106 protein-coding genes, 1 other RNA gene and 1 pseudogene are annotated in these 110,438 nt (G+C 36.5%); 69 read left to right on the top strand and 39 right to left on the bottom strand.

Annotated features, from left to right (window positions below):
* Window positions 1-517: 517 nt before the first annotated feature.
* Together CBM15_RS12795 and CBM15_RS12790 are read right to left on the bottom strand one after the other, a co-directional pair.
* Window positions 518-808 (bottom strand): transposase, encoded by a 291-nt coding sequence (locus CBM15_RS12795; RefSeq protein WP_087617836.1) that lies wholly within the window; start codon window positions 806-808, stop codon window positions 518-520.
* A 25-nt stretch (window positions 809-833) separates the two neighbouring features.
* Window positions 834-1,763, bottom strand: coding sequence for a nuclease-related domain-containing protein (locus CBM15_RS12790; RefSeq protein ID WP_087617835.1), 930 nt, complete (start codon window positions 1,761-1,763; stop codon window positions 834-836).
* Between the two features lie 178 nt (window positions 1,764-1,941).
* Between CBM15_RS12790 and CBM15_RS12785 the strand changes: the two genes are divergently transcribed.
* On the top strand, window positions 1,942-2,202 hold the full coding sequence (locus tag CBM15_RS12785) for a hypothetical protein (protein ID WP_140405567.1): 261 nt from the start codon (window positions 1,942-1,944) through the stop codon (window positions 2,200-2,202).
* 58 nt (window positions 2,203-2,260) lie between these two features.
* Here the strand turns inward: CBM15_RS12785 and CBM15_RS12780 are convergent, their stop codons facing one another.
* Both CBM15_RS12780 and CBM15_RS12775 read right to left on the bottom strand, forming a co-directional pair.
* Window positions 2,261-2,872, bottom strand: a complete 612-nt coding sequence (locus CBM15_RS12780) for a hypothetical protein (protein ID WP_087617833.1) — start codon at window positions 2,870-2,872, stop codon at window positions 2,261-2,263.
* Complete coding sequence (locus CBM15_RS12775) at window positions 2,869-3,513, bottom strand: phosphate starvation-inducible protein PhoH (RefSeq protein ID WP_087617832.1); 645 nt, start codon at window positions 3,511-3,513, stop codon at window positions 2,869-2,871. The genes CBM15_RS12780 and CBM15_RS12775 overlap by 4 nt, the downstream gene beginning before the upstream one ends.
* A gap of 178 nt (window positions 3,514-3,691) precedes the next feature.
* On the opposite strand from CBM15_RS12775, the gene CBM15_RS12770 reads away from it, so the two are divergent.
* The 10 genes from CBM15_RS12770 (at window position 3,692) to CBM15_RS12725 (ending at window position 12,677) form a co-directional block, all read left to right on the top strand.
* Window positions 3,692-4,822 (top strand): ABC transporter substrate-binding protein, encoded by a 1,131-nt coding sequence (locus tag CBM15_RS12770; protein ID WP_087617831.1) that lies wholly within the window; start codon window positions 3,692-3,694, stop codon window positions 4,820-4,822.
* Window positions 4,823-4,836: 14 nt separating this feature from the next.
* Window positions 4,837-5,838: a FecCD family ABC transporter permease gene (locus CBM15_RS12765; protein ID WP_087617830.1), complete on the top strand. Its 1,002-nt coding sequence runs from the start codon at window positions 4,837-4,839 to the stop codon at window positions 5,836-5,838.
* A complete protein-coding gene (locus CBM15_RS12760; RefSeq protein WP_087617829.1) occupies window positions 5,835-6,680 on the top strand; it encodes an ABC transporter ATP-binding protein in 846 nt (281 codons plus the stop codon). Before CBM15_RS12765 ends, CBM15_RS12760 begins: the two co-directional genes overlap by 4 nt.
* 114 nt (window positions 6,681-6,794) lie before the next feature.
* Complete coding sequence (secG, locus tag CBM15_RS12755) at window positions 6,795-7,022, top strand: preprotein translocase subunit SecG (RefSeq protein ID WP_008408959.1); 228 nt, start codon at window positions 6,795-6,797, stop codon at window positions 7,020-7,022.
* A 171-nt stretch (window positions 7,023-7,193) separates the two neighbouring features.
* Complete coding sequence (locus tag CBM15_RS12750) at window positions 7,194-7,940, top strand: alpha/beta hydrolase (protein ID WP_008408961.1); 747 nt, start codon at window positions 7,194-7,196, stop codon at window positions 7,938-7,940.
* 231 nt (window positions 7,941-8,171) lie between these two features.
* A complete protein-coding gene (rnr, locus tag CBM15_RS12745) occupies window positions 8,172-10,580 on the top strand; it encodes a ribonuclease R (protein WP_087617828.1) in 2,409 nt (802 codons plus the stop codon).
* 69 nt (window positions 10,581-10,649) lie between these two features.
* On the top strand, window positions 10,650-11,114 hold the full coding sequence (gene smpB, locus CBM15_RS12740; protein WP_014822816.1) for an SsrA-binding protein SmpB: 465 nt from the start codon (window positions 10,650-10,652) through the stop codon (window positions 11,112-11,114).
* Between the two features lie 224 nt (window positions 11,115-11,338).
* Window positions 11,339-11,683 carry a helix-turn-helix domain-containing protein gene (locus CBM15_RS12735; RefSeq protein WP_014822817.1) on the top strand — a complete coding sequence of 115 codons (345 nt, stop codon included), beginning with the start codon at window positions 11,339-11,341 and terminating at the stop codon, window positions 11,681-11,683.
* Between the two features lie 159 nt (window positions 11,684-11,842).
* Window positions 11,843-12,199, top strand: a transfer-messenger RNA (tmRNA) gene (gene ssrA, locus CBM15_RS12730).
* Between the two features lie 205 nt (window positions 12,200-12,404).
* Window positions 12,405-12,677 (top strand): hypothetical protein, encoded by a 273-nt coding sequence (locus CBM15_RS12725; protein WP_087617827.1) that lies wholly within the window; start codon window positions 12,405-12,407, stop codon window positions 12,675-12,677.
* A 228-nt stretch (window positions 12,678-12,905) separates the two neighbouring features.
* Here CBM15_RS12725 and CBM15_RS12720 read toward each other — a convergent pair whose 3' ends face one another.
* Entirely contained in the window at window positions 12,906-13,544 is a 639-nt protein-coding gene (locus tag CBM15_RS12720) for a site-specific integrase (RefSeq protein WP_239534833.1), read from the bottom strand.
* Window positions 13,545-13,720: 176 nt separating this feature from the next.
* Here CBM15_RS12720 and CBM15_RS12715 point away from each other — a divergent pair.
* The 4 genes and pseudogenes from CBM15_RS12715 to CBM15_RS12700 all read left to right on the top strand — a co-directional run.
* Window positions 13,721-14,629 (top strand): annotated as a pseudogene (locus CBM15_RS12715) (DUF927 domain-containing protein); the annotation flags it as partial.
* Window positions 14,630-14,954: 325 nt separating this feature from the next.
* Complete coding sequence (locus CBM15_RS12710) at window positions 14,955-16,448, top strand: type I restriction-modification system subunit M (protein ID WP_087617825.1); 1,494 nt, start codon at window positions 14,955-14,957, stop codon at window positions 16,446-16,448.
* On the top strand, window positions 16,448-17,677 hold the full coding sequence (locus CBM15_RS12705) for a restriction endonuclease subunit S (protein WP_087617824.1): 1,230 nt from the start codon (window positions 16,448-16,450) through the stop codon (window positions 17,675-17,677). Before CBM15_RS12710 ends, CBM15_RS12705 begins: the two co-directional genes overlap by 1 nt.
* A 114-nt stretch (window positions 17,678-17,791) precedes the next feature.
* Complete coding sequence (locus tag CBM15_RS12700) at window positions 17,792-20,725, top strand: type I restriction endonuclease subunit R (RefSeq protein WP_087617823.1); 2,934 nt, start codon at window positions 17,792-17,794, stop codon at window positions 20,723-20,725.
* A gap of 41 nt (window positions 20,726-20,766) precedes the next feature.
* On the opposite strand, the gene CBM15_RS12695 is transcribed toward CBM15_RS12700, so the two are convergent.
* Window positions 20,767-21,489 (bottom strand): M48 family metallopeptidase, encoded by a 723-nt coding sequence (locus CBM15_RS12695; RefSeq protein ID WP_087617822.1) that lies wholly within the window; start codon window positions 21,487-21,489, stop codon window positions 20,767-20,769.
* A gap of 568 nt (window positions 21,490-22,057) precedes the next feature.
* Between CBM15_RS12695 and CBM15_RS12690 the strand changes: the two genes are divergently transcribed.
* Window positions 22,058-23,326 carry a Z1 domain-containing protein gene (locus CBM15_RS12690; RefSeq protein WP_275584040.1) on the top strand — a complete coding sequence of 423 codons (1,269 nt, stop codon included), beginning with the start codon at window positions 22,058-22,060 and terminating at the stop codon, window positions 23,324-23,326.
* 197 nt (window positions 23,327-23,523) lie between these two features.
* On the opposite strand, the gene CBM15_RS12685 is transcribed toward CBM15_RS12690, so the two are convergent.
* Complete coding sequence (locus CBM15_RS12685; protein WP_275656656.1) at window positions 23,524-23,658, bottom strand: M48 family metallopeptidase; 135 nt, start codon at window positions 23,656-23,658, stop codon at window positions 23,524-23,526.
* 121 nt (window positions 23,659-23,779) lie between these two features.
* On the opposite strand from CBM15_RS12685, the gene CBM15_RS12680 reads away from it, so the two are divergent.
* The 8 genes from CBM15_RS12680 to CBM15_RS12640 all read left to right on the top strand — a co-directional run bounded on the left by CBM15_RS12680 (window position 23,780) and on the right by CBM15_RS12640 (window position 32,110).
* Window positions 23,780-25,402: a DUF6119 family protein gene (locus tag CBM15_RS12680; protein WP_087617840.1), complete on the top strand. Its 1,623-nt coding sequence runs from the start codon at window positions 23,780-23,782 to the stop codon at window positions 25,400-25,402.
* Window positions 25,403-25,453: 51 nt separating this feature from the next.
* On the top strand, window positions 25,454-25,957 hold the full coding sequence (locus tag CBM15_RS12675; RefSeq protein ID WP_140405566.1) for a hypothetical protein: 504 nt from the start codon (window positions 25,454-25,456) through the stop codon (window positions 25,955-25,957).
* A 25-nt stretch (window positions 25,958-25,982) separates the two neighbouring features.
* The gene (locus tag CBM15_RS12670) at window positions 25,983-27,044 is read left to right on the top strand and encodes a phospholipase D-like domain-containing protein (RefSeq protein WP_087617818.1); all 1,062 of its coding nucleotides are present in this window, start codon (window positions 25,983-25,985) and stop codon (window positions 27,042-27,044) included.
* 517 nt (window positions 27,045-27,561) lie between these two features.
* Window positions 27,562-27,762, top strand: a complete 201-nt coding sequence (locus tag CBM15_RS12665; RefSeq protein WP_087617817.1) for a hypothetical protein — start codon at window positions 27,562-27,564, stop codon at window positions 27,760-27,762.
* 617 nt (window positions 27,763-28,379) lie between these two features.
* Window positions 28,380-29,339 (top strand): nucleoside hydrolase, encoded by a 960-nt coding sequence (locus tag CBM15_RS12660; protein WP_239534831.1) that lies wholly within the window; start codon window positions 28,380-28,382, stop codon window positions 29,337-29,339.
* 553 nt (window positions 29,340-29,892) lie between these two features.
* Window positions 29,893-30,912, top strand: a complete 1,020-nt coding sequence (locus CBM15_RS19565) for a hypothetical protein (RefSeq protein WP_239534830.1) — start codon at window positions 29,893-29,895, stop codon at window positions 30,910-30,912.
* Between the two features lie 132 nt (window positions 30,913-31,044).
* Window positions 31,045-31,401, top strand: a complete 357-nt coding sequence (locus CBM15_RS12645; protein ID WP_087617815.1) for a cupin domain-containing protein — start codon at window positions 31,045-31,047, stop codon at window positions 31,399-31,401.
* A 259-nt stretch (window positions 31,402-31,660) separates the two neighbouring features.
* Window positions 31,661-32,110 (top strand): NUDIX domain-containing protein, encoded by a 450-nt coding sequence (locus CBM15_RS12640; RefSeq protein WP_087617814.1) that lies wholly within the window; start codon window positions 31,661-31,663, stop codon window positions 32,108-32,110.
* Window positions 32,111-32,449: 339 nt separating this feature from the next.
* Here the strand turns inward: CBM15_RS12640 and CBM15_RS12635 are convergent, their stop codons facing one another.
* Together CBM15_RS12635 and CBM15_RS12630 are read right to left on the bottom strand one after the other, a co-directional pair.
* Window positions 32,450-33,385 (bottom strand): sensor histidine kinase, encoded by a 936-nt coding sequence (locus tag CBM15_RS12635; RefSeq protein WP_087617813.1) that lies wholly within the window; start codon window positions 33,383-33,385, stop codon window positions 32,450-32,452.
* A 9-nt stretch (window positions 33,386-33,394) separates the two neighbouring features.
* Window positions 33,395-34,093 carry a LytR/AlgR family response regulator transcription factor gene (locus CBM15_RS12630; RefSeq protein WP_087617812.1) on the bottom strand — a complete coding sequence of 233 codons (699 nt, stop codon included), beginning with the start codon at window positions 34,091-34,093 and terminating at the stop codon, window positions 33,395-33,397.
* Between the two features lie 162 nt (window positions 34,094-34,255).
* On the opposite strand from CBM15_RS12630, the gene CBM15_RS12625 reads away from it, so the two are divergent.
* The 3 genes from CBM15_RS12625 (at window position 34,256) to CBM15_RS12615 (ending at window position 36,997) form a co-directional block, all read left to right on the top strand.
* Window positions 34,256-35,005: an ABC transporter ATP-binding protein gene (locus CBM15_RS12625; RefSeq protein WP_087617811.1), complete on the top strand. Its 750-nt coding sequence runs from the start codon at window positions 34,256-34,258 to the stop codon at window positions 35,003-35,005.
* Window positions 34,998-36,149: an ABC transporter permease gene (locus tag CBM15_RS12620; RefSeq protein ID WP_158100210.1), complete on the top strand. Its 1,152-nt coding sequence runs from the start codon at window positions 34,998-35,000 to the stop codon at window positions 36,147-36,149. The genes CBM15_RS12625 and CBM15_RS12620 overlap by 8 nt, the downstream gene beginning before the upstream one ends.
* 374 nt (window positions 36,150-36,523) lie before the next feature.
* Window positions 36,524-36,997 (top strand): DinB family protein, encoded by a 474-nt coding sequence (locus CBM15_RS12615; protein WP_087617809.1) that lies wholly within the window; start codon window positions 36,524-36,526, stop codon window positions 36,995-36,997.
* A gap of 153 nt (window positions 36,998-37,150) precedes the next feature.
* Here the strand turns inward: CBM15_RS12615 and CBM15_RS12610 are convergent, their stop codons facing one another.
* Window positions 37,151-38,746, bottom strand: coding sequence for a DUF4153 domain-containing protein (locus tag CBM15_RS12610; RefSeq protein ID WP_087617808.1), 1,596 nt, complete (start codon window positions 38,744-38,746; stop codon window positions 37,151-37,153).
* A 205-nt stretch (window positions 38,747-38,951) separates the two neighbouring features.
* Between CBM15_RS12610 and CBM15_RS12605 the strand changes: the two genes are divergently transcribed.
* The 6 genes from CBM15_RS12605 (at window position 38,952) to CBM15_RS12580 (ending at window position 45,269) form a co-directional block, all read left to right on the top strand.
* Window positions 38,952-39,824 carry a MurR/RpiR family transcriptional regulator gene (locus CBM15_RS12605; RefSeq protein ID WP_087617807.1) on the top strand — a complete coding sequence of 291 codons (873 nt, stop codon included), beginning with the start codon at window positions 38,952-38,954 and terminating at the stop codon, window positions 39,822-39,824.
* A gap of 5 nt (window positions 39,825-39,829) precedes the next feature.
* The gene (locus CBM15_RS12600; protein ID WP_087617806.1) at window positions 39,830-40,945 is read left to right on the top strand and encodes an amidohydrolase; all 1,116 of its coding nucleotides are present in this window, start codon (window positions 39,830-39,832) and stop codon (window positions 40,943-40,945) included.
* Entirely contained in the window at window positions 40,942-41,775 is an 834-nt protein-coding gene (locus tag CBM15_RS12595) for a GNAT family N-acetyltransferase (protein WP_087617805.1), read from the top strand. Before CBM15_RS12600 ends, CBM15_RS12595 begins: the two co-directional genes overlap by 4 nt.
* Entirely contained in the window at window positions 41,750-42,856 is a 1,107-nt protein-coding gene (gene menC / locus CBM15_RS12590; RefSeq protein WP_087617804.1) for an o-succinylbenzoate synthase, read from the top strand. The genes CBM15_RS12595 and menC overlap by 26 nt, the downstream gene beginning before the upstream one ends.
* A gap of 89 nt (window positions 42,857-42,945) precedes the next feature.
* Window positions 42,946-44,043: a YkvI family membrane protein gene (locus CBM15_RS12585; RefSeq protein ID WP_087617803.1), complete on the top strand. Its 1,098-nt coding sequence runs from the start codon at window positions 42,946-42,948 to the stop codon at window positions 44,041-44,043.
* 233 nt (window positions 44,044-44,276) lie between these two features.
* Window positions 44,277-45,269, top strand: a complete 993-nt coding sequence (locus CBM15_RS12580) for an AbaSI family restriction endonuclease (protein WP_087617802.1) — start codon at window positions 44,277-44,279, stop codon at window positions 45,267-45,269.
* 184 nt (window positions 45,270-45,453) lie between these two features.
* Here the strand turns inward: CBM15_RS12580 and CBM15_RS12575 are convergent, their stop codons facing one another.
* Window positions 45,454-46,284, bottom strand: coding sequence for a glycerophosphodiester phosphodiesterase (locus CBM15_RS12575; protein ID WP_087617801.1), 831 nt, complete (start codon window positions 46,282-46,284; stop codon window positions 45,454-45,456).
* Between the two features lie 535 nt (window positions 46,285-46,819).
* Here CBM15_RS12575 and CBM15_RS12570 point away from each other — a divergent pair.
* Window positions 46,820-47,575, top strand: coding sequence for an IclR family transcriptional regulator (locus tag CBM15_RS12570; protein ID WP_087617800.1), 756 nt, complete (start codon window positions 46,820-46,822; stop codon window positions 47,573-47,575).
* Between the two features lie 124 nt (window positions 47,576-47,699).
* Here CBM15_RS12570 and CBM15_RS12565 read toward each other — a convergent pair whose 3' ends face one another.
* Both CBM15_RS12565 and pxpB read right to left on the bottom strand, forming a co-directional pair.
* On the bottom strand, window positions 47,700-48,695 hold the full coding sequence (locus tag CBM15_RS12565) for a 5-oxoprolinase subunit C family protein (protein WP_087617799.1): 996 nt from the start codon (window positions 48,693-48,695) through the stop codon (window positions 47,700-47,702).
* Complete coding sequence (gene pxpB / locus CBM15_RS12560) at window positions 48,692-49,426, bottom strand: 5-oxoprolinase subunit PxpB (RefSeq protein WP_087617798.1); 735 nt, start codon at window positions 49,424-49,426, stop codon at window positions 48,692-48,694. Before pxpB ends, CBM15_RS12565 begins: the two co-directional genes overlap by 4 nt.
* Window positions 49,427-49,697: 271 nt before the next feature.
* Here pxpB and CBM15_RS12555 point away from each other — a divergent pair, with 271 nt between their 5' ends.
* The 4 genes from CBM15_RS12555 to CBM15_RS12540 all read left to right on the top strand — a co-directional run bounded on the left by CBM15_RS12555 (window position 49,698) and on the right by CBM15_RS12540 (window position 53,577).
* On the top strand, window positions 49,698-50,483 hold the full coding sequence (locus CBM15_RS12555) for a LamB/YcsF family protein (RefSeq protein WP_087617797.1): 786 nt from the start codon (window positions 49,698-49,700) through the stop codon (window positions 50,481-50,483).
* On the top strand, window positions 50,470-51,708 hold the full coding sequence (locus tag CBM15_RS12550; protein WP_087617796.1) for an NRAMP family divalent metal transporter: 1,239 nt from the start codon (window positions 50,470-50,472) through the stop codon (window positions 51,706-51,708). Before CBM15_RS12555 ends, CBM15_RS12550 begins: the two co-directional genes overlap by 14 nt.
* A 32-nt stretch (window positions 51,709-51,740) precedes the next feature.
* Window positions 51,741-52,532 carry a putative hydro-lyase gene (locus tag CBM15_RS12545; RefSeq protein ID WP_087617795.1) on the top strand — a complete coding sequence of 264 codons (792 nt, stop codon included), beginning with the start codon at window positions 51,741-51,743 and terminating at the stop codon, window positions 52,530-52,532.
* A 157-nt stretch (window positions 52,533-52,689) separates the two neighbouring features.
* Entirely contained in the window at window positions 52,690-53,577 is an 888-nt protein-coding gene (locus tag CBM15_RS12540) for a DMT family transporter (RefSeq protein WP_087617794.1), read from the top strand.
* 540 nt (window positions 53,578-54,117) lie between these two features.
* Here CBM15_RS12540 and qoxD read toward each other — a convergent pair.
* From qoxD to qoxA, 4 genes are read right to left on the bottom strand one after another with little or no spacing between them, the layout of a single operon-like run.
* Window positions 54,118-54,399, bottom strand: a complete 282-nt coding sequence (gene qoxD, locus CBM15_RS12535) for a cytochrome aa3 quinol oxidase subunit IV (RefSeq protein WP_008405415.1) — start codon at window positions 54,397-54,399, stop codon at window positions 54,118-54,120.
* A gap of 1 nt (window position 54,400) precedes the next feature.
* Window positions 54,401-54,997, bottom strand: a complete 597-nt coding sequence (gene qoxC / locus CBM15_RS12530) for a cytochrome aa3 quinol oxidase subunit III (protein ID WP_008405414.1) — start codon at window positions 54,995-54,997, stop codon at window positions 54,401-54,403.
* Complete coding sequence (gene qoxB / locus CBM15_RS12525; protein ID WP_087617793.1) at window positions 54,987-56,945, bottom strand: cytochrome aa3 quinol oxidase subunit I; 1,959 nt, start codon at window positions 56,943-56,945, stop codon at window positions 54,987-54,989. The genes qoxC and qoxB overlap by 11 nt, the downstream gene beginning before the upstream one ends.
* A 58-nt stretch (window positions 56,946-57,003) precedes the next feature.
* Complete coding sequence (qoxA, locus tag CBM15_RS12520; protein WP_087617792.1) at window positions 57,004-57,912, bottom strand: cytochrome aa3 quinol oxidase subunit II; 909 nt, start codon at window positions 57,910-57,912, stop codon at window positions 57,004-57,006.
* A gap of 464 nt (window positions 57,913-58,376) precedes the next feature.
* On the opposite strand from qoxA, the gene pdxR reads away from it, so the two are divergent.
* The 4 genes from pdxR (at window position 58,377) to CBM15_RS12500 (ending at window position 62,849) form a co-directional block, all read left to right on the top strand.
* Window positions 58,377-59,807: a MocR-like pyridoxine biosynthesis transcription factor PdxR gene (gene pdxR, locus CBM15_RS12515; protein WP_008405411.1), complete on the top strand. Its 1,431-nt coding sequence runs from the start codon at window positions 58,377-58,379 to the stop codon at window positions 59,805-59,807.
* 319 nt (window positions 59,808-60,126) lie between these two features.
* Window positions 60,127-60,786 carry a deoxyribose-phosphate aldolase gene (deoC, locus tag CBM15_RS12510; protein WP_087617791.1) on the top strand — a complete coding sequence of 220 codons (660 nt, stop codon included), beginning with the start codon at window positions 60,127-60,129 and terminating at the stop codon, window positions 60,784-60,786.
* Window positions 60,787-60,831: 45 nt separating this feature from the next.
* Complete coding sequence (locus CBM15_RS12505) at window positions 60,832-61,272, top strand: YfmQ family protein (RefSeq protein WP_087617790.1); 441 nt, start codon at window positions 60,832-60,834, stop codon at window positions 61,270-61,272.
* Window positions 61,273-62,096: 824 nt separating this feature from the next.
* Window positions 62,097-62,849, top strand: coding sequence for an SDR family NAD(P)-dependent oxidoreductase (locus tag CBM15_RS12500; protein ID WP_065216801.1), 753 nt, complete (start codon window positions 62,097-62,099; stop codon window positions 62,847-62,849).
* A gap of 137 nt (window positions 62,850-62,986) precedes the next feature.
* Here the strand turns inward: CBM15_RS12500 and CBM15_RS12495 are convergent, their stop codons facing one another.
* The 3 genes from CBM15_RS12495 to CBM15_RS12485 all read right to left on the bottom strand — a co-directional run bounded on the left by CBM15_RS12495 (window position 62,987) and on the right by CBM15_RS12485 (window position 66,122).
* Complete coding sequence (locus CBM15_RS12495) at window positions 62,987-63,856, bottom strand: polysaccharide deacetylase family protein (RefSeq protein WP_087617789.1); 870 nt, start codon at window positions 63,854-63,856, stop codon at window positions 62,987-62,989.
* 173 nt (window positions 63,857-64,029) lie between these two features.
* Window positions 64,030-64,995 (bottom strand): UV DNA damage repair endonuclease UvsE, encoded by a 966-nt coding sequence (uvsE, locus tag CBM15_RS12490; RefSeq protein ID WP_087617788.1) that lies wholly within the window; start codon window positions 64,993-64,995, stop codon window positions 64,030-64,032.
* Between the two features lie 884 nt (window positions 64,996-65,879).
* The gene (locus tag CBM15_RS12485) at window positions 65,880-66,122 is read right to left on the bottom strand and encodes an ABC transporter (RefSeq protein ID WP_087617787.1); all 243 of its coding nucleotides are present in this window, start codon (window positions 66,120-66,122) and stop codon (window positions 65,880-65,882) included.
* Between the two features lie 332 nt (window positions 66,123-66,454).
* Between CBM15_RS12485 and CBM15_RS12480 the strand changes: the two genes are divergently transcribed.
* From CBM15_RS12480 to CBM15_RS12470, 3 genes are all read left to right on the top strand, one after another.
* Complete coding sequence (locus tag CBM15_RS12480) at window positions 66,455-66,946, top strand: P-loop nucleotide/nucleoside kinase family protein (RefSeq protein WP_087617786.1); 492 nt, start codon at window positions 66,455-66,457, stop codon at window positions 66,944-66,946.
* Window positions 66,947-67,112: 166 nt separating this feature from the next.
* A complete protein-coding gene (locus CBM15_RS12475; RefSeq protein ID WP_087617785.1) occupies window positions 67,113-67,880 on the top strand; it encodes a DUF2935 domain-containing protein in 768 nt (255 codons plus the stop codon).
* 299 nt (window positions 67,881-68,179) lie between these two features.
* Complete coding sequence (locus CBM15_RS12470; protein ID WP_087617784.1) at window positions 68,180-69,505, top strand: alkaline phosphatase; 1,326 nt, start codon at window positions 68,180-68,182, stop codon at window positions 69,503-69,505.
* 129 nt (window positions 69,506-69,634) lie between these two features.
* Here CBM15_RS12470 and CBM15_RS12465 read toward each other — a convergent pair whose 3' ends face one another.
* The 4 genes from CBM15_RS12465 to CBM15_RS12450 all read right to left on the bottom strand — a co-directional run bounded on the left by CBM15_RS12465 (window position 69,635) and on the right by CBM15_RS12450 (window position 73,616).
* A complete protein-coding gene (locus CBM15_RS12465) occupies window positions 69,635-70,252 on the bottom strand; it encodes a GGDEF domain-containing protein (protein WP_239534829.1) in 618 nt (205 codons plus the stop codon).
* A gap of 108 nt (window positions 70,253-70,360) precedes the next feature.
* Complete coding sequence (locus CBM15_RS12460) at window positions 70,361-70,834, bottom strand: DUF2062 domain-containing protein (RefSeq protein WP_087617782.1); 474 nt, start codon at window positions 70,832-70,834, stop codon at window positions 70,361-70,363.
* Between the two features lie 278 nt (window positions 70,835-71,112).
* Window positions 71,113-72,309, bottom strand: a complete 1,197-nt coding sequence (locus CBM15_RS12455; RefSeq protein WP_087617781.1) for a M20 family metallopeptidase — start codon at window positions 72,307-72,309, stop codon at window positions 71,113-71,115.
* A gap of 59 nt (window positions 72,310-72,368) precedes the next feature.
* The gene (locus tag CBM15_RS12450) at window positions 72,369-73,616 is read right to left on the bottom strand and encodes an MFS transporter (protein ID WP_087617780.1); all 1,248 of its coding nucleotides are present in this window, start codon (window positions 73,614-73,616) and stop codon (window positions 72,369-72,371) included.
* 234 nt (window positions 73,617-73,850) lie between these two features.
* Between CBM15_RS12450 and CBM15_RS12445 the strand changes: the two genes are divergently transcribed.
* The 7 genes from CBM15_RS12445 to CBM15_RS12410 all read left to right on the top strand — a co-directional run bounded on the left by CBM15_RS12445 (window position 73,851) and on the right by CBM15_RS12410 (window position 81,401).
* Window positions 73,851-75,674 carry a helix-turn-helix domain-containing protein gene (locus tag CBM15_RS12445; RefSeq protein WP_087617779.1) on the top strand — a complete coding sequence of 608 codons (1,824 nt, stop codon included), beginning with the start codon at window positions 73,851-73,853 and terminating at the stop codon, window positions 75,672-75,674.
* 159 nt (window positions 75,675-75,833) lie between these two features.
* Window positions 75,834-76,091 carry a hypothetical protein gene (locus CBM15_RS12440; protein ID WP_008405397.1) on the top strand — a complete coding sequence of 86 codons (258 nt, stop codon included), beginning with the start codon at window positions 75,834-75,836 and terminating at the stop codon, window positions 76,089-76,091.
* A 308-nt stretch (window positions 76,092-76,399) separates the two neighbouring features.
* Complete coding sequence (locus CBM15_RS12430; protein WP_087617777.1) at window positions 76,400-77,920, top strand: AbgT family transporter; 1,521 nt, start codon at window positions 76,400-76,402, stop codon at window positions 77,918-77,920.
* Window positions 77,921-77,981: 61 nt separating this feature from the next.
* The gene (locus tag CBM15_RS12425) at window positions 77,982-79,175 is read left to right on the top strand and encodes a M20 metallopeptidase family protein (protein ID WP_087617776.1); all 1,194 of its coding nucleotides are present in this window, start codon (window positions 77,982-77,984) and stop codon (window positions 79,173-79,175) included.
* A 628-nt stretch (window positions 79,176-79,803) separates the two neighbouring features.
* Window positions 79,804-79,956, top strand: coding sequence for a YrzI family small protein (locus CBM15_RS12420; protein ID WP_087617775.1), 153 nt, complete (start codon window positions 79,804-79,806; stop codon window positions 79,954-79,956).
* A 626-nt stretch (window positions 79,957-80,582) separates the two neighbouring features.
* A complete protein-coding gene (locus CBM15_RS12415; RefSeq protein WP_087617774.1) occupies window positions 80,583-80,810 on the top strand; it encodes a hypothetical protein in 228 nt (75 codons plus the stop codon).
* A gap of 423 nt (window positions 80,811-81,233) precedes the next feature.
* A complete protein-coding gene (locus CBM15_RS12410) occupies window positions 81,234-81,401 on the top strand; it encodes an aspartyl-phosphate phosphatase Spo0E family protein (protein ID WP_008405392.1) in 168 nt (55 codons plus the stop codon).
* 403 nt (window positions 81,402-81,804) lie between these two features.
* On the opposite strand, the gene CBM15_RS12405 is transcribed toward CBM15_RS12410, so the two are convergent.
* Window positions 81,805-82,152, bottom strand: coding sequence for a winged helix-turn-helix transcriptional regulator (locus CBM15_RS12405; protein ID WP_087617773.1), 348 nt, complete (start codon window positions 82,150-82,152; stop codon window positions 81,805-81,807).
* Window positions 82,153-82,288: 136 nt separating this feature from the next.
* Here CBM15_RS12405 and CBM15_RS12400 point away from each other — a divergent pair, with 136 nt between their 5' ends.
* Window positions 82,289-83,161, top strand: a complete 873-nt coding sequence (locus CBM15_RS12400; RefSeq protein WP_087617772.1) for an SDR family oxidoreductase — start codon at window positions 82,289-82,291, stop codon at window positions 83,159-83,161.
* 258 nt (window positions 83,162-83,419) lie between these two features.
* On the opposite strand, the gene CBM15_RS12395 is transcribed toward CBM15_RS12400, so the two are convergent.
* Window positions 83,420-83,923: a hypothetical protein gene (locus CBM15_RS12395; RefSeq protein ID WP_239835844.1), complete on the bottom strand. Its 504-nt coding sequence runs from the start codon at window positions 83,921-83,923 to the stop codon at window positions 83,420-83,422.
* A gap of 181 nt (window positions 83,924-84,104) precedes the next feature.
* Between CBM15_RS12395 and CBM15_RS12390 the strand changes: the two genes are divergently transcribed.
* The 4 genes from CBM15_RS12390 to CBM15_RS12375 all read left to right on the top strand — a co-directional run bounded on the left by CBM15_RS12390 (window position 84,105) and on the right by CBM15_RS12375 (window position 87,117).
* Complete coding sequence (locus tag CBM15_RS12390) at window positions 84,105-85,568, top strand: phospholipase D family protein (protein WP_087617771.1); 1,464 nt, start codon at window positions 84,105-84,107, stop codon at window positions 85,566-85,568.
* A 110-nt stretch (window positions 85,569-85,678) separates the two neighbouring features.
* Window positions 85,679-86,167: a magnesium transporter gene (locus tag CBM15_RS12385; protein WP_087617770.1), complete on the top strand. Its 489-nt coding sequence runs from the start codon at window positions 85,679-85,681 to the stop codon at window positions 86,165-86,167.
* Between the two features lie 228 nt (window positions 86,168-86,395).
* Window positions 86,396-86,599: a helix-turn-helix transcriptional regulator gene (locus CBM15_RS12380; RefSeq protein ID WP_420820150.1), complete on the top strand. Its 204-nt coding sequence runs from the start codon at window positions 86,396-86,398 to the stop codon at window positions 86,597-86,599.
* Window positions 86,596-87,117 (top strand): hypothetical protein, encoded by a 522-nt coding sequence (locus tag CBM15_RS12375; protein WP_239534828.1) that lies wholly within the window; start codon window positions 86,596-86,598, stop codon window positions 87,115-87,117. The genes CBM15_RS12380 and CBM15_RS12375 overlap by 4 nt, the downstream gene beginning before the upstream one ends.
* A 42-nt stretch (window positions 87,118-87,159) precedes the next feature.
* Here CBM15_RS12375 and CBM15_RS12370 read toward each other — a convergent pair whose 3' ends face one another.
* Entirely contained in the window at window positions 87,160-87,819 is a 660-nt protein-coding gene (locus CBM15_RS12370) for a YczE/YyaS/YitT family protein (protein WP_087617768.1), read from the bottom strand.
* 95 nt (window positions 87,820-87,914) lie between these two features.
* Between CBM15_RS12370 and CBM15_RS12365 the strand changes: the two genes are divergently transcribed.
* Window positions 87,915-88,793, top strand: coding sequence for a LysR family transcriptional regulator (locus CBM15_RS12365; protein ID WP_087617767.1), 879 nt, complete (start codon window positions 87,915-87,917; stop codon window positions 88,791-88,793).
* A gap of 129 nt (window positions 88,794-88,922) precedes the next feature.
* Here CBM15_RS12365 and CBM15_RS12360 read toward each other — a convergent pair whose 3' ends face one another.
* Window positions 88,923-90,245 (bottom strand): GntP family permease, encoded by a 1,323-nt coding sequence (locus CBM15_RS12360; RefSeq protein WP_087617766.1) that lies wholly within the window; start codon window positions 90,243-90,245, stop codon window positions 88,923-88,925.
* A 238-nt stretch (window positions 90,246-90,483) separates the two neighbouring features.
* Window positions 90,484-91,398 carry a LysR family transcriptional regulator gene (locus tag CBM15_RS12355; RefSeq protein WP_087617765.1) on the bottom strand — a complete coding sequence of 305 codons (915 nt, stop codon included), beginning with the start codon at window positions 91,396-91,398 and terminating at the stop codon, window positions 90,484-90,486.
* A 216-nt stretch (window positions 91,399-91,614) separates the two neighbouring features.
* Between CBM15_RS12355 and CBM15_RS12350 the strand changes: the two genes are divergently transcribed.
* Together CBM15_RS12350 and CBM15_RS12345 are read left to right on the top strand one after the other, a co-directional pair.
* Window positions 91,615-92,922: a GntP family permease gene (locus tag CBM15_RS12350; RefSeq protein WP_087617764.1), complete on the top strand. Its 1,308-nt coding sequence runs from the start codon at window positions 91,615-91,617 to the stop codon at window positions 92,920-92,922.
* A 78-nt stretch (window positions 92,923-93,000) separates the two neighbouring features.
* The gene (locus CBM15_RS12345; protein WP_087617763.1) at window positions 93,001-93,759 is read left to right on the top strand and encodes a 3-hydroxybutyrate dehydrogenase; all 759 of its coding nucleotides are present in this window, start codon (window positions 93,001-93,003) and stop codon (window positions 93,757-93,759) included.
* Window positions 93,760-93,924: 165 nt separating this feature from the next.
* On the opposite strand, the gene CBM15_RS12340 is transcribed toward CBM15_RS12345, so the two are convergent.
* The 3 genes from CBM15_RS12340 to CBM15_RS12330 all read right to left on the bottom strand — a co-directional run bounded on the left by CBM15_RS12340 (window position 93,925) and on the right by CBM15_RS12330 (window position 95,860).
* Complete coding sequence (locus CBM15_RS12340) at window positions 93,925-94,266, bottom strand: 3-deoxy-8-phosphooctulonate synthase (RefSeq protein ID WP_087617762.1); 342 nt, start codon at window positions 94,264-94,266, stop codon at window positions 93,925-93,927.
* A gap of 158 nt (window positions 94,267-94,424) precedes the next feature.
* On the bottom strand, window positions 94,425-94,928 hold the full coding sequence (locus CBM15_RS12335) for a hypothetical protein (RefSeq protein WP_087617761.1): 504 nt from the start codon (window positions 94,926-94,928) through the stop codon (window positions 94,425-94,427).
* A 470-nt stretch (window positions 94,929-95,398) separates the two neighbouring features.
* On the bottom strand, window positions 95,399-95,860 hold the full coding sequence (locus CBM15_RS12330; RefSeq protein ID WP_087617760.1) for a GNAT family N-acetyltransferase: 462 nt from the start codon (window positions 95,858-95,860) through the stop codon (window positions 95,399-95,401).
* A gap of 242 nt (window positions 95,861-96,102) precedes the next feature.
* On the opposite strand from CBM15_RS12330, the gene CBM15_RS12325 reads away from it, so the two are divergent.
* The 4 genes from CBM15_RS12325 (at window position 96,103) to CBM15_RS12310 (ending at window position 97,868) form a co-directional block, all read left to right on the top strand.
* On the top strand, window positions 96,103-96,561 hold the full coding sequence (locus CBM15_RS12325; protein WP_087617759.1) for a VOC family protein: 459 nt from the start codon (window positions 96,103-96,105) through the stop codon (window positions 96,559-96,561).
* Window positions 96,562-96,714: 153 nt separating this feature from the next.
* Window positions 96,715-96,930, top strand: a complete 216-nt coding sequence (locus tag CBM15_RS12320; RefSeq protein ID WP_193433794.1) for a hypothetical protein — start codon at window positions 96,715-96,717, stop codon at window positions 96,928-96,930.
* 169 nt (window positions 96,931-97,099) lie between these two features.
* A complete protein-coding gene (locus CBM15_RS12315; RefSeq protein WP_065216817.1) occupies window positions 97,100-97,321 on the top strand; it encodes an ATP-dependent Lon protease in 222 nt (73 codons plus the stop codon).
* Between the two features lie 79 nt (window positions 97,322-97,400).
* The gene (locus CBM15_RS12310) at window positions 97,401-97,868 is read left to right on the top strand and encodes a hypothetical protein (RefSeq protein WP_087617758.1); all 468 of its coding nucleotides are present in this window, start codon (window positions 97,401-97,403) and stop codon (window positions 97,866-97,868) included.
* Window positions 97,869-98,646: 778 nt separating this feature from the next.
* Here the strand turns inward: CBM15_RS12310 and CBM15_RS12300 are convergent.
* From CBM15_RS12300 to CBM15_RS12285, 3 genes are all read right to left on the bottom strand, one after another.
* Entirely contained in the window at window positions 98,647-99,435 is a 789-nt protein-coding gene (locus CBM15_RS12300) for a lipid II flippase Amj family protein (protein ID WP_087617757.1), read from the bottom strand.
* 932 nt (window positions 99,436-100,367) lie between these two features.
* Window positions 100,368-101,321, bottom strand: coding sequence for a magnesium/cobalt transporter CorA (gene corA, locus CBM15_RS12290; protein ID WP_087617755.1), 954 nt, complete (start codon window positions 101,319-101,321; stop codon window positions 100,368-100,370).
* 184 nt (window positions 101,322-101,505) lie between these two features.
* The gene (locus tag CBM15_RS12285; protein WP_087617754.1) at window positions 101,506-101,763 is read right to left on the bottom strand and encodes a DUF3953 domain-containing protein; all 258 of its coding nucleotides are present in this window, start codon (window positions 101,761-101,763) and stop codon (window positions 101,506-101,508) included.
* Window positions 101,764-102,377: 614 nt separating this feature from the next.
* Here CBM15_RS12285 and CBM15_RS12280 point away from each other — a divergent pair.
* From CBM15_RS12280 to CBM15_RS12260, 4 genes are all read left to right on the top strand, one after another.
* Entirely contained in the window at window positions 102,378-103,292 is a 915-nt protein-coding gene (locus CBM15_RS12280) for an EamA family transporter (RefSeq protein WP_087617753.1), read from the top strand.
* Window positions 103,293-103,423: 131 nt separating this feature from the next.
* On the top strand, window positions 103,424-103,642 hold the full coding sequence (locus CBM15_RS12275; protein WP_087617752.1) for a hypothetical protein: 219 nt from the start codon (window positions 103,424-103,426) through the stop codon (window positions 103,640-103,642).
* Between the two features lie 986 nt (window positions 103,643-104,628).
* Window positions 104,629-105,117, top strand: coding sequence for a hypothetical protein (locus tag CBM15_RS12265; RefSeq protein WP_087617750.1), 489 nt, complete (start codon window positions 104,629-104,631; stop codon window positions 105,115-105,117).
* Between the two features lie 680 nt (window positions 105,118-105,797).
* Window positions 105,798-106,262, top strand: a complete 465-nt coding sequence (locus tag CBM15_RS12260) for a GNAT family N-acetyltransferase (protein WP_087617749.1) — start codon at window positions 105,798-105,800, stop codon at window positions 106,260-106,262.
* 281 nt (window positions 106,263-106,543) lie between these two features.
* On the opposite strand, the gene CBM15_RS12255 is transcribed toward CBM15_RS12260, so the two are convergent.
* The 3 genes from CBM15_RS12255 to CBM15_RS12245 all read right to left on the bottom strand — a co-directional run bounded on the left by CBM15_RS12255 (window position 106,544) and on the right by CBM15_RS12245 (window position 108,810).
* On the bottom strand, window positions 106,544-106,747 hold the full coding sequence (locus CBM15_RS12255; RefSeq protein WP_014822884.1) for a hypothetical protein: 204 nt from the start codon (window positions 106,745-106,747) through the stop codon (window positions 106,544-106,546).
* A gap of 256 nt (window positions 106,748-107,003) precedes the next feature.
* On the bottom strand, window positions 107,004-107,366 hold the full coding sequence (locus CBM15_RS12250) for a Na-translocating system protein MpsC family protein (RefSeq protein WP_039966741.1): 363 nt from the start codon (window positions 107,364-107,366) through the stop codon (window positions 107,004-107,006).
* Window positions 107,367-107,934: 568 nt separating this feature from the next.
* Window positions 107,935-108,810 carry a hypothetical protein gene (locus tag CBM15_RS12245; RefSeq protein WP_087617748.1) on the bottom strand — a complete coding sequence of 292 codons (876 nt, stop codon included), beginning with the start codon at window positions 108,808-108,810 and terminating at the stop codon, window positions 107,935-107,937.
* A 624-nt stretch (window positions 108,811-109,434) separates the two neighbouring features.
* On the opposite strand from CBM15_RS12245, the gene CBM15_RS12235 reads away from it, so the two are divergent.
* Window positions 109,435-109,812, top strand: coding sequence for a VOC family protein (locus tag CBM15_RS12235; RefSeq protein WP_065216827.1), 378 nt, complete (start codon window positions 109,435-109,437; stop codon window positions 109,810-109,812).
* 68 nt (window positions 109,813-109,880) lie between these two features.
* On the opposite strand, the gene CBM15_RS12230 is transcribed toward CBM15_RS12235, so the two are convergent.
* Window positions 109,881-110,396 carry an amino acid oxidase gene (locus CBM15_RS12230; RefSeq protein ID WP_087617746.1) on the bottom strand — a complete coding sequence of 172 codons (516 nt, stop codon included), beginning with the start codon at window positions 110,394-110,396 and terminating at the stop codon, window positions 109,881-109,883.
* Window positions 110,397-110,438 lie beyond the last annotated feature (42 nt).

Raw genomic sequence — 110,438 nt, 5'->3', positions numbered from 1 at the left:
TGTTTGTCAAAATGCCTCATAAAGTTCTCTTACAGGGTTTTCATCCCTCCATGCCCAGGTCTGGGCATGGAGGGATGAAAAGCAGAGCAACCGAAGGGCGGTAGCAAAAAAGTCTCTTAACGTTTGTCCGAAATATTGACGGAAGACCACAATGTAGCCCGTTATTAGAAGAAAGCTGGAGGATATTAGAAGAAGTGGGGTGGTTATTAGAACTTCCTTGAATTTGAGGTGTAGGAGAGGTTGAATTGTCGGTGGCAATAGGCGGGGAGAAAGGCGGATTTGATTTTATTAGAACAACCAAGTAGTTTATTAGAAAATGTCGGCGGGATATTAGAAGATGTAGATACTTTATTTGAACATCGGGAACACTTATTAGAACAAACCGCACTTATATTAGAAAACCGGACATTTATTAGAAGAAATAATTTTATATTAGAACTTTTCCGGATATATTAGAAAATCACACAAACAAGCCCCCCACATCCACGCAACGAATGTGGGGGCTGCCTCTCGTAACTCATCGTTCAATATCCGAAAATACATGGATTGCTTTTCTCAAAATCTCATTCTCTTCTTCCAGCGCACGTATTTTCTTTTCATATGCTGCTTTCATCTTTTCTGCTTCGCTCTCGGAAACCAAGCCTGTCAGTGACTCGCGGTGTTCCTTCACCCACCGATGAATCGTGGAAGGGCCTACATCATATCGACCGGCAATATCAGCCACTTTTGCGCCATCTTCTGTAACAGACTTAATAATGACCTCTTTTGTTTGTGCATCTACACGCCTACGATTTTGTTTTTCATTCATATGTGTCACATCCTTTTATAAGTATTTACTCAAACTTTTCCGGAATCAAATAATACGTCCCTTTATTCACTCCGTGCTTTTCCAGGCCGGCTCTCGCCAACAGTTTCGAAGCTATATGGATACACGGAATATTAAAAAACTCCCGGAACTCTTTATTCGTTATGCGGGGGCTGACTAAAATTCGGTATTGCAGAAAAGTTTCGTACAACGCTTCTTTACTTTTCACCTTACAAACCGGACAAATAAAATAGCCTTGCCTATAATGCATTTCATTAACATAATCGCACTCCCTACAAAGAACACCATTTCGTAGCCGGTGCCTTTCAATCGTACGACGAGGAGGAAGTTGTTCGTAAAGTTGTTCTAATTGGTTTTGCAGAAAAGTAATATTCGCACGAGGATTTGGGTGCTGCCTATACAGCTTTTCAATAAATCTCGGGATGCCGCTCATATGCATGATCGGGAAATTGGTAAGGGAATGATCAAGTGTGGCGCGGTGATTTGCGAGAACAACGATGTGGTAAACGGGAATGGAGATTTGCCACGCTTTGAATTGATGTTCCAAAAAAAGCTGGTGGCGATATGCCTGGTCAAACGGGTTGGGGAAGTTTTCGCTGACATTCTCCTGGACACGGGAAAATTCATGGAGGGCGGGTTTGTAGAAAAGCGTGCCGGAGATTTGCTTTACTTCCATGACGACGACAAAATGCGGCGTAATGAGCAAAGCGTCCATTTGATGGGTAAAACCTTTTGAATTGATGCACTCGAAATTATAAAAAATATGGAAAGCGGATTTAAAATAATAGTCCGAGAGCAGCCGTTTCAACTTTTGTTCTCCTGATAAGCCGGCTTCCAATCGGTAAAATTCCTGCTCGATTGCCGGTGCATCCAAATCATCCATTTTCATGCGATTCATCAATGTTTTGACAAATAAATAATGCCTTGATTGCTGCACGATTTTCACCTCCTCATTTCACTATAGCGAATGTCAATCGAGAAGAAAATAAAATGCCTGAAAATATCTTTTTGCGAAGAAAATTACTAAAAATGTTTTTCTTTTATAAATCGGGGAATCATAAAGCATACACCAAAGGAGGCTATTCAATATGAAACTTAAAAAGACACCTACTCTAATGATGACGTTGTTACTATCATTATCACTTGCAGCTTGTAATGATGAAGATGATACGAACATCGATAACAATGTTGACGACGGTACGGATGATGGTCTAATGGAAGACAACAATGACGATACAAATGTCGAGTTAGACGTTGACGGCGACGACAACAACGACAACACGGATGACAACTTAGATGATAATACAGAAGACAACACTGATGGCACTGTTGACGACAATACTGACGACAACAAAGATGACAACAGCAACGATTAATAAATAAAAAAGCATGGCGCACGCATTAAATTGCGGGTGCCATGCTTTTTTCAATTCCTTAAATTTCCCCGAAGGCTAACCACGGGAAGAAGCCGTCCATGAACTTCTCTGTTGCCGGCATGAAGTACGAGCCGAAATGGAAGTCTGGATCAAGTGTCGTCACGATCCACGTACCTTTTGAGCTGACTTTGTCGACATACAGTAATGAACCACCGTCCTTCATATCAATCAGAGACTGCATGCCGTCCTGTAAATGGAAGACGCCGTGCTGATGCCATGTACACGCCGCTTCATCCAGGAAACCGTCACGGAATAACGGGTAATCCGGTGCGACCATGCGTAAGCCGCTGTCCGCATCTTTTTCAAGCCACCACCAGAAGTTCGTCGGGCGTGTTTCCCAGTTTTGGCCCGGAATCCATTGCCACGGCTGAGGTCCGAATGCTACGACAACCCCGCCGTTATCCGCAAAGCGTCGGATTGCCGGTGCTGCTTCCAGCAATAATTTATTGTGCAATTGTGAAGGAACAATTACCACGTCCATACCTTCCAAATCTTCTTCGACAAAGCGCGGTAAATAGCTGATTTTCTCGAAGTACTGTTTGAATTTCGGTGTATTGAATGTCACGTAATGAGGCGCGTGACCACTATATAAAACGGCTATTTTTCTCATCCTTCAAATCCTTCTTTCAAACGTAGTAATTCTTGATCGAGCCAAGCTAAAAACTGCGGTGCAATCAGCTGTGTCGAGTTTTCACCTGTTGCGTATGTCAGGAAATCACGGCAAGATGCTGCGACAACCGTTCCTTTTGTTGCCGTGCGGTCGATGAAGACGATTGGTGTGCCGTCCTTATATTGCAGCACGATTTCCGATTCCTTGTTGACAACCGGATGAGACCCGCGTGCATAGAAGCCGGAAACGCCTTTACGGTATGTAAGCTCCATCATATCAACCCCGTCATAAAATGTACCTGCCGCTGCAGGCTCCATTACATAATCCGCATGTGACTTAATTTCCTTTGGCATAAACAGACCGGCACCTGGCAGCCAAGGACGGAAAATATGTGTGTTGGCAATAATAATTTTCCCTTCATTCAAGAAGTTCTCAATGACTTGTTTGTGCTCATAAAGATGTTCCTGATCGATAAAGTCCGTTACGACCATCACATTGTACTCGGAAAGGTCGGCAGTCGAAATTTCATACTGGTCGAGGAATGTTACATGGTCCATTGGTTCATTGGAGACGTTCATAGCACGTCCCTCTAGGCTGAATGCATGTCCGCCATCTAGTTTTACAATTTTATATTCAGACATAAAAATCTCCTTTAATCCTGTAAATTTAATTAATTGATACAAATTCTCATTTGAGAACCGAATTCTCATTGACATTGAAAATCATTATCAATTATACTCAATCTTGTTGAGAAATCAAATAATATTTTATTAAAATAATAATTTCGTGAAAACGGATGATATCTAAGGAGAGAAAACAATGGCAGGACGTAAGGCAATTTTGACAACGCTGGCACTCGCAGCAATGGCGCTAGCAGCATGTTCAGATAAAGAGGCAACTACTTCTACTTCGGGCGGAGAGGTACAAACGACTGCAGAAGAGAAAATCGTCATCGATCAGGCAGGTACAGAAGTAACGATTCCCGCTGAAGTGAACTCGATCGTATCGGGAGGAATTTTACCGTACTTCCATACATGGTATGTCGCAACAAATTCAGCAAAAGAAATCGTGGGAATGCACCCGAACTCTTACAACGCTGCGGAAAACTCGATTTTATCGAAAATGGCACCGGACATTTTGAAGGCGGATACGTCATTCGTCCAAAATGGGGAAATGAACGTCGAGGAATTAATGAAAATCAACCCGGATGTGTTCTTCGAAATTGCAACGGACGAAAAATCAATCGAGCAGGCACGTAATGCGGGGATCAACACAGTCGCGATTAAAGCTATTGATGCTGCGGCAGCAGAGCCACTTGCGACATTCAACAGCTGGCTTAAGCTGACGGGTGAAATTGCGAGCACAACAGAGCGTGCGGACAAATTCATTGAAATCGGTACAGCTGTGCAAAACGAAATTTATGAAAAAATCGATGGCTTATCGAAAGAACAAAAGCCGAATGCATTAATGATGTATCAATTATCCGAGCAGGCGATTACGGTAGGCGGTAAAAACTTCTTCGGCAATCAATGGCTGAACGCAACGGGAGCCAATGACGTTGCGGAAAACGATGTAACTGGACGCAAAGATGTCAACATGGAGCAAATCTACAACTGGAATCCGGAAATCATCTATTTAACGAACTTCACGGAAATCCAGCCGGAAGATTTATATAACAACACGATTCCAGGTCAGGACTGGAGTGAAGTGGAAGCGGTGAAAAACAAGCAAGTGTACAAAATTCCACTGGGGATTTATCGCTGGTTCCCGCCAAGTGGTGATGCACCGCTAATGCTGAAATGGCTGGCAAGCAACAACCAGCCTGAGCTATTCGACTATGATATGAATGCTGAAATTAAGAGTTACTATAAAGACTTTTACGGATATGACGTAACGGACGAAGAAGTAGAACAGATTCTACACCCATCTTCTGACGCTGCGAAGTATTAGAACGAGGGACACTCATGAAAAAGTGGAAAAGTATTTTACTGTGGGTATTGCCGCTTGTACTTGCGATTGCTTCGCTTGGCATCGGCCGGTTTGAAGTCGATTTTGTAACAGTGGTCAAAATCCTCGGTTCGCATATTTTTCCGATAGAAGAAACGTGGACACAAATGGAATATAACGTAGTCATGACGGTCCGGCTGCCGCGTATTATCCTCGCACTATTGATCGGTGCGGGGCTTTCCATTTCAGGTGCTGCATTCCAGGGGATGTTCGCCAATCCATTAGTGAGCGCGGACATTTTAGGTGTCGCAGCGGGTGCCGGATTTGGTGCTTCTATCGGGATTTTACTGTTTGGCAATGGGTATGTGACACAAGGATTAGCGCTGGTCTTCGGTTTAGCGGCCATCGCATTTACGTATATGATCGGCGGGTCAGGACGCAATATGCCGATCTTTATGCTTGTTCTCGCAGGGGTAGTGACGAGTGCATTGTTTAATGCGCTGATCTCGTTAACGAAATTTGTGGCGGACCCGGAAGAAAAACTGCCTGCCATCACGTATTGGCTAATGGGAAGTTTGGGAACGGCCTCTTACCGCGACTTATGGACAGCGGGACCAATTATTCTAGTCGGAATGCTCATTTTGCTGGCACTGCGCTGGCGCATTAACTTACTGACATTGCCGGATGATGAGGCGAAGTCGTTAGGGATAAATGTCGTGCGCATGAAATGGCTTGTCATTGCAGGGGCGACACTTTGTACAGCGGCGGCCGTTGCCGTTGCCGGGATTGTCGGCTGGGTCGGCTTGATCATTCCGCATATCGCAAGGATGTTTGTCGGCAGCAACAATGAACGCGTACTGCCGATGTCGATTGCACTGGGCGGCGCGTATTTGCTCGTTATCGATACATTGGCCCGTTCGATAACAGCAGCGGAAATCCCGTTGTCGATCTTGACGGCAATTGTCGGAGCACCGTTCTTTGCTTATCTTTTACGTCGTACAGGAGGTAACTGGTCATGAAAATAGAAGTACGTGAAGGCAACTTCTGCTATGCGAAAAAGAAGGAAGTGAAGCCGTTCATTTATGAATCGAATATTAGCTTTACACTGGAACCAGGCCAGATTATGGCGATTCTCGGTCCGAACGGCGCAGGGAAAACGACGCTGTTAAAATGCATTACCGGCTTGCAGGACTGGCGTGTTGGCGAAACATTGATCGATGATGTACCGCTTGCAAAAGTTTCGCAAAAAGAGCTTTGGAAGAAAATCGGCTATGTTCCGCAGGCGCATAAAATGGTATTCGGCTTTTCGATTGAAGACTTGGTTGTGATGGGACGTGCACCGTATATCGGTTCATTGTCAAAGCCGCGCAAGGAAGATTATGAAAAGGCGCACGAAGCATTAAATGAAGTCGGCATTGTGCATTTGGCGAAAAAGTCGTGCAATGAAGTAAGCGGCGGGGAACTGCAGCTGGCGCTAATCGCACGGACGCTTGTGTCGAATCCGGAAATTTTAATATTGGATGAACCGGAATCGCATTTGGATGTGCAAAAGCAGGTTGTCATTTTGGAAACATTAAAACGCCTGGCAAAAGAGCATAACATTTCATGCATTATCAATACCCATTATCCGAACCATGCGTTTTATTTGGCCGATCAAGTACTGATGATCGCGAAGGAGAAAAAGGCGGTCATCGGCGCGGTTCATGAAGTGATGACCGAATCGCGGATGAAGGAATACTTCAATATTGACCTGCGCAAATTGATCTTTGAAGAAGAGGATCTTCTATTTGAAACGATGGTACCACTTGCATTGGCGGCAAAACGAGATATAAGCGAATGCCGTTTTAACAGTTTTGAATAAGAGTGGGGAATGTTGGATAAAATATGATGTTCATTTCCAAGAAATATTGTAATGGCTCCCTCATTTTGATATACTAATTTGTATTGTGACGTCCATACTTAGGAGGTGGAGCAAATGCATACGTTATTTACAGTATTACTTATTATCGTAGCGATAGCCTTAATCGTTGTTGTATTATTACAATCAGGTAAAAGCGCTGGTTTATCAGGTGCCATCTCTGGTGGAGCTGAGCAACTATTCGGTAAGCAGAAAGCTCGCGGAATGGATCTAGTCCTTCACCGCACAACAATCGTTCTTTCTGTTGCATTCTTCGTATTAGCTTTGGCGATTACGAAATTCTAATTGAACGAAAATTAAACGCCTAACCAAGCATTTAATGCTAGGTTGGGCTTTTTCTTTTAGTGTGGGCCCAAACACAGTATAATAGAAGAAAGAAATGAAAAGTTTTCCACGATTCAATGGTGTGATTGAATCGTATCTTTCATATTATGGAACAAGACGGGAGCAATCAGTATGAAATCAGCTTTGTCTTCACCGTTCTTCTTTCAGGCAGGGCCGAGAGCGGTATTATTATTACATGGGTTTACAGGGAGTTCGGCAGATGTGCGGATGCTTGGACGCTTTTTGGAAAAACACGGCTACACATCGCTTGCCCCACATTATAAAGGACATGGTGTTCCGCCAGAAGAACTCATTGTCTCAAATCCCGAAGAATGGTGGCAAGATGTAAAAAACGGGTATACTCAATTAAAAGAGGCAGGCTATGAAGAAATCGCCGTTGCAGGACTATCGCTCGGTGGCGTATTTTCACTCAAGCTTGCGACAAGTCATCCGGTGAAAGGCGTTGTCACAATGTGCTCGCCGATGACGATGCGCACGACAGACATTATGTTTGAAGGCGTACTTGAATATGCAAAACAATATAAAAAACAACAAGGTAAAAATGAACAGGAAATTGAATTAGAGATTGAAGCAATCAAGCAGCAGGGAATGGCATCACTGCCAGAACTGCAGCAATTAATTTACGATGTACGAGAGACAATCGACTTACTATATGCGCCGATTTTGGTAATCCAATCGCGCAACGATAAAGTCATCAACCCCGATTCAGCCAATATTATTTATGATACCGTCGAATCGATCGACAAAAAAATCAGCTGGTATGAGCATTCGGGTCATGTCATCACACTCGACAAAGAAAAAGACCAGCTTCATGAAGAAGTTCTCACGTTTTTAAATTCGTTAGATTGGATAGTCTAATGGTGTGAATAAATTTTTGTTCAGTTTATTTATAGAGGGGTAATTTAAATTTAAACGTTTAGTAGTTGATTGAAGTGGAGGTTCGACTCCAGCGGGATAAGCGTGACGCCTGAGACTACTGGCTCAGGCCACGCCCGCGGAAAGCGTAACCGTAACGGAAATCAACGGCTTGCGAAGCACTTCTTAAATAAACCTGAACTTTATTTTCTGTTCAAAGGAGGGAAATAATACATGACACAACAAAATGAATTACAACAGCGCGTCCTTGATATGATGAAGGACGATGGCTATAAACCGATGACCGTATCGGAAATTGAAGATGCACTAGAATTAGAAGAAGCGGATGATTTCCGTGAGTTAGTCAAAACACTCGTAAAAATGGAAGCACAAGGACAAATCGTGCGCTCCCGTTCAAATCGCTACGGTTTACCGGAACGCATGAACTTACTGCGCGGCCGCTTTATCGGGAACGCGAAAGGATTCGGGTTCGTCGCACCGGAAGAACAAGGCATGGACGATATTTTCATCCCGGCACACGAAGTTAATGGTGCTTTAAATGAAGATACCGTGCTCGTACGTGTATTAAAGGAACAATCAGGTGACCGCCGTGAAGGGACGGTTGTTAAAATCGTCGAACGCAGCAAAACATCATTTGTCGGTACATACCAGGCGAATCGCGGTTTTGGTTTTGTCGTTACAGATGATAAGAAATTGAATATGGACATCTTTATCGCAAAAGAGGATGCACTGGGTGCGGTCGACGGACACAAAGTCGTTGTAGAAGTAACGCACTGGCCGGATGCAACGAAATCTGCGACAGGGATGATCACGAAAATTTTAGGTCATAAAAATGATCCGGGTGTGGACATTTTATCGATCCTGTATAAATACGATATTCCGCCAGAATTTCCGGAAGAGGTTGTCCAAGCGGCAATCGACGTACCGGATGAAATTACCGAACAGGACTTAGTCGGACGTCGTGACCTGCGCAATGAAGTTATCGTGACTATCGATGGTGCCGATGCGAAAGACTTGGATGATGCCGTTACCGTTGTAAAAAATGACAATGGCACATATAAGTTAGGTGTACACATTGCCGATGTCAGCTACTATGTGACGCAAGGCTCTGTACTGGATCAGGAAGCGTATGAACGCGCGACTTCTGTTTACTTGACGGACCGCGTAATTCCGATGATTCCGCACCGTTTATCAAACGGAATCTGTTCATTGAATCCACAAGTGGACCGCTTAACATTGTCATGTGAAATGACGATTGATCAGGCTGGGCAAGTTGTGAAGCATGAAATTTTCCAAAGTGTGATTAAAACGACGGAGCGTATGACGTATTCGGACGTTTATAACATTTTAGAAAATCCGGACGAAAACCCGGAATTAATGGAGCGCTATGAAAACTTAGTGCCGATGTTCAAAGATATGGCCGATTTAGCGCAAATCCTACGCAACAAACGTATGGCGCGCGGTGCGATTGACTTTGATTTCAAGGAATCAAAAGTATTAGTGAATGAAGACGGCTGGCCGACAGACATCGTGTTACGCGAACGTACTGTTGCGGAGCGTCTGATCGAGGAGTTCATGCTTGCAGCGAACGAAACGATTGCCGAGCATTTCCACTGGATGGAGCTGCCGTTCATCTACCGTATCCACGAAGATCCGAAGCCAGAAAAATTACAACGCTTCTTTGAATTTGTTACAAATTTTGGTATTATGATCAAAGGTACTGGAAATTCGGTACATCCGAAAGCATTGCAGGAAGTTATTCGTTCGATTGAAGGCTTGCCGGAAGAGCCGGTTATTTCAACGATGCTGCTGCGTTCGATGCAGCAGGCAAAATATTATGCCGAGTCGTTAGGTCACTTCGGTTTATCGACAGAGTTTTATACGCACTTTACATCACCGATCCGTCGTTATCCGGATTTAATCGTCCATCGTTTAATTCGTACGTATTTAGTGAATGGCGATACATCGAAGGAAACGGTTGTACAGTGGAGCGCGGTAATGGATGAAATTGCGGACCATACATCTGGCCGTGAGCGTCGTGCCGTTGAAGCAGAGCGTGATACAGATGCACTGAAAAAAGCGCAGTTTATGTCCGATAAAATCGGGGAAGAGTTCGAAGGGATCGTGTCATCGATTACGAACTTCGGTATTTTCGTAGAGCTTGAAAATACGGTGGAAGGTCTTGTGCATATTTCGAATATGACCGACGACTACTACCGCTTTGAAGACCGTCATTTGATGATGATCGGTGAGCGTACTGGCCGCCAGTTCCGCATCGGGGATGAAGTGAAAATCCGTGTGGCAAATGTCGTGATCGAGGAATCTTCGGTTGATTTTGAAATCGTCGATATGGTAAGCAGTCCACGTCCGGCTCGTCGTCAAACATCGAAAGTGATTCATGCAGGTCGCCGAGAAGGCCGTAAAAAAGATGATGAGCGTACAGGCGAAAAACGTGACCGCAAATCACGTGGCGGAAGCAAGGAACGCCCGGAGAAAGCAAAACGTTCAGGCTCGTCTGACCGTGATCCACGCGGGCGCCGCAAAGAAGGTAAATCGGGCGATAAGCCAAAGTTTTACGAAGGCATCGCAAAAGGCAAAAAGAAAAAAAGTAAAAAGAAATAGTAAGGTGTGAAGCTATGATGCATATTCGGCATCATAGCTCTTAACCTTTAAAATAGAGGTGTAAAGCGAATGGCAAAAGGCGCAGGTAAAGTTTTAGCTCAAAACAAAAAAGCGAGCCATGACTACTTCATAGAAGAAACAATTGAAGCCGGGTTGGTACTGACAGGAACGGAAATCAAATCCGTACGTGGTGCCCGTGTCCAGCTGAAGGAAGCGTATATTAGTGTGATGGGCGGAGAAGCATGGGTGAAAAATATGCATATTTCGCCATTCGACCAAGGGAACCGCTACAATCATGACCCATTACGCGAACGCAAGCTGCTCTTACATAAAAAGCAAATCAGTGAATTAGTTGGTGCCGTGAAGCGTGACGGCTATACAATTGTTCCGCTGAAAATGTATATTAAGGACGGCTATGCGAAGCTACTAATCGGTCTTGCAAAAGGTAAGAAAGATTACGATAAACGTCATGATATGAAGAAAAAAGAAGCGAAGCGTGACATGGAACGTGCTTTCAAGGACCGCCAGCAATAACCGGAAATCCGTCGTTTTAAGCGGCATTAATAAATTAACCAAAAGAGATGTGTTAAACGAATTTGTTTATTTTTTAACACATCTCTTTTTTTCGGGCAAAAATAATGGTTTTCAATCTAAAAAATGGGGGTACAAATGTAAGATGATGTAGACGTAAGGTTGAAATAACAGAATTTGGGGTGTTTTAGTCAATGGCAATAGCATACGTAGGGGGATTTCCACAAGTGAATGGATTACGCAACGCAGAATTAGTTGATAAAGTTGTTATTTTAGTTGAAAAGTATAGTGTACATGGGCATTGTTTAGCATTAGTCGAAGAAATAATTGCCGACGAGTATCCGAATTATAATATGATTTTCCAGCAGCAAGTCGGGATGCCGGTAAATGAATATATTACGAAAGTTCGTTTACACAAAGCAGAAGGGTTACTGGAAGATACGGAAATGGACTTCAAGGAAATTTCAAAAATGATCGGCATGAACGGTTACTTTGAATTTACCCAACTGTTCAAGCGATTCCACGGTGTCACACCGGTAGACTACCGCAATCAGCTGCATAAACAAGGTTAAGAAAATATTGGCAGTGTACGAGAGAAGCAGATTTACTTGCAAGCTCAGCCGGTTTGTCATATAATTGACTGTACTAGCCAGTGTGTATCTACTCATACGGTACACGTTTTAAAGAGCATTTCGCTCTTTTCCGAACTTAACTCGGGTTTACTACTACTCGGGGACGTTACGGATTCGACAGGGGTGGTTCAAGCTCTGGTCGCGCGTCGGAGGTCTCGTCTTCGTCAACAACGGAAGTTATATAATAACTGGCAAACAACAAAACTTCGCTTTCGCAGCTTAATAGCGCGTAGCACTCAGCCTGTCTATCGCCCATGTAGACTACGCTGGGTTCAACTTAAGTGGGATACGATCGTTGGCACCACCTGAGTCAACGGTAAGAGATTCCCAGGTTAGCGATTCGGACGCCTGTCTGTCGGCATAAGAACTCGCGAATTGCAAGTAGACAAACTACACGCGTAGAAGCCGGCGTATTGGAGCTTCTGGACGTGGGTTCGACTCCCACCGTCTCCATAATACGATTTCATTGAGTTTCAATGAATGTCAAAACCCTTGTAAATCAAGGGTTTTTTATTTTGTTTAATATCATACAGTTTCAACGAATATCAATCAAACGTAGTCAAAAACGTAGTCAAAACGTATTCATTTTAAATTAAGATACATTTGGATTGACTAAAGGTTTAACTAAAGGTATCCTATGGTTAGAATGAGGTGATAATTAATGGCAAAGACGTTTTATCCTAAGATGTTTATTTCAATACCTGCTAGTAATCCCCATCCCGCTAATACTGAATATAAGATCTCTATTGGTGAAGAAATTTGGGGAGATCGAAATAACTTAGTAGTAAAAGTTCAAATGGTTTATGATGGTGAAATAGCTGGACGACGTAGCCCTTCATATCCTGTAGGAACTGATGATTACACTAGAGTTAATGCTGCTATTCAAAAATTATTAGCTAAGTATGATGAAAATGATGAAATTCAGTATGTTTAAGGAGGACAAATTATATGCCAGCTCCACTCACTAAAAAATGATACAGTTGTAATCAGGTAAAGTTATTAGATGATTTTTATCATAATCGTACTAAACCTGATTTTCACAATGGTATTTGTAAAGAGTGCCAAAAGATAGTTAACGACAAGAATAGAAAGTAGTAAAAATGTTAATATAAATAATGTAAGGCATTGTAGTTTTTCGATTAAACTATGATGCTTTTTTATTCTAAATCTCTAAATAACTAGCAAACTTCTGAATAGCCTCTTCCTTAGCCTTTTTTGTAACGTGGGCGTAGATGTTCATTGTTGTTTGAACGTCCCTATGACCTAAACGATCTTGAACTTCCTTTAGGCTAGCTCCAGCTTCGAATAATAATGAGCAATGTGTATGACGTAAACCATGTGTCGTAATTATTCCTAGCTTGTATTTCTTCTGTACATGTAAAATCCACTTACGGGTTTTAGTAGGCTGTAAATATTCATTTACTTCATTACTGAATACTAGCTGCTTTGGTTGCATTGTGTTGTAACCAAGTATTAAATAGTCCTGCTTTTGTTGCTTCTTCCATTCTTTCATAACAGCCATTGTTTTATCATCCATTTTAATTGAGCGTGCTACACCTGTTTTCGTCGTTTTCATATATAGCTGATTATCTTTCCCACGTGATATAGCTTTATTAATACGAAGCTCATTTGAAGTGAAGTTTAAATCATTCCATGTTAAAGCTAATGCTTCACCTTTACGCATGCCACTAAATGCTAATAATCGGAATAATGCATAGGCTTTAAAATTACTTTCTTGCTCTATAGCATACGCAGCTAAGGTATTAGATTTTGCAGTTAAACGTGGATACTTACAAACCAACCCATTTACACATGTTGAAGCACCTGTAAATGTATCTAAAAAGCGAATAGTTCAGGATAATGGAGAAGAAGCGGAAAATTTCTATACACGTGAACAACTTATTCACTTCCTGTCATGCCCCCCACCATTAATTAAAAACTACAGCTAACATTAAGGAATAGCGTACAACACCAGCCGCTTTCGAGAGAATCGCTTCTTATTCCTATATTTATCCCATTTATCTGGATGATACGAAAAAAATTGAGAATGAGAAAGATGTCGAGAAAATTATTTATATGTTATCTGGAGGGAGTGGTAAAGGCAGAGCTACAGCAGATGGCTTACAAGAAACCAGAAATTGGCATAATATTATGCTTTCTACAGGGGAGTTTTCTATTCTAAACTTTGTAAAAGAGTCTGGTGGAGTAGCAGCACGTTGTATTTCTCTTGAATTAAAGTCTAATCGTAATGATCAACATTTTTTTGATGAAGTATACAAAGGGTTGGATGAAAATTATGGTGCAGCTGGATATGCATTTTTAGAACATTGGAAAGAACTAATTAATGAAAAAGGAGAAGAACTTAAAGAACGTTTAAAAAAGATTACTACTGAATTAATTAGTAATACTTTTAATCAAGTAATTATAAGGCTAGCTAGGAATTTTGCAATTATTGTTTTAGCAGCAGAGATATTAAATGAAACATTTGATTTTGATATTGATATTTCAAGCTTTTATAAGCTATTTGAAGCATTTAAAGGAGAGAATCGACAAACTGATCTAGCATCAGCTCGATTAACAGCATTACTAGATAGAATTGATTCTGAACGAGCATTTGGTAGGAAATACTATTTATCAAAAACGGGAGATTTATTATTACCAGTACAATATTTAAATGATTTTTTAGGTAATAATAGCTCGATTATTAGACAAATTTGGGTAGAAAGAGGAACTACTGAAAAAACTGTTGATAAGGTGACGGGAAAAGTTACTGATTATAAAAAGCGTCATACAGTAGATGTAGTAAATAAGACATCTCATAAACGAAATACAGTCGCTATAAAAAAAGAAGTTATTATTGAATTAGGCTATGACTATCAAATTTAATATGAAACTTTGGAACTTATTGCACTAATCCATTGGTATATATGAGTTAAATGAGTTCCAAGGAGACAGAACTTTTAGGAACTCACTACGGAACCTTTAACAAAAGTTCTTAAGAAATTCTTTGAAAGTTCTCTAAAAGTTCTAGATAGATATCCTTAGAATGCGCTATTTAATAATGTTTTCATAAAAAAGTTCCAAAGTTCCACAGATAATGAGACCTTGTAAAAGTTATTATTACAGGGTCTTATTTCTTTAAATATTTCTTTGTAATAAGTCTTCAATGCATACATAATAGAAGTTAGAAAGATTTTAATGGAGGATTATTATGACACAACTAACATTACAAGAGTTAGAACAGCATCTGTGGAAGTCAGCCGACATTCTGCGCGGATCGGTTAACTCGAATTCATATAAAAATTACATCTTTGGTCTGCTATTTTTAAAGCGTACAAGCGATGTTTTTAACGAACAACGTGCAGAGATTATTGTACAATACGGCGAAGAAGCTGGTGCTCAATTAGCAGAGCTTCCAATGAACTATCAATTCTATGTACCTGAAGCCGCGCGTTGGGAAACCGTTCGTAAGCAAGCAACGAATATCGGTGCAACGATTAATGTCGCATTTGAAGCATTAGAAAATGAAAATGCAACGTTAACAAACGTCTTAACACCAATCGACTTTAACAATAAAGAAGTTCTAACAGACGATATTTTACAGCGTTTATTACAGCATTTCTCGCAATTAGATTTAAGTAATAAGAACTTATCAGAGCCAGATATGTTAGGCCGCGCTTACGAGTATTTAATTAAAATGTTTGCGGATGATGCAGGGCAAAAAGGTGGCGAATTCTATACACCATCTAAAGTCGTTGAACTAATCGTTAAGCTTATTAAACCAGAAGAAGGAATGCGTGTATACGATCCAACGTGTGGCTCGGGCGGTATGCTAATTCAAGCTGTAGACTATATAAAATCAATTGGCGGCAATCCACAATCATTATCGCTATTCGGCCAAGAGCGCAACTTAGATACGTGGGCGATTGCAAAAATGAACTTATTACTGCATAACCTACCAGACCACCGTATTGAAAAAGGGGACACGCTACGTAATCCTAAGCTAGTAGAGGATGGCGAGTTAATGCTATTTGACCGCGTAATTGCCAACCCACCGTTTTCATTAAAAGAGTGGGGCATTGACGAAGCAAAGGCTGACTCATACGGCCGCTACCAATTCGGGATTCCGCCAAAATCATACGGCGATTTCGCGTTTGTACAGCATATGATCGCATCATTAAATAGCAACGGGATCGCGGGTATTGTGATGCCACACGGGATTTTATTCCGCGGTGGTGCAGAGGGTAAAATTCGTAAAGCGATTGTGGAGCAAGACTTACTTGAAGCAGTAATTGGCTTACCGCAAAACCTTTTCTACGGCACAGGTATTCCAGCGAGCATTTTAATTTTCAACCGCAACAAGCCAGAGGAACGTAAAGGCAAAGTATTCATTATCGCAGCAGAGGCGGATTTCCAACCAGGCAAAAACCAAAACGCCCTACGCGACGAAGATATTACTAAAATCGCCACAGCATTTGCCGCGTATAAAGACGTTGAAAAATACGCACGCGTCGTATCGTTAGAGGAAATTCAAAATAACGAATACAACTTAAACATTACACGCTACATTGATAAATCGGAGGAAGAAACGCTAGTGGATATCACAGCTGTTTTAACAGATATTCAAGCGTTAAAAGCACAGCAGCAGCAAACAACCGCAAAGCTGAATGCATACTTAAATGAATTAGGGTTAGGTGAGCTTTAATGGAACTGTGGAAATATAAAAAACTTGGAGAGGTTTTTGAAATTAATACAAAATCAATTAATCCTCAAATAATTGATGAAGAACTAGTTCACTATAGTTTGCCTGCATTTGATAGTACAAAGTTGCCTATTATTCAGTCATCAAAGGATATATTAAGTAATAAAACAGTAATTGATAGAGAGACTTTACTGGTATCAAAACTGAATCCTAGAATATCTCGTATTTGGTTGGTTAAAGAAATTGATGAGCATTTAAAATCTGTATCTTCAACAGAATTTATAAATTATATTTCAAAAGAAAACGTGAATTTAGATTTTTATTATCAATATTTTAAGTCGGAAATTTTCCAAGAGGAGTTACTCGCCTTAGAAAGTGGTACAACAGGAAGTAGAAAAAGGGTAACGCCAAAAGATACATTTAAATTGAAATTACCTATGCCCTCGATTCAAGAACAACAAAAAATCGCCTCAATCCTTTCAACAGTAGACAAGCAAATGGATCAAACCGAGCAGTTAATTGTAAAAACAAAGGAACTGAAAAAAGGATTAATGCAGCAATTGTTAACCAAAGGCATTGGGCATACGGAGTATAAGCAGAGTGAGCTTGGGGAGATACCTATTGAATGGGAAGTCGCGAAATTAGATTCATTAGGGAAATGGTTTAGTGGAGGGACACCTTCTAAAGCTAATAAAGATTACTGGTCTCAAGAAAAAGCAATTTTATGGGTAACGTCTACAGATATGCATCAAGATAGAATATCTGATACAGAGTTATATATTTCTGAAAAAGGCCTAAAAGCTAAAAAATTAAAACTTTTGCCTAAAGAAACATTAATATTTGTAACTAGAAGTGGAATTTTAAAAAGAAGATTACCTATTGCTGTTGCTCAAACAGAATTAACTATTAATCAGGATCAAAAAGCATTTGTTTGTAATGATAATATAAAGCCAATGTATATTTTTTATATAATTCAAGCATTTAATAAACAAATGAGAGAAAATTATGTGAAAACAGGAACTACAGTGGAGTCAGTAGATTTTGATGCATTTAAAAAACAGTTAATATCATTACCTCCCTTGGAAGAACAACAAAAAATTGCCTCAATCCTTTCAACATTAGATGAGCAAATCGAAAGCTATGAAAAGGAAAAAGTGAAATATGAGGAATTGAAAAAAGGGCTAATGCAGCAGCTATTAACAGGTAAAATACGTGTAAACGTAGAGAAGTAGTAAGGGGAGGAAGGGCCGCGCTTGTGGCTCTTTTTCTATATCCATTTTCTTGAAGAAAAACATTTAGTATAATGAACGCATACATAAAAAAGTATTCGAAATGAGATGATGACAATGTCACAATATGAATATGAAAAAGTAGAAAAGCCGTTTATCGACGAGCTTGTTCGTTATGGCTATACGCATTATACGGGGGCGCAGCTAGAGAGTGAGCGTAAGGCGACGCACATTATTTTAGAATCTCGCTTCCGTGCTGCGATTCAACGATTAAATCCGTGGATCTCAGATGGCAATGTCGATAAAATCGTTCATAAATTTACGGCGGTGACGACGACGGATTTATGGGAGGCGAATCGTCAAATATTTGATTGGCTGTTTGGTGAAGGGATTACAATCGAACAAGATTTAGGGGGCGGTAAAAAGGGGCAAACGGTTCGTCTCTTTAATTTTGGTGAGCCGACAAGCGCGGATAATGAATATTTAGTCGTCAACCAAATGACGATTACAAATGCGAACGGCTCGCTTCGTCCTGACATTTTGCTTTATATTAATGGGCTGCCGCTAGTGATTGTGGAATGTAAAAGCCCTAAGTTACAACCTGAAAAGCAGTTACCTGAGTGCGTGAAGCAGTTTGAGCGTTATGTTGAAACGAACGAACGAGCTTTTTTATATAATCAGTTAATGATTGCCACAAGTTCTGACCGCGCTAAAGTAGGGACTTTATTTGCGAAAGCACAGCATTACGGGCTATGGTCAGATCCTTATCCAATCCATAAAGATGCCATAGGAACGGATAACCCACAAAGTATATTGATAGCTGGGATATTAAGAAGAGAGGTTTTGTTGCCTCTTTTAAATAACTACATCGTGTATGACGGTAAGGTGAAGAAGTTTGCTCGTTACCAGCAATTCCGCGCTGTAGAAAAGGCTGTTGACCGTATATTGTATGGTAAAAAGCCAGAATTGCGCGGTGGTGTAGTTTGGCATACTCAGGGGTCAGGAAAGTCTTTAACGATGGTTTATTTAGCAAAACGTTTAAGACGTGAGCCAAGTCTAAAAAATCCGATGTTGGTCATTGTAACGGACCGTGAAGATTTAGATAATCAAATTACTGAAACGTTTTTATCTTGTGGATTCCCTAATCCTAATCAAGCGGCCTCTGTAAAAGACTTAAAAGAGCAGCTAGGTAAAGGGCAAGGTACTACGGTAATGACACTTATTCATAAGTTTCAGGCACGTGAGGATGAAGTGTTTCCTGTTATTTCAACTGAAGAAAACATAATCGTAATGACGGATGAATCACATCGCTCACAATACAAGGGACTAGCGATGAATATGCGTAAAGCTTTACCGAATGCTACTTTCATCGGTTTCACAGGTACGCCTATTAATAAAAAAGATAAGTCTACAACGGGAAAGTTCGGTTCTTATATTGATGAATATACAATCGACCGCGCTGTCAAAGATGGAGCTACAGTTCCTATATTCTATGAGTCACGTCTACCTGAACTACAAATGCAGGGTGAAACATTGGATGAGCTATTCAATCGTAGCTTTGCCGAATATGACGATGATGCCAAAGAGCGTATTAAAGAGAAGTACGTGAACAAAGAATTAATTTTAACTTCTCCAAAGCGAATGCGCGATATTGCATTAGATATTGTGAAACATTATGAAGAAAAGATTCTAGTAAATGGCTATAAAGCACAGGTAGTAGCAGTATCAAGACGCGCTGCTGCGTTATATAAAGAGCTGATTGACCAGTTTGCAAACGGCTCATTTGAAACAGCTGTTATTTTTTCAGAGGACCAAAATGATACAGATGAGTTATTAAAGAAATATAAAACTTCTAAAGAGGAAGAAAAAGCTCTTATTAAGCGATTTAAAAAGCCTTTCTCAGAGGATAAGCTGGCTATGCTGATTGTATGTGATAAATTGCTAACAGGATTTGACGCGCCAATCGAACAAGTTATGTATTTAGATAAGCCTTTGAAGGAACATAACTTATTACAGGCTATAGCACGTACAAATCGCCGCTACGATGAGCATAAAACATATGGGCTTATTGTAGATTACTTTGGTGTGTCTCGCTTCTTAGATGAGGCGCTAGAGGTGTTTAGTGAGAGTGATGTAAAAGGTGCACTTATTTCGATTGATAATGAATTGCCGCGCTTAGAAAGTCGACATAGAGCTGTAATGCGTTTCTTTGATAAATTGTCAAAGGACCAGCACGAGCAAGCGGTTCTTCGATTGAAAGAAGAAGATGTGCGCGCTCAGTTTGATATTGCATATAAAAAGTTTGCTCAAAGTATGGATCGAGTATTGCCAGATCCGAAAGCGGAACGATTTGTAGCGGACTTCAAATGGGTCAGTGTTATTAGACAGCTTGCACGATCACGCTACGCAATTGTCGATGGGATGGACATTTCTGATTGTGGGGAAAAGGTACGTCAAATAGTTCACGATTATATTCTTTCGACGGGTATTGAAGTGCGTAATCCAATTTCGATATTAGATGGCAACTTTAAGAAAGAAATTGAAAAACATACTTTACCTGAATCTAAGGCCGCAGAGATGGAGCACGCAATTAAACGTGAAATTACCGTCAAAATGGGCGAAGATCCGGTATTCTATAAGTCATTAAAGGAAAAAGTAGCAGAGTTGCTTGAAAGGCTAAAATCGGAGCAATTAACGATACAAGAGTACTTGGATGAATTAGAGCAAGTGAGTGAGCAGCTAGTTCAGAAAGCGAGCGGCAAAACAGAGTCAGGGCTTTCAGTATATGAAGAGCCTTACTTAAATATTTTGAGTGAAATATGTGAGAGCCGCGCGGATTATGAACTAAAGGAAATAGCGAAGGACGTTCATCAAATGATTGTTGATGAAATAACACCTATTACTGATTGGACGAAAAAGACCGATTTCAAGCGTTCTCTAGATTCGAAAGTGCTAATGTGGCTAGTGGGTAAAGGAATGACTGTACAGGAAGCGGGAATGCTTACAGGGCATTTTAGGTCTTTAGCTGAGAGACAATACGGAAATAAATAATAGTAAAGCGCGGAGTTCAAATTTTATGAACTGCCGCGCTTTTAAATATATAATTTTCGTCCATTTAATCGAAGCCACTCTTTTTTATCTATATAATCAGGATCAAGCATCTCAAGAGTATCCCAAAACTTAGGAGAATGATTCATTACCTTTAAATGAGCCATTTCGTGAGCAATTATGTAATCTAGAATAGGCATAGGTGCTAAAAACACTTTCCAATTCAAAATTATATTGCCGGATGCAGTGCAGCTACCCCAGCGTAGTTGTTGATCTTTAATTTTAATTTCACTAGGAATTAAATTAGAGGTTAATTGGTAACGTTTAACACGTTCTGCCGCCACTCTTTTTGCACGAGCCATAACCCACTTTTTGAATTCTGGATAAAGTATTTCTCTTAACTGATCATCGCTTACAGTTGAAGGCACTATTGCAATGAACTTGCCCTGTTTAAAGGAAAAAGATGGCTTTTCAACAGCCTCTTTAAAGACTTTTAACCGATAATTTCTGCCTAGATAGGGTAACTTCTCCCCCGATAAAAATCTAATTTTCTCCTCATATGATTGAATTTCTTCAAAGTCATCTAGCTGCTGTAAAATCCAAGTCGCTTTTTTGCACAAAACAGCCTCAATTTCGGCTTTGCCCGTTTTCGCAGGTGCGATTACCTTTACACCTGTTTCTGAGACTTGAATCGCTAAGGTTTTGCGTCTGCTACTAAAATCTAATGTATAAGAAATGACAGTATTTCCGAATTGAATATGATGCATTGTCATTCCTCCTCTTATTATTATTAAATCTAAGTCCTTTATATTATACAAAGTAATTTATTAGCCGCCATAAATAAATTATAAGAAAGTCAGGGGATAAAATCTCATATTTGAAATTGACTATTCTTTTTTTGAATAAATCAGGTGATATTAAAGTTTTTATAGTTGTTTGTTTTTGTTATATTTTTGATTAATTGCTATTTCGAAAAACAGCTTATTTTTTTTGTTCCTTTTTTTGAAATAGTTGATATATAAGAGGTTGTTTCGTTTTTGTAAATAAAATTTAATCGTTTATTTTAAAAAAAGAATTATCAAAAAAATACTTAATTTTGTGACATTTTTACTTAATAATGTAAAATAGGTAAATTTGTTACTTAAATGTTAACTTCTTTTTCGAAGAGTTTGGGTAATTGCTATGAGGAATATGCTAGGTTAAAGTTGGAGGAGTTAGAGGAGAGATTATATTGATTAAAACCGAATTTGAGGAATTCATAGATTCAGATTTGTTTTCGAAAGAAGAATTATATATTAAATTTCCTAATCTAACTTTTCTTTTTAAATTTAATAATTGGGGGGTTTTATAAGGAATTTTCAGTTAGGTTTAAAAGATAATCAAAGAAATCCTTATTGTATGTTGCTTCATATTGATTATAAAAAAAATGGGCATAAAATAATTAAAAAACGTATTCAGCAGTTAACAGAAAAAATAGTTGATAGCATTGAAAGAAACGAACAAGTATTTTTTGGATTATTAAATCGTTGTTACGCTAATTTATATAAATCAAAAATTAAATCTTCTAAGTTTCCTAGTCGAGAAGAAGTGATTAGAAACCTTTATATTGCTCTAAAAGACGAAGTGAAAACGCTTGTGATAAATTCTGACCAAGAGAAATCAATAAAGTATGATGAAACTGGAGAAATGGTATTAGATACACCTTATACAGTATTTATAGGTGCATATGCTGTAACTAGAGGTGTTACATTTAAAAATCTTATTAGTTTCGTTTTTGGACGTAATTCTAAGGAAAAATGTATGGATACTTCTATTCAACAATTACGAGTATTAGGTTACCGTACTCTTGATGACTTGAGTGTAACTAGAATGTACGCAACTTATAATATGGTCCAGACTTGGTTTAAAATGTATGAATTAGAACAGGAGTTTAAAAAATGCTGGGCTAACTATGAAAAAACAAGGAAAGATATTCATTATAATGAGCTATTAGATTTAGTGAAAATGGGTGTATCAATAGATAAAACCTTTAAAGTAACAAATTCATCAAAAATACCTAAAGATAAGGTTAAAGTTAAACCAAATTCATTTATTGTAATTAAGGATTTTGATGTCCATAAGAATAAAAAAAGAGCTTCTAAATATTTAAGTAGGAATAGAGCGTTTATTAAAAAGTTATCTAAACAATATGGAATTAAGCAAATAGAGAATTCAAAAGCTACGTATATTACAGCAGAAGTAAATGCTGCAAAAGAAATATTAAAGAATGTACACGCCTCTATAGAAGGGATTAATGGAAATAAAATTGGTGGATTTACAGAAGTAATTTCTGTTTTGGAAAAGTATAATTATATTCATATTTATACAAAGGATAATAGGGGACGAAGTCATATTCGACAAGATGATAATCAAAAGGGGCGATATGATCTACAACCACATTCAGGACAAGATAAGATTAACGCTAAAAAAATTTCTAATGGCTTGCCAGTATTAATGGTTTTAATTCAGAATCCTGAAAATGGAAGTAGTTTTTCTGTACCTGTAATTTGGCTTGTTTTATATGTTCCAAGCAGTTTTGATAAGATATTTTTGATTAGTAGATAAAATTTGCAGCTAGATGGTTCTAACGATATTTTTAGGCGTACTTTAGATTCCTAAGGTTTAATGTGGCTTGTGGCAAAAGGGATTACTGCTCAAGAAGCAGATATTCTTACAGGGCATTTTAACTCATTAGCTGAGAGAAGATACGGAAATGAATTATGGTAAAGCGCGGTGTTCAATATTATGAACTACCGCGCTTTTTAAATATATAATTCCCGTCCGTTTAATCGGAGCCACTCTTTTTTATCTTTATAATCAGGATCAAGCATCTCAAGAGTATTCCAAAACTGAGGAGAATGATTCATTACCTTTAAATGAGCCATTTCGTGAGCAATTAGGTAACAAGAGGCATAGGTACTGAAATACTTTCCAATTAAGACTATCGAGGAATCTATTGATTTGTTAGTGAATATAAAGGTAATATCTAATTACATATTATGGAATGTAGGTGATTTGATGACGAAAGTTAATGTGTATAAAATTGACCCGAAAAATCATAGAGCATTTGAAGAGAGTTTAGAGGGGAAATTAGATTTAATTACTCAAAATAGTGATATAGATGGGTTTTACTTTAAATATTACGAGTTTGTACCTAACGGTGAGAATACCAAATCTGTAGGGTGGAAATGGATATTAAGAGAATTTAATAGAGAAGAAATTAGAATTAATAATCAACCTAGAGCGATATTAATTATACAGTTTGATGATGAAATGTTTGCTATATCTTTTGGCAGTTCTTATTTTTATATAGATAGATATGCAGATAAGGATTTTCCTTTTGACATTGCTAAGCGTGTTAAGTGTACTGAAATTAAAACAACTACTGTAGTTTCACCAAATGTTAGGAGAAATAAAAGCATTAATTCATTTGTAAATTATTCGGATCTTGAATTTGATAGTGGTGAGTCTTTTGCAAAGTTAAAGGCTAAAGTAGAGATTGGAGAATTAAAAGGGGATATTAGTATTGGAGAAATTTTTGAATTTGGTAACTCAATCAAAGTAGATATCAAGAAGCCTGATTTAGAAATCGTTAGTAAGCTGATAGGGCTTTTTAAAGAAATTTTGAAATTAGAAGCTATTTATCCAATACCATTATTTAATAAAGTAACAGATGTTCAATTAATTGACGAGCTTGAGAAAAAACTAAAAGAGAATTGTGAAAATAATAAAGAAAGAATAGGGATATCAGAAGTAGATATTATTGGTGTAAATGAAATCTTTAATAATCAAGATGCTACATATCTGTTAATGTTAGATAATGGGAATGAACAGCTAGAAGAAATAACTTATTTAGAATTAGAAAAAATAGCTGAACAAAAAAGGTTCAAGTTAAGTGATAAATTACTTGATTTGAAAATTCAGGTTATTAAAGAAGACGGTACAACTTATACTGAAAGAGTAAAGAAGTTGATTGATTATGTCGATGATGAAAAAAGATGTGTTTTAAACAAAGGGGTTTGGTATCATTTCAACGATGATTATCAAAATTATTTATCAGCTTCATTATCTGAAATAGATGTTTTTTATGATAAAAAGTATGATTTTTCTGAAGAAGTTCATAATGAATATTTGGAAGGAAAATATAATGAAATTAATAAAAATGGAGAATATAAGAATCTATCAAAGGAAGAAGTAATTAAAAAAATAAAGAAAAAATTTTATGCTGAATATACTTTTAATTCTTTAAGAAAAGAAGATGGATTTGAGCTTTATGATCGACAGAATGTAAAAGTAATTAATTCTAATGTGGAGTTAATGGATTTATATAAAGATGAGACTATGTTTGCAGTAAAAATAGGTAGTGCATCTTCAGATTTATGTTATGCAATTGATCAATCATTGGCTTCTTTAAAAGTATATAAGCATAGACTAGCTAAAGATAAGGATTTAATACCAATAAAAAATATAGCAATTTGGTTGATTTTAGAAAGAAAAACAGAATTAGAATTGATTGATTGTATTAAACCAGATATTAATCAGTTAGATATGCTAATGTTAAAAAATAGATTAGACCACTGGAAAAAAGAAGTTAGGTTAAATGGATATAATCCTATAATTAATATCAACTATAGGAAGTAATTTTTTTGAAAAATAAAATAATCTATGATTTTCAAAAAAAAAAGATTCGATGTGATTAAAGTGTATAGGAATTTTGTATATCCTGAAGAAGAGCGATTAATTGAATTTGCAAAAGATATAGAGCAACAATTTTTTACTGTTGCTCCATACCATTTTAAATATCCAGATGATATAAAAAATGATATTATTTGGGATAAGGAATTGATTAGTGAAATAAAAGAATTAAATAAACCATTTTTGTCTGGCCTAACTCAAAATGCAAACCTTTATATGATTTATACAAGGGTATCGGAAAGTAGTGAATGGAAACCAAAATATTTTGGTCAACGTAAATCACAAGGAATATACGGAAGAATTATAGCGCATTTAGTAACTAAGAATGAGGCTACTGGAGCTAAGTTAGGTAAGGTCAAAGAGGCTTTAAGGAAAGGTGAAGAAATAGGTATTAATTTAGTGAAAATAACACCAGAGGAATTAAGACTATATATAGAAGGATATATTATAAAACAAAATTCGAACCTCCTTGATTGGAATAATCATAGTAAGAATAGATAAAAATGTTATAGAAAGGAAGATTATTATGAGAACGGAAATAAATGTTTCAAATGCTCGAATGGTAATAACTAGAGACGAATTAGGATTTCAAGAAGTAATTGATGATTTTAGAAATGCTGAATACATATATATTATTACTTATAATATATCTAATAGTAATGATGAATTACTAGATAGCTTGAGAGATATTGATGAAAATACAGAGATAAAATTATTTACGAACATACCAAATCGGTTTGAAAGCTATTTTTCAAATAGAAGTAGAGAAACTGCTAGAGCTAGAATTAATACTTATATAACTAGATTAGATCCTGAAACATTTCCAGAGAGATTTGCTAGTTTTTTTATGTTTAACAATCATATGAAATTAGTAATGACAAATAATATTGCATATTTAGGATCAGCAAACTATTCTGATGAATCTGCTAATAGTTTTGAAGCGGGATTTATTTTTGAAGATAATGAAGCGATAAGTGAATTAAAGGGGTTTATCGATGATGACTTTGAATTAAGTGCGCAACCGTATTATATGGCTAATTATGCACCTTTATTATATTTTATTAGAGAATTAGAAGTTTTTAGAGTTAAATTTAGTGAAGAAATTTGGGGAGTTTGGGATGTTCACGGTAAAGAATTTGAATATTTCAAAGGAAAAGAAATTAATTTAAATACACAAATTGTTGATGAATATGAATATATTGTTGATGAATTAAAAACATCTATACGGGAACTGACGGACGTTTTAGCTAGTTATGAAATTGATTTAACACCACTTGAAGCATTAGATACACAGCTTAATGACTTTACGGTGGATCAATATGTAATTGACTATCTGGAATTTGATGATAGGGACTATATTGATGACCTTATGCAAGAAAATGTTTTATTAATGACGGAAGATGTTTTAGATGACTATGTACAAGATTTTACGCAACAAGCATTTGAAATAAAAGATGATCTGGCTACACAAGCAGTAGACGGTTTTAAAGAATGGGAGAAATTTTTAATTAATGTTATTCAAGAACTATCTGCATATGTAAGCGAGATTCAAAATATAATTAATCCAAGAATCGATAATACGAATTGATTTAAAATTGCCCCAACAGCATTTTTAATTACTGAGTCAAAAACTGAGTCAAAGAAGTTTTTGCTATTTTAGAGAGGCCTTGAAACCAATAATATCAAGAGTTCTTGTGATTTTGCTTCAAAGCCCACCGTCTCCATACATAAAGTGGCTACAAACGTAGTCATATCAACGATTTAACAGACTAGGGATATTGAACGAGAGTTGAACTCTTGGACAATATCCCTTTTCTTATCCCTATGGAAATGTACTATATTTGAACACGCTCAAAGACCTTCTAAATTATCTTTAGGAGGTTTTTTCTATGTCTAATAGAAAACGTAAGCATGGCATTTTCGCAGTTTCTCATGAAGCAGTATAGATGATTCAAAAGGAGGAAACACAACAACAGAAGCTAAAAGGTAAACCAATAGCGGAAGCACTTGATACAATTATTGGTCCCAAAAATTACCTTATATAAAAGAGAAAATACAAGCGTTACCGAGTAGTGCTGAGTAGAAACTTTTAGGAGGCAAAAAAGATGGAGAGTAAAAAGTGTAGCAATAAGAACTGCCAGAGATCTCTGCCAGTTGGATATAAACATAAGCAATGTGAAAATTGTAGAAATAAACGTGTAAAACATGTTGGTGATGTTGGAAAAGGGGTATTAGGCGTAGGGATTTTAATTGGAAGTACTGCACTCACAATAGTGACAAAAGGAAAATTTAATCTTAAAAAGTAATAGTAATCTTAATGGGTAGGGAGATATTAAGTCTGCCACAGATGCAGTGAATACAGCAACTACAAGCGCTGCCAAACATTTTTCATAGTTTGTCAAAGTACTGCTAATTTCTGATACATTCACGATGAATAAAACAACTAAGAGCCCAGCAGCTAGTGGAAATGCTTTGATTGCATCGGTTATTCCTGCAAATTGTTGAAAGATTCGATTAAACCTCATCAAAGATACCCCCCTTTATGTATTCATTATATGCTTTTATTTTATATGCTCAAGTTAATAATTTTCTCTTATTCTATGAACAAATCCCTGTTGGTACCCATACCTAATACAAACAACTCCTTAAGCATGAATGTTTGTGCTTAAGGAAATCTATGGAGTACTTTATTAGAAAATTCACACAATAAGAAGGTGACTGGGATCGTCCGGATATAGAAAAAATCGAGAAGGATACAGAAGACTTAATGCTTATCGAGTTTTCTCGTCATAAGGGTATAGATTATTAAATAAATGTGAGTATATCTTGATTTTATCAGGATGTACTTTTTTGCTTTAATTAACACACTGGTTATGGCAATCTAATACTGAGACTATAAATGAAAGAATTAGGTGAATACAGCATGATAAGACGACCGTTAATTATTGACACAGATCCAGGTATTGATGATGCAATGATGCTAACCGTAGCATTTGCCAATAAGGATATTTTTGATATTCGTTTAGTAACGACTGCATCGGGAAATATTTCGCAAAGTAAGGCGAATTACAATGCACATGCATTTTTAAATTATATTGGAGAAGACGTTCCAATTGCACGAGGGCTTGAGCAACCGATGTTCCGCAAGCTTGAAGTAGCAGAGGAGATTCATGGTGCATTTGGGTTTGGAAAAGTAGAGTTTCCGAAAGTGGAAGTACCGGCAAATGTCCGTCCAGCAGTTGCAGCTATGCGTGAAACGATTTTAGCGAGTGAGGAGAAGGTAACGATTGTTGCGACAGGTCCTTTAACAAATATCGGTGCATTATTACTCGCTCACCCAGAAGTAAAGGATAACATTGAAACGATTTCATGGATGGGTGGCGCAGCACAAGGTGGCAATAAAACAGCCGTTGCCGAATTTAACGCCTATGTAGATCCGCATGCCGCTCAAATTGTGATGCAATCAGGTGTACCGATGAGCATGTGCGGTTTGGATGTTACGCACAAAGCATTCGTCACACAAACTGAAGCGAAAAAAATTCTAGACATCGGTACAGAATTTTCGCAAAAGGCTTATGATCTTGTGACATACTATTTGGACGTAGCCAAACCAACACCGTTCAGTGAGCCGCATTACGCAGATGTGCTCCGTTTCCATGATGTTTCTGCCATCATGTATTTACTGCATCCTGAGTTTTTCAAAGGAACAGACTACTATGTAGAAATGTCGACAGAGGGTATTACAGCAGGTGCGACAGTCGTAGATCTACACAATTCAACAGGCAATAAACCAAACGTGCATGTATTGCATGATGTGAATCGCGAAGCATTTGTTAACGTATTTATGGATGCCGTCCGGACAATTTCAGATCGACTATCATAAGAGCCACTAATCTTTTCAACGGTATCTGATAAATTATATGCGAAAACGAAAAACGTTGTTAAAAGCAGTATTTTCATCTTAGGTCCAGTATTAGCGCTAAGTGGTATTTTCTATTTTATTGGAACATTGATGTCATCAGATGTACTTGCTATTGCGTTTCTATCGCTAGCATTTAGTTTAGGATGTCTGACACTTGTTTTGCGTCCTGCCATTTTAGTAGATTTGGTAGACAAAAAAGACATCGGTAAAGTACAAGGATGGTTTCTAATCTTCAAAGATCATTATTCATTTTAGAGGCGGTATGAAGCATAAATCTATATACAAATATCATTCCCAAGTTAAGTTGTGGACGCAGAAAATCAATCTTCAACAATCAGGCGCGATCCTTCAATAAGAAGATCGCGTTTTTCCGTTATAGGGCCAGATGTAGAGAAAAGTTATCACATATTTATCCATAACTTAATCGTTATAGTGATGAATTAGACTTAAACTAAAGAGGAAGGATAATTGGATAAGGTTTGGATAGAATACCTCTAAAAAGAGGGTTAGAAAAATGAAAAAAGTAGTTTTTGTTGTCTTAATATTATTAGTTTCAGTAGGTACTATTGAGAAATTATCTGCTCGTTCATTACAATCAGCTGAAAAAACATTAGAAGTCAGTAAACACCAAGAATTATCAATAAAACAAGCTATTGAATTAGCATATCCATCAGCATTGAAATGGAATGAAAATGCTCAATTATTAGTTGCAATCAATATAGATATAGATAAGCCTGGGAAGGGAATTGGAGCAAACGGTAAAAGGGAAAATTGGAATATTTCGTTTGGAGTGCCAGACACTAATAAGTATTTTTTAGTAACCATCCATGATGGGGAAATTGATGGACTAAATGATTTGACAACAGAAGGTACATCTCCCTATCCCCAAAAGGAGTTTGTAGGAGCTGCTGATATTAAATACGATTCACCTGAATTACTAAAAAAAGCATTAGAAATGGGCAGTATTTATCCAGGTAAAGACTGGGCAAAAGGTTACAATTTTATGCTGCGAAAAGACACAGTGACAAATATCTCCCTAATGTTAGTAATAGGTTGGAATAGCAATCAGACAGAAATGAAAGCAGTTGGCTTTAATGTAACAACAGGAGAATATATTCCGCCAAAAAATTTGTTAGGGATTTTGATGTATTCTCAAATAGCATTTGCTGAAACAGATGAGGGAGTACCATTTTTGATTAGCAATGGGAAATGTCCTGACTCGCAAAATTTGGAGCCTGTGAGTTCAGATAAAGGTCTTCTAAATGCATTGAACACAATCATACCCGAGGTTTATAAAAATCAAAATTACAAAGGATGGAAAGTAGAAACCATAGCACATCTTTCAGAGTCACCACATCCAGATGCTTATTATGCAATGGCTAAAAATTATTGCGGAGAAGAAATAGCTAATAATTCTTGGTTTGTAGAAGTTTTATTTCCACAATACTTACCAGCATACGATGCTTCACATAGGCAAATTTTTGTTACTAAAAACAAACAGGGGCAATGGTTTGCTTGGTTTAGATTTTATTAATGCCTATTAAACAATCGGGCCAGATTGTTGAATAAGAATCTTTTATACAATGTTAAGTTTAATAAGAATTAAAGGATTATCGTTCAATATTGTTGAATAAGTGTTCTATATCCGGATGCTTGGAGGTACATAATGGATTTTTATAAAATTAGTAAAGAAAGTGGTAAGAAGATTTCTCATTTTAATTCAAATTTTATAATGTCCCGAGTTATTCAAACAGATGAAAAAACCAATATTGGATGGATGCACTTAGAGGAAGGTGGCGTTATAGGATATCATCAAGCAGTAGTACCCCAACTTTTATTAGTAATAGCAGGAGAAGGGTACGTACGTAACGATAAAGAAGAGTATTTTATGGTCCAATCTGGAGATGCGGTGTTTTGGAGAAAAGATGAATGGCATGAAACTAAATCAGATAAAGGCTTAACTGCTATTGTAATTGAAAGTGTTGAGCTAAATCCTTCCTTATTTATGCCCTTAAAGAAATAAGATGTAGTGAAATCGCTTTGAAATTCCTGCAATCCAAAAAACCTAGTCAGAGGCTTCCAGCTCCATTAACAATCGGCGCTTTTCTTGAGTAAGAAAAGTGCTTTATTCAATTAAAGGGCCATTTAATTGAATAACTTCTACGAAGAATCTTGATGAAATTATGTTAAAATTTAGGTTAGAGTGAGAAGAAATATATTAAAATTTAACGGGACATTTTAGTAGGAAAAGAAATAGAACTTCAATTAGGGATGGGGAACAATTGATAATTACAAAGAATAATGGTTTTCAATTTCTTGAATTTCTTTTTGTAAAAGAAACTGAAATATATAATTATCACCGATTGGCTGGATCTTATGCGGTAATAAAATGTGATGACAAATATCTTTTATGTTATAACACTTTAAGAAATCAATGGGAATTACCAGCTGGACAAAGGGAAACTAATGAAACACCAAAAGACTGTGCAATTAGAGAACTTTATGAAGAAACTGGGCAAAGAGTTTTAAATATAGAATTTAAAGGTTTGTTAAAAGTTAAAAACGTAATAAAGGATGAAATTAAGTATAATCCTGTCTATTTTGCTACTCTTGAAAAACTCCAACCATTTCAAAAAAATAACGAGACATCTGAAATTCAATTATGGGACTTAGAGCAAAAGATTGGTCACATCGATGAAGTAGATTTAAAGATATTCGATTTTATAAAATAAGACAGTGTTCTTATTTTATTAGGGGAGCTTTAGTTAATTACGATATTCCACAATCTGGGCGCTATTCTTCAATAAGAAGAACGCGTTTTTCTTTTATAGGACCAGAGTGTGGAATACATATTTACATGTATAGCATTACGTAGGGTGAACCATATCATAAGTAAATGCGGTTTCAAGCAGTTTCAATTATTATATTTAAGCTGCTCTTTAAGAATATTGACTAGAGGTTTAAACATGGAGAAATTGAACTTTGAATAAGTATATGAAGCATTAAATAACTCAAGCTTTAATAATCTAAACCTTATCATTATCTTACGAGATGTAGATTATTGAAGCTTTTTATGAAACGACATTAGGGATTTTACACGTAATTGTAAATGTTTGCTTCTCTGCTATAAATTCTAAATATCCGTTATGCTGCTCTATAATTTGCTGAATAATTGAAGTGCCTAAACCATTATGATTTGGTTTTGTTGTAACACCAGTCTTGGCAAACAATTGGTCAGCAATTTCCTTCTGCAAGGGGACCGTATTGTTTGAACAAGTTAATAGATATAGACCGCTTTTTTTGCGAAGGCTTAATTCAATAAAAGCTTGTTTGTTATACTTCGTTTGCCATTCAATACTTGCATCAATTGCATTTTCTAATATATTCCCTATTAGCTGAACGATTTCATCAGATGAAAGGGATAAATTTGATACAGGTGTTTCAAACGAATAATTAATTGCAATGTCGTGGCTTCGTGCCTTTTCGTAGTTCGTATATAATACGGCTGCTACAGCCCCCTGCTCTCCCTTTATCGACAAGTTCGTCTGTTCATATCGCTTTATTAACCCTTGCATATAGGTTTTCGCTTCATCTACCTTATCTTTTTCCAGTAAATAAGCAATTGCTGATACATGCTTTAAGTAATCGTGACGTTCTTTACGTACCTCTTGAAATGTACGATTAAATTCTACTAGCTTTTCATTTACTTCTAACTGTACTGTTGAAGTCCTAAATAGCGCTTTCTGCTTTTGTGAACTATACATAACCACAAGCAATGCGCCAAAAAGTAATAGTAGATTTTGTACACTCTTACCATTTAATACATAGACCCCATACATACATAAATGAATTATTACACTCCAATCAATCTTTAACGTAAATCTTTTCATAGCTACTAATGTTAAAATGATGCTTATTGGAATGCTTATGTATAAGGAAAGATAGCCTACTGTTGCGAGGGCAAAATGGGTACAACAAATGATGAAAAAAAATAGTTTATGTTTCATATAGCCACCTCAAAAGTAGTTTTTTTGTATAATATCTAAGTTTTCCTTTGTAATAACTGCTTTTTCTTCAATTCCTTCAAAGGACACCAAATAGGAATTCTTCGCGTATAACGAAAAATTTAATATGTATTGGATATTGATAATAAATGAACGATGAGCTCTTATAAACAAACGGTCCCTTAGCTCTCCTTCTAATTCATTTAAGGTTTGATAGGTTTTTACAGGACCATTTTTTGTATAGATCGTTGTAGCACGACCTGAACGTTCAATAAATATAATGTCTTTTTTTTGTACGATATGAATATCAGATTTTTGCTTAATAAAAATCCGGCCTGATAACTCGGCTTTCTGTTGCTTCGCTAATAATCTTTCAACAGAAGATACAAGTCTTTCTTTCGTATAGGGCTTCATTATGTAATCATGTACGTTCAATTCAAAAGCATGAACAGCGTACCCACTATTGCCTGTTACAAAGATAACCATAATTTGTAAGGCGTGTGTATAAATAATATCAGCTAATTCGTAACCCGATAATTCTGGCATTTCTATATCCGCAATAAGTAAATCAATCGATTGCTTTTTTATTTCCTCATATGCTTGGTGAGCACTTGTAGTAGCAAATACAATATTTGTTTCTTCGATTGGCTCTATAATTGCCTTTAGTTTATCTAAATCAATCGCTCGGTCATCTACTAATCCTACTCTCATGTTATACACCTCGTAATAAATATACACTATACGTAAAATTTTGACAGTTCTACAATCCATTCTCCCTTTTCACGACATAATAAGGCATTTTTGCGACAACATTGCAGACACCTCTTGTATTTATTTGTACGATGAAGACATCAAATAAACGAGGTGACGGAAATGATTGAAATTACAGAAGTAACAAAACAATTTCAAAATAAAAAACAATATATAACTGCCTTAAAGCAAGTTTCCTTAGAAGTTCATGAGGGTGAAGTACTTGGGCTCCTAGGTGAAAACGGTGCCGGGAAAACAACCTTACTACGAGCAATCGCTACTCTAATTGAACCGTCTTCAGGTAGCGTTGAAGTAGCAGGTTTTCATACCGTAAAGCAATCTGATGAAGTGAAAAAACGTATCGGAGTGCTGTTTGGTAGCGAAACAGGACTTTATGAGCGACTAACAACACGTGAAAACTTAGAGTATTTTGGTTCACTCCATGGTTTAGGTAAGCATGAAACAAAAGTACGTATTGAAAAATTAGCGAAAATGTTTGGCATGCGCGACTATTTAGATCGCAAAATTGGAGGCTTTTCAAAAGGTATGCGTCAAAAAGTGGCCATTGCAAGAACATTATTACATGATCCAGATATTGTACTCTTTGATGAACCAACGACAGGACTAGATATTACATCATCCAATACTTTCCGTCAGCTTGTGCACCAACTGAAACGTGAAGGGAAAACCATTATTTTCTCTAGTCATATTGTAGAGGAAGTAACGATGCTATGTGACCGAGTAGCAATGATTCATAAAGGTGAGCTTGTCTATGATGGCACTCTTGAACAACTTTATGCTGAAGAAGGCTCAAGCGATTTAAACTATATTTTCATGAGTAAATTAGTACGTGGAGGAAATGAAGATGCTTAATATATTCAAAAAAGAGTTAAAGGATACATTTCGAGATCAACGCACATTAATTTTAACTGTATTTTTACCATTAGTTTTAATGTCAGCATTAGTATTTTTCTATGAAAAAATGATGGCGCCTGAAGAGGATATTCAGCTTCATGTCGTGACAGAAAAAGAGCAGCTAGAGTTTGTAAAAGGTTTACTAGATGGAAAAGAAAATTTACAACTTCGCGCTGTTGATGATGTAGAAGCTACCATTAAAGAAGGTGAAGCAGTAGCTGGGCTTGTTCTTACTGGAGACTTTGAAAAGCAAATCGCTGCTGGAAATGCGGCAACAGTTCAAATTTTAGGCGATGAATATAGTGAAAATAGCTATATTGCCATGTCAGCAATCGAAATGGCATTAACACAGTATAGTCAGGCAATTGTTTCAGAACGTTTAGGACAACAAAATGTAGAAACGTCAATTTTAACACCTTTTACAGTTAATAAGGTACAAGTAATCGAAGGTGATCAATCTGTACAAATGATGAGCTTCCTTATCCCAATGATGCTAGTTATTGCAGTAGGTGTAGGTATTTCATCTTCAGCAGCAGATTTTATTGCAGGGGAAAAGGAACGCCGTACGATGGAAGCTTTATTAATGACTCCTGTAAATCGCAGTTCATTTTTATTAGGCAAATGGTTAACACTTGTAATACTTGCTACTGTTACAGGTATATTAACGTTAGGAATTGTGTTTATTGAAATCTATTTCTTTACAGAACAGTTAAAATCCGGCTTAACAATGGAAGGAAATGTTTGGTTAATTGGTACGGTCGCTCTTTTAATTATCATTAGTTTCGCTGCATTGATGGCTTCAGCGCTATTGCTGACAAGTATTTTTGGGAAGACGGTAAAGGAAGCACAAAGCTACGGAACACCCATAATTATGGTTGGAATTTTACCAGCATTATTCATCACAAGTGTCGGGCTAAATGAATTAACTACTACACATTTTTTAGTACCAATCTTAAATGTCTTTGCTACTTTTAAAGAATTATTTGTTGGAATCATTGATATCGAGCATGTATTTCTAACACTTGGAGTTAACATAGCGTTAGCGTTAGTAATTCTAACAGTAGGCCGTATATTATTTGCGAAAGATAAATGGGTGTTGTAATAATATAAATAATAGCAGATCCCTTGTGGCTACATGCAAGGGATTTACTTTTATTAACTTAATTTTTTCTATTGTAATTACAGCTATTCTACTTTTGTTTTAGGTGATTTAATTGAAGATTAAACCACTTAGTCACATTACGCAGAACCATATCAAAAGTAATTGCGTTTTATCGACTAATAGCATTCGTTATTCCACAATCGGCGCTTTAGTTGAATAATGATTAGATGGTCTACTTTATTTACACATTGTAACGGTGATCAATTAGTTTCTTTGATAAGAAACGTTTAGCAAATTACTAAAAAAATATAGAGGAATTTTAGTGACCAGAAGCTAACTCTTATAGTTAAAACAATTATATTGGAGTGATCACATTGTTAAATTTTTTTGAATATAACTGGCAGGTAAGAGACGAATGGTTTGATTGGTGTTACCAGCTATCGATTGAGGAATTGAAAAAGGAAAGAACTGGTGGAGTAGGGAGTATATTATATACTCTTTTTCACATTATTGATGTTGAATACAGTTGGTTTCGTGGTATTCAAGGCAAAGAAGACATAGTAGTTGAATTTGCTGATTATGATACGCCTGAAAAGGTTAAAGCTCTTTCTGATAGATTGCGAAATGAAATAGCAGAATTTCTAAGTAAAGATATAGATGAATTTAAAAATAAAGTTGTATATGTACCTTGGGATGAAAATAAATATACCGTTGAGGAAATATTACACCATATAATTGCCCATGAAATTCATCACATTGGTCAACTCTCTATTTGGTCAAGAGAATTAGAACTCACCCCCGTACCTGCTAACTTTATTGGAAGAAGGTTTAATTCTATTAATTCTTAATGACTAAAGGAGTCTTTTGTTGAAAAACGATATTCCACAATCGGTCGCAATTCTTGAAATAGGAATTGTGCGTTCTTTATGCTTTCTTTTTTTCACCTCTTACCAAAAACAACCCCCGACAATTCACATGTCAAGGGCTGTTCCATTCATTCCTTATTCCTTCACCTGCACAAAAACATATAACTCCGCATAGCGTTGATTGCGATGGGATTGAGCATATTGTACGATGATTTGCAGCTTCGCGCGGTCGTTTTCTGCGGTTAAAGTAGATTCCTCTACAGATAATTCGCTGTAATTACTTGTAAAGAGGGTGTCTAGTTCCTCCAACGACCATGCTAAAAGCTCTTGCTCGTCTTTCATTAACACGAGCTGATCCTTCTGTAAACGGAGCTGCATATTGTTTGTTAACTCAAAGCGTCTGTGCGGTGGATTTTGTGAAGCGGATACTTGAACAAAATAATCGTAATGATCAATTGAAGTGATAATCGGTTCATCTCCATTTAAGTTAACAGTATAATAGACTTCATTCATATAATCTTTATACTGTGGCGAGAAACCAAAGATTTTTTCAAAACGTTGATCCGGCAGCCACGCAATGTCATAATCCATACGCTGTAAATAATCAAATTTCTCCGTAATGAATTGTTTATCCTCATTAGAAATTTCCGGATTCGGCTGAACTTCTCCATCGTACATATTGAGCGATTGTAAACGCTCCTGTAGTAGATTTTCCTGATTGTTTTTACTAATCGTAAAAGCATCAACAGGCGGGATGACAGAAAGTAAACTAAACCCGATAAAAATCGGTGCAACAAGCCATTGCTTTTTTGGAATAAATGTCAGGATCAGTGCGATGATGATGGCAAATAGACCGAATAAAATAACAAAATATCGGCCATGTGTAATGCCAGTCTCTCCGATTTTCATGATGGAGACAACGAGCTGATAAAGCACAATGATAAGTAATACTTTCGGGAAAATAAGTCGGAACCATTTCGTTAACCCATTATTAAGTCGGTAGCTTAAAAAGTAGACGACGAGTACAGTTGACGCGAAATACACTAATAATGGTTCGAGTAAATTTTCTGACCAATCGGTGAAATGCAGTGCGATATAAATTACTAAAATCACAGCATACACCATTGTCAGTGGTACAATTACGTACGAAAGCAACACCTCAAGAATATGGGCAGGTTCCTCTTTCTTCATTGTCAGGGACAGGAAGAATAATGGCGTAAACAAACCAAATATAATAGCCGCGATATACTCAATGATATTTGAATTAATCGAAAACAGTAAATAATTGATCGCTGCATAGATGAGCATTAATCCAACAAAGATGATAATGGAGAAGAAGGCTGTGATGAGTATGCTTTTGAAAATATGGAAAAAACGAGCACTGAAGTTTTCCTTTCCGCACCATATAAAGCCCATCATGAGCGCACTGATAACAACGCCTGTTTGGATCGCTAATACAAGATCATTGGAGCTGCTAATCCAGAAGAAAAGCCCTGTAAAAAAAATTGCGATGCTATACGTTATGACATGTTTGGCAAATAAGTCAGCTACAGAAGCAGCAAATACAGCAACAACAAGCGTTGCCAGCCATTTTTCGTAATTTGCCACAGTACCGCTAATTTCTGCTACATTCACGAAGAATAAGACGACTAAGAGCACAGTAGCTAGTGGAAATGCTTTGATTGCCTCGGTTATTGCTGCAAATTGTTGAAAGATTAGATTAAACCTCATCAAAGATACCCCCCTTTATGTCTTCATTATATGCTTTTATTTTAGATGCTCAAGCTAATCATTTTCATTGAATCGACAAAGAAGTAGATTTATTAGTTAGAACTTTCAGAAAACTTATTGCGTTTTACCAATGAGTATGTTAAATTACTATTCAACGTTTGAAGTATAAACTTCAAAAAAAGAATCGTGAAGGAGTGACTTCTTTTTGGGTATTAAAGCAACCACGATTACCGAGCGGATTGAAGCGCATTTTGATCAGCTTTCGAAAGCGCAGAAAAAGGTAGCTCAATTTGTCCTGAAAAATCCCACTTATGTTGGGGTGCATTCAGCTAGTGAAGTAGGTATTGGTGCAGGCACAAGTGAAACAACGGTAATCCGGTTTTGCTACGCGATTGGCTTGGCGGGCTATGCACAGCTCCAAAAGGAAGTCACGATGTTCGTTTTTGGAAAGAATACGAATAGTACGCTAGGCAATTATGTGGCATCAAAGGAAGCATTATTTCATGAGCCACAGCTTGCAGAAAAGGTCATGGGACAGGTAAGTCATCAAATTATCAATATTGCCCAGCAAATCGACCCTGACCAATTCCAAGATGTTACAAGACGCATGCATCAAGCATCGACGATCTATTTAATCGGTGCGGGTGCTTCACAATTTGCAGGACAGTGGCTGAAGTTCACATTAAATATTTTACGTCCGAATGTACAAGTCGTTGAGTCACATACAGGTGCGCTGATCCGCACATTGCAGGAGATGGATGAGGATGCATTGGTCATCGTCGTATCGTTGCATCGTTATTATAAGGAATCGATTGCCTTAGCGAAAATGTTTCATGAGCAGGGGGCCTATACGGTGGCGATGACGGATTCAAATGTGGCACCGATTATCCCTTATGCAGATACTACCTTTGTGTTACAGCAAACGGAACTTTCGACGATTGATATGATGCCGGCACTGATTGCTTTTATGAATACACTCGTCGTGGGCATGGTGTCGCATGATCAGGCGTATTATGAGCAACAACGCGAAAAGTTTGATGATTTTCAAAATAGTTTTTTAGCAGATCGATGGAGTTGAGTTGTATGGAGAAAAGTTTAAACGAAATATTTGAGCATTTACATCATCATCCTGAAGTAAGCTGGCAGGAGGTCGAAACGACGCAATTTATTGCAGAGCAGCTCACACAAGCAAGACTGACACCGGTATTATTCGAAGGAATGACGGGCTTGTATGTAGATATTGGTCCAGGTATTCCGAAAGTCGGCTTCCGCACAGATATCGACGCCTTATGGCAGGAAGTGGATGGAGTCTTTAAGGCCAATCACTCCTGTGGGCATGATGGACATATGACGATTGCTCTCGGTGTAGCATTTGCCCTTCAAAAAATGAATCTATCGAGTGCGGTACGGATTATATTCCAACCAGCAGAGGAAAAGGCAGCTGGTGCGAAGGCGATTGCGGAGCGCGGCATAGTCGATCCGTTGCAGTTTTTATTTGGCACCCATGTACGTCCGCTTGTGGAACTGGCAGAAGGTTATCATGCACCAGCGCTCTATCATGGGGCAGCCAAACTCATTAACGGCACCATTACTGGGATCGAAGCACATGGCGCAAGACCAGAGCAGGGAATAAACGTAATTGAAGTAGCAGCCGCACTAGTAGATGCGCTAAAACGAATATGGATCAAACCTGAGGAAAGCGCCTCGATAAAAATGACACAAATTCAAGCAGGCGGTGTATCGACAAATATCATTCCAGGCACCGCGACATTTAGTTTAGATGTGCGTGCACAGACGAATGACACAATGGATGCACTCACAAGGGGCTTACAAAAGGCCATTGATGCTGTCAGTGCATTGTACGGAGCAGCCATTACGACAACGATTGGTGCTCATATTGCGGCAGCACAGGTCGATGATGAAGCAAAAGCCATTATGCGACAGGCGATTATTGAAACAGTAGGAACCGCGTATTGCGCACAGGATATCGTGACACCGGGAGGCGAGGATTTTCATTTTTATGCGTATACGAAGCCGCATTTAAAAACGACGATGCTCGGCTTAGGCTGTGGCGTCACACCGGGTTTACATCATCCGCAAATGACCTTTAATCAAAATCAGCTTGAGACAGGAGTAGAAATAATTAAACGGGCATTACTTGGCGCGTTACAGTATTTAGAAAGAAGCGATCAGATATGATTTTAATAAAAGAACTAACGACACTAGGAGAAATGCAGCAGGTGCAAGTGCTGGAGCAGCAAATATGGAAAACATCCCCTCTGCCGACACATCAAACATTAACAGCGGTCAAGCATGGTGGCATTATGGTAGGGGCCTATGAAGGCGAAAAACTAATCGGCTTTAGCTACGGCTTTGCGGCACTCAACAATGGCAAAACCTATTTATGCTCGCATATGCTTGGCATTGATGAAGCCTATCGTTCTCAAAAAGTTGGCGAAAAGTTGAAAGAAGCGCAGCGAGAAATCGCCATTCAAAAAGGCTATGACCTGATGGTATGGACATTTGATCCACTGGAAACACGCAATGGGTACTTAAATTTAACGAAGCTGAACGGCATTTGTGATACGTACCTGGAAAACTGCTACGGCGAAATGCAGGATGGCTTTAATAAAGGGTTACCATCAGATCGTTTTGAGGTGCATTGGCATTTAACGTCTGATTATGTAGCGCAGTCTATCCAACCTGATATCGAAAATCCGGAACCGCTTGGCGAAATGGTTTGGGAGCAGGACAATTTATGCAGGATCAAGTTTCATAAAGTAGATTTCACGAAGCCTGTTTATACATTACCTGTTCCAAAAGAGTTCCAACAATTAAAGGCGTCAAGTCAGCTGCATGCGATGCACTGGCGATTAGCTGTGCGAGAAACTTGCCAGGCATTATTTGCTGCCGGCTACGTAGCTGTTCGCCTGCAGCAGCAGGAAGCGTGGAATGAATATATTTTTGTACGAAAAGACACATTAGCACTTGGAGGCAGCACTCATGAAAATTACCGAAATTACAATTAGGCATTTACAAATGAAGCTAAAGGCACCTTTCACAACAAGTTTTGGTACCTTCACAAATAGAGATTTTTTATTACTTGAAGCAAAAGATGAACAAGGTACAATTGGCTGGGGTGAATCTGTAGCTTTCCACTCACCATGGTATAACGAAGAAACGTTAAAAACGAACTGGCATATGCTGGAAGATTATTTGATTCCGTTAATCTTAAATAAAGAGATCAGCCATCCAGATGAAGTAAGTGCTATTTTTGAGCCAATCCGTAAAAATAATATGGCGAAATCAACAATTGAAGGCGCAATTTGGGATATTTATGCCCAGCAAACGAATCAAACACTAGCAGCTGCCCTTGGCGGTACAAAGAATCAAATCGAGGTAGGAATTAGTATTGGGATCCAAAATTCGATCGATGATTTAGTCGCTTTAGTAGATGAATATGTGCGTGACGGTTACAAGCGCATCAAAGTAAAAATCAAGCCAGGCTGGGATGTAGAAGTGATGCGTACACTACGTGAAAAATTCCCGGATGTGGCGATTATGGCAGATGCCAACTCTGCTTACCGTCTAGAAGATGCGCCACTATTAAAGCAGCTCGATGAATTTAACTTAACAATGGTGGAACAGCCGTTAGCTTCGGATGATATTATCGATCATGCAACACTGCAAAAACAAATGACAACCCCGATTTGTTTGGATGAGAGCATTCATTCATTAGAGGACGCACGTAAAGCAATCGAAATCGGTGCGACAAAAATTATTAATATTAAAATCGGTCGTGTCGGTGGTTTAACAGAAGCCAAGAAAATTCATGACTATTGCGAATCAAAGGGCATTCCGGTATGGTGTGGCGGCATGCTGGAGTCGGGTATAGGGCGTGCACATAATGTAGCACTGACAACTTTATCGAACTTTATTCTTCCAGGTGATACAGCGAGCTCGAATCGCTACTGGGAAAAGGATATTATCGAGCCTGAGGTAGTAGCAGAAAATGGCTATATCCAGGTGCCGCAAACTGCTGGCATCGGCTATGCGATTAATCGTGAAACAGTGGAATCTTATACGGTCGAAAAGAAAACATATAACTAATAAAAACAACTCCTTAAGCATGAATGTTTGTGCTTAAGGAAATTTATGGACTATTTTATCAGAAAATTCAAACAATAAGAAGGTGCATTATGAAAAGAAGTTTACAAATAGGAGGTGCTTTCGTCGGTTTAATAATCGGCGCGGGCTTTGCCTCTGGTCAGGAAATTATGCAGTATTTTACAAGTTTCGGTACGCTGGGGCTAGTTGGGGGAATACTCGCTTCATTAGCCTTTGCCTTTTTAGGGATGACGTTAGCACAGCTAGGCTCGGAAATGCAGGTTAATTCCCATAAAGGGGTTATTTATCAAATTAGTGGTCGTTATTTAGGCTTCATTTTAGACTTCCTGATTACGTTCTTCTTATTTGGAGTAGCGGTCGTGATGTTTGCAGGTTCTGGCTCTACATTCAATCAAATGTTTGGCATTGATCCAATGGTTGGCAGCATTATCATGGTTGGTTTAACGATTGCGACATTATTATTAAATGTTAAAAACATTATTAATATAATTGCGAGTGTAACTCCGTATTTAATGGGGGTTATCTTTGTTATATTAATCTATTCAATCTTTACGATGGATCTTTCATGGTCACAAGCAGATAACTTAGCGAAGGAGCAGCCGGCAGCGGCAGGAAATTGGTTTATTGGCGCATTATTGTATGTTTCTTATAATATCGCGGCTGGTGCTGCGCTGTTAATCGTCATGGGTGGTACAGAAAAAGATAGTAAAGTAGCAGGGCGCGGCGGTATTTTTGGCGGGATTATGCTAGGTCTATTAATTATTCTGATTAATGTCGCGATGTTCGTAAAAATCGACGTGGTGGCAGGGGTAGATATGCCAACATTAGAGCTGGCCAATCAAATTCATCCAGCGGTAGGTGTTCTCATGTCAATCGCACTGTTAGGGATGATGTACAATACGGCAGTCGGTATGTTCTATGCCTTTACCGTACGCTTCTTTGCACCGGAATCAAAGTCATTCAAGCCGGCTGTTATCGTCGTTGGCTTGGCAGGATTTGCTGCAAGCCTAGTTGGCTTCACAAGTTTAGTAGGGAAAGTTTACTCAACGATGGGCTATTTAGGGTTTGCTTTAATTCTTGTCGTGATTGTTGCATGGATTCGACGAAAAAAGTTGAAACAATCGGAATCTATGTATTTTAAACATCTTTCGAATAGGGAAGTGTCCTAGACTTTAGTTAGTTATAACGAAATGCCTTAGATTAATATATACACATTACAAAAAGCTCTAATTGCTGTGATATCAGCGTTTAGAGCTTTTTCTGATTGAATAATATTTATGCAGTAATTTATACAGAGAAGTTACACCAGTGATGCAACAGTATTTTAGCTTATAGAGGCAGTTTCCCATATTGTAACAAATCGTGTATATTTCTTATAATGACATGCAAAATGGAGTTATCAATGAAAAAATACAACTTTATTAAAAAACAATTATCCAAAACAAATAAGAAGAATGACGAAAACTATGTAGTATCACGGATATGGCATTTGCTGAATAACCCGGATGTGAAAATGATTACTCAGCAATATATCGTCCGCGATGTAGAAACAAAAACATACGCGCTGGCAGATATCTATTTTCCACAAATCAATATGATTATTGAAATTGATGAGCCCTATCATTTATCAGAAGAAATGGTACTGAGTGATTCTATGCGTCAACATGATATCGTACAAGCGATTGAATGTGAGATCATTCGTATAAAAGTGATCAATGATTTGCAGGAAATGAATGAAAGAATCGACTCAGTAGTTTTACATATTCGTCAACGGTTTGAAACAACGGATTATAAGGTGTGGGATGTTGAACAGGAGTACAATCCAATGACTTATGTTCAAAGAGGTTATCTAGATGCAACGGAGCACATTGCCTTCAAAACTGTAAAAGATTGCTGTAACTGTTTTGGGGCGGGGTATAAAGGATTGCAAGGAAGTGGGGCCAAACATAAGTTTCAAGAGGCCATCGATATCAAAGCGTTAAAATTTTATCCGAATGCCAGTTGGGATAATGAACTAAACGCGGACGAGCAATTCTTCACAGAGTATCATACCGACTCAGAATTTAATACGGCCTATATGAAGAAACGACTGTATGAGCTAAGACAAGAAATTGCGTTATTTGCTCATGTCCGAAGTGAATTTGGTGGGTTTGAATATGTATTTAAAGGATGGTACAAAGTGAATCAGAAACGAACGCTGGAGTTAGGGAAGGTTTGCTATGAGCGTATATCAACAATAATGCCGACGTATTTTGAAGGGAAACAAGAGCCGTTTGAGAAAGTGGCAAAAGCCATCTACAATCACCGTGAAGTTGCATTTTTCTATGACAAGGATGAGTCTCACCGCTTTCAGGAGAAGTACAAGAAGGCGGAAATTACATACGAATTCATATAAAATCATCTAAAGCGCCCTCTGAAATTTTTAAGTCTACTAGCCCTTATAGTATGTATCCAAATTAGTGTAGCAAATTGGGCGGAATCGGGCTTATTTGTATAAAATTTAATCTAAAAACAAACAAAAAATCCAAACAAAAAAGGAGTAGCAACTACTCCTTTTCTTAAACTATTTTTCAGGAATATTAGTTTCTAGGATCTACATAATCCGGATAATCAGAAATGATTGCGTCAACGCCCATTTCGAATAGGAAGTCTGCTGCTTCTTGACTACGAACCGTCCACGAACCAATTTGCATTCCAAGAGAGTGAACTTGATTCACTAATTCTTCCGTCACAATTCCATAACTTGGGTTAAACCAATCCGCATAAGTTGAAAATTCCTGTAAAGCTTCTAAGGTTGTATCTGCTCGGTTAGAAGTTAATACACCGATTGGAACTTTAGGAAGAAGCTGATCCATTTTTTTTATTGATTCAAAGTTAAAAGATTGAATAATGATTTTTTCATTTTGTGGTTTATGGAGATTTCGTTCTATTAATGCTGCTGCTACTTGTTCTTCAATACCAGGGTAAAGCTCTGGAGCCTTTAATTCTATTAAAATTCCAATTTTCCCATGGTAATGATCTAGAATTTCTTCAAATGTTGGGATTGGTTCTCCTGCAAATTGTTCTCCTTTCCAACTACCTGCATCAAGACTTCTAAGCTGTTCCAATGTTAAATCTCCAACTTTTCCCGTTCCATCTGTTGTACGATCTACCGTGGTATCATGAATCAATACTAATTCACCATCTTTACTTCTTTGAACATCGATTTCAATATAATCGGCTTTCATATCAACTGCTAGATCAAAAGCGGCAATCGTATTTTCAGGTGTATAAGCTGTTGCGCCACGGTGTGCTACATTACTCACTTGTTTTCTTTCACCTACTGTTGGTTGTTCTGCAAATGATTGACTGAACGGGCTTAATAATAACGATAAGGCCATACCTGTTCCCACTAATATTTTTTTGCTCAATTCTCCATCTCCTATCTAAAATATGATTCAAATTTATTTTAGAAAAGGAATGTTAATAGAATATATAGATCTATGTATAGCTTAATAAAGATTATATAAACGAAATTCGCTCTTTTTCCTTACGATTTTTTACAAAACTAGTAATAGAATAGTAATGGAATTGTATTCTCTACTGCTTTATTTTACCTACTACACGTACCTGTTTTATTTAAATGTATGGAGATCCAGCAAATAGTCGCAGAGAACCGTTCCCATAAGTAAATGAGGTTTTTATTAAATGTGCACCTACTATAGTTTCCGTTTTATCTTCTAATCTGGGTATAATACTTATATGAAGTCAGGAAGTGTATTCAATGGATTTTAATGAAGTAATCCATACGGGAGAGTCTAAGTATGTTAAATTTAAAAGTTGGATGGAAGCTAAAAAGAAGGAACTTATGAATACCTTAACGAGTGGAGCAGTAGGGTTCGCAAATACAAACGGTAGGAATATCTAAATGTAAAGTGGTGAATGGGAAGGAGCAGACTGTAATTAATGAACAACAAAAATAAAACGGTTGTCCGTTCGATGGATATATTAAATTTATTTATAGAGAATACGGAATTAACCTTTCAAGAAATTATTGATCTATCGGGGATTCCGAAATCTTCGGTCTATCGAATGCTCAGGTCATTAGAGGAAATGGAGTTCTTGGAAAAAGGAAGCGATTCGAAATACCGACTTGGACTTTTGTTTCTCAAATTCGGTCAGCTGGTTTTAGGCAGGATAGATTTACGTAAGGTTGCTTATCCATTTATGCATGAATTACATAATGATGTGAAGGAAGCCATTAACTTAATTGTTAAAGATGGAGATGAAGCCATCTATATTGAGAAAATAGACACAAAACAAAAGGTGCGTTTGTATACGTCAATCGGAAGGAAAAGTCCGCTTTATGCCGGTGCCTGTTCACGTGCAATCTTGTCCTTTTTACCGGATTCAGAAGTGGAGACATATCTCGAATCGATCAATCCAAAATCGTTTGCAAACGGTACAATTACTGAAAAAGATAAAATTTATGAAACGATTAAACAAGCGAGAATCGATGGATATACAATCAGTCATTCTGAATTGGAAAACCATACAGCTGCCATTGCTGCTCCGATTTTTAATCACAACGGAGAAGTTATTGCGGGAATAAGTATCGCAGGGATCGAAGCGAATTATCAGGATGAGAACATTGAGATTTATGCAAAGAAGGTAAAAAAAGTTGCTGAGGATATTTCAATGCAATTAGGCTATAGCAAATAACATAAACGAGGCGGTCTCTGTATCAATTGGATGTAAGATCGCCTCGTTTTGCTTCTAAATACGGTTATGTATCAATTTTCAATCATTTCCGTAACTGCTATTAATTTTCCATTTTCATGTGCTCTTATTCATGAAGTGCTTTAAACTGAATACCCATTGCTAATTTACGCAGCAGCTGCTCTTGTTTGATTAATTCTACTTCTGCTTGTTCAAGGGAAAACTTCTTGAACTGAATGTTCGTGTTTGGCTGCATCTGTGCTAAACAAGGGAGATCAACAGAAATGACTTGACCGATTTTTGGATATCCACCTGTCGTTTGACGATCAACCATCAGAATAATTGGCTGGCCGTTTGAAGGCACTTGAATCGTACCGTACGTAACGCCTTCCGATAACAATTCAAATTTCTTGGAAAGGCTGAGTGGTTCGCCATCCAACCGATAGCCCATTCGATCAGCTTGCGTCGTTAATTTATAGGGCTTTGAGTAGAACGCTTGTTTACTTTCAAGATCGAAACGCTCGAACTCAGCACCATGTAAAACCCTGATCGTTTGTGTTTTATCAAATGTTATAAACTCTGTATAGTCGACAGACCAATTAAAGTGAGTCGTCATTTTTTCAAGCTGATGAACAAATGCCCAACTGAGTGGATTGAAGTCTCCGCTGTCCAATACATCTCCTTTTTGTAATGCTCTGCCTTGAAGTCCTCCAATAGCTGCGCGCAAATAAGTGCTTTTACTCCCCATAACTTCCGGGACCACGATTCCGCCAGCAAATGCCACGTATGCTCTGCACCCATTAATTGCTGACTTGAATTTTAAAACAGATCCTTTACGAATCAGCACAGGCCTCCACATTGGAGCTTTTTCTCCGTCAATTGTAGGCTGCAGGTCTCCACCTGTAATGGCAACCAACTCATCCGTGTCAAATTGGAGCGCTGTCCCTAAAAGTGTAATTTCAAGTGCACCTTCGCCTTCGTCATTTCCGACAAGTAAATTTGCAATCCTGAGAGAAATCGGATCCATTGCACCACTTACGATGACTCCAAATTTTTGTGAACCGAATCTCCCTAAATCTTGAATCGTAGTCAATAATCCAGGATGAAGTACTTTAATGCTCATTGTTTCATCTCCTTATAGACAGCATACTCTTCAAGCGTTATCGGTACATAGCGGATTCTATCTCCGGCCTGTAACAGAGTTGGCGGTGAAAGTTCCGGAAGAAACAAATCAAGCGGAGTCCTGCCGATAATTTGCCATCCTCCGGGAGTTTCCAACGGGTATATGCCTGTTTGTTTACCAGCAATTCCTACAGATCCCGGTACTATTGCTAGACGTGGGGAATCCTTACGTGGTGTTGCAATTCTTTCATCCATCCCGCCCATAAACGGAAACCCAGGGGCAAAGCCAATCATATAAACTAAGTACTCATTTGACGAATGAATTTGAATCACATCTTCAACAGAAAGTCCGTGATAATTTGCGACATATTCCAAATCCGGACCAAACTCTCCTCCATACACGACTGGTATTGTTATTAGCCGTTGTTCCGATGTTTCACTTGTTCCTAATTTATCCAGTAGCGATAAAATAATTGCACTTACTTTGTTATAGGGACTTGATGAGTCTTTATCCGTGTTGGATAAAAAGACGGCAACAGGATTGTAATAAATGGTCAAGCTATTATAAGACGGCACAGATTCAATCAATCCTGTAAACGGTTCTTTTTCTAAGAGATTGCAAAGGTTTTTCACTTTTTCATGGACGGCAAGGCTGATTCCGTCACCTAACTGAATGACGAGCGCAGAATCCCCTAAGGGCCTTATGTGTGCATTAATTTTCTGATAGGCCATTCTAAACAGCTCCTCAAGGTTTCGAATTTCGGTATTTATGTTTTTTAATTCGGATATTGCTAACATTATAATTTGTTTTCAAATTTAAAATCAAGTGTGTATGTTAAGAATATTGCGTTATTTACAATTTTCGAATAATTTTGCAAATAATATATTCAAGCGAAAATATTTATGCTAGAATTTGTTTTAGTTTTAAAACTACTGTTCCGAAATTCGGGAACTTCGAAAATACTTAATAATTATTAAACGATTATCAATGGAGGGGAGAAATATGTTTCAAGTAGATTTGAATTGTGATTTAGGGGAGAGTTTTGGTCGCTATAAACTTGGGGAGCAGGAAGAAATTTTGAAATACGTTACATCTGCAAATATTGCCTGCGGTTTTCATGGCGGAGATCCGAGTGTGATGAGAGAAACAGTGAAGATGGCCATTTCCAATGGTGTCAAAATTGGTGCGCATCCTGGTTTGCCGGATTTGAACGGATTCGGGCGAAGAGAAATGGCGATTACTCCTCAAGAAGGATATGACATGGTCGTCTATCAAATTGGTGCATTGCAAGGATTTTTAATGACATTTAATGAAAAAATGCAGCATGTAAAACCCCATGGTGCTCTGTACAATATGGCGGCAAAGGATCCAAAACTTGCCGAAGCGATTGCACAAGCAGTATATGATGTATCCCCATCATTGATATTATTTGGACTTTCCGGCAGTGAATTGACGAAGGCCGGAGAGAAGATTGGTTTACGAACGGCACACGAAGTATTTGCAGATCGGACGTATCAAGCAGACGGGTCTTTGACTTCTCGATCACAAAAGAATGCGATGATTACAGATCAAGAGCAATCTGTTGCGCAAATAGTGAAAATGGTGACAAAAGGAATCGTAGTTTCTGAGCAAAAAACAGAAGTTCCGCTGCGTGCAGATACGATTTGTATTCACGGTGATGGTGCACATGCACTAGCCTTTGCAAAATATATAAACGAAACACTGATTAAGAACAATATTACTGTAGATGCAATCTGTAAGTTGGAGGTTCAAAATGAAAAATCCTAAAACTGATGCAACACAAAAAGATGTCAACGTTACGGGGAAAAAGAAGGTAAGTAGAAGTGTTTTACTTGGAGCTGCCTTTTTAATGGCCACATCATCGATTGGACCGGGCTTTTTGACACAAACTACTGTATTTACACAGCAATTAGCTGCAAGCTTTGCCTTTGTTATTTTAATTTCATTATTACTAGACATCTTTTCACAAATGAATATTTGGAGAATCATTGCCGTTTCCGGATTGCGTGGACAAGAAATTGCCAACAAGGTGTTACCTGGACTGGGCGTTGTTTTGGCAATACTTATCGTAATTGGCGGTTTGGCATTTAATATCGGGAACGTAGCTGGTGCAGGCTTGGGTCTGAATGCCATGCTTGGCTGGGATCCGATTACAGGTGCTGTTGTTAGTGCGATTTTAGCAATCTTTATATTTGTTGTGAAAGAAGCAGGGAAAGCGATGGATAAATTCGCACAAATTGCAGGGATTGTAATGATTCTCCTCATGCTGTACGTGGCATTTACTACATCACCGCCGGTTGGAGAGGCGATTGTGAATACGTTTAAACCGGAGCAGATCAGTATATTCGCTATTGTAACGCTTGTTGGTGGAACGGTAGGGGGATATATTACGTTTGCAGGCGGACACCGTCTATTAGACGCAGGTATTAAAGGTGTTGAATCCTTGCCGGAAGTTACGAAAAGCTCTGTTACAGGGATTCTTGTTACAGGTGTTATGCGTGTGGCATTATTCTTGGCCGTACTTGGAGTAGTATCAAAAGGACTAGCGATCGATCCAGCGAATCCACCAGCTTCTGTATTCCAGCTAGCTGCAGGTGACATTGGTTATCGTATGTTTGGTGTCATTATGTGGGCTGCGGCGGTAACATCTGTTGTAGGAGCTGCATATACGTCGGTTTCATTTATCCGAACGTTTCACCCTCTCATTGAGAAATTCCAAAATTGGGTTATCATTGCGTTTATCGTTATTTCAACAGTAACATTTGCTTTTGTAGGAAAGCCGGTAACAATCTTGCTTATTGTAGGAGCGTTGAATGCCTTTATTTTACCAATTGGTTTAGGTACATTATTAATTGCTGCGCATAAGAAAAATATTGTTGGTACGTATAAACATCCGATATGGTTGACGGTTACGGGCGCTTTTGTCGTGGTAATCATGGGTATTTTAAGTGTAGTGACTTTGATTGAACAAGTACCATTGGTTTTTAAATAAGGTAATAAGAAGACAAATTCGGGAGGGGCTTTATGGTGAACTATGAAAAGTTAGAGCCGGAAGAAATAAGAGAGTTGATAAGAAAACAAGAGATTACTGGACCGACTGCAGGAATGTCAAAAGGTAATACACAAGCGAACTTGGTTATTTTAAAAAAGGAACATGCCTTTGACTTTTTGCTTTTCTGTCATCGGAATCCGAAGTCCTGCCCTTTACTGGACGTGACGGAGCCTGGTTCATATATTCCTGCTATGATTGCCGAAAATGCAGATATCCGTAAAGACATCCCGAAATATCGTATTTACCGAGATGGTGTGTTTACAGAAGAAGTGGCAGACATAACGGAGTATTGGGAAGACGATATGGTTGGCTTCTTGATAGGTTGTAGCTTTACATTTGAAACCCCACTTCTTGCGAGCGGTATTCCGATTAGACATATCGAGGAAAACTGTAATGTTCCGATGTACAAAACGAACATTTTGTGTAATAAAGCAGGCATGTTCGAGGGGCCGACAGTCGTTAGTATGCGGCCAATGACGCCAGAGGATGCAATCCGTGCTGTCCAGATTACGTCACGTTTCCCGGCAGTTCACGGTGCGCCAATACATATTGGGGATCCTGGTCAAATTGGCATCAAGGATATTTCAAAACCTGATTTTGGAGATGCTGTCCCATTCAAACCAGGGGAGGTTCCGGTATTTTGGGCTTGTGGTGTGACTCCACAAGCTGTTGCGATGGAAAGTAAGCCTTCGATTATGATTACTCATTCACCAGGACATATGTTCATCAGTGATATAAAGGATGAAGCATTCAGTGTGTTATAGACGTATTTGGAATCATACTTTCATAGTAAGATAGATTGTAAAGGTAGGGTGTGGAAATACTCTTACTAATGTGAGGCGATGCAACCGTGCATCGTCTCTTTGAACTTTGCAGTGATTCTAGGGACATGCTTTTTGCCGATGAAAGGGGATTTAGATCGTGTTTAAAAAATCAACTGCTGCACTTATTGCCCTCATCTTAATTTGGGGCGCGAGCTGGCCAATCAATAAATTAGCGGTACCCTACTCACCGCCATTGCTTTATGCTGGGCAACGTGCGCTTTTAGGAGGCATCCTGCTGACAGTTATTATTTGGAAGACTAGGAAAAGAGTCAATTGGCGGGAAAACTGGAAAAAGTATTGTATTGGGGCTTTTTTTAATACCATTCTGTTTTTCGGACTTCAGACGGCAGGATTGCTCTATTTACCGAGTGGCTTGTTTTCCGTTCTTGTCTATTTTCAACCGATTTTACTTGGTCTTTTCGCTTGGCTATTACTCGGTGAATCTTTATCACCAGTCAAAATCCTCGGATTGTTTCTAGGATTTGTGGGGGTAGCGGTCGTTAGTGTGGATGGTCTGACAGTCCATGTTTCAGCAATCGGCGTTACGCTCGGGTTACTAACTGCTGTAAGCTGGGCGTTCGGAGTAATTTACGTAAAGAAAATAAGCAAAGAAGTAGATGCGTATTGGATGGTAGCGCTTCAATGTATCATTGGCGGGGTTTTTCTTTTAGGTACCGGATCGGTGTTTGAAAGCTGGTCTGCCATCGAATGGAATCGGAATTATCTATCAGGGCTCAGCTTTGGTGCGACCATTGGCATACCGTTAGCCTACATTCTTTACTACAATCTAGTTAACGCTGGTGAGGCAAGCAAAGTGGGTTCCTATACGTTTCTCATTCCGATTGTCGCTGTTCTTCTCGGAGTGCTATTCTTAGGAGAAACGGTGACATATTCACTGGTTATCGGGATGCTGCTAGTTGCCATAAGCATTTATTTTGTGAATTTCCAGCATAAAACGAAAAACAAAAGTATCAGTAAGGATTAAAGATTTGTGCACTGATACCGTCTGGATCCTCATGATTCAAAGAGAGAGTATGGTTTAGCGTTTACAGCTAATCAAGTTTTCTCAACATAAGGATATCGATAATTAAATCTGAGTATATCTTGATTTTATCAGGATGTACTTTTTTGCTTTAATTACAGTAGCTATGGCAATCTAAAGGAGAACGGTGAAAAACCACCATTATACATACTATACATCTTAAAATAGAAATCAAGAGAGGGGTGCCAACATTTTTTAAAATGAAGGGGGACACTACGTTGACCCGGATTCTAAGGCTAAAACTCTATAATTTATTCATCATTCATTTCAATAGGGAATGTTGCTAAAACTGAGTTGGCATAAGGGACCTTTTTTATGCTTTGATCCTTTATTGAAAATCGTTTATGAATCCTCGATTAGTAAGAGGCAAAGGTCGAGAATTTTTTATACCTAAGTTTTTAATAACGATAGACTTTACAAACAATTTTTATCTATTCAAAAAGCTTGAGAACAAGGAAAACAAGTCTCAAGCTTCTTTATTTTTTACATATCCCAAATCAGAATCAATAATGAACCGAATATAGTTATAGCTGCGAGAATGACACCGTACAGGATATTTGTATAAATGGCTGAGCCATCTTTTGATTCACCAGCATGCATGAAGACAACGAGCTGTAAAAATGCCTGAATGAAGGCAGTTATTAAAAGAATTGTCATGCCACCTGCGAATGTCATATCTGTAAAGTAAACTATCATTGCGACTACGGTTAGTACCAAAGAAAAGACGAAGCCCATCACCTGTTTTACAGGAAATAATTCTTTCATATTACATCATTCCTTTCAGATAGATGAAGCTGAAGATAAAGATCCAAACAACATCTAAGAAATGCCAGTAAAGGGAGAAGATAAATGATTTATTTGCTGTTTCAGGTGTTAACCCACGTTTTTTTACCTGTAGAATAATGAATAATCCCCAGAATAAACCTAACGTTACGTGAGCACCATGTGTACCTAATGTTGTTAACAGTGCAGCTGTAAAGGCACTAGTTTGATATGTTGCTTCAACATGGTAATAATGAATAAATTCATAAATCTCCACGCCCAGAAACACTAACCCAAGTAGTAGGGTAATTCCAAAGAAAGTTAGCATCGCATTTTTACGACCAAGTCTCATCGCATGAACACCGAGACCTATTGTGAAACTACTTGTTAGCAAAACAAATGTCTCAATTAATACGGGTGTAATTTCAAAAATTTCAGCAGGTGTTGGACCGCTACCAGTTCTACCTTCTAGTACGAAGTAAGCCGTGAATAGGGTAGCGAACAGCATAATTTCGGCACCAAGGAAAATCCAGAAGCCTAGAATATTTAACTGATTTTGATCAGTACTATACTCGAGCGGTTGTGCGTGATTAAGCTTCATTACCTTGCACCTCCTCATATTGTGCTTCTATCTCTTTAATTTCTTTTACATGAATATGGCGTCCATGATCTTTTTCGAATGAACGAAGAGCCATACAAACAAAAATTCCGATTAATGCAATCACAGCAGGGGCCCATAATGAAAAGATGAATGAGAATCCGGCAACGAAGAAAATGATTCCCATAATAAATGGAACGCCGCTGTTATTTGGCATATGAATATCTTTTACTACACCTTTAAATAATTGATGCTCTTTTTTCTTTGCATCCCAGAATGCTTCACTTGATGTAACATAAGGTAATCTTGCAAAATTATATTCTGGAATCGGCGTATGAGTAGCCCATTCTAATGAGCGAGCATCCCATGGGTCACTACCGATGTTTCGCGGTGAGTTTTTGTAACTATAGTAAATTGTATAAACGAGTGTTACGAACCCAATTGCCATCAATGCAGCACCAACGAAAGAAACCATGTTTAATGGTCCAAAGCCAGTTGCTTCTGAGTAAGTGTACATACGACGTGCTTGACCGTCTAACCCAGTGATATACATTGGGAAGAAAGAAAGTACAAAACCTACTGTAAGTAACCAGAAAGTCAACTTACCAATTTTTTCATTTAACATGTAACCGAAGAATTTCGGCCAATAATAAGTTAATCCGGCCAGCATAGCAAATACGACACCAGGAATAATAGTGTTGTGGAAGTGTGCTACCAAGAACATTGTATTATGATATTGATAGTCCGCGGCTGACATGGCAAGCATAACACCTGTAACTCCACCAACTGTAAATAATGGGATAAATCCTATAGAGTACAGCATTGGTACAGTAAAACGAATTTTCCCTTTCCACATCGTAAATAACCAGTTAAAGATTTTAACACCAGTTGGAACAGCAATCGCCATTGTTGTAATAGAGAAGATACTGTTAGTGAAAGCACCTTGACCCATTGTAAAGAAGTGGTGAGTCCATACTAAGAATGATAGTAAGGAGATCAACACCATTGAACCAACCATCGATTTATAACCATACAGGTTTCTGCTCGAGAACGTTGAAATAATTTCACTGTAAAGACCGAAAGCAGGCAAGATTAAAATGTAAACCTCTGGGTGTCCCCAAACCCAGAAGAAGTTTGCCCAAAGCATATCCATACCACCATTTGTAGAGGTAAAGAAGTTTGTGTCGAATAAACGATCGGTTGTACCCATTAACAAAGCAATTGTTAATACTGGGAATGCGAACACGATGATTACATTGGCAATAAAAACAGACCAAGTAAACATTGGCATTTTCATTAATGTCATACCGGGTGCTCTCATTTTTAAAATTGTCGTCATCATATTGATCCCTGTCATTAGGGAACCAATCCCGGAAATTTGAAGAGCTAACATGTAATAGTTAGTTCCCACTGATGTACTGAACTCATTTCCGGCAAGAGGGAAATATGATGTCCAACCTGAATCTGGAGAACCACCGATAACGAATGAAATGTTAAATAACATTGCGCCTGCAAAGAATAACCAGAAGCTGAGTGCGTTTAAACGAGGGAATGCGACGTCGCGTGCACCAATTTGTAATGGTACGACTAAGTTCATAAAGGCAAAGATAAATGGCATTGCCATGAACATGATCATTACAATCCCGTGTGTTGAAAAGATTTCATTGTAATGTTGTGCATCCAAAATTTTCATCTCGGGTGAAGAGAGCTGGGCACGCATTAGAACCGCATCAGCTCCACCACGGAAAAGCATAATCAGGGCAGAAAAAAGGTACAAAAGCCCGATCTTTTTATGGTCAACCGTTGTCAACCATTCACGCCATAAATAACCCCATTTTTTAAAATATGTGATTCCAATAACAATCCCAATCGATACTAAAGCAATTGCAACCATTGATGCATAAATCATTGGACTAGGATGAGGTATGGCGAAACGTTCAAAGAATTCCATCTTTATTCTCCTCTCTAGATTAAAAGAGTAATCTTTGAATCTAGTTTTTCTATTTTAACTAATGACCACTGTGGTCAGATTCTTCATTTGATTCATTGTGTGACTGTTCATCATGTTCAGCTTCATCTGTAACTGAATCGTGATTATGTTCAGGTGCAGGACTGAATTCTAGATGTGTACCTGTAAAGGTCATTTGTCCTAAATGACCAGGCTCTAATAATTTATTGAAAGTGCTTTCTGTTAAAGGTTTAGCAGTTTCATAAACTTCTTTAACCCATTCATCGAATTCCTGCTGAGACATTGCTGTGACATTGAATATATTTTCTGCGAAACCTTTACCACTAAAGTTAGCATTTCGTCCAACATATTCTCCCGGAACGTCAGCTGCTAAGTGTAAAGTTGTGACCATGTCGGCCATCGCATATTTTTGTCCGCCAAGCTGTGGAATCCAGAAACTTGTAATCGGACCATAAGAGTAAAGTCTAAACTCAAGAGGTCGATCCGTTGGAATATATAAGTAGTTTACTGTTTCAATTCCTTGCTCCGGATAGCTAAAGTGCCATTTCCAGTCTGAAGTAGAAGCATATACAACTAATGGTTCCTTATCTTCATAACCTGTTGGTGCAGATTCTACAATATAGTTACTTTGAACAGAAACAAATGATAGATAGGCTACAATTAGTATTGGAATCCCTATGCAAATCACTTCTACCCAAATATTTGCCTCGACATGAGGTGGTTCATAATCATATGGTTGTTTTGATGCGCGATACTTGACCAAGATATACACTAAAATAACAAGAACAACTATGACAACAACTGCCATGATTCCAATAGATAACATGATATCACTTGCTTGTCTTGCAGCCATTGGTCCTTTCGGATCCAGAACCGTTAATGGTTCACAACCAACAAGAAAAACAGTAAGCAAGATCATTGATACTAAAAATGGCCATTTAATTTTCATACAGAAAATCCTTCCCTTACTGTTAAGTAAAATTAATTGAAACGTTACAAATAAAAATTGAATAAGTGAGAATGAAATTCCCCAACCTTTTCCATAGGCAATATCCTTTCACGTAATCTTGGTATTTCATAGGCTAATAATTGGTTTATGCGTTACAAGATACACAACTCGTAATCATATTAGTTGCGCTAAATTTGAAAGGCAAGAAAATACAAAATCTATCACAAAATGTTCTAAAACGAGGAAATAAATTTTTTACTCATTTTTTAAATTCCATTGCATAATAATCAGCGCCACTAATGGTTTTGTTCGAGAATTGAGCTGTTGAAAGCAGCTTTAAAAAGAATGTGGTTGGCTAAAAACACAATGGAATGGATGGTTATTTTTGAGTCCAAATGAAATAGAATATAGTAATTTTATATGAATCACTAATTAGGGAAATACGGAAATAAGGAGTGTTACAGATGGATTGGAGACCGGACAGAACAGCGAAAAAAGCAATATATAAACAACTTGCAGAATATATTGAAAGTGGAATAGCAGATGGTACATTTCCACCCGATAAACCGTTGCCATCTGAAAGATATTTAGCAAAGGAACTGAATGTTAACAGGAGTACGGTAGTTGCCGCTTATGATGAATTGGAAGCAAATGGACTCATTGAAAGAAATAGAGGAAGCGGAACTACGATTAGTAAAGATATTTGGGGTCTAGCCAAGAAACGTATTCCTAGCTGGAATAGATATATCGAGGCAGGGTCTTTTTTGCCCAATCTACCTGTTACGCAACGAATAAGAAATGAAACGGTAGATCATAAATTAATTAATTTAGCTAGCGGAGAACTGTCACAGGACCTTTTTCCAATGAATTTTTTAAGAGAAATTACTTCAACAAGATCCTTCATTGGTAGCTTGGGATATGATCATCCTCAAGGGAGCGCTATTTTAAGGAATACTCTTACAGAACATGTAAATAAGTATCGGGGAATTGAAACAAATCCTTCTTCGATTCTGATTACATCCGGGGCACAACAAGCGTTACATTTAGTCGTACAGTGTTTGTTAAAGCCCGGAGACGCAGTTGCAATAGAAGATCCTTCTTATACGTATAATCTCCCAATTTTTAAATCTGCAGGTTTAAAAGTATATTATTTGCCTGTAGATCAGGACGGCATAAATCCCGAATATTTACTGTCGTTGTATAAAAAGCATCGCATTAGAATGATTTTTTTAAATCCTGATTATCATAATCCTACAGGATCTCAGCTAAATGAAACACAACGTAAAGCGATTTTGGAAATATCCTCTGAACATGGAATCCCTGTAGTAGAAGATGATCCTTATAGTTTAACATCATTTACTGGAAATAAGATTCCTACACTAAAGTCAATGGATGTTCACGGGAATGTCTTATATATTAGCTCTTTGTCAAAAATTGTTGCTTCGGGGTTAAGGATTGGCTGGATTATAGGGCCAAAATCAGTAATTGAGAGATTATCTGATGCAAAACAACAAATAGACTTTGGCCATTCTAGCTTTACACAATGGATTGCAAACGATTTTATGGAATCCTCGAATTTTCAGTCTCATATTGAAAAATTGAGGAAAGAATTAGAAAAACGGAGAAATCAAATAGTTACAAGTCTTAATTTTTATTTAAAGGATCAGGTAGAATTCTCTATTCCAGAGGGCGGTATTCACATATGGGTTAAACTCAAAAAAGACTACAATGAAATGCAATTACTAGAGGAATCCATTAAAAGAGGTGTAATCTATGTTCCCGGCTCAACAATGGGTTCTAAAAAAGGATATGTACGATTTACATTCGCTAGGGAAGATGAAAAATCAATTGCCGAGGGAATTAAACGGTTTGCTGAAGCATGTCAATTTCTTTAAACAACTATAATCATAATACTTCAAAAGAATCATGAATTGTTCATGATTCTTTTGTTATTAAATGGTAAATGGATGGCTGAAAAAACATCGGATTGGATGGTCATTAAAGGATGGGAACTCTTTAAGATGGTGGTAGGCTAATTTTATGGTTTTAAAAATGTATTACTTTTTCACAACTTTTAAGAGAAACAAATTTAGAAAAAGGGTTATAGGAAGACGGATATACTCCTGTATAAGGAAAAGAAGGCATTAAGTTTAAAAAATCCGTGTAATTAAAGAAAGTTAGCAAAAAACTAAAATTGAAAAGGCTGATAAATAGATGGACTTTGCAAAATTAATCGATCATACGTTACTTTCACCTACTACTACAGAAGTAGAAATAGTGAATTTATGTAAAGAAGCCAAACAATATGGCTTTGCATCTGTATGTGTAAATCCTGTATGGGTAAGATTATCTTCAGAACTTTTACATGATTCAGATGTGAATGTTTGTACGGTTATAGGATTTCCCTTAGGCGGAAACACCCCGGAAACAAAGGCATTTGAGACTGTAAATGCAATTGAAAATGGGGCAACTGAAATAGATACAGTTATTAATATCGGTGCACTAAAAAATAAAAACGATTCACTAGTTGAAAATGATATTCGCGCAGTTGTTAATGCAGCAAGTGGAAAAGCCTTAGTAAAAGTTATTATTGAGGCTTGTTTATTAACAAATGATGAAAAAGAAAGAGCATGTAGATTGGCTGTAAGAGCTGGTGCAGACTATGTCAAAACTTCAACGGGATTTTCCTTGCATGGTGCTACTGTTAAAGATGTTGCGATAATGAGAAAAGCGGTTGGACCAAATGTTGGCATTAAAGCATCAGGAGGAGTAGGTAATAAAGAGGATATAAAATTAATGGTTGAAGCAGGTGCTTCTAGAATAGGGACGAGTTCTGCTGTGAAGATATTTGGAAGACAGATGTGTACTTTTTAAAATACAAAATTATATATCGAGAAATATTCCAAGGAGTGAATAGATATGACATGGACGGCTGTTTTGATTCTAATTGTAGGAATACTTATTAAAATGTTAACAAGTCCACCAAGTGCGGTTGTAGCATGGGTTGTGAGTAAATATGCACTGCATCCAAAACTAGATTCAAAGGATATTATTGTAACCTTTAACGGAAAGAGCGTTGGAGAAGAAGAAAAAATAAGATTTACTAATTATTTTAATGAAGCAAATTTTTTAGAGAGACATCATATCTTCCCGGGAAGTGAAGATTTATTTCTAAATCCTGATAGTAATGTTGTTCCCTTTGTCATCAACGCAAAGAGTAAAAACAAAGAAATAAATTTCTTTGTTTACACATACGATGAGCACATTGATGTAGTCAAGCAGTGGAAGAAGAAAATAGCTTCTTACAGTCTTAGCTCTGAGAATCTGCAAGAGTTTACTGTTTCAAGTAGTAAAAGCTAAGGATAATTTCAAATGACATTGCCTACTACTGATGGTTTTTTCAATAAAATTGTAGTGTCGGTACTCTTAATGTATTAAATGTCTGCGACTATGACCATTGTTTGGAACGGGTGTATTGGTACCAAAGAGGGTTGCCGGCAACCTACTTTTTTATTGTACCAATGAGGCAAGATCATTAGGGGGAAAATACAAAGAATAGAATTAAGGGAGGTTTTCTTATGCCAAATTGGTTGCATAATACGCTATTTGTTCTTTTATTAATAGTAAGTTTTGGATGTGTTTCTAGTGGAATTGAATGGAAAACTCACAAGAAGACTGTCGAGAAATAATTAGAGTTCTTTTATAAAAATGTTTGATTTAATTCACCCCCCGAAGGTTTTACCAACATTTGAAGATATTATTTCTAAATATTTCCTTGGAACGGTATTCTGGTTTTTTATTATTACATTAATACAGTGCTGGAAAATATAAGAACACGCAAAATCCTCATCATTAACAAAAGATGGGGATTTTTCTTTATATCATGTTTCGTTGTTTTGGACAGTTACTAAGCTAAGGCGGTGGCTGAGACAAAAGAGTAATAGCGCCCCCTGATAAATCAGGCGGGAGGGGTTGTAATCTGTTTATAGAAAAAATCTGTCTAAAATAATTATAATTAATAAAGGGGGAGGGGGAGTAAGGTAAAGTTGTTCTCAATTTGCATACAATAATTTGCCTCTTAAATCATGAAGCTGTATATTTAATTTGTTAGTAACAAAAATTTATTAAAGATACTGGGAACAATCACGTTAGGTTTGTGATTTTTCTGAGAAGGAGAAATTGTATTGAAATTAAAAGACAAGGTAGTGATCATTACAGGTGGTGCAGGCGGTATTGGCGCTGGTATAGGTCGTGCAATGGTGAAAGAGGGAGCAATTGTTGTGGCAGTTGATCTCAATCCGGAAGCCGGCGCAAACGTATTAGCGGAATTACAGCAACACTCACCACAATCTAGCTTTATTGAATTTGATTTAACAAAGCATGATCAACTAAAAAATGTCGTGGAACAAGTTGTCGAGAAATATGGTCGTTTAGATGTGTTAGTGAATAATGCACATGCTTCTAAACAAGTACCATTCCTTGAAACAACTCCAGAACATTTAGCATTGTCAATGGATACAGGCTTCTATCCTACATGGTATTTAATGCAGGCTGCTATTCCACATTTAAAGAAAACTCGTGGTAATATTATTAACTTTGCTTCAGGTGCCGGGTTAAAAGGGCATAAAACACAAGCTGCCTATGCCGCAGCGAAAGAAGCGATTCGCGGGATTACGCGTGTCGTAGCAAATGAATTTGGTGCAGATGGTATTACAGCGAACCTGATTTCACCAATCGCCAATTCGGAAGGTGTACAAGCATGGGCCAAAGCACAGCCGGAATATTATCAAGGGGTACTTGCAGGTATTCCGATGGGGAAATTCGGTGATCCGGAACAAGATATCGGACGTGCTGCTGTCTTTTTAGCTTCAGAAGACTCTAAATATATAACAGGTCAAACATTGATGGTTGATGGCGGCTCTATTATGCTCCATTAACATCGTACATTAAATAAATACAACGAAACGGGTATAGGGGTGAGCCCCCTGATATCTCTATAAAACATGCAAAAGGCGCTTTCTTATTAAGAAGGCGTCTTTTTTTGCTCGATATAGTAATACAGGTAAATGCAGTTTTATTTCTCAAATGGAATACTCAACAAATCTGGAACTGTGACAAATTCATAGCCTTGCTCTTGCAGTTTTGGAATAATTTGTTGAAGTGATAAGATTGTATTCGTTCGATCCCCAGTCGATTCTGCACCATCATGCATGAGAATAATCGCGCCTGGATGAATGTTGTCTACTACTCGCGAAGCAATAACTTCTGGCGGATCTTCCTGCCAATCCAACGAATCAATATCCCAGGCAATTACGTTATAGTTCATTTTCCCAAGCTTCTCGACTAATTCATTGTATAGGAAGCCATAAGGTGGTCTAAATAATTTTGTCCGGTAACCAATAATTTCGTTAAGAGCATCTTCCGTTCTCGTTACTTCCCTCTCAAGCGTTCCGAGGTCAGCTTCTTCGACAAGGTTAGGGTGGGCGTAGGTATGATTTCCGATTACATGCCCCTCGTTTTGCATTCGCTTGACAATTTCAGGGTTAGCACCGGCTTTTGAACCTAATACGAAGAATGTTGCTGGGACATTGTACTGTTTTAATACATCTAATACATCATTTGAAAATCGAGGATCAGGACCATCATCAAAAGTTAAAGCAATTCGTTTTTGATCTGTAGGACCTTGTAAGAAAAATATTTCTGGATACCGTTGTTGTAGAATTCTTAGGTCAACAGGCTGCTCAGGATTCCGCACGGAAATCTTAGTTACTCCTATAGTGTCAGATAAATCTTGTTCCGCATTAACCTGTAAGTCAGCTTTCAACCATTGCCTTGCGCCATCTGCCAAGTGTCCCTCGTTCGCATAAACGCTCATGATAACTGTTATAGGCAAACAAAATACAAACCCCGTAACCAACAACCACTTGACTATTCGATCTTTCATCCATTCACCTCCTTTTTATATTGATGCCCCTTTTAGAGAGGGCTATCCTAACTTAAATGTGTTTATATTTAAATGATTGCAATCGTCAAATAGCCCCAACTAATGGAGGTGGGGGCTTGTTGTATATTTCCTTCAACATTTCAGCTTTTTTCTGTGAGCAGTTTCAGTTATTGTCACTTTAAATAAAAAGATGAACCGTCAATGATTTCAACATCTTCACGAAGTTTTATTTCCTCCATCAAATGAAATAACGCGTCATCTTTCTTTTTTGCCTCAATCATACAATGTATTTCCGGTACTGTTCCTTTGATTTCATTTAAAAATCTGAAAAACATGTCTACGTCCACATAATCAGAATGATGGCGGAATTCTTTCTCGTTTTTAGGACTTGAAATATGCATTTTTATTGGCAACGGGGAATCCTTCCAAGTAGCTACAATTCGGTTCCACTTATCATCCCATTTTTCATTATAATGATGAGCAAGATGGTGATGGTAATCAAATACAAGAGGTATTTCTAATTTTTCACACAAATATAGCGTATCATCAACTGTAAAAGAAGTATCGTCATTTTCAAGGATAATCATTTTTTGAATTGCTCTTGGAACATCCATCCAATTATCAACGAATTGCTCCAGGGAATTTTCGGTTTCTTTATAGTTGCCACCAACATGAAGAACACACCGGTGTGTCGGATCGATTTTCATTCCCTTTAACAATAAATAATGCATCTTTAACGTTTTTAAAGAGTTTTTGACTACTTCTATTTTAGGTGAATTCACAACGACAAAATGATCAGGATGAAAATCAATTCGTATATTATGTTTTGTTGCGTACTCACCAATTTCAGTTAACTTCTCTAATAAGGGTTTTATATAATTCCAATCAGGCAGTTCTTCATGGTTCGCTAGAGGAATCAATCGAGAGGTTAACCGATAAAAATGAATTTCCTTGAAGACATTATGTTTTAATAGCCTAAATGTATTTTCTAAATTTTTCAGTGCAATCCGCTCTAATTTTCGTATGGCCGCTTCACGGTCCTTAATTTTTTGAAATTGAGTAAATGTCATCGTTTGAGACGGAGAAGCATTTTTTAGCTCCATACTCATCGCAACATATCCTAATCGTACAATCGTCATTAATCCACCTCAACTGTAGTATGTATGGTAGTAGACAAATTTATTATCCAATACTGCATTCCGATTAAAATCAATCGAATTTTTTCCTTTTTTTCTTTATAATCAGATGAAGAGTGCCTTTTAATAAATTTAATAACTATTTTGGAGAATAAAAAGAAATAATTCAATTTCTAATGATAAAACCGCCTTTCAGATATATGAAGGCGGTTTTTTCCTTTATGAGCAGTTCTAATATAAAGTTGGAGTTGGGGGAGAACAATGGTAGGAAACAATATCACTTAAAGCAATCGAATATTGATTCCATCTTCCACCGAAAAATCTAAAACCATAAACCCTTGATTCTCCGACAGCTGTTAAGTAAAACCAAAAGTTGTCATTGTTCCTAAGCCACATATACGTGAAGCGGTATAAACAATTTTGAATCCCTCTAGTATTTTGGCCATAATGCATTTGTTCCATATTTCGCATCAGTTAAGATACACTCCTTTGAAATTTAGACATATAACCAATTTATGCTTAGGGAAAAAGCTATGGGGGATACTTGCCCTGATTAGTTATGTAAGATGTTAAGCAACACTGCTGAAGCAAGAAGTACATCTAATCAGGAAGTACATTTATTCATTACTACGATTCAACTTACAGGCTCTTTAATTGAGTGTTGATCTTTAACGCCATATTCGTTAAAAGTAGATGTTGCAGATTAAACGTTAGTGGGGGAGAATAAAAAAATCCAAAATTGGAATCCGCATAAAAGACCAAATCATATGTGATTTGGTCTTTTTTAAAACGATAAAAAACGGCCTCTTACTAAAAAGACTGTCAGCAGGTATTTTAATTATTAGATGCCTCAACAAAATGGTTGTTGTCAAGATTATAATGATCCATTAGCATCCGGGTTTATGCCACTTGCAATGGTGCCACGCTTTCTTGAATAGGCATATTCCAAACCAAATAAAAGTTAGGAAGCCAATTAAAGCAATTAGAATGTTTAAAATATTTCCAAGAGCTCCACCTAGACCGATTAATACCAAAAAATCAGTAATGAACCCTAATAAGGATAGTAGCAGCCATATTACACCTGTGAGAAATCCAAGGAAAATTCCAACAATACTATTTTGATTATTCATAGAAACACCTCCTTCCAAAGTTATTCATTATTACAGTATGTGAATGGAGGTAATATAGTTAGGTTATCTAGATTAAGACTTAAGGCTTATTACTGTCATATTTTGCATTTTATAGCCATATTGTTGGGCAAAGTAACTAGGTCTTACAGGGTTCCTAATACAAAAAACATTTTAAAAAGAAAAGAATGGATTTTTTAGATTTAGATATTAATAATTGAAACTGAAGAATTATACTTAAAGAGGACAGTTACTATAGCTATGTAAACCAGGTAGTAAATTATAGTTTTTCAAGGGGTGCAACAACCAAAAAAATAAGTCCGGGGGATAAAAATATGAAACAATTAGGAACACTCTATTTCTTCTGTGGAAAAATGGGTGCAGGAAAATCTACTAAATCTAAACAACTGGCTATAGAAAAACAGGCGGTACTGTTATCTGAGGATGAATGGCTTTCATCTCTTTATCCCAATCAGATATCAACATTTGAGGACTATCTAAAATTCTCAGCTCAGTTCAAGCCAATGGTAAAAAAACTTGTCCAAAATATATTAAGTGTTGGGACTAATGTAGTGATGGATTTTCCGGGTAACACTCAAAAACAGCGAAAGTGGTTTATGGATATAGTATTAGAAATCAATGCAAACCACCAACTAATTTTCCTGAATTTAAATAACGAGCAATGCTTACGGCAAATTGCACAACGACGTAATGAACAACCCGAAAGAGCAGCTTTTGATACAGAAGAGACGTTTATGTATGTTACTAAATTTTTTGAAGCACCAAAAGCTTCCGAAGGGTTAAATATTATAGAGTTGGAAAGGTAAGTCAATTATTCAGGGGGCTTTAGTTAAATAACAATCTTCAACAATCGGCGCAATTTTTGAAAAAGGAATTGCGCTTTCTTTATTAGGAGCCCCTTCAATATCTCTCATAAATTGATTTCAAGCTGAATAAATTGAATACCAGTGTAAAAAAGGGGATGTAAATAGCGTGGAAAATTATATGAAGAGTGCTGTTTTTGAACATCAGTTTTGGCTTCAGGTGCTGGGAGATCATTCACGATTTATCTATGATTCACTTTATCCTTCTGAAATAGAGGATATTTCTAGAGCTGCATCCTTTATACAGGAATTCGATCAACTTCTTTCTCAAGTAGTATCACTTAACGAATCCAATGTGCTTCTTTTCGCTAATAATGTTGAAGAAGCGGTAATTCAATTAAGGACCTTCAAACTATCGATAATTGAACGGCACATAACGAGCGAAATGAAAATCCATTTAACACCTACTTTCTTAAATCATATGGTGAACGAATTAGAAGAATATTTACGTATATTAAACTATCTCAAGCAGGGAGGAATACCGCCAATATTCCACGAATTACATCATCATCTCATCTGGCTCGTAGATGCATCCGGTCATGCAGGGGCCATTAATGACCGATTGGATGGTGTAGAGAAAAGACTAAAGGAAAAAAGCAGTACCTTTACAAAACACTTTGATCAGTTTTATTTGAAAGCAGTGGAACTAACAGGCTATTTACGTACGAATATACAGAAGTTCCCGGCGTTAACCCGATTTAACTCTGAGGTTGAAGTGGAAATGGGTTTATTTAAAACTTTTTTAAATGAACTTGAAGAAATGGAGTTAACCGCAGAAGTGTTAGGATCATTTTCTGCGTCCATGGCTGACCACATGGCTAGGGAAGAACAGTACTATTTAATGAAATTAGCCGAGTCGACGGAGATAACTCAGTAAGCCGGTTGTTGTGTTGATACGTATATCGGCAATCATACGCTTCCCTTGAAAAAGGGGAGCGCTTTTTCCATTAAAAAGAGCAAGTAGAAAAGAGTCAACAAAAGATTTGGAAAAGCAGTTCTTTCATTTATAAAAGAAATGGAAATCGATCTATAGAGTTTAAGTTCGTCTGTACTTTACAATCCAAGTTCCTCTTCACATTTATTCGAATTTTCTTAATAACTATTTACCGTACATTAACCCCTCATCAATATTTTTCTATTAAGCTTAGTTTTGAAGACAAGAGGAGGAGAGATAAAATGTATAAAAAACTAAGTGTTGTCGCTCTAACTGGAGCTCTAGCTTTTTCCGGGTTAAACCTTGGAACAACAGAGGCTGCTAAACCGGAAAATGCCGGTAATGGGAATGGTAATAATGGAAAAGTGGAAAATGTTATCTATATGATTCCGGACGGATTTAGTGCGGACTACGCTGCGAATTATCGTACATATAAAGGTGAGAAAGCGATTTGGGAGGAACATTTGAAAGGAATGTTTACGACGTATTCGGCAAACTCCGATACTACCGATTCTGCAGCTGCCGGTACAGCGATGGCAACTGGCATTAAAACAAATAATGGTGTCATTGGACTTGATGCAGAAGGAAACAAGATTGAAACGATTCTAGAAGCAGCTGAAAAAAATGACAAATCGACAGGATTAGTCGCTACTTCAACGATTAGCCATGCTACCCCTGCTGCTTTCGCTGCCCATGTTGATAGCCGAAACAAAGAAGCAGAAATTTCGAGACAGCTTGTTGATAGTGATGTAGATGTTATGCTTGGTGGAGGTAAAAGCAACTTCCTGCCAAAATCTGAAGGTGGACATCAAGAGGAGCGTCATCTTATTAAAGAAGCCGAAGAAAAAGGTTTTGAATTTGTAGAGACAAGAGACGAATTAGCAAATGTAAGTGATTTAAATGTGGAAGATGGCGATAAACTACTTGGTCTATTCGCTGGTGGTTCACTGGCTCCTGAATTACAGCGCGGCGATACAGAAGAACCTAGCCTTGCTGATATGACAGAAGCAGCAATTGATGTTTTAGAAGAAGATAAGGATGGATTCTTCCTAGTAGTGGAAGGAAGCCAGATTGACTGGGCAGGACATGACAATGATGCGGCTTGGGCAATGTCGGATGTAGCAGCTTTTGAAAAAGCAGTTGAAAAAGCTATGGATTTTGCCAAAAAAGACGGAAAAACTTTAGTTGTAGTTGCGGGTGATCATGACACAGGTGGTATGACAACTGGAGGATCGAAAGTAAGTGTTTTACAAAATGTCACAGCAACTGGGGACACTATGGCAAGCAAGTTAAACAGCGATCGTTCAAACGTTCGTGAAGTAGTGAAAAGTCATACTGGACTTACATTAAGTGAGAGTGATGTTAACTATATCAAGGAAGCGAAAGATGCATCCTATGCCATTAACACAATAGTAAGTAATCATGCATCTATCGGCTGGACAAGCACAAATCATACGGCTGCAGATATTCCGCTTTATGTTTATGGACCTCAATCGCAGAAATTTGTAGGATTCCACGACAATACGGATTTACCGAAACTAATTGCAGAAACTATGAAGCTTAAATAAGAAGAAGCCAACTAACATTGGTGAAATGAGTCCGGTATTGTACCGGGCTCCTTCATCCATTTGAACCCCTTAAATAACAAAAAACCCCTGACAAAATGAGGGGCGGTTGTGAAATCAGGAACATCATTGTTACCTGTCCTTCTTATCCTTGTACATGTACGCATCCGCTTCCTGGATAAGTTTTTGAAAGGTTTTTCCGTGCTGAGGATAGATGGCATATCCGACGGAAGCCTCAACATTCGAAAAGCTCTCGGCATTTTGCAGCGTAATCGCTCGTTGGAGTTCTTTTACGTAATCGTCGGCCGAGTTTTCCTTCATATTATCTACGAGAACGATGAATTCATCGCCACCCCATCTTGCAACTAAATCATGTTTCCCGATAAATTTATTTAATGCTGCGGCAACTTGTACGAGCAGTTCATCGCCTTTATGGTGACCGTATTCATCGTTTATTTCCTTGAATTTATTGAGGTCCAGCATGATGACACCTAATGATTGTTTCTTTATATCGCATATCTTTACAGCCCTGTAAAAGTATTGCTCTACCATCCGCCGGTTATATGTACCGGTTAACGGATCTCTTTCTGATAAGTATTTGACCTTATCAAATTGCTTTCCGGCCCACCAGGCGATACTCACAAAAATAGCCGTTAAAATAAAAAATGTCCAGTTAAAAGGCAAGGCTAAATACTGATGATAATAGAAATAACGGATTACGTTAAATAAGAGCACTATTCCAACTGCCAATAATCTTCCCCTGTAGGGCATTTTATCACCTTGCTTATCTCTTTAATTTAAAAAGTCATTTTATAACATTTCCCGAATTCTGCCAAGTAACACGGTAGAATGCCAACCTCATCTGATTTTATTTAAAATCCTCACCCGATACGTCTTAAACATGATATATACCATGATGTAAATGAAAATCGAGGAGATTAGTATATTGCACATGGCCCCTGTTAGAAAGGTGAATCCACTCGAATGGGAATTTACAATGCCGGTATACGTATGTTCAATCGCATCTATGTATTCTACTTCATCGAGTTCATCGACTTTTGTATTTCGATCGAGTAGTAAACTCCCGACCTTATAATTTAAAAAGAAAAGCAGAGGCCAAATAAAAGTACCCAGGACACCGCCGACAAGGGCAGAAATGGTATTCGCCTTTAGGAACCGTGCCATACCGACGGAAAGAACGGGGCCGAGTCCGAATGTAGGTAGCCAGCTAGGAATAAACCCAATCGTTACCCCTGACGCAACTTGATGGGGACCCGATTTAAGTCGAAACAGCCGGATTAAATTATATTTAATGATTCGCGTTATTTTCATAGATGTCTATCCTCTCCAAGTACTTCATCACAACCGCAACAATTAAATATCGATGTGCCTTTTATAGACTGATTATAACGAACTTAAGGAAATCCTTTTGTTATTGTATTAAATGGACAAAATGTTTCAGGAAAAATATACTGTAAATTATACACTATATGTCTAAATGTAAAAATGAGCAATACGAGAAAAAGCGCCCCTTGAAATATCAAGAGGCACTATTGGCTAACATAACTTTTATGAAACAGCGCAGAAGCATAAGTTCAATGCTTTCTTTTTTAAGTGTCGCTTCCGTCACAGTAAGAAGCGACGACAGCAGCCATTGCTTTGGCACTTATAACGAGGCTTTCTTCATTAATATCAAATTTAGGATGATGATGCGGATATGCTTCACCTGACGCTGGCATCGCACCGACATAGAAGAAACAGCCCGGTACTTTTTCAAGATAATAGGCAAAATCCTCTGAAGGCGGCAGTGGCGGTGTTTCTAAAACGGCCTCCACTTCAGGAATGGCTGCCAGCTCCAAAGCCTGACGTACAAGTTCCGTTACTACAGGATGATTATTCAGAACAGGGTAGTCGTTGAGGTAATCTAGATGACATGTGACGCCAAATGATTTTTCCAGTCCTTCGGTAAAAGCACGAACTTCAGATTCTACTATTTCCCGGGTTTCAGGGGTCATTGTACGAACATCACCTTCGATTGTCACGGAATCCTTTATCACGTTAAAAGTACCTTTCCCGTCCAGATTCCCGATCGTAACGGAGGCTGTATCAAATGGGTTAATGCGGCGGCTGACGATTGTTTGCAGATTCATGACAAATGAACTTGCGGCAATAATTGCATCATTTGCAAGATGCGGGGATGATCCATGTCCGCCTTTACCTTGAACGACGAGTTTAAAATAGGATCTGCCTGTTTGCGTGTTCCCGCTTCTGTAATAAATATGACCTGTCTTCATGTTGCTCATAACATGGATGCCGATGATGGCATCAACGCCATCAAGAACACCAGCATTAATCATACCGATTGCGCCACCTGGGGGAGCTTCTTCTGCGGGTTGATGAATTACTTTAATCGTACCTTTTAATTCATTTTTAAACTCCGCTAACGTTTGCGCCAATACTAGCATATAGGCTGTATGACCGTCATGGCCACATGCATGCATGACTCCCTCATTTTTTGAAGCGAAAGGAAGACCGGTTTCTTCCTGGATCGGCAACGCATCGAAATCAGCGCGAATGGCAATTGTTTTTCCCGGTTTTGCCCCTTGAATCGTTACAACGACACCACGTTCGCCCCCAAAGTTTGTTTCAACTGAATCGACTGGAACGTCTTCATAAAAATCCTGAATATACTTGGCTGTCTGCTCTTCTTGAAAGGAAAGCTCCGGATGTTCATGGAGATAGCGGCGGATTTCAATAATGCGCTCCTTTTTTTCATCTAATCTTTTCATTAAATTGTCTAATAACATTTGATAATCTCCCTATTTATAAAATGGACATGGCTGATCAATGCATGTCCATTCGGTATTTAAATCGTTTCTAAGTTTTGAGCTTCCTGCTTTCTTCCGCCCGAAGCAGGTCGATTCGGTTTTAGACCAGCTGCAGCGATAATTCCTAAAACGGCACAGGCAATGATGTACAGAAATGCAGAGGCATAGATTCCATCAAATACTTCAATTAAATAGCCCATAACCATTGGTGCGAGGAATGCTCCGATCATTCCGCCAAGATTAATCATTCCAAAAGTAGACCCAATCACGTTTTTTGAGAATAATTTATGCGGAAGGCTGAAGATGATTGCTACAATTGGTCCGTGGAAAAGCATACAGATAGATTGGTAAATAATAACGAGAGTGACTGACGGCGCATTGAATAATAAATAAAGAGATCCGATCATGATGATAAAGCTTATAATCGCAAGGTATTTCTCTTTTCCCATTAATAAAGATTTAATCAGCTGCCCGCCGACGATAACTCCTACAGCCCCAGCAAGAGCCGGAATGGATGTCAGCATCCCCATCGACATCAAATCAAGGCCTCTAACATCTACAAGATATGGCGGCATCCATGAGATAAGCCCCCAAATGACCGTACTTACGCCAAACCACATAATGGCCAACTGCCAACTTGTAGGAATTTTTAACACATCTTTAAAGGATGCTTTTTGGACTGTTTCTTCCTCCACTAGTTCTACCTGCATATTTTGCGGACTTAAATAATACCAGAGTAGGGCTGCAACAAAGAGACCTAAAATTCCAATCGCAAAAAAGAGGTTTTGCCAGCCGATCCATACAAGTAACGGGGTGGCGATTAAAGGAGCAATCACACCTCCAAGTGAATTCGATGACATCATGATCGTTTGAGCACTTGTCCGTTCTTTCTTTGGAAAGACATCCGCTATCGCTTTTGAACTTGCAGCAGGATATCCGCCTTCACCAAGACCGAACATGAAACGAATAATGATCATCGACATTAAAGACCAGGCCATGCCGGTAAAAACGGTAAATAAAGACCATAAAACAATGGAGATTACAATGACCTTTCTGGAACCGAATTTATCGGCAAGCCACCCCCCAGGTAATTGCATTAATGCATAACCGGCAAAAAAACTACTCAGTACAACACCCATTACAGACGGACTAAGATTAAAGTCTTTTGCAATTTCCACAATTCCAACATTCATTGCCATTCTGTCAAGATAGGATAAACACCACCCTAAAAAAAGCAAAGAAAGAATGATATGCCTCTTTTTATTAGGAACTTGTTTATTTTTCATAAATAACCTCCCCCTGAAATTTACTCATCCAATGTGAATGTAGCTATATGAATATAAGAAAATGATTGGAATAAACAATTTTTCGAGTATGATAATTGTTTAATCAAGAAAAAGTAAGCGTTTTCTATACTCAATATTTATTGAATATTATATAATTTCAGAAATGTCATGCACATGTGCAGACAAACAAAGTTATGGAGAGAAAGTTGTTGAATTCAACAAGGGGGAGAATGAATGGAACAAAATGAGGCGTTGCTCAAACAATTAAGTAGGGAAAATCAAAAAGCCCAAAACCATGTGGTGAATCTAATGGAAAGCTTTCGCGCAATTAATTCGACGCTTGAATTGGATGAAGTACTTAAAAAAATTATGCACTCTGCATTGAAGATTGTCGAAACAGCAGAGGCTGGATATATACAAATGTATGATGCGATCTCGGATAAGCTGATCGTAAAGACATATGTAGGTTTTAATGAAAACATTAAATTTTTTAAAGTTAACATAGGTGAGTCCATTACAGGAAAGGTGTTCAGGGATGGCGATATAAGGTTAATTACCTCAACGGAAGAAATTTATAATAGCATGGCAAATTTAAGTGAGGAGAATCTTGAATTCATTACGAAGGCTCACCAAAATAGCCCTACTATTAAATCCATTTTGTCTGTTCCTGTAGCACTTGGAACAAAAACGATGGGGGTTATGACATTTCACTGTTTTGATGTAGAAGATGGCCTAAGTGAAACGGATTTGCTTCTTTTGCAAAGTTTCGCTTCCCAAGCAGCAACTGCGCTATATAATGCACAGCTTCACACAGAAGTTCAAAATAGCCTGGATGAAGTTACCCATTTATCAAAAAAGCTGAAAGAAACGAATGCGATGTTAGAGAAACGTACAGAAATTCATACGCACCTCACGAAGTTATCCGTTCAGAATAAAGGACTGGAAGCTATTATTCTGGAAATGAATAAGTTAATGGAGAGAAAGCTTGTCTATGCGGATTACCTTGAAGGAAATTACGTCCCGCAGCATATTCAACATATCGCTACCATTCTGGACGATATATTCTTGCTCTTTGCGAATAAAACTGAGGCTAGTTATGTATCAACGTATGATTCAGTTCAAATTGATTGCTATATTTATCCAATTCGGTCAGGCTCTGTTTTTTTAGGGTGTCTGATAGTAGAAGGGAACACCCCTCTATCACAACCCGATCAGTTGATCATTGAACAAGGAGCCCTGACTCTCTCGCTTGAAATTATGAAGCTTAGATCCCAGACTGAAATTTTGTATAAGAAAACCTATGAAACCTACCACCGTTTTTTGGAAATTAGAAATTTCCAGCAGGCTGAGCTTGTTGCGCAGGAGTTAGGAATTCATCATGATCATTTTCTCCAAATTGCTTTAATTGAGCTAGATGGAAATGCGGATTTGCTTTCACTTGAAAATGATGCACTGCTTCTTCTAGCACATCTAAAAGAGAAGTTACGTTTAGAGAACAGTCTTCTGTTTAGCTACAATAATAAAATTACCGTTCTATCCTTTACCCGAGATACAGCTGGAGAAGGCATGATTACCAACATATTAAAAAACGGTATGAATTGGTGGAATGAGCGGTTTACAGTAGTAGCCCGGGGAGGAATAAGCACGGGACAATATTCTCCCGGCCAAGCTAAAGATTATCATATGAAAGCGGAAAAGGCTCTTCTCCATTTGAAAAAACAAAAGAAAAAAGGCCTTCTGCATTACGGGGATATTGGCATTAGTACGCTTTTTTTACACCATCCTGCTGAAGAAATTAACTCATTTCTAAGTGAAACGTTTTCTATATTGTGGAATAACAATGAAACAAACGATGAACTTCTCCATACACTTTTCACGTATATACAGAATAACCGTTCCATGGCAACGACTGCAAAGGAACTCCATATTCATACAAATACGCTCTATCATCGTATAAAAAAAGTTGAAGACCTATTAAAAATTGACTTCAACCATTACGAAGATCATCTAAAAGTCCTGCTGGCTGTGTATCTTTATAATACCTTTATGGCGGATTGACCACCATTCGAAAGAGGCTTAAAACTTATTTTTTTTATAATTCAGATAAAAATTGGCGATTCATTTTGTGAAAAAAAGGGTAATGGTAAGAAACCGATTAATTAAAAAGCTTATCAAAGGGTGACATCACGATACTATACAGAAAAGGGGATAAGGACTATGTTACAATTATTTTTCAACGACGATCATTTAATATCGATTACAGGGGATCAGGAAATTTTATCGAGAGTACCAGAAAACTACAAGCATTTTGATTTAATTAAAATTAGAAGTGAATTGGTCACTACAGAGCATCTAGTAGAGGCGTTCGAGTTTGCTTTACGTAAAACGGATGCAGGGGCAGTACATGCAGCCGCCTATTACGCTAAATTAAAAAATATGTACGTTCAGAAAAAGCGTGCTCTCACTAATAATTAACATGAAGATGTGAGCTTGTTAAAAGAATATTCGCTTCTACATATGAGCATCACCATAAAATACGAAATGGAAAGCATGGGAAACATGGCACAACTGACGTGCCATGCTATCGCCAGGCTTTTTTTGTGTGCAAATTTGTTTTGGGGGAAATACAATCCCCTAGGAAAAAGCTTATCACCCAAAATCCCCCTTAAATATACAAAATTACTATATAAATATAAAGAAAAATCTAAAAATTTGCATAACTCATTGCTATCTCCTTTATATTTTGCTATTCTTTTAAACATTAAACTTCTAGGGGGACGCATATGGAAAGTAAAGTTGGTAAGAAAAAATTGGTTGATAGGTTTCTAGATGGCATCGAACGTGCAGGAAATAAGCTTCCCGATCCGGTTACGTTGTTCGTCATTTTAGCGTTCTTTGTACTTGCGCTATCACTTGTTCTATCAAAACTTGGGGTTTCAGCTGTTAAGCCAGGAACTGACGAAACGATTGAAGTGATCAATCTATTGAATCGTGAAGGACTTATTCAAATTGTTACAAACATGGTCAGTAACTTTACTGGATTCGCGCCACTTGGCATCGTAGTTGTGACAATGATCGGTATTGGGGTAGCTGAAAACAGTGGCTTAATATCGGCATTAATGAAAAAGACCGTTTTAAGTGCTCCTAAAAAAATCATCCTGCCTGTTATTTTATTTACAGGTCTTGTCGGGAATGTTGCCGCAGACGCAGCCTTCATTATTTTACCCCCAATTGCCGCAATGATTTTCATGAGTGTCGGACGAAATCCGCTTGTTGGGTTAATCGCTACCTATGCAGCCATTGCCGGAGGATTCAGTGCAAATATCATTATTTCGTCTTTAGACGTATTATTATTGGGCATTACCCAAACATCGGCCCAATTGGTTGATCCTACATATACCGGACTTGCAACGATGAACTACTACTTCCTGATCGTTTCGACATTTGTATTAGTCGTTGTCGCAACTTGGGTAACAGGTAAATTCGTAGAACCTCGCTTTGGTAAGTACGGAGGGAAAATAGAAGTGGCTGAACCATTGACAGCTTTAGAAAACAAAGGGCTTCGCTGGGCAGGGATTGTCACATTAGCATACGTCATTTTGATGGCGATTTTAGTTGTACCGGAATCAGGGTTACTACGAAATCCGGAAGATAACGGCTTTTTAAATTCTCCGTTTATGACGGGCATTGTGCCGATTATGCTGTTCTTCTTCTTATTACCGGGCTTAGCATATGGCATCGTAACGAAAAAGGTGAAATCGGACCGTGATGTAGCGGAACAAATGTTTAAATCAATCGGTGACCTTTCTTCATTCATCGTATTGGCATTCGTTGCAGCTCAAATGATTGCCTACTTTGGCTGGAGTAACATTGGACCGATCTTGGCAATAAAAGGCGCGGAGTTTTTACAAAATATGAACTTTACCGGCGCACCGATGTTTATCGGCTTCATTATTATTTGTGCTCTCATCAACTTACTAATCGCAAGTGCCTCGGCAAAATGGGCTTTACTGGCGCCAATCTTCGTACCGATGTTCATGTACTTAAACTACTCACCAGCTGTTACACAAATGGCATACCGTGTAGGGGATTCCATTACGAACCCGATTACACCGATGCTTGCATACTTTGCGATTTTACTGGCATTTGCTAGACGCTACGACAAAAATATCGGAATTGGTACGTTAATCTCAGCGTTATTGCCTTACTCAGTATTCTTCGCGATTATGTGGATTATTTTATTTGCAATCTGGTTCTTGCTTGGCCTGCCATTAGGACCTGGCGATGGCATTTACTTAAAATAATAGTCAGGATACACGAATATCATTTGAAAAACAGACAACTTAGAAAATGGGGATGGAAAACATGACGAATATTTTTGACATACTGGAACAGCATTTTGATGAAATGGTAGCGATCCGTCGTTACTTACATGAAAACCCGGAGCTTTCACATGAAGAGGTGGAGACGCCAAAATATATTGCGGCATACCATCGAGCGCTTGGACATGAAGTACGTGAAGGGGTAGGCGGTCGTGGCGTAGTGGCTACATTACGCGGTGGTCAACCTGGTAAGACGGTGGCATTACGTGCAGATTTTGACGCATTGGCAATTCAGGAGCAAAATGATGTCCCTTATAAATCGAAGGTAGATGGCCGAATGCATGCATGCGGTCATGACGGGCATACAGCGTCACTCCTTGTATTGGCAAAGGCACTGAACAAAATCCAGGACGAGATTCAGGGGAATGTCGTGTTCATCCACCAATTCGGTGAAGAAATTGCGCCGGGTGGAGCGATTGCGATGATTGAAGACGGCTGCCTGGACGGAGTAGATGTCATTTTCGGTCAGCATTTATGGGCACCGGTAGAGCATGGGAAAATTGCTGTATGTGAAGGTCCGTTAATGGCTGCAGCAGATGGATTTTATATTACGATTAAAGGAAAGGGCGGACACGGGGCAAAACCACAGGAAACGAAAGACTCGATTTACATCGGCTCACAATTTGTCGTGAACGCCCAACAGCTTTTAGGGAGACGTATTAGTCCTGTGAAACCGGCAGTTATTTCGGTTTGTCACTTTGAAGCATTAAATCCCTTTAACGTCATTGCCGATTCCGTAAAAATCAAAGGGACGGCACGTGTATTTGACGAAGAAACGCGTGATCTTATTGAACGGGAACTGGAAGATGTGCTGAAGGCAGCATGCTTGGTGATGAAGGCCGATTACGAATACGATTATGTGCGCGGATATTCAGCTGTCATTAATGATCGGGAAACAACAAGATTCTTTATCGAGCAGGCAAGACAAACGCCGGGTGTTGAGGAAGTCGTCATTTGCGAACCGGAAATGGGCGGAGAGGACTTTGCCTACTATTTAGAAAAGGTACCGGGAACATTTTATTTCACAGGTGCCCGCGACCCAGAAAAAGAAGAAGCGTACCCGCATCACCATCCGAAGTTCGATATCGACGAGCGCGCACTTCTTGTTGCTGCAAACACACTTGCAAAGGCAACGTTGGAGTATTTGAAGCAGCATGCTGTGAGTAGTGTTATATAAGGATAGTTAAGGACATAACATATTTCTGTTGTTATGTCTTTTCTTTGGGTTTTAAAGAGGAAAAGAGGGATAACAAGATATTGTTAATATCAAATTCTAAAGTTTAACCAAGCACGGATAGGCGTTACACGTCATGAACGCAGTATATATTTTGCATCCATCTGAAACCTTTAGATTGCCAGGAGAATCGGATAAAGGGAAACATAAGTAAAGCCTCTTCATATAATGAAATCATGTGTAACTATTTACAGAATTGCGTGGCTAAATCAACGTTTCGGATTTTTACTTTTAAATAGGGAATTACATTTTTTTATAAAAATGTAAAAAGATGTTTACAAATAATCGGGGGATGGGTATACTTACACAATAATCTAAAAATTCTAAGGAGGTCGAAGAAAATGATCGTTATCAATAAATTAATGTCACTAGTGGTTACAATTTCAGCGAAAACGAAAATCACACATTCGACCAGATTGGAATGGATTGCTTAAATTTTTTTATTAATTAAGTATGCCCATACCGCAGGGAGAAGTGTGCCCCTGCGGTATTTTTATGCCTTTTTTTACCGCAGGGGGAGTCTCTCTGTGGTTTTTTCCGTTTCCAGGGCATTTTAAGGAGGTGATAATTCATGATATTAAACTTTTTTACCCTATCGATAGCTATTACAAAACGTGAGCGTGAGATCTCTCGTGAGAAAGCACTTCATGAAGAAAAAGTGAAAAAAATCTTTGAAGAGAACCGAAGAAAAGTAGAAGATTACGTTCGTCAACGTCATTATTAATTTTGTTACTTTAAAACAATGAAAGGTGGGAATTGAAATGAATTATATGATTAAAAGAAGGTGTGCAGTTTTATGGTGGGAGAATGACTCCACTTAGCTAAAAAAGGACGTAATATAAAGTGTTGGTTTTAATAACTACGTCTAGTGATGGGGCTGTGCGAAAAGTAAAATCATTTCATTCAGCCCATATCAAGGTGTTATTTAGCCGCGTTTATCGCGGGGCGGCCGGAGTATAGAAACGAATGCTAAAATCCATTTGGGACCAGTATCGTGCCGGCCTCCAGCATCCTTGATTTAGGAGATAATTTGATTGTTGCATCAACAGTGTGAAGGCATAAAATCGTACATATTCTTAATATGGTAAATCCTTCTGAAGATTCCCTTAAAAGAGTTTTATAAAAAATTCCGAACATGCTATTTGTATGCGAAAAGTTATAAAAACCTATCTCTTAAGTAACAATTAAAAAGCTTCCCAAACACAGCTTTTGATGCAATTTTTCCATTACTGTTATATATGGTAAGATATCATAGTTTATTGCGATAAAATAATTGTATTATATTAAAGAATAGTAGGATGGCTAAAGTCTATTAAGAGAGCTGGCAGAATACACGAGTGGAGGGGAAAAATGAAATTCTTCAAAAGGATGTCTAAATTTGAGCAAAGTAATTGGAAAAGTGGGGCAATCCTTGGTTTTTATACTTATACGTTGCTGTTACTTTTCAATTATATTTACGGTCTAATATCGGGGAGTGAGCCCCTTACTTCAGGTGTAATTTTTTGGACTGGAATTTTAGTAGCCTTTGGATACGAGTTAGTACTAAATTTAATGGCTAAGAAAAAAGTAAATTATTGAACTGATAAAAGTCATAGCTTTATTATTCCGATTAAAAGTAATCCTTACTGCATCAACCGCTACTCTAAAATCCCTGAAATTTTAGCATAGGAACGAAAAAGCTACAGGTTTAACGCATTAATCAATCCCCCTATATTCAGCTTCTTTTCAGATACCCTTAGCATAGCGTTTTCCACAAAATCTATGATATACATAAAAAACTATATAAATAGAATCCCAATAAAGATGCGTAATTGTTAATTTGACAATGTTTACGCATTTTTAATTTGCTTGCAAACTATTATTTGGAAAAATTTTTTTCTAATTTATGGTTGGATAGGTTTAATAGTTAATTTTATTGTGTATTTACATAATATATGTATTTTGTAAATTATTGTATCTACTTTATATATAACAAATTATAAAAATGAGGAGTGCTTTCCAATGAAAAATATTTTTGAAAAAGTAAATATCCGCAAAAATGTCGAAACACTTAGAACTGCAATGATAAAGTCTGGTATGGAAAATGGGCTAAATCATCCTATTACAATAAAATTAAGTCAAAACTTAGATAAGTTACTGAATGAATATAGTTTAACTTTCAGCAATTAAATTAATGCCTAGCAATCGCTAGCGTACTTAATACCAGATGTTCACAAATAAGTTAAACAGACACGAATGCTGTGAAACCTACAACGTTCGTGTCTTTTTAGTGATGGAATAACTTAATTATCATAATTAAGTTCCTAACCTTCTTTATATAGATAGAAAGTTCATCAATAAAGAATCGCGCCCTTGAAGGTGCATTATGATTAACAATAATAAGAGGGGGTTGCTACACTCCCCCCAAGAAAAATGTTGCTCCACAATATGGCCCTAAAATGCAAAAAGGACCAATCCTTTTATTCCAGGAAAGCACCCGATTGTTGAAGATGATTCATAAAAGTATAACTAAAATTTTTATAAGTCCCTTTTATGCTTTAATCATATAGTTATTTTATGATGGATTAGCTTTTTATTTACTCTTTAAATGTTTTTTACTCCAATCGCCCATACTATTAAGTATAGGAATAAAACTCTGCCCCAAAGGTGTTAACGAGTATTCTACTTTAGGAGGAACTTCTTTATATACTTCTCTGTGAACCATTTGGTCATCTTCCAATTCTCTAAGCTGACGCGTCAGTATTCCTTTTGAAATATTAGGTAACAACCTTTGAAGTTCATTAAATCTTCTTGTCTTTATGCTTAAATGCCACAGAATAATTATTTTCCATTTTCCCGCAATGATGTTTTGAGTTTGTGTAACCGGACAAATCTCTATTTGTTCCTCAGGCGGTTCACCGTCGAACCAACTTCGTGCCATGACAAATACCTCTCTTTCTTGATAGTACTATTTTTGTGACTATGTAATAAAAAAGTGACTACTTTTAAAAAAGTACCTCTTTCTATAATATTAGATTGTGCTTAAAAATTAAACAAAAAGATTGGGGAGATAAATCATGAAATTATTAGTAACAGGAGCAACAGGAAAATTTGGCACAAAAGTTGTAGAGACATTATTGAAAACTGTACCAGCTAACCAGCTGGCTGTTAGTGTACGAAATCCAGAAAAAGCAGAACAATTACGTACTCGTGGCATAGAAGTTCGTCAAGGAGATTTTGATCATCCAGAAACATTAGATACTGCTTTTGCAGGTATCGATCGTTTATTAATTATTTCTGCAGATGGAGATAATGAAACAAGAATCCGTCAGCATGCCAATGCAGTAGCTGCTGCAGAGCGTGCTGGAGTTAATTTCATTGCGTATACCAGCGTAACAAATGCACAGGAAAGTAAAAATTTATTCGCTCCAACTCATAAGGCAACTGAACAAGCAATTTTGAAAACAGGCATTTCTTACTCCTTCTTACGCAATAACTGGTACTTGGAGAATGAAATCCCTAGCATTCAAGGTGTCTTAGCAGGAGCTCCTTGGGTAACATCAGCAGGAAACGGCAAGGTAGGCTGGGCAATACAACAAGATTATGCAGAAGCTGCGGCAACGGTACTTTCTGGTAAAGGACATGAAAATACAATTTACGAGCTTTCCGGTAAATCATTAACTCAGGAGGAATTTGTATCTGTTCTTGGCAGCGTACTAGACAAAGAAGTATCTGTGCAACATGTTGATGACGCAACTTATGCTAGTATTATGAAAAATGCAGACATACCAGATTTTGTAATTTCTATACTTGTTGATATTCAAAAAAGCATACGAGAAAGTACTCTGGACTTTGAGAGTAATGATTTCGAGAAACTTCTTGGTCGTCCAGCTAAGCCACTCAAAGAGGCACTTTTTCAAATTGTGAATGGAATTACCCAAAAGAAATAATTAATCTGAACCGATCTTGTTTATTATAAATAGGGTCGGTCTTTTTTATTACATTTAACAAAAAAGCGGGATAGATATAATACCCTAGTAATTCTTATCTGTATCCACCTTACTGTTTCTTAAACAAACCAGCCTATTAGATTAAGTACAAATATTCACAAGCTCCATAATGTTGTTCCACAATCTGGCACGATTGTGGAAGAACTTAATTAGTATGTCTTGTTAAACTAAAGCAATGGGCTTCAAAATAAACAGTAATTATTCTTCATGTAATAGATCACTTTGTGATCTAGATGAATACCACCCTTGTTGGATAACATCACCATTATTACGAGCGAAATATTTATATTCCACGTGTGGTTCAGTATCAAATATTACACCTATATAATATGGATTCGAAGATTCATAGCCATCCTCACGATGAGGTGCTATCTGATATTTCCACTTTTCCCCAGGGTACTGTTCTTCCAAATGTATCTGTATATAACCTACTTTTTTTTCGATTTGCATATCAATCCAATATGGACGTACGTAATAAAAGATGCCGAAAGACACCAAAAATAAAATAGCCAATCCCTGAATAATTTTTCTCCATTTCCCTTTTAAAATAAAAGAAACTAATAGGATAACAAGTAAAATTCCACCGACTATCATTAATTCAATTATTTCTATTGGATGCAATGAATTTCCCCCATTTTTTGTTTCAGTTAGTTCGTTAATTGAAGTATAACCTTCCCAAACCGTCTTTTGGTAACCTTTCATAAAAGATTGTTATTCCACAATCTGGCCCTATTATGGAAAAAGCACTTTCCTTATTAAAGGAAAGCATAGACACTAGCGTCCCTAACATTTTTGTGGAAATTCCAGCCCCCATGCAAGCAACCGCTGTTTAACTTTGCTTGTTCACGGGAACTAAAAGCACAAGAGTATTGGGGGAATTACAATGAAAAAAGTTCCGAAGAAATGGAACAGCTGGATTCGCAGAAAAAAAGTCATAAGCGTTCTTATACTTCTTTTGATTTTGCTATATATAGGGGTAATGTTATGGCATACATATAAACCGTTGCCGGAAGGTATTTCCTATGAAGGAGACTTGCATAGAACAGACAATATTGAAATGCTGACAGATTTAACTTATGCGCAAGACCAGGAAGGGACCAATCGGAAACATGAGAATCAGATATTTGATGAAGTTTATACATTGATTGATGAAGCCGAGCAGTTTGTGGTGGTGGATTTCTTTTTGATGGATGGGTATTTTGATGAAAAAGAAGATTTCCCGCCAATCGCGAATATGCTCTCTGACAAGCTTGCCGAGAAAAAGAAAAACAATCCCGATATGCCGGTTGTTTTCATTACCGATCCGCTGAATAAGGGCTATGGCTCCTATGAAACTAAGTGGTTCAAGAAGATGCGTGAAGCCGGGGTAGAAATTATTTACACCGACTTAGAACCGTTGCGGGATTCCACGCCAATTTATTCAGGCTTATACCGATTATTTTTTCAATGGTTCGACAACAAAGGTAAGGGATGGATTGCCAACGCCATGTCAAGCAAAGCGCCAAAAATGACCGTATCTTCCTATTTGGAACTGCTCAACGTGAAAGCCAACCACCGTAAAGCGGCCGTTTCGGAAAAGGAAGCGATTATCACATCTTCAAACCCGCATGATGCAAGTGGCTTCCACGGAAATCTTGCTTTGAAAGTAACGGGGCCCATCATAAACGATATTCTGAAGGCAGAAGAAGCGGTGTCGCTCATGTCGGATGGTCCAAAATTGCCGAGGGCTGATATTCCCGAGCAAGGTGACGGTCAGTATGGTGTACAATATTTGACCGAGAAGAAAATATTGGACGCCTTGCTTGAAGATCTAGAAGCAACAAAAGAAGGAGATAAAATTTGGATTGGCATGTTCTTTATTGCCCAGCGCGACATTGTCAACTCCTTAACAGATGCAGTAAACCGGGGCGTGGAGGTGAATATGATTCTAGACCCAAATGAAAATTCATTCGGCCAGGAAAAGTCAGGTCTGCCTAATCGACCGGTTGTAAACGAACTGCTTGAGGATACAGATGAAAAAATCAACATTCGCTGGTATAACACCGTAGTCGGCCAATACCATACAAAAGTCATCTGGATTCAAACAGCGGAACAAACAATCATTTCAAGCGGTTCTTCCAACTATACGGAACGAACATTGGAGAATTACAACCTGGAAAATAACGTCCGCATCCTCGCTCCAAATGATAGCGCGCTCGTCTTGGATATGGAACGATATTTTGAACGGCTTTGGAACAATGAAGATGCCCTCTACACTCTGGATGTAGAAGAATTTCAGGATAACCTCTCCTGGTGGCAGCGCTGGATTTACACGGCTCAAAAAGTAGCCAAAGTAACCACTTATTAACCGATGATATGTTAAGCAAAAAGATGTTACCAAGCATCGCTTTGGGAATGCTATACTTAAACCCTAAAAGTAAAGTAATGTTATAAGATCTAAAATTTGGGGGTATTTAAGTGAGTTCTTGTTCATTTTTCGCAACAAATTTTGAAATGCCTGAAGTGGAATCCAAAGCAAAATATATGACGGTCAAAGAAGCTATTGAATTGAAAATAAAACCGCATGAATTGGTGCCCTGGGAGAAGATGGACCCGTATAGTCAAATATTATTTGTTGAAAATGAAGAGGATTTAAATGAGTTAGTCATTAACAGTGGCAGTTATTATGATGTAAGTGAATATACGGACTATCCATTCATATATGAAGTGAATTTTAGCTATTCAGAATTAAGAGTAAAGCAATTATTGGATTACTTAAAAGACAATATTAGAGAAGGACAGGTCATAGAACTATGGCGAGTATGGATTGGTCATGAAGATGATGCACTGAATATACCGTATAGTAGACTAAATTATAACGAATTATCTCTCGATCATCTGTTACAAATGTACAATTGGAACCATGCAAACTATAAAGAGCAATATTGTATAGTATTAGAAAAATAAAAACTATTTATTCTATGTCTATACAATCCTATCCAAATAACTGTTCCCGAATGAAAGTTAGGGGACCAACACCTCCCATATAATTGAGTGGGGGGTTTTTTTATTTTTATGCTGCTTATAAAAAGGAAGAAAGTCCGCAAACGAAAATTTGGTACCTTGTTTTTAAGGTGAATGTAAAGTATGCTTTACTTAAAGTAAAACTAACTTTACAAAAAAGGGATGATTTACATCAAAAATAATATTAAGGTTTTACGGGCTCAATACAGTATGACGCAGGACCAGTTGGCAGAAAAGCTTTCCGTTTCAAGACAAACCATTATTTCACTTGAAAAGGAAAAATATAATCCATCTATTATTTTAGCTTTTAAACTGGCGGAAATTTTTAATTGCAAGATTGAAGATGTATTTATTTATGAGGGGGATTTTGAGTGAAAAAAGCACGTGAAAATCAGCTATCATACTTATTTTTAGCTATTATAATGATTCCATTAAGTATTTATATTAATTACCCATATGTTGCAAATGGTGACTTTCCAGAAGGAATTATGGCTTTTTTCTTGGGAACAAGTGCATTAATGATGTCTTATTTGTCACCACATTTATATCCGAAAGATGAGCGTACTAAAGAAATTATAGGCAAGAGTATGACAGCAAATTATTTTACGTTATTTGCGACAATTACAGTTCTATTTCTAATAATTGGAGCACTAGAACCTAACACTTTAAGTGCCACACATGTTTTAACTATTTTATTTTGTATAATGACTACATCCATCCCACTAACAATGGTTATTTATTCGAAAACTGATTTAATGATTAATCTATATAAAACAATACAATTGGGATTGGGGTTTGTAATGACAGTTAGAAGTAAGTTACCCAATAAAGGTTTTGGGTATAAAGAAGTAAAAGCCGGGGGAATTTCCCCGGCTTTTTTATTATCAAAGTAAAAAGATTTATTAGCAGCAGCAATCGCATTTACTTGAATAATTTTAGTTGTTTTTATACACCCATTGTTTTAATGAGGGTTGAAGTTTGTGAAGCAAAACACCGACTATTTTTCCAATACCATAGGCAGCGATGAACGTACCTATACCAATTGCGCCAAAGGATTGAATAAATAATAAACAAATCACAAGTGAAAGAACGACATTTAGCATGTCACTAGTAATTTTTGCTTTGCTAAATGGCATTTTCCATGTGTTCGCAATGACATATGTAAGTGAGTCATATGGCATCGTCGGTAAATTTGCTGTGAAATATAACAGTAAAGCTAAGGCAATAATTATTAAGCTTATTGCTAAATACACAATAATAAGAACAATTGAAGTTGCTTCAGGTAAGCCTTTTGTTAACCAAATCGTAAAATCCATAAAAAAACCGAATAAAAAGGAAATAATTAATTGTATGAAAAAGTTCTTCCACCGTATTTCTTTTAAAATGATTGCTTGTAAAATTATAAAAGCAAAATTAGCGAATACGGTTGTAATACCAACTGACAAAGGTGTAGTTAAAGCAAGTGCATAAGGTAAAGAGGTTACAGGAGAAACACCGATACCTGCCAAAATTGAAAAGGTAGCACCAAGTGAAAGTAGAAATAAACCAATTATGTAAATGCTAATTCTTTTTGTAATTGTGATTGTATGATTCATATTTCCCCTCCTATAAATAGTATACTCTTTGAAATTTGGAATAAAAAATATATAATTAATAATAAAGATATATATTTTATATATGAGGTGGTTAAATGGATTTACGTCAATTACGCTATTTTAAAGAAATAGTTGATCAGGGAAGCATTTCAAAGGCTGCCGAAGTATTACATATGGCCCAGCCACCATTAAGTATGTTATTAAAACAAATTGAAACACGCTACGGTACACCATTAATTAAGCGATATCGACAAAAATGGGAGATTACTGAAGCTGGACAAATGCTATATAATCATGCAACTCATATGCTTCAGCAAAAGGCAATGTTTGACGTGAAAATGGATTATATGATGCAAGGGGAAGTGGGTCAATTACGTGTAGGGGTTTCTTCAAGCTGTATACATTTAGTAGGGGATGTCATACGGCAATTTTCTCAAAGCTACCCTAAAGTAGAATTGCAAATTTTCAAAGGGGATTCCGAGAAATTAGAACAAATGTTATTTAACAATGAAGTAGATATAGCTGTTATTTTAGCACCTGAAAATAGTGAACAGTATGAAGGGTTTCCCTTAACGCCTAGTCCTTTTGCATTGGCTGTACCAAAGAATTGGTCCAATGAGATTGATCTAGATGTAGAATCGATACAAAACTTAATGAAGTTCCCGTTTATTTCGTTAGAAGCTATGGAAGGGTATTCGATGTTAGAAAATATTATATATTATCTTAAAGAAAAGAACATTTCCTTAAATATTGTAGCTAAGTGTAAAGATATTACAATTGCCCAGTATTTAGTTGCTAAAGAAGTAGGAATCAGTATATTACCTAAAATTCAGCTAGGGTACGTGGATGGAATTCATTTTGTTGATTTACCTGAACTAGAAATTGCGATTCAGCCGAAATTATTTTACAAGCAAGAAGCGACATTCTCTCCTATTTGCAGGAACTTTATTGCTTTATTTAAATCAAGTACATGAGATTAACTACCATCTCAAAGTAGTTCAGTTATTGTTTATTTATATTGAAATAAAAAAAGGTATAGAAAAACTCGTTTTCTATACCTTTTTTATTTTGTTCTTATGATCGGTCGTTTAACAATATACAATTTAATAAATGATAATTGCTGCAACAATTACCGCTATTAGAGCAAATATGTTAGCAAATGTCATACTGATGAATTGGTACTTAAAACTGTTTTTATGTGTTAATCCTGTAAGTGCTAACAGTGATAAAACTACACCAGTGTGCGGCATAATCGTTAATGCAGAAGATGCAATTGCTCCAACACGGTGCATTGCTTCCGGACTCACACCCATAGCTAAATAAGTTTCCGCAAATACTTCCATTACAATACCTAATGCTCCGGATGATGATCCTGTTATTCCTGATAGTGCACCGGCTGCAACCGATAAGCTAACAAGCGGGTCACCAGGTATACCTAATATTAAATCGGAAATAAATTTGAAGCCTGGTGCTGTAGTTACAACAATCCCAAATGCTACTGCCGATGAAGTAAGGAAAATTGGATTAATTGAACTTTGTCCCCCCTCATTCAATACTGCCTTTTGAGAAGGAATATACTTGTGGTAAAAAATAACACATGAAATTACTGCTACTCCTAAGCCGATTAAAATTGTGTTTGGAATTTCCAATGCACTCCCTGTTAAATTCACTACCATAAGGAGCAAAATCGGGATAATACTCATAATAAATGAAGGAGTCTTCTCTTTTAGCTCATGTTTGGATTGATCATCAGCATTAAATTGGGCATATGTTTCCCCATTCGCAAGACTCTTATTTAATGTATAGTTCATATACCATAATCCGAACGTTACGGATACTACTGAACCGATAATCCCTAAAAGAGGTGCTGCAGTTAAAGTTGTCCCTAAATACGGGATGGGTACAACATTTTGAATCGAAGGCGTTCCCGGTAACATTGTCATTGTGAATGTACCAATTCCAATGTAAACAGGGATGACAATTAAATTCCAAGCAATATTTAATTGTTTAAATAAAGGTCTTGCTAGTGGAATAATAACGAATAACACTACAAATAAACTTATTCCACCGAATGTGAGAATCGAACTAATTAAGAAAATTGCAACTAATACAGAAAACGGCTTTTCTGTTCCCGTAATCGATAATACTTTTTGTGCAATGGATTGAGCAGCTCCACTCTGTTCCATATACTTAGCCAAAATGGAACCAAGTAAAAACACTGCAAAAAAATTCACAACAAATCCGGTCAAACCTGTCATATATGAATTTTCTTTACCAATTAGAGAAGAGAAGAAGTCCATTTGGTTTGTTAAAATTACGATAATCGATGCTAGTGGTGCAATATAAATAATGTTATATCCTTTCATTGCCATCAATATGATAAAGATAATCGCTATGACTATGCCTAAAGGTCCGATCATTTCCATAATATTTACTCCTTTTATTAGAAAACATTTCACTTAAAAATACTAAAATGTATCGTATTAATTAAATAATTTCCTAAGAGATTATGTCATAATTAGGACTCTTTTACTCATACTAATTCCATTATTCGCTCTATAACTAATTGGTTATCGTCCAATGTCAAAAAAAAAAGAGAACGGTTCCCACATGGGAAATTCGTTCTCTTTTTGCTGGCTCTAACTAAAATTACTTCATAATATTTTAAAATTGAAGATATCTTTTCTTGGCAAATTTTAAAAAAGCAGATGCTGCGGGAGACAAAACACCATCTTTTTTATAACTAATGACAACGCTATTTTTATAAACTGGATTGCCTAACGTATATAAGTTGGATTCAATCTTTAGTTGATCTCTTGTAATAATACATTCGGGAATAATTGTCATTCCTATTCCTTTATTTGCAAGACGAAATGCATTCTCAATATTATTCGTTTCTAGAGTTATTGTTGGGCTTATGGCATAGTGATCAAAAATATTATCCGTTAAACGACGTAATCCTAACCCTGGTTTTAATAAGATAAACTTTTGATGATTTAGTTTTGAAGGAGGAAATGGTATATGTTTTATTTCTTTATTATTTTCTTCATAGAATATATGCCCCTTTGGAATGACTAGGTAAATGTTTTCTTCATATAACTTCTCGTAAACAAGCCCCGTATTTTTAATTGGCAACATACTAATACAAATATCAATTTTATTTTGTAAGGTTAGCGCTTCCATTTCATTGGCAGTACCTTCCTCTAATTGAATTTCTATTCCTGGATATTTGTCCATAAACTCTGGGAGAAAATCATAAAGCATATGTGAAGCCAATATCGGATTAATACCAAGAACTACTCTACCTTTTTTTAATTCATTTAAGGCTTCGATATCACGCATCATCACTTCATGCATTTCATGAATCTCCTGCATATACGAAATATAAAGCTCTCCTGCATACGTAAGAACAAGCGGTGTTACTTGCCGATTTAAAAGTTCTACACCTAGTTTACTTTCTAAATTTTTTATATAAGTACTTAAATAAGGCTGAGATACAAACAAAGCATTCGCCGCATGCGATATATTGCCATATTCTTGGATTGCCAGTAAATACTCTAAAGATAAATCTTCCTTCATACGTTATCCCCTCCCGAAAGGTTGAAGAGTAATTATAGCACGATTTTTTTAGTTGAACAGGAATCGTCCGTTTGTAATATGCTCAGTATTTTCCTATAACTGTTTAGTTATAGGGGAAATAGCCTTAATAGTATTTTAAAAACGGACATATTTCATACATAATTTAAGTTGTGTTAAATACTTGACATACAGAAAATCAAATAGGAGGCAAACAACATGGGTACCTTAGGTATTATTGTTGCAATCATATTCATTATCTTTTTAGCTATGAAAGGTTACAGCATTGTATTTATTGCACCAATAGCGTCAATTATCGTCATTGTTACAAATGGCATGGATTTCTTTCCGTCGCTTATTGGTTCTGAAGCTTCATTTATGACAGGGCTTACAGGATTTATCGTTAATTTCTTTGCTATCTTTTTACTTGGGTCAATTTTAGCCCAATATATTGAAAAGAGTGGGGCAGCCCAAGCCATTGCACAAAAAGTATTATCTATTACGGGGACAGATAAACCATTCCCTGTATTAATCGCTATTTTCTTAATCAGCTCTATTTTAACTTTTGGAGGCATTAGTTTATTCGTTGTATTATTCGTTGTCATTCCATTAGCAAAACCTCTATTTAAACAATTAAATATCGCATGGAACTTAATTGTTATTCCTGTATTCTTAGGGATTGGTACATTTACAATGACAATGTTGCCGGGAACACCTTCGATTCAAAACGTTGTACCAACAAATTATTTAGGAACAACTGTTACAGCGGCACCTTTAATGGGAATCGTCGCTACTCTAATCGCAATCACTGCAGGTATCTTCTATATGCGTTATGCATTGAATAAAAGTTTAGCTAAGAATGAAAAGTTTGAAGCAGAAGAAGATGCTCAAGAACTGGCACTTAAGGAAAACGTCCCTTCTTTCTTCTTAAGTATCTTACCGATTTTAATTTTAATCATAATTATTTTTGTAGGTAGTGCAATGAAAGTACAAAATATCGTACTAATCGGTTTAGGGGCTGGCGTAATTGTGTCAGCAATCGTTTTCCACCGATTTATGCCATCACATAAACAAGCAGTGAGCCTAGGAGCAAATGGTGCGATTACGCCAATCTTCTTTACTGCTGCCTCAGTTGGTTTTGGTGTTGTAATAACGTTAGCACCAGGTTTCGGAGCAATTTCAGATTTCATCTTAAATATTCCCGGAAATCCTTTAATTAGTTTAACAATTGCATCATCTGCGTTAGGTGCAATCACTGGTTCAGCAAGCGGTGGTTTAGGGATTACAATGGAAGCGTTTGCAAATCCTTATTTAGAAATGAGTGTAAATCCGGATGCAATGCACCGTATGTCTGCAATCAGTTCAGCTGTATTTACTGGTTTACCACATGCTGGAGCAATTTTATCAACATTTGCTTTAACAAAATTAACACATGAAAAAGCATTCAAATACTCATTCATTACAATGACAGTACCAAACCTTTTAGCATTAATTGCCGCATTACTAATTGGTATTTTCTTGTACTAATCAAACTATTGGAGAAGGTGAGAGTACTTCTCCAATACTACTTAAACTACAATTATCACTTTTGGAGGTATATAGATCATGAAAACAACAAATCGTACAGTACTTGTTACAGGTGCCGCTCAAGGGATCGGATATGCAATTGCACAAGAATTTATCGCAAACGGTGACTATGTAGCAATTTTCGACTTAAATGAAGAAGCTGCAGTTGCTGCTGCTGAAAAATTAGGAAACGCAAAAGGTTACAAAGTGAACGTTGCTGATGAAACTTCAGTTAAAACTGCTATTGACGCTGTAATCGCTGAGCGCGGATCAGTAGACGTAGTGGTAAACAACGCTGGTTTACAATTTATCAGTAAAACAGAAGATTTCCCGGTAGAAAAATGGGATCTATTAAACGATGTTATCTTAAAAGGTACATTCTTAATGACAAAACACTCTTTAAAATCAATGCAAGCTCAAAACTACGGTCGTATCATCAACATCGTATCTGCTCACGGTCGTATTCCGGATGCTTATAAATCAGCTTACTGTGCTGCTAAAGCAGGACAAACTGGTTTCTCTAAAGTAGTCGCATTAGAAAACGCTACAAACGGAATTACTGTTAACTGTATCGAGCCAGGTCCAGTACGTACTGAATTAATCGAAAGACAATTACCTGTTTTAGCAGAAAAGGATGGAACTTCTGTAGAAGAAGCATTAGCTCATCACATCTTGGGTAAACAATGGATCAAGCGTTTACTTGAACCATCTGAAATCGGAAAAACTGCTGTATTCCTAGCTTCTGAAGGCGCTGGAGCCATTACAGGTGAATCAATTCCTGTCACTGGTGGTATGTAATTCCTTTTAGTTGATCATTTAAATATCATATAGGTATTAAAAACAGACGATGTAGAAAATTCTATATCGTCTGTTTTGATGTATACACTTAAAATTAAATTAAGCACAACAGCTTCACAGTGTGCATGAACTTTATTCTCTGCCCCTATAACTTTTTGTACTTATTTATTTGGAATATGCATTTTTGTAGGCTTCTTTTAGTAACGGTAAAACAGTTCTGAAATTAAGGATTAAGTCATCCATTGTTTTTATCGGTTTGATAAAGACTATTTCGTAAACGCCCCACCTATCTACTTCTGGCTCTATACAAACGGATATCGAAGGTTCTTTTGCTAATCCCCATATTATGCCTGCTCTACTGCCATCTGGAGCTTGAACAAATCCATCTCCAGAAATGCAAGCATCTCCATTTTCAAAATAAAAATGGTTTGTTATTTCACCATAAATAAAACCATCTGTTTCGGTTTCTTTAACAAGTTTAAAATCATTATAACAACGTTGCCTCATATAACTTCACCCCTCTAGAAGAAAGCTTATCTCATCTGGTGTTTGGAATCAAAATATGTAATACTTTCACAGCGTCGTTTGAAACCTTCAAAAAAAATATATTCAACAATCTGGACTGTTTTTCTGTGTTCCAAAACTTTCAAATGGGAACGCTAATTTTAATAAGACCACATCTCATCTTCTATAATCCATTTGTTGTTCATTAAATCATATGATTTATATTCATCATGAAAAGATAAATAAGAGGGTAATTTAACTTCTTTACCATTCACTTTTTTCCAACACTCTACAAACCAGTTTTTTATTACTTCTTGTTCTGCGATTATAATTTCATCTTCATTTTGTTCATAAAATTCAAGGAACATATCGCTTTGGTCAGTTAATTCTTGGTAATATACTATATCCTCAAGTACATTAATACTGTCTGCAAACACCTTTGAATCATCACCTTCATAAAAGACTTCATTAGCCTCTTTATCCATTGAATACATGATGATTGATAATTCATATCTTGTTGGTTCCAGAGATGCTGAAAAGTCTAACAACTTCACTTCTGAATAAAAATTCAAACTATGTATTTCAGTTAATTTTTCAATCAGCTTATAAGAATTCAATTCAAGATTGTTTTTTATAGTGTTGGTATAATTATCTATAGTAAGCATTGATTCGCCTCCATAATCTTTGTTTTCTTTTTCTATTAAATTCTCTGTTTTATCAAAACTGTCCGTCTGTTGACACCCACTTAACAAGAACAAAATCACAAAAACACTTTAAAATCTCTTCATACACATAACTCCATTACATTAATTTCATATCTTTTTGAATATTAACATTTTCATCAGTGGATTTGTAAAGTGTTTTTCTATTAACCTGCTACATTAAATGATATAAACTTCTAACCTTTAATGAAATAGGACCTTATTAAAGAAAAGCGCCAGATTGTTGCATAAGGGTGGCATCAGATTATACATATACAATGTTAAGCAAAGAGAGGTTCCCAAATACGATTTGGTATCAGGGGTATTAATGTAAACAAACGACGGTTTGGGGCAATTTTATCTTTGTATAGTAATGTGACCTCAAAATAGCTACGAATCGGTTGTATATTAAAAAACTGAACTCACTAATCCTCCTAAAATAAGAAACTCATTACAATTAATTCACCCTTAGGCCCTTGACGGCGCACACCATAATCCTTAAATCCACACTTCTTATAAAGATTTTGTGCAGCAGTGTTTGCAACATTCACAGCAAGTACAATTTCATTAATATGAGGGTAATTCTTTTGTACATATGCGGGTAGTAACTGCAATGCCTGCTTTGCATAGCCTTTCCCTTGTTCATTAACCTCTGTTGAAAAAGCACGTACTAAAATCGCATTAGAATTATTCGAATATGGTGCTACTCCTTCCTGCTGATGTAAATCAAAATATGTTACAAGTTTTCCTTCAACTATTGCTAGTATAGGTGTTCTGGTATAACTGGCTAATTTTACACAATCACGTGGGTGTCCTGTAAATTTCAGCTGATTTTCAACTAATTGATATTCATTAATTAAATATTGATATGATTGATTGAATGATTGTAATTCCATGACCAACGCCTCCAATTAAGAACCTATGTTCCTATCTTAACTTTGTATTTTGAATATTGCAATAATTTTTAGAATTAAGTGTTCAAACAAAGCTTTGAGTACATTTTACTTCAACTTCGCAAGATGCTAATTAAAGAAGAGAGATAGAGGAACTTAATTAAATAATATTAGAACAGTGATTAAAGTGAACATCCCCATAAAGTGGTAATATGAATACAATATTTAAAAATAGGGGTGTTACTATGATAAAAGGTTTATATGAAGCACATTTACCAGTAAGTAACTTAGAAAACTCAATTTTATTTTACAAAAATTTAGGGTTAGAGTTAGCTTACATACAAGATAATCTAGCTTTTTTTTGGATTGCAAAAGGTGAGAGTTGGCTCGGTTTATGGGAAAGCGATAAAGTTGAGCTACCTTATCATCCTTCTATACGTCATATCGCATTTCGAGTAGAGAAAGAGGATATAATCTTTTCTAAGAAATGGCTGAATGAGAAAGGAATAGCTATTCGTACTTCCTTTGGCTTTAATGAACATCGTCAACCACTTGTATTACCTAATAATCCACACGCACATGCTGCAATATACTTTGATGATCCAGATGGTAATTCAATTGAATTAATTACTCCCATTCGAATAGATTTCCAAGAAGATTTTAAGATGATGACATTAGAAGATTGGTTGAAAAGAGAAGAGTAACAACAGATAATTTCTTTTAACTCAGGAGTTCCTTATTATGGAACTTATCAGAACTTCCACCTGACTGGTGAGAAAGTAGAAGAAGCCATACTACACGAAAAATATGAAGAGGGTTATGTAAAGGGAACACTCAAATACATAGGTTGAATTGAAGTGAGCCATAAAGAAAATCCGTCCTTTGATTCAAGTGGAAAATATCCATTGATTGCTTATCAAGCTTTTTTTAGAATGGATGTTACCGAATGTTTACCTTTTCTCCGAGAACATGAATCGTCTGCTCGAATTTGGGTTGAGCCCTCTGAAGTACCATTTGTAATTAATGATCATGAACTTTCAAAATTAATCTTAGATGATGCGTTAACCTTATGATCTAGGGTTAATTGAAGAAGGAGTTCGGAAGAATAGCGGGGAAATAAACAAGAACGATTTTGCGAATGGAATTGGACTATAATTGGGTTGGATAGAAATTACCGAATTGGTTTACTTTATTCAACAGTTGAACATTGATAATTAAAGTGAAAAATTGAGGGGGAGTTTTGTGAAATTATTTTTAGCAATTCTATTCGCTGGATTTTTAGGTATATTAGCTTTTCTAGGTCCATTAGGAATTTACATCTTATGTGCAATTATTATCGGTGTAATTTTTAGGTCATTTATTTTGATTAATGAAATTCATAAACAAGTAGTTCCAGCCAATAACAATGACAAAGTAAAACAAGCGGTCGAGAGGTATATAAAAGAAAGAGACCAATTGGATTAGAATTAATATTTCTGAACACTACATTAGTAACTTTATTTAAGCAAGTTCAGTTATACTTTTCTAAACAGAGGTGGTTAAGTTGAAAAAATGGAAGTTTGTGATTATAGGGGTTATCGGAATTAGCATAATTGTATTTATGTACAAGCAACATCAAACAATTCTTGAATATCGACAGATTCCTTACTATTCTTTAGAATTATTGGCTTCTCCAATTGGAAAAGTAATCGAACTTCATGAGAACGCTGACAATTATGAAGATGACGAACGAAAGGAAATGCTCGAGGATTTAAATGTTATGTTTTCTACGATTTTTAATCGAGCAGGTGTTGGACTCACAACGGAACAAAAGATATATGATAAGTATTACGATGAATACATTGAGGCAAGAGCAGATTTTGCTGTTATTTTAGATAAATATATGGCAGCAGAAACACCTGAACAGCATGAACAAGCATATAAAGCGCTAAAAGAAGTGTATGATGAATATCAACTATTTCTAGAGCAAGCAGAAGAGGATTTAATGCTACCTGACCCTACACTTCAGTAAATGTGATGATTTCTTTATGCACCTTTCATTGTTTCTGAGTACATTAAAAAGCTACAAACGTTGGTATATTTATCAAAACCTAAATTTAAAAAGATAGAGAAATTAGAGGGCTCTACATATTAGATATATTTCATATGTAGAACCCTTTCTTCTACTAAAGCACCAGTTAGTATAATAAGAATAGAGACGTTTATGCAACAATCGGCACGATTGCTGAATATTAGTAGCTTAAGCTTATTATTAGAAATAAAACACTCGCTATCATTGAGATAATAAAAGCTATTGTCTTATATTTTAATTCCTTAAATGCTGGATCTATATAAAAATAAAAAATAATCCCTAAGCCAAATAGTATCACCATAAAAAACACTCTACTTAGTGTAGTGGGTTGTATTGTAATTGCTTCAGGAATTGAGGCTAATGTGAATATTAAAATTAACGGAGTAGTAAGAAAAAAGTACGCCGCTAACATTTTGATATAAGACCATTTCTTGTTCACTAAATTCTTTCTCCTTTTAAATATTTCTTCATACGAATTCCATTAATATTCTACATTAATAAGTTCTAATGTTCTTTAACAATATAAATCAATAAAGGACAACGTGAAAGTATCCAGAGAGGTATTTGGTAACATGGCATAAAAGACATTTATTCCACAATCTGGACCTTTAATTAAAAGTGACGCGATCCTTATTAAAGAATCGCGCCGATATTGGAAATTCGTTTTAAGTAAGTCCCCTAAAGGAAAATCCAGACTTTTATTTTGTTTAAAAACTTATTATGCAATGAATTTTGCAAACCAAGCAACATAATGTGCTCCTGGAATAAATAGTATTTGAGCAAATAATGTCCCCAAAAGCCTTGAACTCATCATCATAACAGAGGCTCTTTTCAATTCAGAATAATTTCCTTTTTTATTTATTACATCATCAGCTAATATAGAGATTTTAGGATCAATAAATATAATTAATAGCATTGTAGCTATACCATTTATTAAACCGGATGCCATGATTGCAGTTGTTTTGTATTCAGGTACTAACAAACTCGCATACAAAGCTGACAAAACTCCAATTGTATAAACAGCAGTAATGATAATATTAATTATAAATAATTTTAGAGGAATATCTCTTATACCTATTCCTCGTAAATAGGAAAGGCTTGGTTTGCGTATATGCTTGGATCCACGACGTACATACTCAATTGTAAAACCTCTTTTCAATAAGGCGGGGATTGAACCTCTTTCATTAGCTAAATGAATAATGGCTCTAGAAAAAATGGCTACAAAAGTTGGCAAACATATAATGCCTAGTAATGTACCTAGTGAAGCTGAACCTATAAGGAATCGGAATTGATTCTCGACAAATTGTAAAGCATTAGCGGCAGGAGCCTTATCTATCAGGCTCCCTGTAAATGGTTGCTGCATCATATTAGAGAGTCTTGAAACCATAACCATTACATTAAAAAGTGACAATGCTGACGCTAATAAACGAACACGAGCTCCAGAAAGTCGCACTGCATACGCTAATGTTTCAATTGAGTGAATGATTAATATAAATAAGGCAATCATTATGAGTTTACCTGTTATAAGTTCTATTGCTCACACCTACCAAATGCTTATTTTTACATTTCGACGTTTAAATTGTAAACTAGTTTCATCGAATTCATACAAATCTATACAAAATAACATTCCCAAACAACGCTTTTGGGGACATTTTTAACTAAATTTATGGTAAAATAATACAAATTAATAATGAGGTATTAACGTTTAAAGAAGGGGGAGGAGTAGATTATAAAGAAAAAGGAAAAATTAAAAATATGGTCAATAATTTTAGTGATATTACTACTAATTGCTGGATTAATTTTATTTTTTTTAGGACATTATAGTATAGCTTTTATTTTACTTGGGATTTTTGCATTAATTATAACTGCTATTAGTAATTGGTTACAGACGGAAAATGAAGTTTACGCTCATGAAAAAAACTATAAGAATCATAATAAGTAAAGCTGATGATTATATTCAGCAATGAATTATAATTATACAAAATAAAATTAAATAATGTTTCCAAATAAAAGTATAGGGACACATTAAAAAGGCACGAACATAGTTAAAACAACGTTTCGCGCCTTTTTTTATGAACATTAGGTAAGGTTATGCAATATTTTATACAGATGATGCAAACCCTGGATGGAAGGGTGTTTATACTTGCTGGGCTTGTCTTTAATTTTCATAAAAACTTGTAGAGTATATTTCTTATCGTTTTAAATCTTCATCTTTTCTGACGCTACCCCATGGAAATGTTATTCAATAATATGGCCCTTTAATGGAAAAACGCGATCTTCTTATTAAAGAATCGCGCACGATTGTTGAATAGAGTAAAGAATCAAATTTAAGTACTTCTTTGTCTTTACAGAAGGTGAATCCGCATCTGCTACTGGATTTTCCCGAAAAAACACTTTGTAGAATAAAAAAGGGGCCAACATTTAATCTTTAGTAGAATATTATTTAAACCAGCCTCTTCTCATAAACCAGATAAACATTGATACGCCCATTATCCCCATAAGTCCAAGTGTAAGAAAATAACCATATTTCCATGTTAATTCGGGCATATTTTCAAAGTTCATTCCATAAATCCCAGCAATAAATGTTAAAGGAGCAAAAATGGAAGTGATAATTGTTAGAACTTTCATTACGTTATTTGTTTGATACGAATTCAAGGAAAGATAGCTGTCTCTTATATCAGCTGTTAACTCTCTGTCAGACATAATTGCGTCCGACAGTTTTAAAAGATGATCATAAATATCAGAAAAATATTCTCTTCTTTCTGTTATTTTACTTAAACGATGAGAATTTAATATACGATAGAGTACATCACGCATCGGATTCACTGTATGCATTAGATTTAATAACATTTGTCTTATGTCGAATAGTTCATTCATTAGGAAGTTCATCGATTTACGATGTATGTTATCTTCAATTTTATTTAAATCATCTTCAATTTTATAGATGATTGGAAAGTAATTATCTACAATTTTGTCTAACGTTCGATAAAAAACATAAAAGGGATCCCAGTTTTCAATGTTCTTTTGCAACACCCTTTCCCATACCTGATAAACTTCCTGTGAGGGAGTATGATGGTATGTAACTATAAAATTCTCTCCAACAAAAAAATTTAATTCTTCTTTAATAATTTCTTTATCTTTTTCTCGAACTAAATGTGTGACAAAAAAAGTATAACCATCGTAATAATCTAACTTGGGACGCTGAAGTCTATGTATACAGTCTTCAATAGCTAGGGGGTGAAATTTAAAGGTATCTGCTAAATGTCTTATTTCTTCATCAGTTGGTTGATTAAAATCTACCCAAACCCATGTATAATTAGAAAAATTGATATTGCTTATAGAAATTTCCGTTTCCAAATGATTGGAATCCGTTATTCCAATGAAGTTTATCACTGTATTATCACCTTCTTAATGCTTTCAAGCTCCTCATATTTAAACTTTATTGTGTTCACGGAATGACTTTTCCATACGAGGATATTCAGGAATCCTAATAAATAGCAAATTACCTCCGAAATCAAAAAAAGGACAATTTCATTTACAGTAAAGCGCCCGATTGTTGAAGATTACATTTATTTATTTATTTTCTCTTAATACCTTCAATGACAGAGAATATCATGAATAACGAAATGAATAAATAGATGATACCCCACAATAAACTTTTAGTTCTTTTATATTCTCGTAATCCTATTATAAGAAACATTATACTTAGAAGTATTAACATCAATGGTAGTAAGTTGTAGTTTTCCGTAACCTTACCGTAAATCCCAATAGACATAGCAAGGACTGCAAAAAATAGTTGAAATAACATTAAAATATCAAAATTTTTTTCTTTCACTTTTTATACCTCCTTCTCAACTTTAACATAAATATCTAAATGCTTCTTATTGAGAGATATTCCACAATATGGCCCTTTAATGGAATAACTTTATTATCACTTAACAAGTTCTTAATCCATAGAAAAACCGAAATCCCTTCTTCATAGAGATAGGAAATTCCGGTTCATCTTTTTTATAAACGGTTAAATTTTTTCAAAAACGGTTCGCCTTTTTTATAAACAGTTCAACTTTATCAAAGCCACAGGTAGATATGCAATTGCAACTATGAAATATAGTTTGAGGATAAACACCTTGTAAACCCTAGTTTGATCATATTCTAAATGTGATACTTCACAAATGCCCCCTTGAGGAAGAAATGATTAATATAACTCTTACCAGGAACGCAACGCATAAGGAATCCAAATGTCTCAATAAAACCGACCCATCTAATTATGAATGTAAGGATAATAAGGTTATTGACATCTAGAAAAATCTAGTATAAGATTCTAATAATTTGATACGCAAACTCACACGCATTAGTGAGTGGCGGAATTTTGTAGAGTTTTTTCTCTGTTTCATTCGCCCGTCGTCTATTTATAGACGACGGGCTTTTATATTTTTAGGAGGGATTTTTATGATTAAATTGAAGTTTTCTTTAGTGATTTTATTAGGTGCCTGTAGCTATGGGGTCCTATCTTCCATTCTTAAAATCGGATTTTTAAATGGATTTTCTTTTCCTGAACTTTTAGGGGGACAATTTGTATTTGGTTGGTTTGGTCTATTATTACTCGTCCTTACCTTTTCTCGTTATAAAGTATCCTTAAAAAATATATTATCCTTGTTAGCAGTTGGGACAACAATGAGTTTAACAAGTATTTTTTATGGGCTTTCTGTAAAAGAATTACCTGCATCCATTGCTATTGTATTGTTGTTTCAATTCACTTGGATGGGAGTACTAATTGAAGCAATTGCTAATAAAGCTTTTCCAAGTCGCGAAAAGTTATTGTCCATTCTCATCTTATTATTAGGAACAGTGTTTGCAGGTGGATTATTTGATGGATCTATACAGCAATTATCTATCAAAGGAATAATCTTTGGGTTATTAGCAGCTATAACTTTTTCCTTTTATTTCTTTGTAAGTGGACGTGTATCTACCGAAGTTCCAGTCGTTTCGAAAAGCTTTTTTATGGCAACAGGTGCAACACTCTTAGTTTGTTTAGTGTATCCTCCTACATACTTGATTGATGGTACATTGCAGACTGGATTATGGAAGTATGCTCTAATTTTAGGATTCTTTGGTGTTATTATACCCATCATGTGTTTTTCCATCGGTGTACCAAAAGTAGGGACAGGCCTTGCTACAATTTTAGGAGCTATCGAACTCCCAACAGCAGTTATCGCTTCTATCACACTTCTAAATGAATTCGTATCGCCTTTAAAATGGATTGGCATTATTTTCATTTTATTCGGAATATTAATACCTCAAATGTTAAAAGTAAGAAAAGAGAAGAGGCAAAATTTTTTTCGTGAAGACACCATAGAAAATTAATTTATAATACAGTTAATTGAAGTATTTACGGAATTAAACCACGTGTTAAATTCCTTAATGGAGCGATAAATTTTATAAAAAGCCAGTGGTGTTATAAACCTGGCCTAAATGGCTGCAGAAGGAGGACATCAATGAGAAGACATATAAGGGATGCTGCGGTCATAGCTTTGGCCATTGTTATAATTAAGTTAGCATTCAGAATGATTCCACCAGCAAAAGGGTTCTATAGCCTCTTTGAAATGGGAATCTGGGTTGGTATGGGAATTATACTAACTACTTACATAATTATATTCGTTATCATTTTCTTAATACTTGTAGTAACTAAAGAGAAAAAAATTAAAGAACGTTAAATTAGGCTTATTTAGCATAATCTTTTCAAGCTTCCCAAACGTCGCTTTGGGAATGTTTGTTTTTGTATATATTTGTATATTATTTTTGGGAGGAGTGCTAAACTTTGATATTCTTAGCATTAATAAGTTTATGCGTTATATTTTGTACTAATCTTGTGAAAATAATAAAAAAAGTAAAAGAAGAACAACCCACTTCTATTAATACATTTTGGCTAACGGCATCTTTTACTTTAATTGTCTGTGGTATTGCTATAATTTCTCTAATCGAATAATAAATTTAATAACCGTTCCCAAATGAAAGCTTGGTAACTATATTTAAAAGGCTATGTGAGAAATAAATTTTAAAGAGAGGTGGATATTTTGAAACCCTTAGGTATAGGTATTGGTACATTGCTAATAGGACTTATTTTATGTACATTTCTCTCAAATATTTTTAGTTCTGGTGCACCTGAAATCGGAAGTTCTTATTTAGGCTTTATAGGATTTTCATTCTTGTATTTAGCAAGTGTAATGGCAGTATGTACATATTCGATTATCAAAAATATAAATAAATAGAAAAATTCTACTATATAACTCTATACAAAATAACGTACGCAAATAAAAATTTGGGAATACAGCAGAAAGGTACGATTGTTGTTAAATCAACGTTTCGTGCCTTTACTTTTGAAAATTATAAATGGAGCATTTTATATAGAAGATGACGCAAACCGTTGATAGAACAGTGTTTGTACTTGCTGGGCTTGTTCTTTAATTTGCAAAAAAACTTATATAGCAAATTTCTTTTCTTTATAAATCTGTATATTGCCTAACATTCTCTAGAAAAGATGTTGCTCCACAATATGGCCCTATTGCGGAACCGAAGCTACGGTTTACCTATATATATCGGAAATGGTAAAATAATGGTAGAAAATAGTTACTTATTAAAAAACGCAGTAATTTAATTGTAAAAAATTTCAGGTTAATATTTAAGGAAAGGAGGTACTCATTTGTTTTTGTATCATGTGATTATTCGAAATGATGATCTCGGTGTATATATAAGCCCCGAAATTGTTTTAAAAGAAGGATTAAATCATAAGTCGGCTACAAAATGGTATGGCAATAGCGGTAATTTATTTCCAGATTTAACTATCCGTTTTCGACCCATAAATTTACCGAAATGGGTTGATTTCAAAGTTGCTTTTGGTGCTGGTTTGGAAGAGTATGATATTCCTCACTACCGATTCCCAGTTTTTAGTGATAAAATTTTAGTATTTAACAGAGATATATCAAGTGATTTATTTGCTTATATTGAAGATATTTATGATGGTGACAATGGGCGTATTGTTGAAGGATTACCTTCAAAGGAAGATTTAATGAAAAATTGGTGGGCAAGTATGAACACTCTTGAAGAATTTTTGAAGAATAAGCCTTATAATAACCTAGAAATTTATATTTTTGAACAAGTTCCTGCAAAATTAATTAACTATATAGAGTAAATTCTTATTCTGTTTCTTCCACCTTTCAATAGAGGTGGTTTTTTTTAATCCCCTAAAGTGTCTAAATTTTGAGATTAATAACCACCATTAAAAATATATATAAATATTTATTCCCTTACTCAACAATCTGGTCCTATAACGGAAAAACGCAATTTTCTTATTGAAGAATCGCGCCCAATTGTTCAATATTGTCTATCCAAAATTTCTATGTAGAAAAGCATATAACTACACCATTAATAAACTTGCATTTATATACATATTTGACCTATCAAAATAAATTTAAAAAATGTTGAAACTATTTCTCGTTTTTTCCGTCCGTACAGGGCATTACAAAATAAAGGGGATTTAACGATGAAGAAAATACTAATGTTCATTAGTGGGCTTACACTGGCATGTAGCTTGCCTTTAGGTGTTGCAGCAAACACAAAGCAATGATAGTGAAGCAGATGAATAAATTCGCAGGAAATAAACCGCCCATCTGGATGAATTGATCGGTTTGTTTTTCATTGTATTTTATTTATTATCCCGTGTGAAAAACGGTCTGTTCACTCATTAAAATACGTTACTTAATTAAATGTTTGGTACGTAAAGATTTTAAGCCCGTTCCTTTATCAGGAATTAAGTATTTGTCGATCGGAACGAATGCGACATATGAAAATAAGATTCAAGAGGAATAAGTTATGAATAAGATAAGAAAAGCAAATGTCGAGGACGCAGCGACACTGACAGATATAGCTTTTAAAGCAAAAGGCTATTGGGGTTATTCAGATGATTTTATGAATGCATGGAAAGATGCTTTAATAATTACAGTAGAAGATATTCAGTCAAAAGTTATATATCTGCTTGAAGAAGATAAGGCTATTAAAGGGTTCTATTGTTTGTGCATAGAAACGCAAGAGTTAGAAAGCTTATTTGTAGCCCCTACATACATTGGACAAGGCTTAGGGAAAGTTTTATGGGGAAATATTTTATTGAAGGCAACAGAAAATGGATTAAGTAGCTTCCATTTTAATAGTGATCCAAACGCGTATGAATTTTATTTGAAAATGGGTGCAAAAAGAATAATTTATGTTGAATCAACAGTTATTCCTGGGAGAATATATCCTCTTATGGAATATACGCTTACACATCTTCAAACAAAATAATGTTTCCAAATTAAAGTATGGGGACACATTAAAAAGGCACGAACGTTGTTAAAACAACGTTTCGCGCCTTTTTGTATGAACATTGGTTATGCAGCATTTTTTATAGATGACGAAAACCGTTGATGGAACGGCAATTTATACTTGCTGGGCTAGTTCTTTAATTTGAATAAAAATTTGTATAGTATATTTCTTATCGTTTTAAATCTGCATCTTTTCTGACGCTACCCCATGGAAAATGGTATTCAATAATAGCGCTCGATGGTTGAAGAAGAAAGAAAAACTTATTCTGTTGTTTTTTTCAAATCATCAGCAAATTTAGAGGATAGATAATTTAATACTTCCTTAATTTCACGATTTTTCTCTATTATTTCCTTGTTTTTAGCTATCGTTTCCTTTATTTTTAGATGGATTTCATTATCGTAAAGTTCAGGATGGTTTTTTAGTCTTGTATCTAAGTGAGGTACTGATGTCTTACTCTTATCCATATCAAATTAATCCTCCTTTATCCTCTATTATACTGAGGGATATAAATCTTTTCTTTCCCTAAGAAGACTGTTAATTTTAGATTTGAAGTATTGGGTATTTGACTAAAATAACAGTAGTTCGCGTACTAGCAGTTAGAGTTTCTCTGCCCTCGGACCATCGAAACACTCCACTTGGTAATTCCTTGCCCCACTTAATTCATCACTACGTTAACTCCTTGAGACGTTTCTAAAGAAATGACTACATGCAATTGTTAGATCATAATTTACTTTGCAAATCCTCTGAAAGCTTAAAGATCATAATGCGTTCCCCAGTTATGGTACTCAAATCACTATAAAAGCTCACCACTTCTATACCTGTTATGGTTAGTATTGCTTCTTTTATTCCTTCTACACCCGATTCCACCAAGCTATTTCGCATTTTTTTGACAGATAATAGGCCCTCTTTATCTTGGCATACTGCATATTCAGCAGGTGTTAAGACACCTCCTAACACAACAACCACCATATCTCGCAAGATATCTGACTTAACCGATACTGAACCGCGCCCAAGGTAACTTTTCTCCCAATGAGTTAACACTTTACTGATTTCGGCTTCAAGAGCACCTTTTGTTTTATCCATAATGACTTCTATCCCTTCCATTCCACAATTAATCGTTATACATTTATTTTATAGTCTTTGTTACCTCTAGTTTAACTATAAGCCAAAATCATATTTCCTCCTAAATGGCACATATAAGTTTCCTATACCATTTCTAACAAGTCCATAGCTTTCATTACTAAAAAATAAAAAAACCGACAATCAAAAAATAATGGTCTCAAATATCAAACCATTTACTTTTAAAATTGTCGGTTTACTTTTAACTAACCTGATTTAGGTTTTTTAAAATGTCTACCTATTATTTACAATTGTTGTTCTTTTTTCCCTTTTGGATTAATAATCAATGTCCAAAATATTGACTATCAAACTAAGGTAATGAACGGATAAAACTCTATTTATAATATATAATATATAGTTAACTCTCTGTCAAGGTTAAGATAATTAAATTTATATTCATAAACAAGAATAAGCGCTCAAGTGAAGACCATTTATTTTATTTAATTAAGATATAAAGAAAGTTAGAAGATAATATCTTAAGAGAAAATTAGCGTGCTTAGATAAGTACTATTATCAATTTATTTCCATCACTTTAATTAAATTGTCTATATTTTACAGATGTAAGATGTTCCCACTCTTTATAAAGTTCCTCTTGCGAAAGTATCTTCCAAGGATTAAACATTGTTTGCCCATGTTTATTGAAATATAAGCCTTCCCCAATATAATAAGCAGCATGTTGAATGATTTCATTTTCATCTTTCCAAACTACAATATCCCCTTGATGTAGTAATTCACCTAGGAACTCCTCATAGTGATACTGTTTTAACTTTTCAAGAAATGTTTTTTGATGTATCCACTCATAAATAAACCATTCTTGTTTCCCTTTTGAAACAGCAAATAAAACTGTTGCTAAACAATTTGCACCTTGGTGATGACCAAATGTATTGGCAAAAGGTTTTAGAAAACTAGGTAAGGACATAGGTGATTCCTCACATTCTCCCTTATCCCACCATTCATAAACCATTGTTGTAAGTAACTGTTCTTTAGACGACTCACCAAGCTTCTCCCACATGGAACGCTGAATGACCACGTGTCCATTCACCACATAATCTGAAGGGATTTTTTCAATCTCTTGTATAAATGAGACAGGTAGTACTAGCCCTCTTTCACTTTGCACTTGTGAATTTAAAATAAATTGTTTAATCTCTACAGATATGCTTTCAATCCAATCTTTTTCAGCAATGATTACGTAATGAGCATTCTTTATATTCCAGTATTCATAACTATTTACAAAATTTAATTGTCCATATGTACTGTGATTATAAAACTCGTCTATTGGCATTAATAACACATCTTTAAAGTCAATTTCATTATTAAGATGTTCTTTCGATAGGAAAAACAAGTCTTTTTCTGGTGCATAACTATCCATCCAAGATAATAACACTTTTTTTGTCGGTTTTATTTTCATATGCATTCTCCAAGTTATATTTGACTGTAGTATAATACTTTACAAATTTTAACATAGTACTTATTTTTTTAATATTTTTATTCAACAATATGGCCCGTCTGTTGTATACGGGTGGGGTCAGGTTTATAAATTTATAATGTTAAGCAAATAGATGCTCCTAAATACGATTTTGGAATCAGGTTTGAAAGGTTACAAAAAGACGGAATATAATTTGTTATAATTTATAATAAATACAAAATAAGGGGGTAGTAGCTATGGAGACATTAGTTCCTTTATCATTAATAGGTATTCCACTTTTCTCGATAATCCTTTGCATCAGCATTATTAACTTGCTAAAAATTATAATCCATACTCCAGAACAATCTGTGAAAAAACATACTTTTTTAATTAGTATCAGCGTTGCGTACATATTATTTTCATTTTTGTGTATATTAATCGCCATTGCCGATTCAATTTTGTGGGCATCTCTATAAACGTCCCTAAATGCCGCTTTGGGAACTATCTGTACATAAGCATCAGTTTATTAAAAAAAGGAAATGTACATTTTGAATAGAATAGATAGGAAAGTAGTTATTTCTATTAGCATTATCAATCAATAATTCAACGTTGAATGGAGGAATAATAATGGAATCTAGTATAATTCAAAGAATTGGACAAATAGCAGTCCCAATAAAAAATGTGGAAAGAGCAATTGAATTTTATAAAGAAGTACTTGAGTTGCCACTTCTTTTCAATACAGAAAATATGGCATTTTTTGATTGTAACGGGCAACGACTTCTTCTTTCACTACCTGAAAAGGATGAATTTGCAAATTCAAGTTCAGTTATCTATTTTCAGGTAGAAGATATAAAAAAGTCAGTTGAAAAATTGATTGAAAAGGGGGTTTCCTTTATCGACCAACCTCATGTCGTTGCAAAAATGGGAAATACAGAAACATGGATGACATTCTTTAAAGATACTGAGGGAAATACACATGCTTTAATGTGTGAAGTACAAATTTAATTCGTAATAAATTCAGAGCCAATTTGCAGGATTAGATGTTAACCTGTTTTCTAAATGATATTTGTAAATTATAACATTTCAACCTTTTCAAAAATCTCTTTATAAAGAACATCTAACTCTTTTTTATCGTTTAAATAGAAATACCAAGCATCCTCTCTGTTAGCATTTATATCGGAAAGATATATTGTCGTATGAGAACCGTTTTTTAAAGCTTCCCATCGAGCTGATTCGTATGTAAGCCCACTATTTGTAAATGGAAGATTCCTCTTTTCAGAATCAAAAAAGATAAAGGGGATTTTCGTGCTAGTATACACTTCGACAAAGCGATCATTTGAAGCTTCTTCAAACATCAATGGTGTAATCATAATTGCATCATAATTTGTTGAAATCTGTACCGTATCTTCGCTAAGTTCATTTAACGAAATTGATTCAAAATGAATTTTTTCATTATTTAGTTCTGGCAGATCCCCAATTACAGCGATTTTTAAAGGTTCTCCATCATATTTAACTTCCTCTTTTGAACATGCGCTTAGATTTAGTAAGAATAGAATAGACATAATACTTAAAATCATATGTAATTTCATCATAACGCCCCCAATAATTTATGTAATAATATTACCATTTAA

It is taken from the genome of Solibacillus kalamii (assembly GCF_002174535.1).
Classification (GTDB): domain Bacteria; phylum Bacillota; class Bacilli; order Bacillales_A; family Planococcaceae; genus Solibacillus; species Solibacillus silvestris.
The sequence above is the reverse complement of the archived record's forward strand: the minus strand, read 5'-3'. Positions and strand labels throughout refer to the sequence as shown.

Excerpts from the sequence above, each read along its gene's own strand:
- CBM15_RS12795 (WP_087617836.1), bottom strand. The coding sequence starts at position 808 with ATGAATGAAAAACAAAATCGTAGGCGTGTAGATGCACAAACAAAAGAG.
- CBM15_RS12785 (WP_140405567.1), top strand. The coding sequence starts at position 1,942 with ATGATGACGTTGTTACTATCATTATCACTTGCAGCTTGTAATGATGAA.
- CBM15_RS12780 (WP_087617833.1), bottom strand. The coding sequence starts at position 2,872 with ATGAGAAAAATAGCCGTTTTATATAGTGGTCACGCGCCTCATTACGTG.
- CBM15_RS12775 (WP_087617832.1), bottom strand. The coding sequence starts at position 3,513 with ATGTCTGAATATAAAATTGTAAAACTAGATGGCGGACATGCATTCAGC.
- CBM15_RS12770 (WP_087617831.1), top strand. The coding sequence starts at position 3,692 with ATGGCAGGACGTAAGGCAATTTTGACAACGCTGGCACTCGCAGCAATG.
- CBM15_RS12765 (WP_087617830.1), top strand. The coding sequence starts at position 4,837 with ATGAAAAAGTGGAAAAGTATTTTACTGTGGGTATTGCCGCTTGTACTT.
- CBM15_RS12760 (WP_087617829.1), top strand. The coding sequence starts at position 5,835 with ATGAAAATAGAAGTACGTGAAGGCAACTTCTGCTATGCGAAAAAGAAG.
- secG (WP_008408959.1), top strand. The coding sequence starts at position 6,795 with ATGCATACGTTATTTACAGTATTACTTATTATCGTAGCGATAGCCTTA.
- CBM15_RS12750 (WP_008408961.1), top strand. The coding sequence starts at position 7,194 with ATGAAATCAGCTTTGTCTTCACCGTTCTTCTTTCAGGCAGGGCCGAGA.
- rnr (WP_087617828.1), top strand. The coding sequence starts at position 8,172 with ATGACACAACAAAATGAATTACAACAGCGCGTCCTTGATATGATGAAG.
- smpB (WP_014822816.1), top strand. The coding sequence starts at position 10,650 with ATGGCAAAAGGCGCAGGTAAAGTTTTAGCTCAAAACAAAAAAGCGAGC.
- CBM15_RS12725 (WP_087617827.1), top strand. The coding sequence starts at position 12,405 with ATGGCAAAGACGTTTTATCCTAAGATGTTTATTTCAATACCTGCTAGT.
- CBM15_RS12710 (WP_087617825.1), top strand. The coding sequence starts at position 14,955 with ATGACACAACTAACATTACAAGAGTTAGAACAGCATCTGTGGAAGTCA.
- CBM15_RS12705 (WP_087617824.1), top strand. The coding sequence starts at position 16,448 with ATGGAACTGTGGAAATATAAAAAACTTGGAGAGGTTTTTGAAATTAAT.
- CBM15_RS12700 (WP_087617823.1), top strand. The coding sequence starts at position 17,792 with ATGTCACAATATGAATATGAAAAAGTAGAAAAGCCGTTTATCGACGAG.
- CBM15_RS12695 (WP_087617822.1), bottom strand. The coding sequence starts at position 21,489 with ATGCATCATATTCAATTCGGAAATACTGTCATTTCTTATACATTAGAT.
- CBM15_RS12680 (WP_087617840.1), top strand. The coding sequence starts at position 23,780 with ATGACGAAAGTTAATGTGTATAAAATTGACCCGAAAAATCATAGAGCA.
- CBM15_RS12670 (WP_087617818.1), top strand. The coding sequence starts at position 25,983 with ATGAGAACGGAAATAAATGTTTCAAATGCTCGAATGGTAATAACTAGA.
- CBM15_RS12665 (WP_087617817.1), top strand. The coding sequence starts at position 27,562 with ATGGAGAGTAAAAAGTGTAGCAATAAGAACTGCCAGAGATCTCTGCCA.
- CBM15_RS12660 (WP_239534831.1), top strand. The coding sequence starts at position 28,380 with ATGATAAGACGACCGTTAATTATTGACACAGATCCAGGTATTGATGAT.
- CBM15_RS19565 (WP_239534830.1), top strand. The coding sequence starts at position 29,893 with ATGAAAAAAGTAGTTTTTGTTGTCTTAATATTATTAGTTTCAGTAGGT.
- CBM15_RS12645 (WP_087617815.1), top strand. The coding sequence starts at position 31,045 with ATGGATTTTTATAAAATTAGTAAAGAAAGTGGTAAGAAGATTTCTCAT.
- CBM15_RS12635 (WP_087617813.1), bottom strand. The coding sequence starts at position 33,385 with ATGAAACATAAACTATTTTTTTTCATCATTTGTTGTACCCATTTTGCC.
- CBM15_RS12630 (WP_087617812.1), bottom strand. The coding sequence starts at position 34,093 with ATGAGAGTAGGATTAGTAGATGACCGAGCGATTGATTTAGATAAACTA.
- CBM15_RS12625 (WP_087617811.1), top strand. The coding sequence starts at position 34,256 with ATGATTGAAATTACAGAAGTAACAAAACAATTTCAAAATAAAAAACAA.
- CBM15_RS12620 (WP_158100210.1), top strand. The coding sequence starts at position 34,998 with ATGCTTAATATATTCAAAAAAGAGTTAAAGGATACATTTCGAGATCAA.
- CBM15_RS12610 (WP_087617808.1), bottom strand. The coding sequence starts at position 38,746 with ATGAGGTTTAATCTAATCTTTCAACAATTTGCAGCAATAACCGAGGCA.
- CBM15_RS12600 (WP_087617806.1), top strand. The coding sequence starts at position 39,830 with ATGGAGAAAAGTTTAAACGAAATATTTGAGCATTTACATCATCATCCT.
- CBM15_RS12595 (WP_087617805.1), top strand. The coding sequence starts at position 40,942 with ATGATTTTAATAAAAGAACTAACGACACTAGGAGAAATGCAGCAGGTG.
- menC (WP_087617804.1), top strand. The coding sequence starts at position 41,750 with ATGAAAATTACCGAAATTACAATTAGGCATTTACAAATGAAGCTAAAG.
- CBM15_RS12585 (WP_087617803.1), top strand. The coding sequence starts at position 42,946 with ATGAAAAGAAGTTTACAAATAGGAGGTGCTTTCGTCGGTTTAATAATC.
- CBM15_RS12580 (WP_087617802.1), top strand. The coding sequence starts at position 44,277 with ATGAAAAAATACAACTTTATTAAAAAACAATTATCCAAAACAAATAAG.
- CBM15_RS12570 (WP_087617800.1), top strand. The coding sequence starts at position 46,820 with ATGAACAACAAAAATAAAACGGTTGTCCGTTCGATGGATATATTAAAT.
- CBM15_RS12565 (WP_087617799.1), bottom strand. The coding sequence starts at position 48,695 with ATGAGCATTAAAGTACTTCATCCTGGATTATTGACTACGATTCAAGAT.
- pxpB (WP_087617798.1), bottom strand. The coding sequence starts at position 49,426 with ATGGCCTATCAGAAAATTAATGCACACATAAGGCCCTTAGGGGATTCT.
- CBM15_RS12555 (WP_087617797.1), top strand. The coding sequence starts at position 49,698 with ATGTTTCAAGTAGATTTGAATTGTGATTTAGGGGAGAGTTTTGGTCGC.
- CBM15_RS12550 (WP_087617796.1), top strand. The coding sequence starts at position 50,470 with ATGAAAAATCCTAAAACTGATGCAACACAAAAAGATGTCAACGTTACG.
- CBM15_RS12545 (WP_087617795.1), top strand. The coding sequence starts at position 51,741 with ATGGTGAACTATGAAAAGTTAGAGCCGGAAGAAATAAGAGAGTTGATA.
- qoxD (WP_008405415.1), bottom strand. The coding sequence starts at position 54,399 with ATGAAAGAATTATTTCCTGTAAAACAGGTGATGGGCTTCGTCTTTTCT.
- qoxC (WP_008405414.1), bottom strand. The coding sequence starts at position 54,997 with ATGAAGCTTAATCACGCACAACCGCTCGAGTATAGTACTGATCAAAAT.
- qoxB (WP_087617793.1), bottom strand. The coding sequence starts at position 56,945 with ATGGAATTCTTTGAACGTTTCGCCATACCTCATCCTAGTCCAATGATT.
- qoxA (WP_087617792.1), bottom strand. The coding sequence starts at position 57,912 with ATGAAAATTAAATGGCCATTTTTAGTATCAATGATCTTGCTTACTGTT.
- pdxR (WP_008405411.1), top strand. The coding sequence starts at position 58,377 with ATGGATTGGAGACCGGACAGAACAGCGAAAAAAGCAATATATAAACAA.
- deoC (WP_087617791.1), top strand. The coding sequence starts at position 60,127 with ATGGACTTTGCAAAATTAATCGATCATACGTTACTTTCACCTACTACT.
- CBM15_RS12505 (WP_087617790.1), top strand. The coding sequence starts at position 60,832 with ATGACATGGACGGCTGTTTTGATTCTAATTGTAGGAATACTTATTAAA.
- CBM15_RS12495 (WP_087617789.1), bottom strand. The coding sequence starts at position 63,856 with ATGAAAGATCGAATAGTCAAGTGGTTGTTGGTTACGGGGTTTGTATTT.
- uvsE (WP_087617788.1), bottom strand. The coding sequence starts at position 64,995 with ATGACGATTGTACGATTAGGATATGTTGCGATGAGTATGGAGCTAAAA.
- CBM15_RS12485 (WP_087617787.1), bottom strand. The coding sequence starts at position 66,122 with ATGAATAATCAAAATAGTATTGTTGGAATTTTCCTTGGATTTCTCACA.
- CBM15_RS12480 (WP_087617786.1), top strand. The coding sequence starts at position 66,455 with ATGAAACAATTAGGAACACTCTATTTCTTCTGTGGAAAAATGGGTGCA.
- CBM15_RS12470 (WP_087617784.1), top strand. The coding sequence starts at position 68,180 with ATGTATAAAAAACTAAGTGTTGTCGCTCTAACTGGAGCTCTAGCTTTT.
- CBM15_RS12460 (WP_087617782.1), bottom strand. The coding sequence starts at position 70,834 with ATGAAAATAACGCGAATCATTAAATATAATTTAATCCGGCTGTTTCGA.
- CBM15_RS12455 (WP_087617781.1), bottom strand. The coding sequence starts at position 72,309 with ATGTTATTAGACAATTTAATGAAAAGATTAGATGAAAAAAAGGAGCGC.
- CBM15_RS12450 (WP_087617780.1), bottom strand. The coding sequence starts at position 73,616 with ATGAAAAATAAACAAGTTCCTAATAAAAAGAGGCATATCATTCTTTCT.
- CBM15_RS12445 (WP_087617779.1), top strand. The coding sequence starts at position 73,851 with ATGGAACAAAATGAGGCGTTGCTCAAACAATTAAGTAGGGAAAATCAA.
- CBM15_RS12440 (WP_008405397.1), top strand. The coding sequence starts at position 75,834 with ATGTTACAATTATTTTTCAACGACGATCATTTAATATCGATTACAGGG.
- CBM15_RS12430 (WP_087617777.1), top strand. The coding sequence starts at position 76,400 with ATGGAAAGTAAAGTTGGTAAGAAAAAATTGGTTGATAGGTTTCTAGAT.
- CBM15_RS12425 (WP_087617776.1), top strand. The coding sequence starts at position 77,982 with ATGACGAATATTTTTGACATACTGGAACAGCATTTTGATGAAATGGTA.
- CBM15_RS12420 (WP_087617775.1), top strand. The coding sequence starts at position 79,804 with ATGATATTAAACTTTTTTACCCTATCGATAGCTATTACAAAACGTGAG.
- CBM15_RS12415 (WP_087617774.1), top strand. The coding sequence starts at position 80,583 with ATGAAATTCTTCAAAAGGATGTCTAAATTTGAGCAAAGTAATTGGAAA.
- CBM15_RS12410 (WP_008405392.1), top strand. The coding sequence starts at position 81,234 with ATGAAAAATATTTTTGAAAAAGTAAATATCCGCAAAAATGTCGAAACA.
- CBM15_RS12405 (WP_087617773.1), bottom strand. The coding sequence starts at position 82,152 with ATGGCACGAAGTTGGTTCGACGGTGAACCGCCTGAGGAACAAATAGAG.
- CBM15_RS12400 (WP_087617772.1), top strand. The coding sequence starts at position 82,289 with ATGAAATTATTAGTAACAGGAGCAACAGGAAAATTTGGCACAAAAGTT.
- CBM15_RS12395 (WP_239835844.1), bottom strand. The coding sequence starts at position 83,923 with ATGAAAGGTTACCAAAAGACGGTTTGGGAAGGTTATACTTCAATTAAC.
- CBM15_RS12390 (WP_087617771.1), top strand. The coding sequence starts at position 84,105 with ATGAAAAAAGTTCCGAAGAAATGGAACAGCTGGATTCGCAGAAAAAAA.
- CBM15_RS12370 (WP_087617768.1), bottom strand. The coding sequence starts at position 87,819 with ATGAATCATACAATCACAATTACAAAAAGAATTAGCATTTACATAATT.
- CBM15_RS12365 (WP_087617767.1), top strand. The coding sequence starts at position 87,915 with ATGGATTTACGTCAATTACGCTATTTTAAAGAAATAGTTGATCAGGGA.
- CBM15_RS12360 (WP_087617766.1), bottom strand. The coding sequence starts at position 90,245 with ATGGAAATGATCGGACCTTTAGGCATAGTCATAGCGATTATCTTTATC.
- CBM15_RS12355 (WP_087617765.1), bottom strand. The coding sequence starts at position 91,398 with ATGAAGGAAGATTTATCTTTAGAGTATTTACTGGCAATCCAAGAATAT.
- CBM15_RS12350 (WP_087617764.1), top strand. The coding sequence starts at position 91,615 with ATGGGTACCTTAGGTATTATTGTTGCAATCATATTCATTATCTTTTTA.
- CBM15_RS12345 (WP_087617763.1), top strand. The coding sequence starts at position 93,001 with ATGAAAACAACAAATCGTACAGTACTTGTTACAGGTGCCGCTCAAGGG.
- CBM15_RS12340 (WP_087617762.1), bottom strand. The coding sequence starts at position 94,266 with ATGAGGCAACGTTGTTATAATGATTTTAAACTTGTTAAAGAAACCGAA.
- CBM15_RS12335 (WP_087617761.1), bottom strand. The coding sequence starts at position 94,928 with ATGCTTACTATAGATAATTATACCAACACTATAAAAAACAATCTTGAA.
- CBM15_RS12330 (WP_087617760.1), bottom strand. The coding sequence starts at position 95,860 with ATGGAATTACAATCATTCAATCAATCATATCAATATTTAATTAATGAA.
- CBM15_RS12325 (WP_087617759.1), top strand. The coding sequence starts at position 96,103 with ATGATAAAAGGTTTATATGAAGCACATTTACCAGTAAGTAACTTAGAA.
- CBM15_RS12300 (WP_087617757.1), bottom strand. The coding sequence starts at position 99,435 with ATGATTGCCTTATTTATATTAATCATTCACTCAATTGAAACATTAGCG.
- CBM15_RS12280 (WP_087617753.1), top strand. The coding sequence starts at position 102,378 with ATGATTAAATTGAAGTTTTCTTTAGTGATTTTATTAGGTGCCTGTAGC.
- CBM15_RS12275 (WP_087617752.1), top strand. The coding sequence starts at position 103,424 with ATGAGAAGACATATAAGGGATGCTGCGGTCATAGCTTTGGCCATTGTT.
- CBM15_RS12260 (WP_087617749.1), top strand. The coding sequence starts at position 105,798 with ATGAATAAGATAAGAAAAGCAAATGTCGAGGACGCAGCGACACTGACA.
- CBM15_RS12255 (WP_014822884.1), bottom strand. The coding sequence starts at position 106,747 with ATGGATAAGAGTAAGACATCAGTACCTCACTTAGATACAAGACTAAAA.
- CBM15_RS12250 (WP_039966741.1), bottom strand. The coding sequence starts at position 107,366 with ATGGATAAAACAAAAGGTGCTCTTGAAGCCGAAATCAGTAAAGTGTTA.
- CBM15_RS12245 (WP_087617748.1), bottom strand. The coding sequence starts at position 108,810 with ATGAAAATAAAACCGACAAAAAAAGTGTTATTATCTTGGATGGATAGT.
- CBM15_RS12235 (WP_065216827.1), top strand. The coding sequence starts at position 109,435 with ATGGAATCTAGTATAATTCAAAGAATTGGACAAATAGCAGTCCCAATA.
- CBM15_RS12230 (WP_087617746.1), bottom strand. The coding sequence starts at position 110,396 with ATGAAATTACATATGATTTTAAGTATTATGTCTATTCTATTCTTACTA.